The following is a 115,343-nucleotide window of genomic DNA, read 5'->3' as shown; positions in this document are numbered from 1 at the left end:
GTAAAGTTGCCGACGCTGGCAGCTATGTCAAGAAAAACATATATGAATTTGTTGGCGATAGTGAAAAAACTGTTGTGGTGGTAGATTGCGAAAATTCTGATCCGTACAAGCTTTGTGCGATGCTGCGTAGCCTCGATCATGAAGCTTTGAATAAAATAACGAAGATAATCCTTTTCGATGATGAGCATGCGGCGACTGGTTGGCGGATTTTGGAAAGTTTTGTCCATGTGCCGATTGAACATATCATGATTGAACGTATCAAACAGAATAAATCATTGGTTGACATAAGGCTGGCTGCCGGAGTTTGCAAAGAACATTATCAAAATAATGTGGATTCATTTGTCATAGTTTCCAGTGATTCCGATTATTGGGGCTTGATTTCCTCATTGCCGGATGTGCGGTTTATTGTGGTCATTGAAATGGACAAATGCGGTCCGGACATGAAAAACGCTTTGGTGGAGGCCGGGATTTTTTATTGTTATTTGGACGATTTTTATTCCGGAAATGTGGAAGAAATAAAGACGGTCTCAATTTTTAAAGCGATCTACGGTTTGCTTGAAGCTATTCCTAAAATAAATATGAGCAATATTTTTAATGAAGCTTTGAATGAAACCAGGATCGAAATGTCTTCGGCGGAAAAAACGCAATTTTATGAAAAATATATTAAACATATGAATATAAAGCTTGATGAGGCTGGTAATGTTTCTTTTGAGCTGAAACGTAATTAGGTTGGTCTCGTCAGCTGTTGTGTCGCGCTGCAGTTGCGCACGAGTTGGGCAAATGGAGGCAAATGGAGTGTTTACATCTATTAAGCGGTTGGCTAAGGATTCTGGTTTAATTCTTTTGGGAACGGTAATTTACTTTGTTCTGAGCGTGATTGGTATGATCGTTGCGCCGTTGTTCGGGCCGTTCGGTGAAGCGGTAAGCCCAGGAATTACGGGGGTTTTTACTGGATCGGTTTTCTTCTTTTTGAGTCGACGTGTGGGCAGGCTTGGGCAATTCACCGTGGTATCTTTAATCACAATGTGTGTCTATTCATTGATGGGTGGGATGTATCTGCCGTGGTTTATTTCGGTTGTGGTGATGAGCGTGCTGGCAGATTGGTTGGCTTCGCGCGGCAAACAGGTTCCGGTTTGGCAGGTTGCAATCGCCGCCGGGATGGTTAATATCGGATCTGTGTTCGGGGCGGTTATTCCTTGCTGGTTTTTCATGCAATCTTATCGTGATTACTGGCTAGCTCATAATGAAACGGTTGAAACTATGGACAAGGTGATTAAATATACTTCCGGATTGATGGGGCTAGTTACAACGTTGGTTACGTTTGCCTTGTCCGTGATCGGTGTGTATATTGTCTATTTGATTTGGTTAGGCTGTTCTAAAGCTTGTGCGCTGAAACGAGCGCGTGTGGCGCAAACGAGCGCGGTAGCAGAAAGCGCGGTAGCAGATGGCGCGGTAGCAGATGACGCGGCTGAAGAAAGCGCGGCGGCAGATGGCGCAGCTGAAGAAAGCGCAGTTGCAGATGACGCGGCGGCAGATGACGCGGCTGAAGAAAGCGCTGTTACAGATGACGCGGTAGTAGATTGCGCAGCTGAAGAAAGCGCGGCGGCAGATGACGCGGCTGAAGAAAGCGCGGTAGCAGATGGCGCAGCTGAAGAAAGCGCGATTGCAGATGACGCAGCTGAAGAAAGCGCTGTTACAGATGGCGCAGTTGCAGATGGCGCAGCTGAAGAAAGCGCGGTAGCAGATGACGCAGCTGAAGAAAGCGCAGTTGCAGATGACGCGGCTGAAGAAAGCGCAGTTGCAGATGACGCGGCTGAAGAAAGCGCAGTTGCAGATGGCGCGGTAGCAGATGGCGCAGCTGAAGAAAGCGCGGTGGCAGATGGCGCGGTAGCAGATGACGCGGCTGAAGAAAGCGCGGCGGCAGATGGCGCGGCTGAAGAAAGCGCGGCGGCAGATGGCGCGGTTGCAGATGACACGGCGAAAAGAATCGCTGCCCCGCAAATAGTGCGCATCCCACCCGATAACGCTATGCCCAAGATAGTGCGCATAAAAACTACAGATACAGAAAGGCCAAATCCTCCTGAGATGCCCCTGGAAACTCCCGACCGTCTAATTATTCATCCAAAACATTTGGACCAATAACAGGTGTATTATGCACGAACCACAAGCCAACCTAATTACAGCTCATGCCGGCGCAGGTGATACGCCGCCCAACAGCCGAGAATTTTTGCGCTACGCCACGCAAAGTTACGCTGACATCATAGAAATCGATGTTTCTAGACGGGAAGACGGCCATTTAATTGCTGCCCACTCTTCTACGACCGAGCGAGCAGAGGAACTTACGTCCTTTTGCCAATTCTTGGCATCTTTACCTAGTCGACAATATCTTAATTTTGATTTAAAAGCCCCTGGATTGGAAAAGAAAACCGTCGAAATTTTGTGGTCGACCGGATTAGCGCAGCGTTCCATGTATAGCGGCACGGTTGACTATAAGCTGTGGCAGCCCCTGCCCTTGTCGGTTGCTCTTCGCTTGCCAGAAGTTATGCTGAACGCCGAAAATTGTGGATTAGTTGCGCTCATTGCGGAGCGTGAGAAATCGCCCCAACAGCGGCTTATATTTTGGCAAAAAAATATGGCGAAATTGCAGGAAATTAAATTAAGAACTGGGATAGATAAGCTGAATCTAGCATTCCCGACGGTTGATAATTTTGTTCGAAATTACTTGGCTGAACACGGTTTAGGTCTGTCGGTTTGGACGGTGGACGAAAGCCAGGCAATAAGTGAATTTTGGCAAATGGGAGTCTTTAATTTAACGACGAATAAAGTGACGGAGGCGGCTCGTCTGCGGCGCGAAATTCATGGCTTTTGATTACGCAACTCACACGGCGGAACCGACTCCGCTTATCCCTTGAATATTATGTTATAAGGTAAAACTTTGTCTTACAACATAAATTGTTAAAACATAAACTTCAATTATTTTTGTTGTGGCTGCTCCGGGTTGGACTTCTCGGGCGGTTGAATTCTTACTGGATGTATTGTTGTAGGTGCTGGGTTAGGTGACGACGGTGTCGAGGACTTGACATTGGTGTTTGACGCAGTCCTATCCGCAGTTTGCCCTCCAAGACGAGTAGGCGCGGGTGCTTGGCCGATGGTATCTACGCCGAGACGAGTAGGTGCTGGTCTTGAGGTCAGATTGGCGGCCTGATTGGCTAGGAGAGATGCGGCTTGTCCTGCAGCGTGCCCAGCGAGACGAGAAGCTGCTTGGCTTGCGGCAGAACCGGCGAGACGGGTGGGAGCCGTACCTACGCTTGGATTGATCTTTTTGACATTCTTATCCGAATCGTTCAGTAGCGTTGCCGGGTCAAGCAGCTGTACCTTGCCAGCTTCACCTAAGAGAACCGAGTTGTCCACCGGCTCATCCGGTTCCATTAATGGCGTTTCGTAATGCTTCTCAATGCGATAAGGATCCTGCGCGGTAGAATAATAGGCTCGCCCTTTGTTCAGCTCCTGCCAACGACGCTCGTCTTCTTCCAAACGTCTTTTACGCTCAAGTTCCGCCAGCCTCGCTTCCGCTTCCTCACGCAGCCTTTGCTCCAACAAAGCCTGTTTTTTATTGAGACGAATAATATAGAAAATAGTTAAAGCGATCAACACTAGCAAAATCAGCACAAAGAGATACGGTACTTTTTGGTAAAAAGCGGTGATCCCAGAGGCTAGGCCGATAACCAACCGCGCCCGGTAAGACTCTGCGGCAATGGCAGGGGTAGTGTGGAGCAGCCGCCCGTTCAGATTGACTTGAATTTGTCCGATTTCCTGACCTTTTTTGACTGGTGCGTCTATGCGTTCGGGAACTTGCAGCTTTATGTCCACGTCCTCCGCGAAAAGCATCACCGGCAGGGAAGCGGTGAAACTGTCCGGCCCATTCGCTAGTTCGACTTTATCGCTTCTTCCGTTAATCAACTTGATTTCACCGACCGGCTGATGCGGTGTCAGTACGGTAACATCGTGTTGCGCTCCGATGAGCTGATTATAAATATTGTCATGATCTGCAAAACGCGCTTGCGCCTGATCGGCACCGGCCGAAACGACGACAAGAAGTTTTTTGCCGACATGGGCGAAAGTCATCAGATTAAACAATCCGTCCGGACTCCAACCGGGGCGTCCGCCTTGAATGTAGACCTTACGGCCTTCCGACTGAGCTTTAGCCTGCTCTATGTCGTTGAAAAGAATGCTGTTTAAGGCGATACCGTAAGGATGAAAATCTGTTTTTTGAGTTGTGTAGCCGGCTGTACAGAGCATTTGAACAAGCTGGGGGCGAGTAGCACATAAAGCCATCACAATAGCCATATCATGGACGCTGGTACTGTCCCCGTCGGCACTCAAACCAGTGCAGTTGGAAAAATGCGAGTCATTCATGCCCAGGGCCTTCGCTTTTTCGTTCATAGCTTTGACAAAATCGTTTTCATCACCGTAAGACAGTCGAGCCAAAGCACGGATGGCGTCAGCACCGCTTTCCATCACCGCTCCGAGAAAAAGATCGGCAATCGGCAGGGATTCACCTACTTTAAAGCCGATAATGCGGGCGCCGACTTCAGCTAGACCGTCCACATCTGAAGGGATAATATCGGTTTCTTCATTCAAACGCTGATTCAGCTTGTCGTAAGCCAGCAAAACACTGAACAATTTCGTCATGGTTGCCGGGGCAAACTTTTCATGCTCTTTTTTGGTGAAAACTGACTGAATCTGCCCGTTGTTGTTAAAAATATAGGTGGCGAACTTGTTGCTGCGCAGGTCGTTCTGCTTAATTTTAATTTCATTGGCGTTCGTGTTAAAAGTAAAGCCGCGTTCAGTCGGCCAATTCAGTAAACGCCCGTCCGATGTGCGCTTGATTGTGGGATCTTCTTTGGGCGGTGCGACTTTCCCTTCCTTTGCAGGGGTAACGGTGGATTGGCTACCGTTCGGTTGGCTGACAGTCGGCTGACTGGCGGCCGGATTGCTATTCGAAACTTTATTTTCCGAAGTTTTATGACCTGAAGCGGCATCCGTGGATTGACTCTGCGAATGCTCGGATTTTTCCGCAAGCTCAGTCGCCTCAGCCTTGGCTGATTTTTCTTCAGCAGAAATGTTGAAGCCGATTCCGCACCCAATGCTGAAACTGAGTGCTAGGGCAATTAATGAGCGGCCGAGACGTCGGGTTGAATGAAAAAAAGGTATTGACATTTTACTCCTCCAGTAGCACTGCGGCCAAAATGTTCGCAGCACCAGACTCATACAAATGGATATTTCTATTATACTTTACTTTCCGGAATAAGTTGTTACGAAGAAATTACAGGCGTTACAGTTTGCGCAAAAATTGCCGCGAGTTCTAGGGAAAGCAAAGCCTCTCTTCGTGGTTGGCCGGTTGTCGGTTGATCTTAGATTCCTTGTTTTGCATGTTGCCCTTGGGCAACATATAGAATGTTATTGAAGTTCAAGCTTGCCTCTGCTAGAATCAAGACATAGAAACTGTGGTCGCAAACGAAACATCAGTAGCCTGCCCGAGGAGAAGCGGACAGGCCATTTTTTTATGCGTTTTGCGCTTGGAGTACGTGGGGGCGGGCTGCAACCAAACGACGGGAGGCCGCAAATAAACGGTGGGGGCCGCAACCAAACGGCGGGAGGCCAGTACCGCCCAGTGCCGCCTCCGGCGACTTGCCTATTTATTGCCTAGATGACCAAATGAATTAAAACCTAAACCATAGCAGCCGGATTTACTTTTTCGTTAAACTCATCTGCCGTCATCAATTTTAAGGCGACCACCGCCTCGACCAAGGTTAAATTATTGGCATGGGCATATTGAGCGACTTTAGCAGCCTGTTCATAGCCGATGTGCGGACTTAGGGCGGTTACCAGCATCAGGGAGCTTGCCACGTTAGCTCGCATACGGGCGGCGACAGGTTTCAGCCCTTTCAGACAACGCAAGGTAAATGACGCTAAAGAATCACTCAAAAGATTTACTGATTGCAAAAAATTATGGATACACACCGGCAAAAACACGTTCAACTCAAAATTGCCCTGGGAAGCGGCCAGCCCGATTACCGTGTCATTGCCGATAACTTGAACGGCGACCATTGCCGCCGACTCACATTGGGTTGGATTCACTTTGCCGGGCATAATTGAACTGCCGGGCTCATTTGCTGGCAATTGTAATTCACCCAGACCGGCGCGCGGTCCGCTGCCCATCCAACGAATGTCATTGACGATTTTCAGCCAGTTTACTGCCAGAGCTTTGATTGCCCCATGGACGAATACAAAGTCATCTTTGGCAGCCAGAGCATACATTTTGTTGGGTGCGGAAACGATGGCCTCGCCGGTCAGCTCACTTAAAACTTCGGCTACCTGTTCGGCAAAACCGGCTGGGGCATTGAGCCCGGTTCCGACTGCCGTTCCGCCGAGGGCTATTTCACGCAAAGCCGGCAAAGTGGCCAGAATCTCTTGTTTGTTGTGTTCCAACATGCTGCGCCAACCACTGACTTCTTGGGCGAATTTAATCGGCACGGCATCTTGCAAATGTGTACGGCCAATTTTGATTAGATCGGGATAATCAGCTTCCAACTTAGCCAAAGCGGCGACGGTGGTGTCAATTGCTGGGAGTAGTTTCTCAGATATGGCTTCCAGAGCGGCTAAATGCATAGCGGTGGGGAATGTGTCGTTAGAACTTTGCGAACAGTTGACATGGTCATTCGGGTGCAAAATTTCCTGCCCGGCCAAAGTGTTGCCGCGGTAAGCGATAACTTCATTCACGTTCATATTACTCTGTGTGCCGCTGCCAGTTTGCCATACGGATAGTGGAAAATGCGTATTTAACTTGCCTTGGACAATTTCCTGACCTACTTTTTCAATTAAATCTGCTTGCTGGTCGCTAAGCAGGTTTAACCGCCGATTGATTTTTGCTGCCGCAATTTTTACTAGAGCGAGTGCTTTTATTACTGAAAAAGGAATCTTTTCAGTCCCGATAGGAAAATTTTCCAAACTGCGTTGTGTCTGCGCTCCCCAAAAACGGTCGAGCGGAATTTTCATTTCACCTAATGAATCATGTGCCAAACGATAGCTGTCTTTAGACGGCATGACAACACCTCCACAAGATTTTTTCTTTGATTATAAACGGAAAAACTGGGTGGTTCAAATTTCATCCTGACGAGTGGCAGTCCACCTTGCGGAGAGGGCGGGTAAATGTGGTAGAATTAAAACAGTTATGTGCAAGTCACTATGATTGTAATGAAAGGGCGTGTGCCGCGATGAGTCAAATTGAACAACAAGATAAGAAAAAAGTAGGGCTTCCTGTCGGCACGGATCAAACGCCTACTGCCAAGCCCGTTGCGACGAAATCGCCCAACCGACTGCAAAGATTTTTTAAACGTCTGCATTTTTTTGCGCCTGATGGCTGGCTCCACAAAACATTGGAAGTGGCTCGGCTGCAGTCGGCGATAACCGACAAAAAACGCTGGATCGATGAGATGTACCGCCAGTTGGGTGAACGAATTGACTTGTCCGATGCCTTACCGGAAGACGATGAATTAAGAAGCTGGCGGCAAAGCGTATTTGCGGCGCGGCGTGACGTCGCATTTATGCGGCAACGAATTGCTGAAATTGATAATCCTAACATAACCGATTATATTCATACGGACACCATATCCGGTCTTGTATCGGGTGGTGCAGTTGCTGGGATCAGTGACAGAAATAGACGCCTTGACGAGGCAAATCCCGCTACAAACAAAATCAATGCGGATGCTGCCGTTTCAGGAGTTACGGGTACCCTTAGCGTAACTGGCGATACCGACGCTACCGTAGTAAAAAAGCCAACAGCCCGTCACGCAGCTCATATATAGAACTTAACTCAGCTGAAAAGGATCCGCCGAATGAGTTCTCCGATGAAAAATGAAAACTTCATATCTGTCCAAAGCCGGCATTGGCACCGACGGCGCAGTTGCAAGGATTTGCTTATCGGCTATCCTTGGGTGTTATTCTGGGCGGCACTACCGCTTGTTTTGGCTTTAAGCCTGCCTTTGCCGAGCGTGTTGTCACGCTCCGGAGCGGCTGTGCTCGGCATTTTCGCCGGCACACTTGTACTATGGTTCACTACCGCCATAGATTGGCCGAGTTTGCTGCTGCTTCTGGGCTTAGCTATGATTCCGGAACTCGGTATGAATAAGGTCTTAGCAGCTTCACTGGGGAGCGGCACGGTAGCGTTCCTTATTTTTACCTTTACTTGCACTTATGCTTTGACGACGACCGGTGTAGTAAAACAGGTGGCTTTGCTGTTCATTCGTAATCGTTTGGCAGCAAGCGGAGGGCGACGCTTTATGTGCCTCTATTTTGCCGCGGTGCTGCTGCTCGGGCTTTTTTTGTCACCGACAATACTGTTCATTCTTTTTTTGCCGTTACATCATGAAACTTGCGCTTTACTCAAGTTGGAGCGAGGTTCACGTTCGGCCGCGGCTTTGATGATTGGACAGACGTTCCTTTGCGCTCTGTCTTCGGGAATGACCCCTATTTCGCATGTGTTTGCGATTTTAGCTATGGATTATTATCAAAACGTTTTTAAAAAGGTTATCGGTTATGGTCAATATATGGCAGTCATGCTGCCTGTCGGATTGGCAGGAGCGGCAATTATCGTTACCTCTCTGATTATTTGGGCAAGACGTGAAATGCCTGCGCTCAGTGCGGTTCTGCAAGCTGATAATTGGCCGAAACATGTGGAAAAATGGCAGCCGCAAGGTCGGGAAATAAAGATTTTGTTCGTTTTTATTTTAGTCGTCGTATTGTGGCTGTTGCCGAGTTTCCTACCAGCGCAAACCGAGGGTATGGGAAAATGGCTGAAACAACTTGGAACGGCTTGGCCGCCGCTTTTAGGAGCGGTGTTGCTGTTTTTGCTTGGTTCAACGGAACGACCGTTGATCAAATTTAAAGAAACCACCGCTCAGGGCATTGCTTGGGGAAGTATTCTGATGTGTGCGGCGACTTTGGCGATGGGGATGGCTTTAACTGAGCGTACTTTGGGGCTTAATAATTTTTTGCATCAGCTGTTGGCGAAGGTCACGGCTGAAGTAAGTGCCCCGGTGCTGTTACTCATCATTGCTGTTTGGGCTACTTTGCAGACTAATTTTTCGTCTAATATTGTTACGGTCAGCTTAGTTACAACGGTTGCGCTCCCATTGGCGGCCGCAGGTGGGCGGCTTAATCCGGCAATCGTCGCCTGTTTTATCGGGTTTTTGGCGTCATGCAGCTTTGCCGCCCCGTCAGCTCATCCTAATGTTGCTCTAGCAATTGGTACCGGTTATGTAACAACGGGGCAGATGCTGGTCAGCGGTTTGGCGGCAGGGGCAATGATGGTAGGTCTGCTGGCGGTTGTCGGATACCCATTGGCTGAATTGATCTTTTAACCGAATCGAGGGAGGCGCATCTATCGCATTTCTTCTCGGTAGCTGGTCATGAAACACAGACAGACAAAAAAATCACCGCAAGCCTTGAACTGGCGACGGTGATTTAATTCTTTTACGAAACTTATCAGGTAATGACTAATCCAAGATTGGATAGCGGTGACCCGAGAATCAACCAGCGGTGAGCCGAAGCCAAATTATTTAGCTGCAGCAACCGTAGCGGCATTCAGCAGATTGACCACAGCAATCTTGTAGTCGGCGATGGACTTTTCATTACCGGGCATGGCAACAATCGTTGTTGTGTGAATGTGAGAACCGTTTATGAAAACCAGTACATTAGCTGTTAGATCCTGACCGGGGTTGTGCAGGATAATCGGATAAACGTGAGCCGGATGCCCCTGAATGGTGATGTTTTCGGGCTCGCCGTTCTTGGAAAAATACGCTGTCTTTTTGTCGGTAGGCGGATTGGCCGGGAAAATGGACGATTCAACCTGTTTGTAGAATTGGTTGGGATCACTGTCATATTCCTTCATCATAAAGCCCTCAGTTTTGAACTTTTGGGCATTGAATTCGGCATAAGCAACATTGATGTCGTTGTTGATGCGATAGTAGGCCGCGTTCGGATTGTCAGGGGCTTTGACCCATGAATCTCCGGACAAGTTCATCGTAAGTTCACCAGCAGTCAAAGTAAAATCGGGATTTTTTTCCGTTGAAGACGGGGTTGTGGCGGCAACTTCATCTGTGGTTGCCACAGCCGTTGCGGCAGTGTTGGCGGTGCTTTCCGTTTTGCCACAGGCGGCAGTGAAAGTAACAGTAGAAATGATCCCTAATGTCAGTAAAGTAGATGTTAATTTTTTACAGATTTTTTTCATTGTTTTCTCCTTAAATGTTTTCAAAATATATACGTCAGCGTTGCCAAATAAAGCAGCACAAGCCCAATATTATCGTTATACTTAAAACACTGACAAATCGGGCAACAAAAGGCGTCAGCTTATAATTGCCCTCGGAGTGCCAATGATGGTATTATACACCAAAAATAACAGCTTATGTAATGTCATTTCTTAGGAGAAGTAAAATGTGTTTAAAATGCCCGTTTTGGTTGAGAATTTCGCCGGAAAAACGTAAAAAATGTCAAAAAAGTGCTGCGATTTTCGGCGCAGTTGTTTTACTGATATGTGTTTTTTGTTTAGGGAGATACGTCGGTCGGCAACCAACGGATCGGCGCACTGAAACAGGCTTTCCTACCGGACCGAAAACAACGGATCTGGCTGATCCGTTTGGGGAGGAAACTGCACGCCAAGGCCGTGCTGATGTGGCAGGAGATGCGCCAACCACGTCCAATGCAGCTAAAGCGGCGAATCAAGATGTCCCACGGGCGATTGAGGGCGTTTATACCGATAAAAACTGGGGCCTTAAACTGAATTTGCCGGGCAAGGCCGAGGTGATTGCCGATTCTTCCGAAGGCTTGTCTTTGCGTTTGCAAGACGGAACAACCATCAATATCACCCATGTCGCGGCGATTAAAAATAATCCTATTTTTGATGTGACAGATTTGGTGAAAAATTTTGCTGACTTACCATTGTTCAAACAAACGGACAAATATACATACAAGGGCAATCTGCAGGCGGAAACCTTGCAGTATGGCGAAAGACCATTAGTTCAGGCCCAAGCGTTGACCTCGGATGGCCGTATTCATACAGTAATGGTGACAAATGCCGCGTCCGGAGGCGTCATGGTTTTTTCCGCTTTCACTCCGGCGATCAATGGGGACGGGCAAGTACGACAGATGCTGTTACAATTGGTCGGAACGGCGGAATTTGGTTCGCGACGTTACGGAGCACAATTGGTAAAATCACCGAGTGGGGAAGCAAGCTTTTTTAGAATGAGCGATTGGCAACTTTTCACAGAAGATAAGTCCACGGCGCAGCAGGAAAGACAGAACGATAAAAAAGTATCGCCCGAAGTAGAAAAAAACACATCAGCAAATTTGCCAGCGGGGCGAAACAAAGAGATAAAGTTGGTGCCGAATTTATTTACCGAACCAGAGCCGGATACGCTTACCAGAATCGTCGGTTTAAGCAACATGGCGGCCGGAATAATTACCCTGGAAAAAAATTCACACTATAGTGATATGGCGGCAATCGAAACGAAACTAAATCAGATTTTTATGCAGGCAAGTGAGGCCGGCAAAAATGGTCGGAGCAAAATGATTGTTTCTCCGCCCGAGAAGCTAGAAATCAATGGTAGAACTTACAGCTTTATAGATCTGCAACTCGATAAAGACAAAAAAGCTGGTGCCATGCGTCGTGTGTATTTTGTAAGCAATGGCAAAAACTATGAGCTAAGTATGATAACTGACAAAGCTCACTTTCCCACAGCGGAGGCACAGTTTATTTTGATGCTTATTTCATTGCGTTTTGCGTAGCTTGACATTCTTTTAACTGATTTACACGAATTACCTACAATGCTAAAATTAAACACACCGTACACCTTTAGCACCTTAATTTACAACTCGATTTATCGACCGAATGTGCCAAGCGTATGAAAATAAATATTTTACTCAATTTCAATGGAGGTTGTGATGTTAACTAATCAAACCCCTGCGGCCGGTGTCAGCGGCGGAGTCATTTTCATCGTCGGACATCGTCACCCGGACACAGACAGTATTTTGTCTGCCATAGCTTACGCCCACCTGAAAAATAGAATCGGGCTGAATGCCGTTGCCTGCCGTTGCGGCGATGTCAATCCTGAAACCAAACATTTATTGGAAAAATTCAACCAACCGGAACCGTTGTTGATTCAAGATGCCCGGGCTCAGATGGATGAGACGGAACTTGACGACCCGAATGCGATCCCCCCGACGACGATTTTGCGCGAAGTTATAGAAGCCTTTGATGATGATCATAAAGTTTTTACGGTTTTGGACGACAAGCGTAAGCTACTGGGACTGGTTACCAGCTCCACAATCGGAGATATTTTATGGGGAGATACGGCCAAAGCTATTGATTTGCTGAGCCGCACGCCGATTGAAAATATAACCAAGGCTATCGAAGGCCGGCTATTGTACGCTCCGGCTGAAACGCGGCACAACGGCAAGGTAAGTATTACTGCCATTTCTGCCAATCGCTTGGCCAATTATGATCTGGCTGATCGTATTGTTATCATGGGAAATGATACCAACGCTCAGATTGAAGCGATAAATAAGGGCGCGGCGATTCTTATTTTGGTTTGGACCAATCAGGTGGCACCCATGGTTCTTGAGGCGGCACGAGAAAAGAAATGCGGCGTGATTTTGTCAGGCCATGGGGCTATGAATACGTCTCGTTATTTGTATTATTCAATTCCGGTTTCGATGGTTATGGACAAAGATAATCTGGTAGTTTTCAGCGAAGAGGAATTTGTTGACGACGTACGCGACCAGATGTTGAAATCGCGTTTCCGAGCTTATCCGATCATGGATTCAGAAAACCGAGTTATGGGACTGACCTCGCGCTATCGCATTTTGACGGCACCCAAGCGTCATTTTATTTTGGTGGATCACAATGAGCGTAAACAGGCTGTCCCGAATATTGAAAAAGCGGAAATCCTTGAAATTGTCGATCATCATCGGGTCGGCGATATAACCTCTGATCGTCCGATTAGCTTCCGTAATGAGCCGGTCGGCGCAACGGCCACGATTATTGCCAAAATGTACCGGGAAATGGACATAGTTCCAGATAAGGAAATAGCGTCGCTTATGCTAGCGGCCATAATTGCCGATACGCTGAATTTCCGTTCCCCAACCACCTCGGCAGCTGATCACAATATGGCGGCTTGGCTGGTAGAGTTGACCGGTCTGGATACGGAAGATTTGGCTAAGGAAATTTTTGCGCAGAGTTCCAAGAACGCATTGGCCGATTTGCATGGTATGTTGAACGGAGATGTTAAAGAATTTGATATTGCCGGCGGCAAGGTGGTTATTTCACAGCTTACCATGTATCGCCTGAATACGATTGAGGCGATTGAAAGCGAATTGCTGGCGCAGATGACTAAGGAAGCGGAGGCCGCCAAAGCCGATTTGTGGCTAATGGTCTTTACTTCGGCGCGGGACAATGGCTCAACTTTTTATGCGGTGGGCAAAGGTGCTAAGTACATTGCGGAGATCTATCCGAATTTACCCGGTGAATCTCATAGTTTCCAAAAGGGAATCGTATCGCGCAAAAACCAGATTGTGCCGCAGCTCTCGCTTTACCTGCGCAATGTAAGCAGTTGGAACAGTTGAGGCGAACGACGACGGACGCTAACGCCTAGCGCCTAACGCTACAATGCGCGGAAACGAGGAGACGAACGCTAACGCTAGCGAACAAGCGGTCGTGAACGCCTCCACGGAAACGACTGGCGTTAACGCTTGATTTTTTTGGACGTGTTTTTGGGAAACTCCGTATCGCGCAAAACAACTTGCCGCACCGCTTTATAAGTTGGCAGACGGTGGTTGATTTCATGCACGGTCTGTTCCAATAAGTGTTGCATCGCCGCTTGATCCGGCATCTCAGCTTTGGCCACATTTAACGCCGCCTTAACCTCTTCAAGGTCGGGGAAAATTTCGGCGGTGATTACCGTTTCGCCCTTTTGATTAAGGCTGCCGCTGACCACTACCTCCTGAATCAGCGGGCTGTCGGCCAACAGGCCTTCAATTTCTTCCGGATAAATGTTTTTGCCGTTTGTAGTGACGATGACGTTCTTCTTGCGCCCGGTGATGATGACAAAATTTTCCGAGTCGATGTAGCCCAAGTCGCCAGTGTGGAAGAAGCCGTCTTTGTCAATGGCGGCGGCGGTGGCGGCTGGATCATTGTAATAGCCGAGCATGACATTTTTGCCGCGAGCAATGAACTCGCCGATTCCATTTTCGTCCGGGTTAGCTACTTCGATTTCAACTCCCGGCAGAGCCTGACCAGCCGAACTGGATTTAGGATTTTTATCGCAGTTAAGGGCGATGATTGGCGCACATTCAGTTAACCCGTAGCCTTGCAGAGTCAGCAAGCCGAAAGCATTGAGCGCGTCAATTATTTCCGGCTTCACCTTTGCTCCTCCGATGATAAGTAAGCGCAAGGCACCACCGAATTGATCCAAAATCGGCTTGAAGAAATCGCGCCGCTTGTCCACCCCAACTTTGCGCAGGGCTTTGGTTACGGTGAGGGCAAAATTAACTTTAGCCAAAGTCATTTTGTTCACCCGAATTCCCTTGTTGATTTTTTTGTAGAAGGTTTCGGCAATCAAAGGCACGACCAACATTACGGTGGCACGCGCTTCTTTCAGATTAGCCAGAATATAGCGTAAACCTTCGCATTGCGCGATGCAGGAGCCACGGTAAATGGGGCAGAGGAAGCCGCAAGTACATTCATAAGTGTGGTGTAGAGGTAGGACGGAGAAGAACACATCTTCCTTAGCTATATACACCATTTTGCACATAGCCATTAGGTTGGTGGCTACGGTAGCATGGCTGTGCATTACTGCCTTGGCGGCCGCTGTAGTGCCGGAAGTGAAGAGCAAAATGCGCATCCGATTAGGGTCGATAACGTAATCGACAAAGGAGCGGTTTCCGTTGGCAAGTTCGGTTTTACCGGCAGCAAGCAGGGCGTTAAAAGTGTGCAAATCATACCGGGCAGGAGCGAACATGGCCGCTTCGGCCGCGTCACCCATGCTGATTATGTGCTTTAGACGCAATCCGTCGAGCTTTTTCTCAGCGATTATTTGTAAAGCGTCATGTAGTTTTTGGAAGTATGATGGCGAAATTATCAAGGCATCAATATGACTGCGGCAAAGCAAATTGGCGAGTTCATGCGGCGGTAATTCTTTATCCAGTGGAACTACTACAGAAGCACCATTGACGATTGCTAAGTAGGAAACATACCATTCATAGCGGGATTCGCCGATGATACCGGTCGCCGTATTTTCATCCAAGTGCAGGTCGTTAAGCAAAGCGGTCCCAAAAGCATCGACATCGTCGGCATATTGTCGATAAGTAACTGGAACATAAGGCTGTTCCTTGACCGGCTTAGTTAAGAAAGCCGTTCGATCGGCAAACTGCTTACGGCTGATGTTTAGCATGTCTTTCAAATCTTTAATAACGGTTGACGCATAAGGCGCGATTACATTGGAATGATTATTCATATTTACCTCTACATACCTTGATTCAACGATACAATGCAGGCACACGGTAGAACCGCTTGCCGTAGCCTATTCCTGAGAGTTATCTGATGTTTCCAACATCCCTTTAATAATAAACCATGCTTTCAGGTGGAACAAGACTTTTCTGCCAGTTTTTGAAGTTCTGCCAAGGGGCGGTCGTCCGTACGAGTACTTACCGAGTATTACTGAATATTGCCTAGCATCTACCGAATATTATCAGTATCTACCGAATATTTATGCTAATTGACGATATAAAACAGAAATAAGCATGAATTTTCCGAACAAAGCGAAAAAACTGGCTAAAAATATTTACTTTGCCGTAAAAATTGCTATAATGACTGAGTTGTGCGTCGAAGCCGCCAACGGAATCGACGCGAGGAATTGATTCAATATTAGAATGAGGTAATTGAAATGAATCGACTGGTTGGAACTGTTGTACGTGGCTTACGTGGTCCTATCATTAACCAAGGTGATGATGTGGCGACAATTGTAACGGAGACTTTGCTGGCTGCTGATAAGAACGGTGACTTGAGCATTCGCGATCGTGATGTTCTCGGAATAACCGAATCGGTAGTGGCACGTTCCCAAGGAAATTATGTAACGGTAGATCAAATCGCCGCTTACGTAAATAAGAAGTTCCCGGGCGATACCCTGGGCATTGTTTTCCCTATTTTGAGCCGTAACCGTTTTTCCATCTGTCTGCGCGCTTTTGCTCGCGCCAAGAAAAAGTTGGTGCTCTTGCTCAGCTATCCTACCGATGAGGTCGGCAACTATTTGATTGCTGAAGATACATTGGTTAAAGCTGGAGTAAACATCTACACAACCACTATGGAAGAGGCTGAATTCCGCAAAAAATACGGCGATCCCAAGCACCCGTTCACCGGAGTTGACTATGTCCAATTCTATAAGGATCTGTGCGCCGAGGAAAATTGCGCGTGTGAAGTTGTGTTGAGCAATCAGCCGGCATCAATTCTGCAATATACTGATGAAGTTCTGACCTGCGACATTCATAACCGCGTTCGTACCAGAGACCTAGTACGTGCTGCCGGTGCTAAAGTCGTTTACGGCATGTTTGAGATCATGGCTGAACCGATCAACGGCAGTGGTTACAATTCCTCTTATGGCCTGCTCGGTTCGAATAAATCTACTGAAGAAAAAGTTAAACTGTTCCCGCGCGATTGCCAAGGAATGGTAGAGCAGGTACAAAAGAACATTTTGGCAGCCACCGGCAAACATATCGAAGTTATGGTTTACGGTGACGGCGCGTTCAAAGATCCTGTCGGCAAGATTTGGGAACTGGCTGATCCGGTAGTTTCTCCCGCCTATACTAAAGGATTGAATGGAACTCCGCATGAACTTAAACTGAAATATCTGGCCGATAATGATTTTGGTGGCATGTCGGCGGAAGCACAAAAAGAAGCTATCGTAGCCAAGATCAAAAGCAAGACCAACGAAGAAACGGCTGGTATGGCCGGGCAAGGCACGACCCCGCGTCGTCTGACCGACTTGTTGGGTTCGTTGTTCGATTTGACTTCCGGCAGCGGTGACAAGGGAACACCGTTCGTCTATGTTCAAGGCTATTTCGATACTTACGCCAACGATTGATCTGATCTGTTATACGTAAACAAACAAGCCGCCTCGGGATTCCGGGGCGGCTTATTATTTCCTTATGCTTGATAAAAATCATTCAAAATTATAGAAGTGGTCACAGTAGTCGCAACGATAAATTGCTTCATCTGCATTGATTAAGGTGAATTTACCCGGAACATCTCGCTCTGTGACACTTATGCAAACCGGATTGCTGCATTTGATCGGCCCTGAAACGTGTTGCGGCAAAGAGAGGTGAATCTTGCGGCTTATTTTGCCGTCCTCAATAATGTTAACAGTTATGTGAGGATCCAAAAGTCCGATTATATCCAAATTCAAATCAAGCTCATTTTCGATTTTTATGATATCTTTATGACCATATTTTTTGCTTTGAGCATTGATAATCAAAGCCACTTCAACTTTCTGGTCGTCAAGTTTGAGCATTTGAAAGATCTTGTGTCCTAGCCCGGCATGAATATGATCAATGACGATCCCTTTTTTTAAACTGGTGATTTCAAGCATTTTTATCTACCCCCAATAATTTGGCAATTAAAGCCATCCGTACGTACATACCGCAGCGAACTTGTTTGAAATAAAGTGCTCGCGGGTCACTGTCGACATCTTTGCTGATTTCGTTTACCCGTGGCAGGGGATGGAGGATGGCAAGGTCCGGTTTGGCTTGTTGCAACATGGCGGCGGTTAAAATGTAGGAATCCTTTAATCGAATATAGTCAGCCTCGGAATAGAACCGTTCTTTTTGAATGCGCGTCATATATAAAATATCTAAATCAGGAATGCTTTCTTCTAACGAGCCGGTTTCTGTATAACTGATATTTCCTGCTTCGATAACGGAACGTTTGAAATAGCCGGGCAATTTCAACTCGGCCGGAGAAATTAGAGTGAAGCGGTTGTTGGGGAAGAGAGACATTACTTTGATTAGTGAATGAACTGTGCGTCCGTATTTTAGGTCCCCGCAAAGGCCTATATTCAGGTTGTCGAGGCGTCCTTTGTAGATTTGCATGGTAAGCAAATCGGTCAATGTTTGAGTAGGATGCTGGTGTCCGCCATCTCCTGCATTAATAAGAGGGACTTCGCAGGTTTCGGAGGCCAATCTGGCTGCACCTTCGCGAGGATGGCGCATTGCTATGATATCTGCGTACTGAGAAACGGTTCGTACCGTATCCTGAACGCTTTCTCCTTTGCTGGTTGAGGAGTTGTTAGCGGCACTGAATCCGATGACTTTACCACCCAAACGTTCCATTGCGGCTTCAAAGCTGAGTCTGGTCCGGGTCGAGGGTTCAAAAAAAAGAGTCCCGAGAATTTTTCCGTCACCTAAATGTGAAAACTTCTCTGGACTCTGTTGGATTTGAGTACCGAACTGAATTATTTCGAGAATTTCTTCGCGGCTGAAGTCGTCAGCCCCGAGCAAATTTCGCCCCTTGAGCATAAATTTACTACCACCTTTCTTGTTACTCTATGCACCGGTTATGGCCGATACGTTGATTTGGCCTAAACTTTCAACATTATCTCGGTTTTTTGAAGCAAAGTCAAGAGGTAGTACAAAAAACGACAAATGTCCCCTTTTTCATAAATCAAGTGCCGCTTTAAGATCTTCCATATTTCGATAACCATTTACATGAGGATCAGATGCAATCCGTCTTCCTTCCTCAATGGCAGCAATCGTTGTATCATTCGGAACCTCTAATTTAAGAGAAAAAGGAATCCCGTTCTCACGAATCGTTGTTCGCAAAAATATATTTATCGCTGTCGTCATATTGAGCCCGAGTTCTGAAAAAATCTTATCAGCTTGTTCTTTAATTTCCTTATCTGTTCTGATATTTAAAAGGGCAAATCTGCACCCACCTAATCAGCCCTTGGCATCAATACAACACTCTCGACGTGTATTGAGAGAACCCCTAGTATAGCTACACTTTTTGAGTGCACACTATTGGATAGTGGGTGCACTTTTTAACGATAGAACAAGGCTATCGTTAAAAGGTTTGCCAATTATTAACAAATCCCAAATGCTGCAAATCTACTAACGGATATTTATCGATTATCTTTGATAACTTACTATAAAATTCATTATAATGTTTATTTTCAGCTAATACTTTAAGATTAAGACTACTAGCAAAAATAGTATTATTCGATACACCTTTCTTTAAATACTCTTTATATAATTTTGGTGTCTTAGTTAATTTTGAACCATATAATCTACCGTGGTGAGCACAAATATTTCTAACATAAGCTAAATTTTCAATCCATGACTCTAAATAAACGTAATCAACGCCAAATGTTGTTGAAATTGCTTTTTTATCATCATTCTTCATATTCTTATACATTTTAGAAAGGGTACCTAAACTCGCTACTTCAATAGCAGCATATAAAGGAATCTCTCCTCCCTCATAATTATCCTTAAAATTGCGTATAAAAGGCGATTTCCTATTCCTATTAATTTCTCTTTCTAACTCATCTAAAGTATTCTTCTGATAATTATTTTTCCCATAGTTATTAAGATTCTTATAACCAAAATTCCCATATTCTAAAGAATAATAATTTGTGATTACAGCTCTTAAATAAACTTCTATATGCTCTATCAACGAAAATAAAATATGACGAAACTCCATATCAAATAGATATAACTCGACTATATTCTCAAAAGTAGTACCTTCTATGTATCTACCATCTTCTTTTAGAGTTATACTATATGCTTTAATGAGGCGATAGTAAGAAACCCTGTTAAGTACATCTTTAGCATAACTTGTATCTTCTATCTCTAATCCCAAAGACACTAAATTTTCTATTTGCTTATCAATGCTTATAGGAGGTTGATAGGATTTCTTCATATTTCTCTCCTCAAAAATTAAAAGACCCGACTTGGTCCGCATTGTTAAGAGGCGCGTCGGGTACTGTTGGGTAATATAATATACCATTAGCGGTTATTTGTCAATTTTAATGAAATAATGGACCGCGTCAATTTATTGTAGGTTTCGGTAACCAAAACCGATATAAAGTCAATACTTGTAACCACCGTCTGTTATAGATTGACGAATCTATACAAAGAATCCCGCTTACTCCTTTGAAAAACGGCGGTAGCAAGAGGAGAAAACTCAAATTCTTTTTGCTTTCTTGCCTTTTATTTTGCCGTATTTCTACCAAATTTTCTATAGGTATGTCAGTCTCAATCAGAAAATCAAATTCTGACGGCTTAATTTCACCTCCGTTAAGCAAGTGTACTCGTAGCCTAGACACATCATCCAAACCGCGATCGACCATTGTTCTTATGTCATTTTTCGTCACAACTTGGTACCCTGGCCTGATAGCTTTATTTTCAAAAAGCATCTCGTCCATCTCTTTTATTCTTTGCTTAGCAAAATCTAGCAAAAATTCGTGTATAATGTTTTCCATAAGAGAGTTCTTTCTATTTTTTCTTATACTTACGTGTACTTTAACCAGTATAAGGTTCTTGGGCTCTCTTTTGTTTTATCTTTTTCCAAAACCTACAAAAACGTTACGCGGTAAGCCCTTGGCATCAATACAACACTCTCGACGTGGCTAGTCGTAGCAAACTTAGCGGCCACCGTGCTATTTGTGGTATTTTCAGCTATAATTGTTAGGTTACAGCCGACAGGGGATACGGCAGATAGATATTTGGTGTTAATGACAAAGAGGAATGTTATGGAAAATTTCAGTGCAAATAGATCTTATACTAAAGGCATAACGGCGATTGTTATTTCCGCCTTAGGGTTCGCCGGGATGGCTTTTTTCGTCAAGCTCTCCGGTGATGTCCCGACAATGCAGAAAGCTGTGTTTAGAAATTTGGTCACGGCGCTGTTCGCATTTTTTATGTTAATCAAGGCAAAAGAAAAGTTTTACATTGAACCGCGCAATCGTTGGCCTATGGTGGGGCGCTGCGTTTGCGGCACCATAGGTTTTGTGTCCAATTTTATCGCTATAGAAAAGCTGCCGCTGGGTGATGCGAATATTTTGCAAAAGTTATCGCCTTTTTTCGCTATAATTATGTCGATTTTTATTTTGCGGGAAAAACCTAATCGTTTGGCGGTCGGTAGCGTTATTCTGGCCTTGATAGGCGCAGTGTTCGTGGTTAAACCAACGGGTGGACTGGTAAGTCTGCCTGCTTTGATCGGTGTCTTAGGGGGACTTGGTGCTGGTTCTGCTTATACTTTCGTCAGGCGGTTGGGGCTCGGCGGCGTTAAAGGCCCATTAATCATATTTTCTTTTTCCGCCTCTTCTGTAATTGCGATCTTGCCGGTGGCGATTTGGCAGTATCGGCCGATGACGCCAAGGCAGATTGGTTTTTTGTTCCTGGCCGGCCTGTGCTCGGTCGTCGGGCAGGTTTTCGTAACTAAAGCATATACGTTCGCTCCGGCCAAGGCGATATCTGTGTTCGATTATACCCAGGTTTTATTTGCTGCATTGCTCGGTTTCACCTTTTTGGGGGAAATTCCGGATCGATACAGCATCATCGGCTATGTGATCATCATTGCCACCGCCGTCGGAAAATGGTTGCTGGAACGCAGGCGGGATCGGGAGCTAGTTATGCCGCAAAAATGATCGGCCATGAGTTAGGCGAATATGATGCACAGCGTTTAATTCAGGCTGTGTATCATGGCGGCAATTTCCTGCATTTCAAAATCGAGGGCGGCGCTTATCTCGGCGCAATCGTGCAGGCGCTGATGAATTTCCGGACTGGCTGAATAATCTTTTTTGTAGCGCATTTTATGTTCCAGACTGGCCCAGAAGTCCATGGCGATAGTGCGAAATTGTAATTCGACGATTTTTTTAATTTTGCGATCGGCGATGTAGAATGGCACGGCGATGATCATATGATAACTGCGGTAACCGTTAGCCTTGGGCGACCTGATGTAATCTTTGATTTGCAAAATTTCCAAATCTTCCTGAGCCTTCAGTGAGGCAGTTAAATCATATACATCTTTAATGAAACTGCAAACAACTCGAAGCCCGGCAATATCAAAGATTTTCTCCTCCATATTTTGCACTGATATAGGGATTTGTCGGCGCAACATTTTTTTGACCAGACTGTGCGTGGTTTTTATGCGAGTTTCAATATGCTCAATCGGGTTGACGGAACGGCAGTGGGCAAATTCATCGTTTATCGAACGTAAACGGGATTCTAAGGCCCTGAGGGCGCAGCCGTACTCCATTAAAGAACGGTTATACGATTCAACATTATTTAAAATTTCTTCTACCCGATGAATATCTGGCGAAAGTTCGTTGATAACAGTTGAACGGTCGGCCGTGGAGGCCAGTTTTTGTGCGGAAGGGATGTCGTTAAGTTCACAACAAGGCTGACAAACATTAACTGTATTTATCATAAAGTTACCTCACCATCTGTAATGAAACCGGAATGTGATTTACATCTTCAGTATAGCCCTATAATTTGCTCAATGTAAGGCAGACGTTCAATAAAAAGCAAATAAATAATAAATATTTTGTGTAAAATGCTGAAATGGCGGGTCGTTTAAATAAAGACGCACTCATTCAAGCCCTGAGAAAAATAAAATTGAAACAGGGAAATTGATCTCCCCGAGGTGGATAGATTTGTGGTATCATCTACCCATGGAACAGATTAATATCGGCTTGGAACTTTTGAAAACGTTGCTTTTGGCTGTGGTGGAAGGCATTACCGAATGGTTGCCAGTGTCCAGCACCGCCCACTTGTTGTTGGTTGACAAATTGGTACAGTTGCATGGCTCATCGGCGTTTAAGTCGTTGTTCTTAGTTTTTATTCAACTGGGCGCAATTTTAGCGGTTGTCATATATTATTTCAAAAAATTGGTCCCCTGGCAGAACGGCAGGGAAGGTTTTAAATGGCGGCCGGAAAGATTTGGCTTATGGCTAAAAATCGTCGTTGCCTCGGTTCCGGCAGCGGTGATCGGCATAGCTTTTGATGACTTCTTTGAGGCTTATTTTTATAATCAATATACTATCGGTATCATGCTGATTGTTTTTGGGCTTCTTTTTCTGTGGGTTGAACGTTCATCGCGCAAACTGTCGGCAGCAGGGCGTTATAAAACGGTGGAAGAACTGACGTACAAAGCGGCGTTTATTATTGGTTGTTGGCAGGTGGTCGCAGCAGCTTTTCCTGGTACTTCTAGATCGGGGGCGACAATTGTCGGAGCTTTGTTGATTGGAGTCAGTCGGGCGGCAGCGGCCGAGTTCACTTTCTATCTAGCTATTCCGGCGATGGCGGGGGCATCTTTGCTTAAGCTGTTGCGCTTCAAGGGCGCGTTTACTCCGGCAGAACTGCTGATTTTAGCCGTCGGTTTTCTTTTGGCTCTTGCCGTATCGCTTCCAGTAATACATTACTTCATCAGTTATATAAAAAGACATGATTTTAAGCCGTTTGCCTACTATCGACTGATATTGGGAATCTTGGTTTTATGCTTAAGCTTCCTGTGATTACGAATACGGGGCGTGAACTTTGATTTTGCCGTGTCAAGTGTGATGCTGACGTTTGGTAGCAAGGCTTTTGACCGCAAGGATTCCGGCAGCAAGGCTTTTGAATTATGACCTGTTTGGCTGAAGTGTGAAACAAAGGCCTCCCCGTAGGTGGGAAGGCCGTATTTTAATTTCGCGCCCAATTGCCGGATTTGCCGGATTGGCTCAATCTGCCGGATTATTTAATGATCAGCAAGTCCTCTTTGGCATGTATCAAGTCGGTTAACAGTTGACAAACCGGTGCAGCCATACCGTGCGCCTGCAAAATTTTGGCAACCGCCCCGTTTAGGTAGTCAATCTCCGTTGGTCGATGATTCTTAATCAAATCTTGGTACATGGAGGGATAATGATGCATGAGTGCCGGGTTGTGGAAAACTTTATCTAAATATTGCAAAATATTTGCGGCATCCAAGTCGACCCCGCTCAATTTCGCTGCCGTGGCAAATTCCTCAACTATCGGCCGCAGTATTTTTTGGTGATGTTCGGAATTGTTCAGCCCGGCGACATTGGTTTCCAAAAGGGTGCAGAGGGTGTTGCTGGTACCGTTGACACAGGCCTTACGCCAGATGGAAAATTTTACATTTTCGCTGTAAACAGCATTTAGATCGCCACGGTTAAGCAAATCGACCAAATCATGCGCCTTGTGTTTCGCTTCAGCCGAGTCAACCAAATTTTGCAATTCAATATTACCGGTCGGGCTGCTGTGAAAAACCCCCGGACGGTCAAGGCCGGCCGCCCAAATAGTGATACCTAAAAAAATGTTTTCGCGCGGCAAATATTTTTCCAAAATCATTTCGTGACCTAGACCGTTCAATAGACAAATGACGGCCGTGTTCGGCTTAATTAGGTGCCTGACTTTTTGCAGATAATGCTCAAGTTGCATCGATTTAACAAAAAGTATCATTAAATCTGCCGGCTCCTGTGCTTCGTGTGGTAAGTAAACGGGCGGCTTGGCAGTTATGGAATTTTCTCCGATTTGCCCGTGAATACCGTTGCTGCGTACTGCTTCGATCTGAGTTTTCCATTCATCAACTAAATTTATTGCCAGCCCGGCATGGGCCAATTTGGCCGCGAAAAGGCTTCCCATGGCACCGGCTCCTATGACATAAATATTCATTAAAATTACCTCGTTATATTTAATTTGTTTTTTATACATGCGTAATAATAATTTTAGCACATATCGGAAATGCTTTTGGGGAAATTCAGCAATAAAAAATAAGTATCTGTGAAAATATTCACAAAATGTACTACAAAATTAAACAGTATTTGGACAAAATGTCTAGGAAAAAAAGTTTTAGGTGGTATAATTACAAAATATCAGAAACACAACCGGAGTAAATTAACATTTGGGGAGGCATAGCTATGCGCATAGAATCAGACTCTGTAGGAAGTTTAGAGGTACCGTCCGAAGCTTATTATGGAGTGCAGACTTTAAGAGGACGACGCAATTTTACCATTACCAACTCAACTTTACATCCACAGCTAATTTTAAGTTTAGCCAAAATAAAGAAAGCGGCGGCGATCACCAATGCGGCGGCCGGCCTTTTGCCGCGGGGGATTGCTGAAGCGATTGAGCAGGCTTGTGACGAAATTATTGCCGGAAAGCTGCATGACCAATTCATCCTTGATCCGATCCAAGGTGGGGCGGGAACTTCAGCCAATATGAATGCCAATGAAGTGATTGCCAACCGCGCTGGTGAAATTTTGGGCAGCAAATTGGGGTCTTACGATAAAGTACATCCGAATGACCACGTAAATATGGCGCAGTCAACTAATGACGTTTTCCCAAGCGCGGGCAAGATAGCTATTTACGAGCTACTGCAAGCCGCACAAAAAGAATTGATCCGTCTGCGTGATGCTTTTCAGGCTAAGGCGGTAGAATTCGACGATATTATCAAAGTCGGTCGAACCCAGTTACAAGATGCCGTGCCGATGCGGCTAGGACAGTCTTTCCAGGCCTATGCATCAGCAATAACTCGAGATATTGATCGAATCGACTATATTAAAAAAGAGATTACGGTTTTGAACATGGGCGGTACGGCCATCGGTACCGGTATCAACGCTTCACCGTATTATATCGAGCACATTGCCGATGCTCTTTCACAAGTATGCGGATTTAAAGTTGAGTCAGCACCGAATTTGATTGACGCGACGCAAAACCTTGACTGTTTTGTACTGGTGAGCGGCATTATTAGGACTTGTGCGGTCAATATGTCAAAAATTGCCAATGACTTGCGCCTATTGTCGAGCGGACCAAAGACCGGTGTGGCGGAAATAAAACTGCCGGCCAAGCAAAACGGATCTTCGATTATGCCCGGCAAAGTAAATCCGGTTATTCCGGAGGTCGTTTCGCAGGTGGCGTTTAATATTATTGGCAACGATGTCACGGTGACGCTTTGTGCCGAGGCAGGGCAGCTGGAATTAAACGCTTTTGAACCTGTACTGTTTTATAATTTGTTTGAATCAATCGAAACTTTGGGCCGGGCGGCGGCTACATTTACCGATAACTGTGTTACCGGTATTACGGCCAACCGTGAACATTGTAAGGAACTTTTGGAACAAAGTTTGGTCGTGGTCACTGCGCTTTGTCCATACATCGGCTACAAAAAAGCTGCTTGGCTGGCCAATGAAGCCTTGCGTCTGAACCGGCCGATTCGCGATCTTATCCGGGAAGACGGCTCAATTGATGATGCGTATTTGGAAAAAATTCTTGATCCGCAGGTGCTGACACATCCGCATCCGTTCGAAGTGGTGCCGGATGAGGTGAAGTTAAAGGCAAAATAAGTCGCTTATCCGCAACTTGTGCAAAATTTGCACAAGTTGCATCTTCGGGCAATTCACCGCTTTCATATACATTTTTCAGATGCTTTGTCACAACGCTCCGGAATTTGTTCCCGGAGCTGTTCGTCCTGCATTCATCAGTCATTCACGCGCGGCAGCATAGTCGGCACTTAATTCCCCGGCCAGATCCTGTCCCATAAACGAGCAAATTTTTTCGTAATCGGTCTCTTTACTTAACAAATACGTCAGCTTGGTCACGGCCGCTTCGACAGTCAAATCCAATCCACTGACTGCCCCCAGCGCACATAATTCTGAACTAGCTGCGTACTCGCCCAATCTTGCTCGCCCTTGATGACATTGCGTACATACAACGGTTACGATGTTATGCTCGGCACAAGAGTGCAATAGATTAATTAGAGCGGTGTTGCCGAAAGGAATATTTCCTACCCCGAAAGCTTCTAAAATCAAGCCGTTCAACCCTTTGTCGATGAGATTATCAAACAAAGAAAACTGCAAACCCGGAAAAATTTTTAACACGCCTATACGTTGCTCATGAAAAGGCTGCAAAACTATTCCGTCGCCGGCCGGACGACAACGATTGGGAAAGTAGCGCAAATCGACACCGGCTTCGGCCAAAGGAGGATAGTTAGGTGAATCGAAGGCTTGTAAATTATCGGCACTGACCTTGGTTGCCCGGTTACCGCGGAGTAGCTTGCCACCGAAATAAAGACATACCTCAGGGATACGGCTGAAAGCCGCCAAAAGCATGGCGGTGGTTAAATTTTCCTGACCGTCACTACGCAGGCGACTGAGCGGCAGTTGCGAACCGGTTATGACAACGGGTTTGTTCAGTCCGCGTAACATAAATGACAGGGCTGAGGCGGTATAAGCCATGGTGTCGGTACCGTGCAAAATTACAAATCCGTCATACAAGCTTTCATGTGCTGCTACATCGGCCGCGATGCGCACCCAGTCTTTGGCTGAAATATCCGAGGAATCGAGCAGTGGATTGTATTCAATTAAGTCTATATGTGGCAATTGGTCGGCCATATTGGCCTTCAAAAGATCAATGAATGCTCCGATTTGGCCCGGAAAAGGGGCATAGCCGTGTATCGTCCGCTTCATACCGATTGTTCCGCCAGTATTGATGATCAATATGTGAGGCTGGTGGGAAGCGGTGTGAACCGGCAAAATAACCCCACCTGGCCGCGAATTTGACACGGCGAACCGATTTTCTGTTTCCTGCCGATAGCTCGGCGCGGTCATATCAGTTAAAGGCATTGGCAGACCTCCGAAAATTTTTCTGGCAGTATTTTACTAAATTTCGTCCGTGGATAACAGGGGGGCTGCCAAGGAGCCCGCCAGACCGAAATGGTTGCGACGCCGGAGCTGGAGCGTGCTAGCGCGGAATCGCTTGCGGCAGCTGCGGTAAATTTACTATAATTAACAGGTGAAATTTAATTTAACGGGCTAATCCGGCAGTTAATGTGACAAAATTAACGGAATATGAAGAGGTGACAAATGGGCGGCATGATATTCAGTGACAGGGCATTCGCTATGATGATAGTGATAATGGCGATATCAATTTTTTCTTCCATGAGAAATACGCAAAAAAAGAAAACCGGCAACACTCCGTCTAAACCTTGTTCAAAAGAAACTAGTGCCGCGGCCGTGACAAATAAAACGTTAAATGAGGAACATGCCCCGGAAACCGATACGACAACCTCCATGCCGCGTCAAACAGAAATCGCTAACCGCCGTCGCACCCCGAGTCCACGTGGTAAATATGACGAAGCATATGAAAGATACAGCCCAGATGAAAATGATCATATCCCTTACGGACAGCGAGTCGTTACCGGAATTATTCTTTTGCTGATTGCCGGATTGTTGGTATACTTGGTTTGGCTGACGATCTTAAAATGATAGTCGCCGCGCCCGATGTTCGTTCTGCGCCGGGCATAAAGTGTGAAGTACAAGGAGATATATATGCGAGCTTTAGTTCAACGAGTATTGGAGGCCAAAGTTGAAATCGCCGGAGAAACCGTCGGCGCGATCAACCGTGGCTATTTAATTTTTTTAGGCGTCGGGCATGAAGATGACGCGGCGACCGGAAAACGGTTGTGGGATAAAATAAACAAACTGCGTATTTTTGAGGACGAGAACGGCAAAACCAATCTTAATCTGGCAGCCGTAAACGGGGAAGTGTTGATAGTTTCACAATTTACTTTGTGGGCGGATACCAAACACGGCAATCGTCCGGGATTTACCAATTCAGCCAAACCTGAGCCGGCCAAAGAACTTTACTTGCAGTTTGTGGAAAATGCGAAACAAGATGTGCAAAAGGTCGCTACCGGAGAATTCGGAGCTGACATGCAAGTTCACCTGATCAATGACGGCCCATTTACTTTGTGGCTGGATACCGATGATTGGAAATAGTGAAAATAATGGATAGTTTAAATGTAATCGTCGGCCTCGGAAATCCGGGGCCGAAATACTGTCGTACTTGGCATAATTGCGGCTTTATGGCCTTAGAGTATCTGGCTCAAAAATATGATATTCCCATTCGCACGGCCAAACATAAGTCGCTGATTGGCAAAGGAATAATTGTCGGCAAACCGACGCTGCTTGTTTGCCCACAAACTTTTATGAACCTCAGCGGCGAAGCAGTACGGGCAATTCGTGATTTTTATAAATTACCGTTAGATAAAATTATGATCGTATATGATGATTTGGATTTACCAGTCGGCGCTACACGGCTGCGGTTGCAAGGAAGTGCTGGCACCCACAACGGTATGCGTTCAATTGTACAGCAACTTGGCTCCGGCGACTTTCCGCGGATGCGGCTTGGAATCGGCCCCAAACCGGAATACCTGCCTCTGGTCGATTATGTTTTGAGCAAGGTTGGCAAAGCACAGGAGAAACCGCTGTTTGCTGCAATTGAGCATGCGGCGGCCGGCCTTGAAGCGTGGCTGAGCGGTGACATTGATTCAGCAATGCGGCTGTCCAACGGTAAGTGGATGTGAAAACAGGTAAGTGGATGTGAAGGTGAGGCTATAACGGTGATGACTAATATTGATACATTTCTTGCCCGGGCCAGCCGTGACAAAAATTTTGTCGCGTTGACCGAGGCGGTTGAAACTACGGCTGGGGCTTGTGGCAGGCATATTAATGTCACTGGCTTGAGTCCGACGCAGAAATCATATATAGTCGCGGCATTGACCGATCATTTCAGCAACCGACAGGACGCCGCCACGAATTCACAGGCAGTCAAACAGAAGGCCGGGCAGGTGAGAGGATGGACGGCGGAACGGGGTGAAGAGACCAGCCGGAACCTAGGAGCAGCGATGTGCTTGATTGAGCCGGACGAATTACAAATCCGTGAGACCCAAGCTGCTTTACAGCCGCTGCTGCCAGATTTACAAATTTTGCGCCCGCGTGAGATAAATCTGATTAATGCCGATGCCGGCTCCCGCCGTCAGGAACAAGATCGCCTGCTAACCTTGGCTGGTTTGCTCACCGGCCGTGTCCGTCATGTCTTGATCAGCGCGACGGCTCTGCTGCAACGCTTACCTGACCCGGATTTTTTGCGACGGCACTTGCTCATACTCCAAGGAACGGAACGTATACAGCCGGAAACGTTGGAACATTTTTTGCTGGCCGCCGGTTACGAAAAGGTCAGCCAAGCCGAAGCTTTCGGCCAATTTTCTCGCCGCGGCGATATAGTCGATGTTGTACCACCGGATTTGCGTCAAAGCAAGCCGGACTGCGGCCTGCGGATATCATTTTTTGATGATGAGATAGATAGTTTTACTTATTACTCTTTGATCAGCCAGCGCTCGGTTGGAAACTGCCGTAAGTCGGTTCTGATTTCTCCGGTAAAAGAAGTTCTGCTTGATGTCGACCGTCTTGATGCCGGTTCGTGTGCTGATAGTCTTGCTGATTCAAACATTAATGCGGAAAATTTGGCGGCAAAAATAGATGCGGCCGGCAAGCGAGAAATCCTGAGCCTGAAAGAAAACAATGCTTCTGCCAAGGTGACGGCCGAGCTTAACAAGTCACTTGCTGCTGATATCGCCAAGCTTACAGAAGGACTTACGACCGCCCCCGCCGACAAATGGTTGTCCTTGATTTATCCTGAAGATACAATGTTTTGGGACTATTGGCAGGAAACACCAGGCCCCAAACTCCCGGTTGTTTTGGATGAACCGCTGCGTTTGACTAAAGCATTGGACACGGCACAGGCAGCATGGCAAGAACGGATAAAAGAAGGCTTTTTGAAGGGCCAGAATTTTCTGACGGCGGGATTGGCCCAATATACTCGCCTGGATTGCATGCGCCGTTTGGACAAGGAAATGAACGTCATCACATTGGCCGTCATCGGAGGTGCGAACGGCTTTCCAGCCATTGCCGAATTTGTCATCCGGGGGCGTGAAAGCGACAGCTATTGCGGCAAAGATGCCAAACTGACAGCAGATTTAAAAGATCCCTCATTCCCACCATGTACGCTGTGTGCGGTCGGCGAAGTCCGCCGGCAAAAGTTAGCTGATTTACTGCGCACCGAAGGGGTTACTACCGAGCAGGCGAAAATTATTGATCTGCCTTTACCGCGCGGTTTTGTTTATCCGGCTGCTGATATGTGGGTCTTAGGCGAGCAGGAAATTTTTGCCGGCAAGGCCAAACGTCGCCGCAACCGCGGTTCGACAACCGGAGTCGCTCTGGATTTGTTCAGCGATTTACGTCCCGGTGATTTGGTTGTACACGACATTCACGGTATTGGAATTTACAAAGGCCTGCGTTCAGTTGAAGTTGACGGAGTTCGCCGCGACTATATTTGGCTTTCTTATGCTAACAATGACGAACTTTATCTACCTATGGAAGCATTGGATCAGTTGCAAAAATACATTGGTGTTTCCGAACAGCAAAATCCCAAACTCAGCCGTCTTGGCGGCACCGACTGGCAGAAACTCAAAAATAAGGCCCGTGATTCCGTTAAAAAACTGGCCTTTGACTTGGTTAAACTTTACGCCGAAAGAAGAAAGATTAAGGGGTATAAATTTCCGCCGGAAACAACTTGGGAACGAGAGTTCGCCGAGAGCTTTCCCTTTGAAGAAACCGACGATCAGCTGCGTTGCATTAAGGAAGTGAGCGCGGATATGGAATCCGACAAAGTCATGGACCGTTTGCTTTGCGGTGATGTAGGTTTCGGCAAGACGGAGGTCGCTTTTCGGGCACTTTTCAAGGCGGTCATGGGCGGAAAACAAGCGGCATTGCTGGCTCCAACCACAGTTTTGGCCCAACAGCATTACGAGAATTTTATGAACAGAATCAATGGTTTCCCAATTCGGGTAGGGTTGCTCAGCCGCTTTGCCAATGATGCCATGCAACACAAAACTTTGAGCGGCTTGGCCACGGGTAATATCGACGTTGTTATCGGTACTCACCGTTTGCTTTCCAAAGATGTAAAGTTTAAAAAACTTGGCTTGCTGATAATTGACGAGGAACAACGCTTTGGGGTCGAGCATAAAGAGAAATTGAAAGTAAACTATCAGGGCGTTGACGTTTTAACCTTGTCCGCGACCCCGATTCCACGCACTTTGCACATGGCTTTGTCTGGTATCAGGGATATAAGCGTGATCGAAGAGGCACCTCTCGATCGACGTTCTGTGTTGACCTACGTCATGGAGTACGATCCAGCGATTGTCATTGATGCCATCAATCGTGAGTTCAGCCGACACGGGCAAGTTTTTTATTTGTATAACAACACGGCCGGTATAGATGCAAAAGTGAACGAGCTGCAGGAGGCTTTGCCCGGTGCGCGAATCGCTGCCGGCCACGGAAAAATGAGTGAAAAACAACTAGAACAGGTGATTAACGATTTTTACGCTGGAGAGACCGATATATTGGTTTGTACCACTATAATTGAATCCGGTATAGATATGCCCAATGTCAATACACTAATCGTTGAAAATGCCGACCGTCTGGGGTTGGCTCAGCTGTATCAACTGCGCGGTCGTGTCGGGCGCTCCGGGCGTCAAGCTTATGCGTACATAACCTATCGCCGCGACAAAGTTTTGACGGAAGTGGCGGAAAAGCGGTTGACAGCGATCCGTGACTTTACGGAACTTGGTTCCGGCTTTAAAATTGCCATGAAGGATCTGGAAGTACGTGGAGCTGGGAATATCCTAGGCGGCGAGCAGCATGGACAGATGGCGGCGGTAGGTTACGATATGTATTGCCGCATGTTGGATGAAGAAATTGCCAAAGCGGAGACGGAGCTTAACGGCGAAGCGGGCAGCAAGCCGAAAAATTCTCTGCCGGCGGTCGAGACGATAGTTGATATTCCGGTTGATGCATATTTACCGCGGGAGTTCATTGCTGATGAAGGGCAGCGAATGGACATGTATAAACGGCTGACGGCGATTGAGTCTGACCGGGATTATCATGATGTCATAGATGAATTGTTGGATCGTTTCGGTGAGCTGCCTCCGGAAGTTACGGTGCTGGCGGCGATCAGCTATATTCGTCATATGGCGTCCAAAGCCGGTATTGAACGCGTTTCCCGTCAGGATGATCGGATTATAATGCGTCTGCCGGCTGGGCAAAAGGTCAACATGCCTTTGATTGCGGCGATTATGGCCCAGCAAAGCTATTCAGGTGAAATGAATTTTGCAGCGGGTGCCAAGCCATACATTGAATACCGGATTGGGGCGTTGAAACCGGCCGAGGCGGTGGAAAAGTTGCGGAAATTATTTATGAATGCGGAAAAAGCGTTTAACGACCAAAAATAAGAGTTCCCGCTATTTATGTAGACAAGAGCCGCCGCAAAATTTACATGTACCTATATGTACACTCGTTATGGCTTCTATATTCAAAAAATGAACTCGATTTGTGTAAAACTGACAAATAAACTGCGTGGTAAAACGATTGCAGAGTGTGCATTATGATGATAAAATCCTAAGTGTGGTTAACATACCGTGAATTTTTGATGACGATAGTTAATTAAGACATCTAGTAATGGAGGAAATACTATGAAGAAGCTACTGGCCGTATTGCTAAGCTTAGCCATGCTTACCGGAGTATTGACGGGTTGCGGCGGAAATGATTCCGACACCAAAGCTGGCTCCAAACAGGGCGGAAAACAGGCGAACAGCGGTGAAACCGCCAACATCAAACACAAATCTAGCCTTATTATCGGAACGGACGCCGATATTAACAATCTTGATTTGCAAGAGCAGCAGGACCAGATTAACAACATTGTATTGAAAAACACCCACCAAACTCTGGTTTTTTTCAATAACGGCTCGGCCGGCAAAGACCGCTTTGTACCTTGCTTAGCCAAATCATGGGAATTTACCGACGATACACATATTAAGATGAACTTGCGTGACGATGTCCATTTCAATGACGACGACAAAACCGAAATGACCGCCGATGACGTCAAATTCACGCTGGACACGGCCATCACTAAAATGGTAGCTTCAACCTTGAAAGGTTATAAAAGCTGCAAGGTAATCGACAAACACACCATTGAAATCGAAATAGACAAGTACAACAACGAATTCGTACAGTCACTTTCTTCGGTTCCGCTCTCGATCCAATCCAAAAAGGCTTATGAAAGTGGCATGGAAAAGCCGTATTTAATCGGCACCGGACCGTACAAGTTCGATGAATGGGTTGAAGGTGAGTATGTTCGCTTGAAAAAAGTTGAAGATTACTGGGGCAAAAATTTGCCGGCAGAAGACAACCTTTCCGCCGGGGTGGCCGAAACAATTGAATTCCGACCATATATTGAAGCTTCAGCTCGGGTTATCGCTCTGCAATCCGGTGAAATTGATGTCTGTGTTAACCCGCCGATCAATGAATTGAAGTTCTTACAAGAAGACAAAAATCTTACCGTTTATGAGCAACCTGGAACGCGACTGTTTTACTTTGCGTTCAATGTAACCAAAAAACCGTGGGACAACCAAAAGCTGCGTCAGGCTGTAGCCTGTGCCATTGATCGCAAGGCGGTGCTGGATGCTGCCGTTTATGGCAAAGGCACGCCGCAAAAGACCATTTTGAATCGCGGCTTATGGGGATTTTACGATGAAATGCCGGGCTTTGAATATAACCTTGAACGCGCGAAAAAGTTGATGAAAGAGGCCGGCTACGAAAACGGCGGCTTGACAACCACCTTGACTTACGCTTCCGGTACGCCTTATGAACAGATTGCTACAGTTATCCAAGCAAATTTGGACAAAATCGGCATCAAAGTCACCTTATCCCCGATGGAAACGGCAACCTTAAAATCAAACTGTGTTGACGGCAAACAGGAACTCTTCCTGTGGCGTTGGAATGAAGACTCAAAAGTAGATTTCGTCTATCGTGACCTGTTCTACACTGGATCAGGCTCTAACTATCACCACTATTCCGATCCTAAGGCTGATAGCTTGACTGACACCGTAGCCACTGAAAAAGATCAAGATAAGAGATTGGCAGCGGCTAAAGAATTGCAGGAGTATTTGGTCGAGGCCTGCCCACAAGTTCCGTTGTATATTGCCAATTTGGTAATTGCGTTTAACAAGAACTTAAAAGGCCAATATTTCTACGGCGGCGGCAACCATGACTGGCGGCATGCTTACATTGCCGAGTAGATTGGGTAAAAACGGTGAACTTACAGTGAGCCGAAGCAATACAACAGAAAGCGGGACTGTTAAATGCAGTCCCCTTTTATTAATTAAAGCCGTAATCATGAAGACTCAAATGAGATGCAGATTTGATAACTCAGATGGCACGAAAGTTCGGCAATTGCCATGAAGGTTGAACTCGTGCCCCAAAGGCTTTAAAATCATATTGAAAACAGATAAACAAAACATCAAAATTGAGGTGTATATCTAGATGAGTAGATATATTTTGAAACGGCTGGCGATGCTGATCCCGGTTATTTTGATCACATCCTTGCTGATTTTTTGGGCGATGAGTCTGACTGAGGGAGATCCAGCCCTTATCTTGGCGGGCGACAAAGCTTCGCCGGAAAAAGTGGAAGAAATCCGCGAAGAACTGGGATTGAATGATCCTTTTATCGTTCAGTACGGTAGGTATATGAAGGGTATGGTTACGGGTAATATGGGCAAGTCTTATATTACCAAAAAAGACGTTTTCAAAACCTTCATGCAAAAGCTGCCGAATACTTTGGCGTTGGGTGGTGCCGCGGTTCTTATCGCTATTATCGTGTCTATTCCGCTAGGCATCTATACAGCCATTCACCAAAATACTTTCAAAGATACGGCCGGCATGGTCTTCGCCCTGTTCGGAACTTCAATGCCGAACTTCTGGCTCGGATTGATGCTGATCATCATTTTCGCATTGAACTTAAAAATATTGCCGAGCGGCGGCAAATCCGGTCTTGCGAGTCTTATTTTGCCTGCGATAACCGTAGGCTTTGGTTTGGCCGCGCTGATCACCCGCACGACAAGGTCGTCAATGCTGGATGTGTTGCGGCAAGACTACATGGTGACCGCTCGAGCTAAAGGGTGTTCGGAGAAACGGGCTATATTGGTTCATGCGCTGAAAAATGCTCTGATCCCGATTATTACGGCAATTGGCTTACAAATGTCGTTGGTAATTACTGGATCGGTTTTGGCCGAAACAGTCTTTTCGTGGCCGGGCATCGGTCGATTGGTGTACGATTCGATTTCCAAACGTGATACTCCGATGGTAACCGGTGCCATTATTATGAGTTCCGTGCTGATGCTGATCATCAATTTGGTTGTCGATTTGGTATATGCTTTCTTTGATCCTCGGATCAAAGCCCAGTATAGCAGGAAGAGGTGAGCTTATGGCGGGAATGATTAAGGGCCGAGAGGCTGAACAAGGCGCAAAATGTGGTGAAACGCCCAAACCGGCCAACCAGGCCAACCCGGCTAAGAATGGCAAACCTGGCAAACTGGCCAAAACGTCAAAAACAGTAAAGAGCCGCAGCCTTTTTCAAGAGACATGGCGCAGACTGATAAAGAATAAAGGCTCTGTTATCGGAATGGTTTTTTTGGTTGTTTTGGTAGTGGCTGCCTTGGCGGCACCACTCATCTTTGATTATAAAACAGATATTATCGGCCAAAATATGGCGGAAAAGCTCAAAGCTCCGTCTTGGCAACATTGGTTCGGAACGGATGAGTATGGCCGTGATTTGTTTGCTAGAGTTATCTATGGGGCGCGCTATTCGCTAATTATAGGTGTCGGAGCCGTTTTGCTTGGCCTAGTCGTCGGTACTTTTCTCGGAGCGCAAGCCGGTTTCAAAGGCGGAATTATCGACTCAATAATTATGCGCGGTGTCGATATTTTTTATTCCATTCCTAATATTATGACGGCAGTAGTTATTGTCTCCCTACTTGGCACTAGCACGGTCAACCTCATGATTGCCCTAGCTTTTGCCTGCGCCAGCAGTTTTTCCCGTATCGTGCGTGCCTCGGTTATGACGATTCGTGGGCAGGAATTTGTCGAATCCTCATACGCGATGGGACTTCCGACTTGGAAAATAATCCTTAAACACATTTTGCCTAACTGTCTATCCCCTATAATCGTTCAGGTCACCTTGCTGATCGGTACAACAATTATTTCGGCCTCATCGCTCAGCTTTCTTGGTATCGGAGTTCCAGCGCCGGCTCCGGAATGGGGGGCTTTGCTTTCAGCCGGCCGCGGCCATATCCGCGACGCCAGCCATATGTGCATAATTCCCGGTTTAGCGATAATGGCGACCGTTTTGGCACTTAACCTTTTGGGTGACGGTTTGCGTGACGCCTTGGATCCAAAGATGAAAAAGTAGGGGGACAAGATACAAGTGAATTCGGAAACAAACTTAGTTTTACAAGTAAAAGACTTGGTCGTTCACTATGAAACCGAAGATGCGACCGTACAGGCGGTTAATGGCATAAGCCTTTCAATTGCCAAAAAAAGGACCCTCGGTTTGGTTGGCGAAACGGGTGCCGGCAAGACCACAACCGCTTTATCTATTCTCAACTTGGTGCCTGATCCGCCGGGGAAAATAAAACACGGCGAAATATTTTTGGACGGCGTTGACGTTCTGAAAATGTCCAAGGAAGAACTTGAAAAAATGCGCGGCAATGATGTAGCCATGATTTTTCAGGACCCGATGACCGCTCTAAACCCGGTTATGTCCGTAGGCGAGCAAATCGGGGAAAGTTTGATGCTGCACCAGAATATCAGTAAAAAAGAGGCTTTTGAACAGGCCAAAGAAATGCTGAAATTGGTCGGTATTGCGGAAAGCCGTGCCGGCGATTATCCGCACCAATTTTCCGGTGGAATGAAACAACGGGTAATAATTGCCATAGCATTGGCCTGCAACCCCAAACTTTTAATCGCTGATGAACCGACTACGGCGTTAGACGTTACGATTCAGGCTCAAGTCCTCGAATTGATGAAAAAACTGATAAAAGAAAAAGAAATGTCGATGTTGCTAATAACTCATGATCTGGGGGTTGTGGCCGAAGTCTGCGAAGACGTTGCGGTTGTGTATGCCGGACACGTTGTGGAAATAGGCACGGCGGACGACGTTTTTAATCACATGCGCCATCCATACACCGAAGGTCTGTTCGAATCTTTGCCGAACTTAAAAAAACGTGGCGAAAAGCTTTATTCCATCCGTGGGCTGATGCCTGACCCTTCAGATTTGCCGCCGGGCTGCGCCTTTGCTCCGCGGTGTCCGTACGCAACTGCCGCTTGCGATGAAGCGATACCTGCTTTGACCTCGGTGGGCGACAGCAAAACGCATCGTGTTGCTTGCCGAGCCTATGAGAATGCCGAATTTGCCCTCAGGAGGAATCGCAATGTCTAAAAAGAACATACTGGAAGTTAAGGGATTGACAAAATTTTTCGCGACTCCGTCCGGCTTGCTGCACGCAGTTGACGGGGTAAGCTTCAACATTGAGGAAGGCAAGACGCTAGGCATTGTCGGTGAATCCGGTTGCGGCAAGTCTACCACCGGGCGCACAATTTTAAAACTGATTGAACCGACGGCAGGACGAATTATTTTTGACGGACAGGACATAACGAAACTATCTCGGCGCAAAATGCGGCCACTGCGACAAGAGATGCAAATGATTTTCCAAGATCCGTTTTCGTCCCTTGACCCACGCCAGACTGTAATGCAGTTGATCAGCGAGCCGATTATAGAACATAAGTTGTTGCACGGAAAGTCGGCAATAGAAAAACGGACGCGCGAACTGATGGAAACCGTTGGCTTGGCGGAGCGGTACGTCAATGTTTATCCACACGAATTGGACGGTGGGCGTCGCCAGCGAATCGGGATTGCCCGCGCCTTGGCAGTGCGCCCTAAACTGATCATTTGCGATGAACCGGTTTCGGCTCTTGACGTTTCGATTCAGGCGCAAATTTTAAATTTGTTGCGTGAACTTCAGGAAAAATTTGGCCTTACTTATATTTTTATTACCCATGATTTGTCTGTGGTACGGTATTTTTCCGACGAAATCGGGGTTATGTATTTGGGGCAGCTGGTGGAAAAAGCACCTTCGGACATACTGTTTAGTAATCCGCTGCATCCTTATACCAAAGCCCTGCTGTCAGCAATTCCTTTGCCGATCGTAGGCAAGGAAAAGCCGCACCGACAGTTAATAAAAGGGGAAATCACTTCACCGGTCAACTTGCCGGATGCATGCCGCTTCGGAGCGCGTTGCGATTTCACCTGTGAATCCTGTCGCCAAAGCAACCCTTCATTGCACGAAATTGAGCCGCAGCATTTCGTCGCCTGCCATAAAGTTAGCGGCTGAATAAGAATACCCTCCTTACTGGTTTTGTCCAGTAAAGAGGGTACATATCATTGATTATGCGAGATATTTTTATTATAATGTAATCTGTATTTTAATCTGTTCGTAAATAAACTGAAATATGTAAGGGATGATAATTTATGAAAAATACAGGTAACAATCGCACTGCTTATGGCAAGCTACCTGAGATGGCTGAATCTCTCGCGCGAGGACTGACCCCGAACGGAACTTCATCAAATTCGGCTTTGATCAGGCTCAGCTTACTTTTGCCGATAATCATTTGGTGTATCAACAGGGTGGTAAACCTCGTAGTGCCGTCAACTTCTATGGTTTGGGTAAACCTTTTCCAGCTGATTACGGCCTGCTTGACGGTTTACAGTTTCGTTAAGGTATCTGATCGCCTCGCGCTGAGTTTTACGGGGTTATTTTGGCTTTACGAATTCTACTACTTTTATGTGGCGATAGACGGCCATGGTTGGAGCAGCTATCTCATAGAAATCTACCGCCTGTTCATAGTTTTATATTTCCTCACGCTGATTTATTTGCCACGCCATGCTAAGACTCAGGTCTTAATGAAAAAAATTCGACCGGTTTTCAAGCTGATTATTTCGTTTTTACTGATTGTGGAAATGATAATCGCTGTTGTAGTGTTTTTTATAAACATAACTGATAACTACTACAACTTGCAAAATTTGATTGTCCTGTTGTCTTCGGTAGTGATGTTGGCTTTCATCAACGGAGTGTTCGATCGGGTAAGTTTTGGTAAGTCGCTTAAATTCCTTGCACCTCCGATTGCTTTGGGCTTGATCTTGTTCTTTTCCCTGTTGGATGGAATTATCAGCGCCATTGTTCTGAAAGACACAGGTATTTCGCCGTTATTACTTTTCATTGCTACCCTTGCCAAGGGTATACTCGCGGCAAGCTTTATTTTGCCGGCTTATTTAATGCTTAATTGTCAGGTTAAAATTTCCGACATCTTCGGTCAGTTCGGGGGGAAGGATGGAACTAGTGGAGACCCGCGGGAGCAGAATCAACCGCTGCCGTCCGTTAGCCATGATGAGCCAAATATGCAGGCTGAAGAAAGTTTATCAGTTCCTAATACGGTCGATGACGCTTCCGTCGATCCTTATGCAGCTAATCAAGCAGCGGATCATGCCGGATACGGATTAAATGAACGGGCGGCTTATACGCCGGTTGACGAAATTGGTCGTGATGATGTGAAGACTCAGCCTAACCCACTTGATGATGGGTGGCATAGCAACTATTATACCTGGAACAATAATAATGCTCCGACTTCGGAAGACTATGCCGAGCGGCCGCTATTAAACCGTGTTGACGAAGAAACTGATAAAACCGTCGGTGCAGGTCAAGCTGGTGGTGCCACTGCCGTTTCCAACCAAGCGCAGGGTTCTAATCCCAATGCCGCGTCTGCCGGTTTTGAGTCCGGTCTGTCAGGCAATACTAACACTAACCCAAACGATTCGGAACTTCCACCTTCGATCCGCCGCATTTAATTTTGGTATGATGCAAATTCAACTCGGCCGCCGCAATACCCACTGACGGCTGGGCTTAACACAAGTAAAGCGAGTTAGGTGTATTGATGAACGGGTTTGTTGAGAACAAAACTTGGCTGCATCCGATTCAATTGTATGCAAATGAATTAAGGGACAGGATTGACAACACGAGCAATCCTGTTCTTTCTTTGCCGAGCAACATTTTACTGGCTCCTCTGGCCGGTGCGTCTGACTTACCCTTTCGCCATCTTTGCCAGACATATGGGGCGGGGCTAACCTGCACGGAACTGGTTTCGGCCCGAGGACTGCACTATGCCGGCGTGGCCAAATCTTGGCGTTACCTGCGCTTGGGTGAGGATGAAACTCCACGAGCTATTCAGCTTTTCGGCTATGATCCGACAGACTTTGCCGCCGCAATTGAACTGATATTAAAGACTGCGGAATTACCGCGCCCGGATATTATCGACATAAATATGGGTTGCCCCGTCCCTAAAGTAACCAAGACGGGGGCCGGGTCAGCTTTGATGCTACGCCCGGAACTTGCGGCCAAAATTATATCGGCCTGTAAAAACACCTTAAACGGCACCGATATTTTGGTGACATGCAAATTTCGCCGCGGTTACAATAAGGACAGTAACATTGCCGCTGAGTTTGCCTTGGCTATGGCAGAGGCGGGGGCAGCGATGATTACCGTACATGGACGTACTCGTGAACAGGGATATAGTGGTACGGCCGATTGGGAATGTATAGCAGAAGTGGTTGAGGCGGTGCATGGTTTTCTCGCCCGACACCGGTATTCACCTATTCCGGTTATTGCCAACGGCGATATCATTGATGGTCCGACGGCACGAAAAGCGTTAGAAACAACTGGGGCGGATGGAGTCATGATTGGCCGAGCGGCTTTGGGGCATCCGTGGATTTTCCGTGAAATTGCTAATTACCTCCAGGGTCTCCCTAAACCGGAAGCCCCAACTCGGCAAGAAATAGCTGCTGCCATTTGGGGGCAATATCAAGCATATCTTTCTTTTTATGATGAAACTACCGCTACCAAGGAACTGCGTAAAATCATCGGCTGGTATCTGCGCGGTCAGCCTGGGGCTGTAGAAATGCGCCGCCTGGCTGTAAGTGTCAGCAACCGTGATGACGTACTCGCTCTGCTCAGAATGTGGAGTGGTTTCCTACCTCATTAATTTTTTCACCGCACACTACCACTGCGCACTATCCCTGCGCACTATCCCTGGTAAATGCAAAAAATAGCTGCAAAAGAACAAGAATACTATTGACAAATCCATTGCCTCGGCTATATACATAAAAACAATCTAATATATTTGACGTTTTGCACAATATTATTTCCCTTTAACCCCGTGTATAATGATAAAGTGACGATGATAACCGTCAACTAAACTAACAAAGGGGGAATAGGATATGAAAGAATATCCCGCATCTCAGATTCGTAATCTGGCCATTATGGGCCACAGCGGAGCAGGTAAGACTAGTTTTGCCGAGGCCTGTTTTTTTAACGCTAAGCTAGTTGAACGCTTAGGCAAGGTGACTGACGGGAATACGGTAATGGATTTCGATCCGGAAGAAATGCGCCGTCATATTTCTATAAATACATCTGTTGCTTCATTGGAGTGGGACAACAAAAAATTTACTTGGCTGGATACCCCCGGTGATTTCGACTTCATGGGTGAAGTAGCTTCGGCATTACGTGTAGCCGATAGTGCATTAATAGTTATTTCAGCTAAATCAGGGGTTACCGTCGGCGCTGAGAAAGCGGTGCGTTACCTGCGCAAAGCCGGCATACCTTTTGCGTTTTTTATCAATAAAATGGATGAAGAAAATGCTAACTATCCTAAAGTAATGGAAGATTTGCGTACCCATTTCGGGACTCGGGTAACGCCGATGATGGTCCCGATTTTGGAAAATAATAAGATGATGGGTTTTGTCAACTCATTTAATAATCATGCACATAAGTTACACCCTAACGGTGATTTAGAAGATATAGATTTACCTGCCGACATGGAAGCTCCATTAAAGGAAATTTTTGATGGAATGATGGAGCACGTCGCTGAAAGTTCCGAAACATTGATGGAAAAATATTTTGCCGGTGAGGAGTTTACCCCGGCAGAAATTGATCGCGGTATATTCGAAGCCGTTCAGAACGCTGATGTATATCCTGTTTTCTGTGGCTCGGCGGCGCGTAACTGGGGTGTACGCTATACGATGTCAAAGTTGGGCGATTACATGCCATCGCCTCTGCAGGCTCGCCCCGAAACAGCCGTCACGGAAAATGGTGGCAGCGTGGAACTCAAAGTTGATCCTAAAGGACCGCTGGCGGCGGTAGTGTTTAAAACTATTGCCGACCCGTTCGTGGGACGAATTTCCTTCTTCCGCGTCTATTCCGGTGAAATTAAGAACAACGAGAGTGTTTATAATGCTAAATATGGCAAAGAAGAACGGATAACCGGCCTGGCCACCGCTTTTGGTCAAAAATCGAAGCCTACCGATTGCATCAAAGCCGGTGATATCGGTGCAGTTACGAAACTTACAGTCACCAGAACTGGCGATACATTGTCAAGCAAAGCCAAGCCATTAACCCTGCCCGGTGTTGAATTCCCGCCGCCAGCCTTATCAATGGCTGTTCTGCCGGTCGCTAAAGGCGATGAAGAAAAAATAATGGCTGGATTGCGCCGTATTCAAGATGAGGATCCGTCATTTATTGTTGAAAACAATCCGGAAACCAAACAAATGATTTTATCTGGGGTAGGCGAAATTCATCTTGATGTTATCAAGGCCAAATTGAAGAATAAATTCAAGGTTGACTGTTTGCTGGAAGAGGCCAAGGTCCCTTATCGTGAAACTATCCGTAAAAAGTTTAAGGCGCAAGGTAAGCATAAGAAACAATCCGGCGGTCACGGTCAGTACGGCGATGTCTGGATTGAATTTGAACCCTGTGAAGAAGCCGAAAAGCTGATTTTTGAAGAAAAAGTTTTTGGCGGTTCAGTGCCAAAGGCTTATTTCCCCGCGGTAGAAAAGGGCTTGATGGAGGCCGTGGAACACGGTGTTTTGGCCGGCTACCCGGTAGTCCATGTTAAAGCAACTTTGCTCGACGGTTCTTATCATGATGTCGACTCATCGGAAATGGCCTTCAAAATTGCTGCTAACTTGGCATATAAGGCTGCTATGCCGAAAGCTGGGCCGGTAATCCTCGAACCTATTTCCAATGTCAAAATTTGGGTGCCGGAAAATTACCTCGGCGATATCATGAGTGATTTGAATAAACGGCGCGGACGGATAATGGGCATTGAACCGAAGTCGGAGATGCAGGTCGTTTCGGCGGAAGTGCCGACATCTGAGCTGAGCCATTACGCCACCGATTTGCGCTCAATGACGCAAGGTCGGGCGTGGTTCGGAGCGGAGTTTGCACGCTATGAACAAGCTCCGGATATTGTGGCCCAGAAAGTAATCGCCGATGCTAAACAGAAGGAAAATGATTAAACGTTTACTATAATTAGCCTAAAGTCATAATATACTTCATAATGCGATGCGGGTCGGCTTTATATAGTCGGCCCGCATTCCCGTACCGTTAGCGGGTTGATTTTGCTATAATTAGGTATATTAATCACGGTACAGAAAGCAGGGACAAAATGAGCTTGAACAATCAGCTCGAACTTAAATATAATCTAGATTTTTTAGAAAAAGATTTGCACGAATATCGTGACCTAAGTTTAGCTGCTAGAGATATTCTACAAAACGCGTTACGGGCCGGAACGTGCGATTTGCACATTCACACTTCCAGTTCGGACGGAAGTGACAGTGTTGGCGAAATTATGGAAACGGCAATGCATAATGAGTTATGCGCCTTTTCCATTACTGACTATGACACCATGGCTGCAGTGGACAATATGATGATAATTGTCGACAAAATGCTGCAAATGGGCGTGCCTATACCGCGGTTTATCCGCGGACTTGAGATCAGTTCGGCTTGGAATAAGCATAAACAGAATTTGCTAGCCTATTTCCCTTTGGAAGGTACGGGAATGATCCAATCTTTCTTGGAGGATCAACGTCAAAGGCGGCGTTCACGCAATATTCGTATGTGCGAAAGACTGCAAGCCTGTGGTTTGCCGATTACGATTGAGGAATTGGAAGCTGAGGGACCGTACGTAGTCGGGCGACTGCATGCTGCCAATTTATTGATCCGCAAGGGAATAGTTATGACTCAAGCGGAAGCTTTTTCGGAATGGCTCGATGAAGGGCGGCCGGCCTATGTTCCGTACGACTTGCCGCGACTTGAGGACTGCATACGTTTGGTTCGCGGGGCAAACGGTGTTCCGGTGTTGTCCAAGCCGTATAAATACAACTGGCTTGATTTGACGGATGACGAAATCACAGATAAATTGATATATTTGCGTCAGATCGGTCTTTTAGGTGTGGAAGTTGTTTTTAGCGGGATGCTGGAGAAAGATATGGAACGTCTTGCTGTTTCGACCAAAAAAGCCGGTCTGATGGCTACCTGTGGTTCCGGTTACAGCGGTTATTATCGTTCCAAGGCGGATATGTTTAAGAATGGGCAAGATTTCAGCCGATGGTTACTACTGTGAGTTTTGGCTATTTGCGCTCATCTGAATATTTTTCTGAACATTTTTCGGTTTCGGCTCCGCTTTTTGGCTGGTTCGTTGGGCTTTTAGCTGGACTTTCCGCTGTATTTTCTGGAGAAAAGGCAGTGCTTGCCGCTAAAATGTAGCGCGGCCGGCCTTTTATTTCTTCATAAATTTTGCCAATATATATACCGATAATTCCCAGCGATGTCGTAATGATACCGCCGATAATCAGTTGCAACAAAATTACGGTTGTAAAGCCTTCTAAAGCTCGTCCAGTCAAAAAATTCACCAAGGTTTCCACCGCCATAACAACGGCGGCGATCAAAAAGATCAGCCCTAAAGAAGTTACCAGATGCAGAGGTTTAGTGGAAAAAGAAGTGATGGCGGTTATGGCCAGCTTTATTAAGCTGCCCGGTGTCCATTTACTATGCCCGTGGCTGCGCGGATCGACCTGAAAGTAGACGAACGCTCGACTGAATCCGAGCCATTCAACCAACCCACGAAAAAATGTAGTTCGTTCATTTAGCTCACGCCACGCCAGAAGTACCTTTCGATCCAATAACTTGTAATCGGAAGCGTCGGCTAGATCCACTTTGGCCAATTTTGAGAACAGTCGATAAAAAGTTTTGACTGAGAGCTTATGGAGCAGCGACTCGCTTCCCCGGGAAGACTTGACACCTTCGACAACATCGAACCCGTTGCGCCAAGCAGTGATAAATTCTGGAATATAGCGCGGCGGATGCTGTAAATCGGCATCCATGATCAAGACTGCTTCTCCTTCGGCCTTGTCCAAGCCGGCGCACAAAGCAGCCTCTTTGCCGAAGTTACGTGAAAACCGTAAGCCCTTGATCCGTGCGTCACTGGCCGCTGCCGCTTTGACCCGTGCCCAAGTATCGTCCTGTGAACCATCATCGACCAAAATAAGCTCGTAGCTTTCTACTGCGTTTGCCAAAACGGGCTGCAATGCCGCCAAAGTGGCTGATAACTGTTCACTTTCGTTATAAATTGGAATAACCAAGGATAACTCCGGCCGTTTAATTGCGGCTTGAATCTCGGTTGGTAAAGAATCGGAAGAGGTGGAGCCGGAGTCGGAGCCGGAGGAAAATGAATCGGAAGAGAAAGAATTAAACATTTCAGTTGTCACAGCACACCGCCTTTCGCCATAATTATAACATGAAGAATGTCGTTGATTGTGATAAAATAGCAATATTAACAAGCTTTTTCAATATCGGTAATTTTGCTTAAGTGAAAGGAACATATTATGAGCGAAAATAAAACATTGAGCAAAGAATATACGGAAATAAAAACAGCCTCGCTGTTCGACTTTTCTCAAACTTTGGCAGCTTCCCTGTTGGCTCGTCATGAATACCCTTGGACAGCATTAGCAGAAATTGGCGATTTTATTCGAGAAACAGGCCGAGGGCTCGGCGATGATTACCAAGAAATCAAACCGGAAGTATGGGTGCATAAAACTTGCAAAATCGCCCCCACAGCCGATATAACCGCTCCTTGCATCATCGGCGCGGCGACCGAAGTTCGCCCTGGCGCATTTATTCGCGGCAAAGCGTTGATCGGAGAAAATTGTGTTATAGGAAACTCTACTGAACTGAAAAATGTGATTATCAGTAATAATGTTCAAGTCCCGCATTACAACTATGTCGGTGATTCGATTTTGGGCTACAAATCTCACATGGGGGCCGGTAGCATAACCTCCAACGTCAAGGCCGATCGTAGCTTAGTGACGGTAAATTTGCCTTCTGGGGAAAAGATACCCACTGGCTGTAAAAAATTCGGGGCAATGTTGGGTAATGGCGTGGAAGTAGGCTGTAACGCAGTTCTTAATCCGGGTTCAATTATTTGTGCCGGTAGCACGGTATACCCTCTGACCTCAGTGCGCAAAGTAGTGGCACCTGGTTCAATTTGTAAGCAGGACGGCACCACGGTAGTTAAAGAAGTTCGTTAAAAAGTTCGTTAAAAATAAAACAGGTATGACTTTAGGGGCATTCACTTAGGGATTTAGTTCCTAAAAAATTATCGGCGTAGTCGGGTAGTAATACCGATTACGCTGATTTTACTTATGGGGGTGAATATCAACTGCACCCATGTAATTCCACTGTATACATATGGTTTGTTTTTTTGTTCTTGTACCTGATACCTTTTCAGATTGTTAGCCATGGCGGAGGTTGTAATCTGACGCTTTTAGAAAAAATCTCCGGCGACTATATAAAATAGCTGCAGGAGATAAAAAACATGAACTTCGTGGTGTGGCTGATATGAATCTTGGTGACGTTAAGAACCATGATATTGATGCATTCGGTGATGCTTATGAATACCTCATGACAATGTATGCATCAAATGCAGGTAAATCAGGTGGTGAGTTCTTTACTCCTGCTGATGTATCAGAACTTCTTACAAGAATTGGTACAGTTGGTAAAACTGAAATTAATAAGGTTTATGATCCTGCCTGTTGGTTTCGTGTCATAATAGTGATAGAGGCAAATAGTTATGTAAATACAAGGAGTTCAAGATTTCTACCAAAGTTTAAAACTCAAAAAATAAATAGTTGATGTGCTGCTTAGAGTGATGATTACATTATAATTATTGTAAAGAGTAGACCAGTATAATGAGGGAGTAAAATGTCAAAAATCAATAAAGAGCAAATTTCTGCTAAGGGATTTTCAATTCAAGTTTATACTGAAGATTTTAAAAATGATTATATAAGTTTAACTGATATAGCAAAATATAAAAATACAGATGATCCAAGATTCGTTATTCAAAACTGGATGAGAAATAGGAACACTCTTGAATTTATAGGATTATGGGAAGCACTTAATAATCCAAATTTTAACCGTGTGCAATTCGACACATTTAGAAATGAAGCAGGTATAAAAGATTTACGATGACACCAAGCAAATAAATACGCAAATGAAGCAGATATGCTAAATGTTACTTTATTTAACCAAAAGGCTAAAGAGTGGCGTGTAGAAAATCCAGACTTGAAGGGGAATATGAGAGACTATGCAAGTATAAATGAGTTATTAGTGCTTGCAAATATGGAAAGCTATAATGCTGTTCCTATCGGTAAAGGTATGGATCAAAAAGAAAGAATGACAGAACTTAGAAAACTTGCTAGAACACAGTTGATGTCACTTGAAAAACTTGGTGATAGTAGTATTAAAAAATCAGAAGGAAAGAAATAATAATTTTCAAATAAAAAGCACATCAGTTAACAAATAAATATATATTTCTGGAGAAAGTAATGAATATTAAAGAAATTAATATTAATGATATTAATGATATTAATAAAGTTATTGACCTGTACATTAAATATTATAATAAAATTGAAAAGTCCTGTTGGACAGAAAAAACAGCTTTTAAAAGAATACATCAAGTATTATGATATGTACCCAGAAAACTTGAGAGTATTAAATAATTTCTGTAAAAAGCAGATGAAAGATTCCAATAGGTACTCCTGCGATATAAACTAATTAAAGGAGGCCGAAAAAATGGCAAGAAGCAAAAAAGAAAACATCCACAAAGTGAAAATGGCTGAAGGGAAGCGGAAAATCATCCAAGGACTTCTCCAAGAATACGAAATTCAAACGGCAAAAGAAATTCAAGAGGCACTAAAAGATCTAGTAGGCAGAACAGTCAAACAATAAATTTAACGTTAAGAAAAAATTGACAATATATAAAAATGGTGTTAGTATAAATAACAAAACAGAGAAAGGTGTGATAGCTTTGAAGGAAGTTCACATTTTAAATACATTAGAAGAAATAAATATAGTAAGTGATCCCATAAGGCTTAAAATAATTATGACATTAGGAGCTACACCTAAAACAGCCCAGGATTTGTCAGATGCTTTAGGAGTTAGTAGATCAAAAATCCACTACCACCTAAAAATATTGGAACAAAATGGAATTATAGAGGTTGTAGACACAGAACTAATAAATGGAATTACCCAAAAATATTTCCTACCAGTAGCCAAGGCTTTTATACCAAATAGCGAAATATTTAATAAAAATTTGGAAGAAAAACAATTCACTTTCAAAATACCGAGAAAAGACTACGAGTCTTTTGAAGAAGAATTAAATGAACTTATAAAAAAATATGAGAAGGATGACGGTAATTCCGAAAACTTTCAAGTACAAATATATAAATTATCGTAAAACCAGTAAGCAGAAGCTTGCTGGTTAAAAAATAAACAACTGTCAATAAAAACTAAACGTTAAATATAAGGAGTATGTTAAAAATGATTAAAAGTAAAGATTTTTATGTTCTGCTTTTAGGACGACTTATTACAAATTTTGGCGATAGCCTTTATGCTATTGCCTCTACTCTCTTGGTTTACCAGATGAGTGGGTCTACTGTATATTCAGGTATAACCCTATTTCTAACCTCATCAACAGCCGTTGTTCAATTACTTCTAAGTCCAATCTTGGATAAGATTAATATGAGGAAGTTTTTGATTCTTTCCCAACTTATACAAGCTATCTTAATATTGATTATTCCAGCCTTGTATTATTTTGAAAAACTAAATGTCTACCACATTATGGTTCTAATGCCAATAATTTCCTTGGTTAACCAGCTGGTTTATCCTGGACAGATATCTCTACTGCCTAAGATTCTTTCAGAAGAAGAACTTGTCACAGGAAATTCTTTTATGACGATGGCTTATCAAGGATCTAATGCAATATTTGACACCTTGGCAGGTTTTATCATATCTATATTTGGCTTTATGACAGCTTTTTATGCTGATAGCGCAAGTTTTATCTTGACTGGTCTTTTGTTTTGTCTCTTATCAATAAAGCTTAGTCATTATAATGAAAGAGAAAATAAAAAAGAAGGGTCTATAATTAAAAATCACTTCAAAGGACTTAAAGAAGGTCTGGACCTATTTAAGGATTCTAGGATTTTTGCCCTTGTCCTTGGAGTAGATTTTATAAATTTTTCTGCCACATCTATAAGTGCAGTCTTGCCAGCTTTTGCAAAAGATGAGATTTTTTATAGTCTTATGCTAGCAGGCATGGGTGCAGGAGTCCTTTTAGGATCTTTGTTTGCAGGTCTTCCAAAACTAAAGGAAGTATCATTAGGTAAACTTTATGTTTGTGGAATGATTTTAGTATCCTTAGCTTGGATATCCGTTTCCTACTTTGCTACAAATATTAAAGTTGCGGCCGCATTGTATGCTCTTGGTTGGTTTGTAGTTGGCATAGTTAATGTTTATGCCCAAACTATGGTTCAGATGATTGTCCCAAGTGAAAAAATCGGTTCTGCCATGGGTGCTATGGTTGGTATTTCGACCTTTATGGCACCACTTGGAGCCTTACTCGGTGGATACTTGGGAGAATATTTATCAAGTCCAAGGGCAATACTAATAGCAAGTTTAATTATCCTTTTAGTTTCGATTTACTGGGCTTTAAATAAAAATATCAGAAAACTTCCTGCTGTAAGTAATTTTCACGAGGTGTTTGATGTTGAGAAATAATAAATTAAAAATTACCTATGATGAAGCGAAAAAATGCATGCTAAATTTCTGTTTAGATTATATATGGTGTAAATATAGGAGTGGGTATGATTTATGATGCGAACTTAGAACAAAATGTTTGTTCGTTGGGTATAGTTCTAAATCCTGAGTATAGAAACAAAGGTTTGGGAACGCTTATACTTGAAGATTTAATTGAATTAGCTAAAAATTCATTGAATGTTACCTCAATTAAAGCAGATATAAATAATGAAAATTATAAGGCTCTTAATTTAGTAAAAAACTTTAATTTCAAATGCATAAAGGAAACGACCACATAGGAGCATTTCTACTCTTGTATGGTCGTTATTTCTTATGTTCACGCTTAAAGGCTTTCAGTAGGTTTTCTTTTTTAATCCCTTTCTGAACACTCCTTCGGTCATGCCTGTTTTTTTATTTTGCTGCGCATCTGGCATTAAGTTCGGCTAGATCTTGCTGCCATATTTCGGGATCGAGGTCACTCGGCATCGCGAAAGACCCGCGTGGCGACAGCGAGAGGTTGCCAGTTTTTGCTCCGTCGGGCATGCAATTGCGTTTAAACTGTTGGGTCAAAAAGCGGCGATAAAATGTATTTAACCAGTGTAAAATTTCTTCAGGTGTGTAAGGCTGGACATTATGAACGAACTGTTCAACCGCTGAAACTGCCGAATTCGCTGAATCCTTCGAGTTAGCTGAATCGGCGGCGGAGCTGGCTAAATCTGCTGTTTCTGGCGTGACGGGGCAAGGGGCATTGGCAGCAGTTTTCGCTCGCTTAAGGTAACCGCGTTCCTGTAACGTAGTGGCGCTGAAGCTGCCGCAGGCCAAGTTATAAAGTTCTTGCGGTTCGGTGCCGTACTTCAAGGTGTGATACAAGAAATAGTCGTGCAAGTCATAAGGGCCGGCCAGCTTTTCGGTGTGCTGCGCAATTGCTCCATCGTCCGAAGGCGGCAGCAATTCCGGGCTTACCGGAGTAGCCAAAATGGCTTTGAGGACATCGGCCAATTTGGGGGAGGTTGCGGGCTGATCTGCGATGCAAGCCAGAAAATATCTGATCATGGTTTTGGTGAAAGAGCCGTTTACCCCGTACATGCTCATGTGATCGCCATTATAGGTACACCAACCTAAAGCCAATTCGCTCAAGTCTCCGGTACCGATAACTGGGCCGTTATGCATGTTGGCAATATCCATCAAGATTTGGGTGCGTTCGCGTGCCTGCGCATTTTCGTAGGTAACACCGCGATCACCTTCCGGCAGGTCGATATCAGCAAAATGTTGTTTTACCGCTGCCTGAATGTTGATTTCTTTAAAGCTTGCGCCGACTGTTTCGATTAATTCACAAGCGTTTTTATATGTCTGATTGCTTGTTCCGAAACCGGGCAAAGTCAGGCAAATTATTTGTCGGCGAGGCAGACCTAACATGTCAAAGGCACGAGCTGTGATCAAAAGGGACAGGGTGGAGTCGAGACCCCCTGAGATGCCGAGGACGGCGGAGGTCGCTTTCAGGCGGCGCAGCCGTTCAGCCAAAGCCACGGCCTGGTTTTCTACGGCCTGCAAGGCGTCACCGCCGTAAAGTTCCTTGCTTTGGACGAATGGCCGGGGGTCAGGATAATTTTTACTTAGATCATGGCGGTGAGTAGGGTGCTGCATGGTAGAGGTACGGCCGGTTGTGTCTGTTTTCCCGGAACCCTCATTTTCATCATCCCAAAACTCAGTTGTATCATTGACAAACAGTGAGGCAGATCGCGGTGTGGCTGTCGAAGAAACGGCCGTCGGTGAAAATGTTGATTTTGCCGCGGCATAGCGCAAATAAAGCGGTTCTTTAAGATTGACCAAGGCCGAAGATTTAGCCAGATGATAAAACTCACCAAGGGCGACATCGGCCTGAGATCCGCTGCGGTTTGGCCAACCACGCACTCCGGCTTGGCGACAGGACTTTATCACTTCGCCGTTACAGGCGATGCAAGTTTCAGCGATAAAGAGATTATCCGCTGTCGACTCATAGCTTCCGGCATTGGCAGCTAGACAAATCGCCGAAGTTGCCACACTTTGAGCGGAGATCAACTCGGAGATGCTTCTTTGATCGGAAGATACAGGTATGGCCAAAAGATTGGCCAAAACGGTTGCCCCCTCAGCTGCCAGTCGTGTAGCCAAACTGTCGGTAAGCAAGGGTTGCCGGCCGACAATCACGCCTAGACGATAAGGCTCACCGTGACTTGTGTAAAAACGGAAGAGCTGTTGGCCGAAGGGAAAATGATATCCGTTCAAGCTTGCCGGCTCCAATGAGGTAACGGCGGACGGGTTTTTGAGTTGAGGCACAGCTCCTAAGATCTGCCCGCGACTTATAACGAAGGCAGTGCTGTACACAACATCATTAAACAAGAACGGAGCTCCGACTAAGGTCACCAGCTGCGGATAGTCAACCGAAGCTTGGGCGATTTCTTGCAGAGCCGCGGCTGAACCGGACAACAAACGATCTTGGGTCAGCAAGTCGCCGCAGGTTACTCCGGTCAAGCCGAGTTCCGGTGTGACTAGAATTTCAGCCCCCGTGTCATAGGCATAGCGCATTAAATCAATCAAAGTGCGAGCGTTATAAACCGGATTTGCCAGTTTAAAGCCGGGGGTTGCGGAAAATAGGTTAACATAATTTTTAAAATACATAAATCACCTGCTTACCTGAAGCCTGATGGAAAGGCTTGCTTTTATACGACAACTTATTATACCACTTTATGACGTAGTTGATTTAGCATATAATCTATTAATATTGACGATCAACGCAAAAAGTTCATGGAGAGTAGTCACGTGAAACAATCTTCTTTGCATAAAAATGCGGCTCTTAAAGCGATATTGAATATTTTTAATTTATTGGTTCCACTTTTAGTTGGCCCGTATGTAAATGCGTTGCTGGCCCCTGAACAACTTGGGCTGTATAACCGCGCTTTGGCGGAGTGTCAGATTTTTTATTTGCTTGGTTCTTTTGGCATTTATAATTTCGGGGTGCGGGAATTGAGTCGGGTCAGAGGCGATGCCGAGGCTGTACGCAGGACTTATTCGGCCCTTTTCCTATGGGGTATAATCACCAATGCAGTGGCGGGAATTTTATATGCTCTGTTTTTCTTGACCCGAGCTAACGTAAATGAGTGGCTCATGTATTCGGTTCTGTTTTTGCAGATATTTAGCAATGTTTTTTACGTTGAATTCATGAATGAGGCTACGGAGAACTACACTTTCATCACTTGGAAGACTATAGCAGTACGCGCTTTATACATGTTGGCGATTTTTGGCATCGTACGTTCTGCCGAAGACGGGGTGAAGTATGCTTTGGTCATTTCGGGGACGATTTTAGGAAATAATTTGGCAAGCTACTTTTATGTCAGACGAAAAGTTAAGCTGATTTGGCGCAATCTGAATTTGCGGCAGTATCTCTGGCCTTTATTTATATCTTTCCTTATCGTAAATGTTGAAGTGCTTTACGCACAGGCCGATCGAACCCTGCTTGCACCGTACGGATCTTATTTGGGCAATAAAGGGGATGTGCTGGTCACTTTGTATACCTTGCCGTTTACCTTAATTGGAATGTTGGCATCGGTCCCCACCGCTTTGCTGTCGGTTGCTTTGCCGCGGTTGTCAAATATGCTGGGGCAAAATGATAAAGCCGGTTATTCCTATACTTTACAAAATATAACCGAGTATTTTTTTGCCATGCTGGTTCCGCTGTGTTTCGGGGTGGCTGCGGTAGCCGAAGAGGTGATGCGTATTTATACTGGTGACGTTTACACCTATGGTTGGCCGATATTGGTTCTTGCCTCGTTCGGTCGGCTGATATACGGGGGCCAATTTATTATTTCCAGCCTGATTCTTTATTTGCATAAGCAGGAAAAAAAGATGGCGTTGCTGTTGCTAGCAGGTGGGATATTAAATCTTATACTGAAAGCTGGCCTCATAATGACATCGGCTCTTACCCCGCTTACGGCCATGGCGGCGACGTTGGCGGCGGTAGTGGTTTATATCGGTGCGGCGCAGTGTCTGATCAGAAAAGAAATGCAGCTGGAATGGCATCTTTTTACGAAACGGACCGTCGGCTATTGTTTGGCGGCGGCGACATTTTTCCCCTTGCACTATTTCTGGCAGCGAATTGACTTTAACTATTATCTGAGATTGCTGGGCGTGGTAGTCAGTTGTGTTGTCGTCTACGCTGCATATCTTTTGGTGACTCGTGACGGCTTAATTAGTTTTTTACTGACTGGTAAACGCCGGCAATGATAAGGCACAAGCTTCGAATTCTATGCGTGTATCGTTGCCGTTTGCTCAGTTGGAAATGTGCATGATCTAAGGGTGAAGGGACAAATTTGGAGTTGAACGCAAGCAAGCCTATCTTTGCTCGGCGGACTGCTGAACAGAAGATAGGCTTGGGTTATAAGCATTGGAAGAGTCGCGATCTACTTGTCAATCGGCAAATCAGACTTGTCAACTGACTTTTCAACCGGCAACTCAGTTTTATCCTTAAAGAACCATTTTAATTTTGTTTCAGAAATAAATATAGCGACAATAATCGCTATACAGCCAATAGCGGCGGTAAGATTCAAACTCTCGATGCGCAACATGACTGGGAACACAACGCCGAAAACGGATTCTGAACCCAAGATAATAGCAGCTTGTGAAGCCGGACAATATTTTTGCCCAACATTTTGCAACAGCAAGGCGATGGTGGTGCAGAAAACGGCCAAATAGATTAATTGCCCTAATGATGAGGTAGAAAAAACCAGCTTGCTGTGATCTTCAAAGCATAATGTCACAATCCAAGACAGGATTCCGGCGACACTGAACTGAATAATCGTAAGTGCAATCGGGTCACGATCCGTGCTTAATTTACTGATTGCCACAATGTGAGCCGCGTAAAGGAAGCTGCTAGCCACAGCAATCGTGTCGCCAATCAGCATGATTCCGGCCGGGATATTATTCGCTGTGGTAATCGCGCTGCCAGCTTGGCCAACCAAAATCACGCCGACAACGCAAATGACAGCGGCAACTAAATTAAACTTATCCGGCCGTACTCGTGTTATGGCCCACATTAAGAAAGGAACAATAACACAGTAAATGGCCGCGAGAATACTGCTCCGCCCCGGGGTGGTAAAATTAACCGCCAAGGTCTGGAGAAAATAGGCACCGAAGAGAAAGAGGCCGATTATAATGCCACTGCGCCAAGTGTCGGCTTTTACTGCTAACAAGCGTTTGTGAAAAATTATTGCCAAGAGAACAGCGGCAACGGTAAAGCGAAATCCGAGAATAAATGCAGATGGGAAACTGGCTGTCGCACTTCCGACGACAGTCATGGAAGTTCCCCAGAGAAAAGCTACCAAAAGTAAACCCAGCTTGGCAGCGCCGATAATACGACGGTTGGTCATTAAATTGGCCTTCTTTCTTGGTTAGTTTATTTTACAATAAAAATTATTGTTTATTATTGTTTGCGCGGCTTTTTCCTGCCGGCGGTTCCGGATTTGGTGACAATCTTTTTGCTAGGCGTAATGGCCGGAGCGTCCGAAGAAATGTCCATCGGAATAAGACGGTCAGCATGTGCCTTACCGGTTATGCGAGCGAGCCATTCATGGGCATCAGCTAAGTTGAGCGGAATGATCGTTTCTTCATGGTATTGAGACAATTCGCCTCCGTTGACAAGAAGAAAATACTCCTTGATTTTGCCACCCTTTTCAAACATTATTTCTTCAAAGCCATAAGGATCGCCGAAAAAACTTACAGTCTGGCGTCCAACTTCATGAGCGGTGGCGGTATCATAGATTCGATTATTAAGTTTTACACGCATAATTGCCCTCCTTATCATTTTGCGTAAAAACCGATGATAGAAAAAAAGCCTTGTAAACAAGACTTTTATGGCGCCTCGGACAGGAATCGAACCCGTATCAACAGCTCCGGAAACTGTCGCCTTATCCATTAGGCCACCGAGGCAACTGTTTCTATTATACACGGAACCTATGTAACACTCAAGCTAAAAATATTGATTTGACTACGTCAAATTACTGAAGGTTTTGGAAGCCTGAGAACTGATAGATAAACCTATATCAGGCAGCAAAGCTTGATGGTTCAAAGTCGGATAGTTCAAAGCCTGATGGTTCAAAGCTTGATAATTCAAAGTCTGATAGTTTCATGAAAAAAGAATGTCATTCAGCTCTTTTTCTTATATTTCAACCATTAAATACTCATGAGCTATTTTTTGCTCTTTTTTAAGGCCGTACAAGTATTAAACCATAATATTCCTTTGATGACATATTGGCAGGTTGGATAGGCGAAAATATATTTTACGGGGCATTCACTTGAACTGGCCGTCTGAACTGGCCGTCTGAACTGGCCGTCTGAACTAGCCGTCTGACCTAGCCGTCTGAACCAGCCGTCTGAGCTGGCCGTCTGAACTGGCCGTCTGACCTAGCCGTCTGAACCAGCCGTCTGAACCAGCCGTCTGAGCTGGCCGTCTGAACTGGCCGTCTGAACTAGCCGCTTGAACTAGCCGTCTGAACTAGCCGATTGAACTGGCCGTCTGAACTGGCCGTCTGAACTAGACGCTTGAACTGGCCGTCTGAACTGGCCGTCTGAAATAGCCACTTGAACTGGCCGTCTGAACTAGCCGCTTGAACTAGCCGTCTGAACTAGCCGATTGAACTGGCCGTCTGAACTGGCCGTCTGAACTAGCCGATTGAACTGGCCGTCTGAACCAGCCGTCTGAACTAGCCGCTTGAACTGGCCGTCTTACCTAGCCGTCTGAACCAGCCGCTTGAACTGGCCGTCTGAACTGGCCGTCTGAACTAGACGTCTGAAGCAACGGTCGTAGTAGTCGGCCGAAACGAGCAGCCCGGTATGTGTAAAAAAATAATCAGGAAGCTCTTGACAGTTGAATAGTTGTTCAACTATTCTATGAATAGAGCGACAAAAAGGAAAGCAGGTGCCTTATGGCTACAAAAGTAGAAAATAATGCAAAGACGCTGCAGGCAAGAAACAAAGGCCAGGCAGCAAATACATCCCACCCCAAAGCACACATAGCGACGTGTGGCTCGCACGATACCCACAACATTGCGGTAGCGGCGGCGAAAGCAAATTTGCCGGAGGAACAGATGGTGATCCGCCTAAGCGACTTTTATAAAGTTTTTGGTGATCCTACTCGTTTAAAAATTTTGTTCGCTTTGGAAAGTCGTGAACTTTGTGTCTGCGATTTGGCACAAATTCTACAAATGACCAAGTCGGCCGTTTCACATCAGCTGAAAATATTACGTCAAACAGAATTGGTTAATTTCAAAAAATTGGGCCGCAGCGTATTTTACAGGCTGTCGGACGCTCATATTCAAGGCATACTAGATCAAGGTGCCGATCACATCAATGAGTTTGGCAATTGAAGTAATAGCTTTGAGAGCTTGCCGGTAAGGCGGAAATTGAAACAGATCCGCCACTGGTACTGATATGAAGGGAAATTTTGTCAACGTGCGGCCGGAACATCTTGGCGAACTGAAATTCGGCAGCAATATGGAGGAACAATGAGCAAACAATTTAAATTATCTACCGGTGGGAAAAAACATTTTGTTTTTAAACTGGACGGTTTAAACTGCGCGGAATGCGCCGGCAAAATTCAACATGCTTTGCTGAACAGGAAAGATGTTATAACGGCATTCATTACGATTCCGGAATTTCGGCTGCATCTCGAAGTGGCAGGTGACGAGGATTGGCTACAAATATGCCAGTCTACAGCGGAAATTTTTGAGGACGGCATAACGGTGCGCTTGGCGAACCCCGAGGACGACGAAAGCGGAGCCATCTCCGCTGCAGTCATGGCGCGTGTGATGGAACGAGTAGGGTACATACGTCTCGATCGGCACAAATTCGCTGAATTCTGTGCGGCTCGAAAATTGACGTGGCGTACAAATCATGCCGCCAAACTTTGGCCGACGAACCACAAGCTTCATTTACCCAGCAAAATTTCTGCCACCACAGTCAAATCGAAAAATCCAGTCGACGGCGAGACAGCACTTCGCAGTACTCGAAACGATTCGGCTGAGAACGCGGGCACGGCAGCAGAACTTAGCTCCAGTGGAAAATCGGCGAAGTTGGCGGCACAACTGCGCAAATTTCCACAAGCTTGGCGGGAATATTGGTCGTTGGGGGCCTGGCCTCGCCTGATTACTGTAGCCCTGCTCTTGATAATCGCCCATGCTTTTTCCCCGGCCTACCAGATTTTTTCCTTAGCGGCTTGGTTGTTTTCTGCGTTGCCTTTAGCCAAAAAAATGCTTAAACAATGGCGGCATGGCTATTTTTTTGATGAAATTTCTCTGATGTCAATTGCCTCGCTCGGAGCGATGATTCTGAACGAGAGGTTGGAAGCGGTTGCCGTACTTTTCTTCTATGAAATCGGCGAATTGTTGCAAGGACGGGCCGTACGTAAGGCCGGTATGGCCATGCAGGCTGTGCGTTCGCTGCGCCCTAATTTAACGCGACTAGTTAAAGATGACGGTACGACGGTGCTTTGTCCGACCGCATCCGTTGAAGTCGGATCAATTATTGAAGTGCATGTCGGTGAGTCAGTACCGTTGGACGCGATCAATCAGGAAACCGAAAGTTTGGTGGATCAGCAAGCGTTAACCGGTGAAAGCCGACCGCAAAATATCCCCGCCGGCCAAGTAGTGGCGGCCGGAAGTATCGTGCAAAACGAGAGCTTATGGCTGAAGGTGGTAGCTCCTGATGCCGAATCAGCGATAAGCCGCCTGATTGCACTGACCGAGCGCAACCGTCTCGCCAAAGCCCCGACTGAACGTTTGATAACTTCTTTTGCAAACTATTACACCCCGATTGCGGTGATATTGGCGGTGATATTGGCGGTTGTCCCACCGCTGTTTACTGGTGGCAACTTTTCTTACTGGATCCATCAAGCGTTGACGATCTTGGTATTGGCTTGCCCGTGTGCCATTGTTATTTCGGTGCCGTTAGCCTATGTTGCGGCGATAGGCCGTGCGGCCAAGACTGGGGTTTTAGTTAAGGGTGGCAAATTTCTAGATGCACTAAGACGCGCTGATACGGTGTTGTTTGATAAAACGGGAACATTGACGACCGGAAAATTTGTCATTAGAAATATTACCATGCTGACTGATCCGGCCAAGGCGATAGCACATGGTGTGGTTGATGGAAAAACTGTTTTGCGGGTTGCTGCGTTACTTGAACAGTATTCGACCCATCCGCTGGCCAATCCGATAATGGTTGCTGCCGGAAAGGCGGGCGTTGCTCCTCAGCCGGAAGATGCTATCAGCGTGCGCGAAGTGGCTGGCATTGGTGTAAGCGGGGTCTGGGAAGGGGCGGAATGGCAACTGGGTAGTGCCGAACGTCATGGCCTCAAAACTCGTATGTTGAGTTACACGGAAAGTGGAGACACGGTTTTGCTGCTCACCCGGGACAAAGAGCCGATAGCTGCCTTCAATTTGACAGATGAGGTTCGTCCGGATGCGAAGCCGGTGATTGAACAGTTGCATAAGTCAGGTATAAAAAAAGTGTGTATTATGAGCGGTGACCGTTCGTCTGCGGTACGTAAAGTTGCGAAAGATTTAGCGGTTGACGAATGGCATGCTCAGCTGTTGCCGGAAGGAAAGACGGAGCTTTTGCGTAACAAGTTACGGGAAGAGGCCAAAGTCATTTATCTCGGTGACGGTATAAATGATGCTCCGGCCTTAGCTCTGGCGCAGGTAGGAATAGCAATGGGGCCAGGGGCGACCGATGCGGCCACTGAAGCGGCCGATGTGGTTTTTATGCAGGATAAATTGGTCAAGTTGCCGTTTTTGATAAAACTGGCCGGACGTGTTAAGAAAATCGCATGGCAAAATATCATTTTGAGCTTAGGCATGAAACTTATCCTCTTCGTTTACGGCTTTTTTGCCCCGCTGCCTTTGTGGTTAGCGATCATTGGCGATGTCGGGATGGCCTTGGCGGCTATTGCCAATTCCGTACGGCTAAGTTACGCTGAAAGGGCTGAATGAACGTAATTTACGGTTCAAATTTCTGATATCTGGGAGTTGTTCTCATGCCGCTGAATTTTTCGGAAGTGTATTACACTGATCCTTATTGTGCGAAAATAAAAACTGAAATATCTTGGATAGTTCCGGCATATGAGGTCGCTGCGAGGGGGGAAAACAGGTTAAACGGCTGGTATGTTCTGCTTACGCGGACTAATTTTTTCCCGGGCGGCGGAGGGCAGCCGGCGGATCGGGGATGGCTTTGCTTCGATGATAAGAAAATTAAAATCCTAGCGGCTGAGTCGGTTCGGCTGGGCAGGGATAATTGCTCCACTGATAGCAGCTGCAGTTATGATAGGGACAACGCCCCCGCCAACGGCTCTGACTGCGAAAAACTTGATCCAGCCGAAAATGATTTGACTACGGCGTACCTTTTGCCACAGAGCTTTTTGACGGAATTAGGCGTAACAAGTGAAAAGAGTTTGCTAGGCCGCGCGGTTGATTTGGAGATTGATTGGCAACGACGCTATGACTTTATGCAGCAACACAGTGCTGAACATCTTTTTTCCGGTTTAGCCAAGCGCGAATTCGGTTGTGATAACGTCGGTTTTCACTTGAGTGAAACGGTGATGACCATGGACCTGAACAAAAATTTGGGCGAAAAAGACTTGCAGAAATTAGAAAGAGCGGCTAATGCCATAGTTTGGGAACGCCGAGCTACAAAAGCAACTGTTTATCCGAGTGTAGATGTGATTGAAATTGATTTCCGTCAAAAAAAGGCCTTGCCGGGTAAAGTTCGCATTTTGGAAATTCCCGGAGCCGACTGTTGTGCCTGTTGTGGACTGCATGTCGCCAACACTGTGGAAATCGGTATGGTGAAAGTCTTGAGCGCGGAAAAACATCGTGGTGGGATAAGGGTGTTTTTGGCGGCCGGACAACGGCTTTACGACCATTTGAGCAGAGAACATGAAATTTTGGCGGAAATCTGTCGTCAATATTCGGCTAATCTGACGAACTTAAAAGATAAGCTGGCTGCCGTAGCAATTAAGGGGGAAACGGCGGAGAAGCAGCTGGTACAAATAAAAGAACGTGAGCTGGAAACTCTGGCGCAAGTAAGCCGGCGGCAGGCGGTTGCGGTGCTGCGAGCGGCTGCGGCTGAGGCAAGGTCGGTTGTGGGAGAAACTACAAATGAGGTGGTAAATGAAAAGCCACGAATTTTTTTGCTGACCCGCCGAGGTAGCGGTGGTAGCTGTGGCGCAGCGGTTATTTTGCCGACAGGAGTCGCACCGGGCGATTTGCGCCGTGCCATTAATATTTTTTCCGCTGCAGGCTTTGAATTTGTGTTGGCCGGTTGCCATCCTGATGCGCAGACCTTGGTTTACAGTATTGCCGGCGGTAATGGCGATGCAACAGCAAAAATTGATTTTACGGAGTGGCAAAAGGTGCTGAAACGGCGGTTTGATGCCAAGGGTGGCGGCCGAGCTGATTATGTTCAGGGGCAAATTCTTTGGCAGCAGTTGGCAATGAACCGATCCGCTGGAGATGGGGTCGGCGAATTTTCCGCGACTGCCGCAAACGCCGCGACTGCCGCGGGCCGGGGAGCGGTTGAACAAAAAAAGAACCCCTACACAGAATTGTGGGAGGCTCTCAGTTTGGAACTTATTGGTATAATTTAAATGTTCGATGCGGCAGTCCTGCCAAGTACGGCGGCACCGCTAACTGCAGTGATTACACAAAATTTTATTCGGTGCGCTTAAGCTGCCCGGCTACAATGGCTTGGATTTTTTGCATTGTCGGCAACAAAAGATTGCTGCAGACCAACAACGCCACCCCGTTAAACACAATCCCCGGCAGCCGCTTAATGAACATCAGCGTATACGGTATATGGGCAAAGTCGATGGACCAACGGGTTTGTAAAACGGCCGAGAGCAAAACGATTTGAATAATCACCGTAATACTTATGATTTTCCGATCAAGCTTATGCCATACGAACACCATCAACCCGGGAATTACACCATAAAGAACGTTATTCAGTAAAATCCCGTAATGGGGTGCGCCCATGGAGCGAATTACTTGCCCTAAAATATCGGCCAATAAACCGGTAATCCCACCAAAAACCGGACCCAATGTGAAACCGGCAACAACTATTGGCAAAGTGCCGATGCTGAGCCGCATGGCATTGCCGAATAATAGCACGGAAAAATAGCGGGTAAGCACAATTGAAAGGGCGACCAGCGAAGCTGTCGCTGCCAAGTAAAAGTTGATAGAACGGGTGCCGCGTGGCAAAATCCATTGACGATCGTAGCTAAAGTTTTTTAACATAGTACCTCCCGATTATTTTGGAATATAAAATGGTCGAATGTGCCGATCTTAGCATCGTGCTGACCTCAAAACGATAGCCATTCTAGCATAATGTTTTTCCTTATTCAATTGGTATCCTAAAATTGGCGATTAAATTAGCGGTTCAATTATCGGGTACGGCTATGGTTTTTCCGTTAAAAGGTAAAATGGCTTTAGCCACCACGATAAAACGGCCGTGCCGTTAAGGCAGCAGCCGCTTATCAGTAAGAGGTGGTAATGAGTGTAACTTCTGATTAAATTTTTCCGACCAAATCGATACCAGGTTTCAAGGTCTTTTCACCCGGATGCCATTTGGCAGGGCAAGCCAGATCGCCGTGTTCGGCAACAAATTGGCAGGCTTGCAGCTTGCGCAACAATTCTGTGGCATTACGGCCGATGTTTCCGGCATTTACTTCGTAAGCAACGATTCTACCGGCCGGGTTGACGATGAAAGTGCCACGTTCGGCAATACCGGCTTCTTCGATCAGAACATCAAAATCACGGCAGAGAACGTGGGTAGGATCGGCCAACATCGGGAACTTGATGGCAGAGATAGTGGAAGAGGCATCATGCCAAGCCTTGTGAACAAAGTGGGTGTCGGTAGAAACACTGTAAATTTCAGCACCGGCTTTCTTGAATGCTTCGTAGTTAGCGGCCAAATCCTCTAATTCGGTCGGGCAGACAAAGGTGAAATCGGCTGGATAGAAAAAGAAAATACTCCATTTGCCGAGAACATCGTTCAAAGAAACTTCTTTAAATTCATCATTATGATAGGCTTGCACTTTGAAATTGCTGACTTGCTTATTAATTAAAGACATCGAATCACTCCTTCAAAATAATATTTGCTAATGTTAGATTTAGCTTGTCTATATTCTACCTTCTCCGCCAGTATTAAAACAGCACAAATGTTACACTAATAACGTAGTCGGAAAGTTTTGGGCGCGAGTTTGTAAAGTGATAAAAGGGCGACAATTACCAGTACCACTAACGCGGCGATGGTCAACAGCAAAGTTGGTGGGGTGAACTTGAGTGACCTAAAATTGATGACACAAATCATATACAGAAACATGTTGGTAAAATTGACAATGGGATTCGTTATCTTGCCTCTCTCGTCATAAGGCTGAATCACATAATAGATCGCAACTTGGTATACGGCAAAGAACAGCCCCAGTATGTAGGTGAAAAGGACGATCGACCCGACCATTTTAAAATTATATGGAAGCCTGAAGGAGTATATGGCTAAAGTGAAGATGGACAAAATGGTTGCCGTAACACAGTTCATAAAGAAAAAGCGGCGTAAACGCTGACAAAGCATTGTGAATACCGCATTTTTTTGCCGATAAAAGCCGTAATTAAGCAAGGCGGCATCGCAGTTCACGAACATAGCTTTGGTTATATTTTTATTATTGCTGATAACATAGCTGACAAAAATATATATGTTTGGTAATAAAACGAGTAATTTAGGAAGGTCAGCTGTAAACCCCGAGCCGATACCGATTGCGGCAACTTTTCGAGTGTCCAAATATCCTGCTGTCAAAACTAATGTGGCGACAACTGCCAGTAAGGCGTTTTTGATTATCCAAGGCCTAAAGAGCAAGCGAAAATGTCGTTGAAAGAAAAGGCTGTTCAATAGAGCATAGCCGCGCTTTTGGCTTTTTACATCACGAATGGAATCGGTGCCTGCGTTGAAGTTGCTGCTGCAGGTATTTTTACGATCAGTATCTGTGAGCTTTAGCCCGGTGTCAGAGGAGGTGGCGATAAAATATTCTACTTCTTGATTATTTTGGACGGCTAGTTCGACAAATGCGGCATACCCGTTCCACCGTAAAAAATGGTGAGCCAAATATAGATATAAAATTGCGAAGAGAGGGGCTAGATAGCAGAGCCAAGAGAAAACCGGCGGCGTAAATTTAATTGCGCACCATAATACGGCTGCTATCACCGCCAACTTAACGAGAGCGAGCGACCAAGGAAGATTGCGGTTCCACTTAAACTTCAACCTCAAATAAATCGAAAGCATAGAAACAGCTAAATGGACAAGATTTATGGTGAATATTTCGAGAGCGGTTAGTGCTGGCCAAAATAGACTGAGCGTAAGCATCGCCAGACAGCTGAAAACACTTTTAAGGAGAGGATAGATGAAAAGGTTTATTTTGCCCAAAGCAACAGAAGGCAAGTGATAGTATTTAGCGTAACTGAAAATTTCCTGACAATTTTCTCTGGCCGGGTCGGTAGTGGTCGCCATAAATAAAAAGCATATTCCGACTACAAGCCAAGTAAGGTGATAAATCCCCCCCCGATCGACTGAGGTTTGCAGGGCCGGCCAAATCCCTTTCAGTTGTAGCCAAATAAGCCCATGCATAAAAATATTGAAAATAATCGCCCATAGAAGCAATGAAGCGAAAAATTTTTTTATCATGAAATATGGCCACGTAAAAAATAGCGCGAATTTTTTTAGGCGTGGGAAAGCATAAACGTCAGATTTCCCGGTCAAAATTTTCAGTAACGGCAGGTTGCGCCAGCCGCGGATAATCATGTTGATATCGGCTATGGCTTTAGTTTGAACGATAAATTTGAGGTATTTATAAATTGTAATCATACTTTACTCGCGGCCCTCATCTTTCAAGGTCGACATGATCATGTCTTCCAGTCCTGCTGTGCTCGCCGGCAAGCCTTGTGCTTGAATCTGCCCTTCTTTGAGAAAAACTATCGAGTCACACAGATCTTCGGCCAATTGCAAAATATGGGTGGATAAAATGATTATATGTTCAGATTGAATTTGTCGAATAAGCTTTTTTATCTGCAACTGAACCAAGATGTCGAGTGAAGTAAGCGGCTCGTCCATCAAAATAATCAGCGGTCGCAAAATTAGAAACATGATCATTTGTAATTTGTTTTTCATACCGGTTGAATAGCCTTGAATCAGCCGGCAACGATCTTCAGCCGCGAAATCAACTGCTTCAAAGTAAGCGTCGATCGATTGAGGAGCCGCGATATGGGACTTGTTGATGTCATAAAAAAATTGAATGAATTCTTCTCCGGTCAAAAAATTGGGGAACTTGGGCTCGGCAACCATGAGGAAAATATCTTCGTCGGTTACTAGGCGTGGGGGCTGGCCGTCTTGCTGTAAATAAAATTCCCCGCTGTCGGCGGCGAGATTGCCGGCCAAAATTGACAAAAGTGTAGTTTTTCCGGCGCCATTACGTCCGAGAAGACCATAAATGGTGCCGCGTTTAAGAGTGGCGGTGCAGCCACACAACACTTTTTTATCCTTGAAGCTTTTGTGAATATCTTTAATCACCAATTCGACATTTGGTGAATCGGTCCCAGTTATTTCCACGGTATTCTACCCTCCATTTGGCAGTTAAGGATGTTATCCACCTATAAAGATAGAACTCATAGTGGTTACTATGAGTTCTATGTCATGTGGCAGCCGAAGAAGGATTCGAACCCTCACCGACAGAGCCAGAATCTGTTGTGCTACCTTTACACCATTCGGCCAATAGACTGAGGCATATGATAGCACAGGACAGAAAAAATATCAAGCTTTAAGCGGATGCTTAGTCGATGCTGGCTTGATAAATGCTTTCAACACTGTCAGCCAAAGTTTTTTCAAATTCGGCATCTGTTTGTTGATAGCTCAGGCCTTCCGCCAAAGCACGTGAGAAGCTGGCGATGACGCCCTTGTTTTTAGCCAAGAGTTTGTTGGCTTCATCACGTTCATAACCGCCGGAGAGGGCGACTACCCGTACAACATTAGGCAGTTTGATCAAATCGGCATAGAAATTTTCTTTGGTAGGAATGGAGAGCTTGAAGATGATGTAAGCATCTTTGGGCAATTTGTTGGCTTGTTCAATAAGCTCGGCTTTCAAAAGTTCTTCGCATTTAACCTTATCGGCAGCGTGAATGTCTACTTCAGGCTCAATAATGGGTACGAAACCTTGCTCGATGATCACTTTGGCCAAGTCAAATTGTTGGGCTACGATGTTTTTGATACCTTCAGTATTGGCCGATTTAATGACCGAACGCATTTTTGTACCGAAAACAGGGTATTTGGCGGCACGCTTCAGCAAGTCAACCAAACCGGGGATGGGCTTGAGCATTTGAACGCCGTTCTCTTCCGGCATAAGGCCTTTATCCACCTTGAGGAAGGGTACAACGCCTTTCTTTTCCCACAGATATGTAGCGGTGGGAAGACCGTCGATTTCACGATCCATGGTTTGCTCGAAGAGAATGGCTCCGATGATTTTGCTGTTGTTGAACGCTTTGGCTTTAATGATACGAGTACGCATGGCGTGAACCATATCGAACATTTCAGCGTCGTTCTTGTAAGCATCGCTGCTGACACCGTATGCGGCCAGGGCCTTAGGTGTGCTACCGCCGCTCTGATCGAGGGCTGCAATAAAACCTTTTGCTTCATGCATCTGAGACAGTTGCTTGTTATTCATAATAATACCTCCTGTGCGAATCTGTTATCCAACTCTCAACATTCCAATTCTAACATATTTAGTACAATTTGTCGCGATGTAAAATTTCGTCCGTATTAAATCTGTGAAAATTTCATTTTCGTAAGGAATCAATGCAAGCATGCAGTCTTGCCATGCCGACTTTCAGAGCTTCCTGCCCGTAACAGAAAGAAATACGTACAAAGCCGTCAGTGCCGAAGGCGGTGCCGGGGACTACGGCCAGAAGGTGACGCTGGATCAACGTCCGGCAGAAATCCTCCGAGCCTTTCCCGGCGAATGCCGATGAAATATCAGCTAAATTAGGATAAGCATAGAACGCTCCGGCCGGTACAGGCAGCTTGAAACCCATTGATCGTAATTCGCGAATGACATAATCACGGCGTTGGCGGTAGGCTTCACGCATGGCAGTAGTAGGTGTTTTGAGTGCGGCCATACCTCCATCTTGCGTGAAATTAGCGGCCGAAGTAATCATATTTTGATGCGCCAAGGCTATTTTAGGCTGCAAACTGCGATCAGCCATCAGATAGCCCAGACGCCAGCCGGTCATTGCCCACGGTTTGGAAAAGCTCTGGATTACGATCAACTGCTGCCGCAAAGATTTGTTATTGCTGATAAATTCTGCTGTTTCATATATCAAATCGCGGTAAACTTCATCACAAATAATGTAAAAACCTTCGCGAGCAGCTGCTGTGGCGACAGCCGCAATTGAACGGCGGTCGTAAATACTGCCGGTAGGGTTGTTGGGCGAGGTTATTATTATGGCTTTCGTACGCGAGGTGACGGTCGCTGCCAGTGCGGCCTCGGTTATTTGAAAAGGACGTGCGGTATTGTCAGCCTCCGTTTCGCCGGCCAAACCTGTCGTAAGCAACGGAACCGCTTGTCCCCGTAAGATATTTGTGGCTGCGGCATAAAGCCCGAAGGCCGGTAAAGGAATGATAACTTCATCACCCGGATTAAGCAGAGCTAAAAGTGTTGCGAAAATACCTTCGGTTGCGCCGTTGGTGACGATGATTTCTTCTGGACTATAGTCAAAACCATAATTTTCAGCAACAAATTCACTCAAATTTTCTAATAAATCACGGCGCCCGTTGAAGGGTGGGTAGTGAGTATTTCCGGCCTGCAAGCCGGCTATAGCGGCAGCTTGGATTGCTGGCGGAGTGATAAAATCAGGTTCCCCAATAGTCAGAATCTGGCAGCCGGGGGTTTGAGTCGCCAGCCTGGTAATCACGCGGATAGGGCTTTCTTTCACATTGTTTAGGCTTAAATTAGTTTCTTTAGGCATGGTTTCCTCATTTCTGATCCAATTTCAGCAGTAACGTTTTTTTGTGCTTATTGCTCATTATCGCTCATTATTGTACTCATTTCAGGATAGCACACAAAAATGGTATAATACACTAATCTGGTCCAAATTAAATGAATTTAACTGATGGTGTACATTTATGAAATATATTATAACTTTTATGATAGCCATGCTGCCGTTGATTGAATTGCGTGGAGCCATTCCCTATGCTCAGTTGCAGGGAGTGCCGCTACCGATAGCTTATATCATCGCTATAGTCGCCAATATGTTGCCGGTGCCGCTGATTTATTTTTTTGCCCGCCGTGTTCTAGTTTGGGGTAAAGATAAAGCATATATAGGCAAATTTTTTACCTATTGCGTCGAAAAAGGTGAAAAGGCAGGCCGTAAATTGGAGGCTGGAGCTGGGCGCGGTGGCATTTTCATGGCCCTATTCCTATTTGTGGCCCTACCTTTGCCGGGTACGGGCGCTTGGACGGGCACTTTGGCGGCAGCTTGCCTCGATTTGGACCCGCGAACCGGTATAGGGGCAGTCATGCTCGGTGTTTTGGGGGCCGGAGTTATCATGAGCGTGGTTGGCAGCGGCCTAGTAGCTATTTTTACTTGAAATTAAAGCTACCGCAATCCCACTGGCTTTAGACGGTGGGTTAAGGTAGCAAAAATTATGATTTAGTGGTATAATAATTGGCATTATAGGAACGTGGAAATCAAAGAATAGGCATAAGTATTTATTGCAGTATCACATTATTTTTGTATGCAAGTATAGAAAGAAATTATTAGTGCCGAAATCAATGTCGGATAATATCAAGCAGTTTTCTTATGAGATATGCAAGAAGCATAATATAATCATAAACATATGGAAACAGACAAAGACCATATACACTATATGATAGAAACTGAGCCTACTATATCAATAAGCAAAGTGGTTAATCTAATTAAGAGCTATACAACATATCATATATGGAAAAAGCATACAGAATATCTTAAGAAACCTTTTTGGAAAGAACATACATTTTGGACTGATGGATATTTTGCTTGTAGCGTAGGCAATGTTTCTGAAGAAATATTAAAGCAATACATAGAAAATCAAGGGTAGAAAGGTAGGTAAGCTGAATGTTAAAAGCATATAAATATCGGATTTATCCAAGTAAAGAGCAAGAAATACAGTTGGCAAAGACATTTGGCTGTTGCCGTTTTGTATATAATCAGACCCTTGCATACAGGAAAGATGCTTATGAAAAAGAAAAAAACTCTATCAGTAAAACAGACTGTAATAATTATTGCAATAGAGAGCTGAAAAAAGTTTATAAATGGCTGAAAGAAGTAGACAAATTTGCTTTAACAAATGCAATTTATCATATGGATAGTGCTTATCAAAAGTTTTTCAAAGAGCATGCAGGTTGCCCAAAGTTTAAGAGTAAACACGATAGGCATAAATCCTACACAACTAATTTTACAAATGGGAATATAACTGTAGATTTTGATAGAGAAAGAATAAAGTTGCCAAAGTTAAAAGAGATAAAAGCAAAAATTCATAGGAATTTTGCAGGGCAAATAAAATCGGCAACTATATCACAACTGCCGAGTGGAAAGTATTATGTAGCAATCTTAGTAGAAACAGAGAATGTAAAAAAGCAGGAGACAAGAGGTAAAATAGGTTTAGATTTGGGGATAAAGGATTTGTGTATTACATCAGATGGGAGAAAATACGAAAATTCAAAGACAATAAAGAATTATGAGAGAAATCTTACAAAATTGCAAAGACAGCTTGCACATAAAATAAAAGGGAGCAGGAACTATCAGAAAAAAAGAAAGCAAATAGCATTATGCCATGAGAAAATAACAAATACCAGAAAAGATTATCTTCATAAGATTTCAAGTGAAATAATAAGCGAAAACCAAGTGATTGTTTCAGAAAACTTGCAGATAAAAAATATGATAAAAAACCATAAATTGGCTAAGTCTATAAGTGACGTTTCATGGTATGAGCTCACAAGACAGCTAGAGTATAAAGCAAAGTGGAACAATAGAATATATGTTAAGGTAGATAGTTTTTACGCAAGTAGTCAGTTATGTTCTTGTTGTGGTTGCCAAAATAAGAACATAAAAGATTTATCCGTAAGGCAATGGAAATGTCCAAATTGCGGGGAAATACACGATAGAGATGTCAATGCCGCAAAGAATATATTAGCAGAAGGATTAAGACAAATAGCGTAATAAAAAATATAGGGTAAGGACTATCCGAATTAACGCCTGTGGAGATAGTAGGTTACGAGGTCAGTGAAGCAGGAAGCCCATAGGCTTTAGACTATGGGTAGTTCACCAATCATGAATAATCTTGCTAAGACGGGAAAATTCGTCTATATTTAATACACTGTGGCCGAGAGGTCATAACTGCAAGTGCTGCAAGTTCGGGACGGCGAGGGCGATCGCGCTGGTGCAATAAGTTCGGAACTGCAAGGTTTATAAGTTTTAGGAGATGAATTATGGCCAAAGATAAAAAGTTAGTGGAGCAGATTACAGCTAGAGATGTAGACTTTGCTCAGTGGTATACCGATATAGTGACCAAAGCCGAACTGGCGGACTATTCCTGCGTGCGCGGCTGCATGGTTATCCGCCCTTATGGTTATGCGATTTGGGAAAACATGAAACAGGATCTTGATCGACGTTTTAAGGCTACCGGACATGAAAATGTGGCTATGCCGATGTTCATTCCGGAAAGTTTGTTACAAAAAGAAAAAGATCATGTTCAAGGTTTCGCTCCGGAAGTGGCCTGGGTTACCCACGGCGGCGATGCACTGTTGCCGGAAAGGCTTTGCGTTCGTCCGACTTCGGAAACCTTGTTCTGTGATCACTATGCCAGAATAATTCAATCTTATCGAGATTTGCCCAAACTTTATAACCAATGGTGTTCCGTAGTCAGATGGGAAAAAACGACTCGCCCGTTCCTGCGTACAATGGAGTTCTTTTGGCAAGAAGGCCATACTGTGCATGAGACGGCTGAAGAAGCGATTGCCGAAACCGAAAGAATGCTGAATGTTTATGCCGATTTTCTGCGTGAAGTGCTGGCAATACCGGTAATTAAGGGACGTAAGACCGACAAAGAAAAATTTGCCGGCGCGGAAATGACTTACACGGTGGAAGCTTTGATGCACGACGGTAAAGCTTTACAGTCTGGTACATCGCATTATTTTGGTGACGGATTTGCCCGTGCCTTTGGTATTCAGTTCAGCGACCGTGAGAATAAACTGCAGTATTGCCATGAGACTTCTTGGGGTATGAGCACACGAGTTATCGGGGCGATGATCATGGTGCACAGCGATGACTCCGGATTGGTTTTGCCGCCGCGGGTCGCACCGGTGCAGATCATGCTTATCCCTATTGCTATGCATAAAGACGGTGTTTTGCCGGCGGTATTTGCCCTGCGTGATCGTTTGCAAAAGGCTTCTTACGGATTCCGGGTGAAGGTAGATGCTTCGGACAAAATGCCCGGTTGGAAATTCAGTGAACAGGAAATGCGCGGTATTCCTTTGCGTCTTGAAATGGGCCCACGTGACATTGAACAAGGTTCCGTCGTGGCTGTACGTCGTGACACCGGAGCTAAGACCATCTTACCTCTGGAAGGTATCGAGGATGCTTTAGCAAAGTTATTGGATGAAATTCATGCCGATATGCTGGCGCGAGCTGAAAAGCATCTGGCGGAACATTGCTACAAAGTAACCACATACGATGAATTTAAAGATACAGTTGCCAACCGTCCCGGATTTATTGAGGCGGCGTGGTGCGGTGATGTCGGCTGCGAGGAACAGATTAAAGCTGATACCGGCGCGACTTCGCGCTGTATGCCGTTCAGCAAAGAAAAGCCGGATGAAGGCGCGTTTTGCGTCTGTTGCGGCCGCCCAGCCAAGCACAATGTATATTGGGGAAAGGCTTACTGATCAGTGCCACCCCGAAATGTGCTCTGAATGAAACTACGCGAAAGTTGGTCATAACGTACAATAATCGTAATGTACAATAATTTAAATTAAGCTAATTGTCGATAAGTTTTCGCTGCAGTCGATACTGCCACTTAGTCTGATATGCCTAGGTGGCAGTTTTATTTTGCTAAAACTTCAATTTAATGCGTAAGCAATGTGTTTTTAATAAAAAAGATTGAATTCATAGGATACAATGTATATACTTTATTTATCATACTTTTTAATGCTTATAGGAAGCGAAAACTCTGAACAAATAAATGTTTTGGCCAACAAGTAATTCTTATGTAACGGAGGCGAATATGAAACCTTTGGTAAAAAACACGATAAGCATATTATCAGCAGGTTTATTGGCTTTGGGTAGTGCAATTTACCCCAATTTTGTATCGGCTGTCGAAGTTTCGAATAGCATATTAGAAAAGAATAATAAAACGGCTAGCCCATTGGATAATAATTTAGAAACAAAGGTCACGCTCAGTTTTCCCGGAAGCGAAGATGTCTTAGCGCAAGATATAGTGTTTGTGCTGGATAAGAGTGGGGCGAGTGATCAAAAAGGCATAGATTCCCAAGCTCGACAATTTTTAGATGATATCAAGCAGCAGGCTGATGAAAAAGGGTTGAATATTAAAATCGGCATTGTTAATTTTTATTACGCCGGTAAAGTCCGTCAAGAGCTTACTGATGTGGTGAAAAATTATAATGATATACAGAATAAATTAAAATCATCTGTACTTGGGTTTGGCACGAATATGCATGCCGGTCTTTTGGCAGCGAAGAAAATGCTGGATGATGATACCGCGGTTGCTGCTAAGAACAAACATATTATCCTAATTAGTGATGGAGCTACCTATCTTTATTCAAAAAATAATGATTTTACAACAGCTTATACACGTTCCTTTAATCCGACAAAGCAAAAAGATCCAAATGTATATAATGATAGGCGAGACTTGCAAGGTGGCATTTGGGAGTACCAAAGTCGTGATTATAATCTGAAAATTGATTGGAAGAAGTTTAACGGTACTGATGTAAACTTCATCTTCTCGTATGCCATGGGTGGTTCTTGGCCGTGGGATCCGAATAAACCGGAAAACAAGGATAAACCTAAGCCAAGTATTAAATACCTTGGCGAATATCTCGATTATTATCGCCAACAAGAGCAAGATACAAGCAAAAACTGGGCACAATATGACTATGCCTACACGTTCTTTTCTCGTAGAAAAGGTGGCGGCAAGAATGGTGTTGTTCCAATCGAGAATAACGCTCCAGCAAATATCGACATTGCGTTCATGAAGGCCGATGACGTATTTCAAGAAATGGTAAACGCCGGTTACCAAATGAACGTGTATTACAAGAATAAGGCTGATTTTAATGGCTCACTGTTCTTGAAGTATCTTGCGCGTAATTCCAATGATGGCAAGCTTAATAAAGATTTTCAACAGCTCAAGAAGGAAGTGCTTGAAAAAGTAGCAAAAGGTTCAACTGTTGTCGACTATATTGGCAAAGATTTTGATTTTGTCAATGATGTAGGAAAAATCAGCCTCAAAGTTGGCACCGCTATGTTGCAGGCTGAAGAAATAAAAGATCGGGCACTTGCTGGATCCGATGCCCATTACGGCTTCGGCAAAAATAACGACAACACTTACCGATTTGAATTGATTTACAAAAAAGTTGATGCTGATGCGGCAAATAAAGAAACCCTCACCTTAAAAATTAACGAAACCGTGTACCCCAGGATACCCGTGGTCCTTGAATATCAAGAAAAACTCGTCAAAAAACCGACTGCCCCCGGCATTTATAAATTGGATACCAACGAAAAAGCAACTCTGTATCCAGTTGATGCCAATGATAATAAGGGCACGCCGGTTGATTTCCCGCAACCGCAGGTTACCTATAAGGTCGAAGGTGGTAATTTTGACAATCCCGATCCATCACCGTTTCCGTTCACGCCTGACCCGGAAGTGAACCGAAAAGCCAGAATCGAGTTGTTAGATGAAGTGCCAGATACGGCGGCTTGTAAATAGCGAATTTTTACCTGCGTGCAGTTTCTGACTGTAACAACTACAAAGCCAACCAACTTTTACGAAATTCGTATGTTCCGATGAATTCTTCAAAATTCCCACGGAATGTTCGCTTAAACTGTAAAACACCGTAGTCAACATTATTGGTGGCTTCATCCAGCAAATCGGAACAGCCGTAAAGATTATAGTTGGCAAAGCCTCCCTGTACAGCCAATTGCAACATATGGGCGTGCATCGCCAAAACCCCGTCAAAGTTCATCAAAGCTTTTTCACCGCCGCCGAGTAGATGGATGAAGTCTTGGCCGGATTCGATGAAACAACCGGCGCAAAGGTAGACGATCTCGCCCCGTTCCTTTCTGAGGGCAGCGACTTTGGCCGTCAGATTGTGCAGCCGGTTAAGTTGATCGGTATTGTCCCTGCTTAAATTCTGATATTTTTTGCCGCGATTTTCCCCGTATTGAGCATCAAGTTCGGCTTGCGCCAGATTAATCGATTCGACTAAAGTTTTATAGGTGTTGAGGGCTTCGTCACAGTTGATGTAAGCGACCGGAAAATATATTTTGCTGCCGAAATGTCGCCACAGACTCCGGTGAAAGGCCGGCCGAACTGCGATGTTGGTATCCATACGTGCATATGTTTCTTCCAGAATATGATCAAAAATATCCAGTTCATCCAGATTAAGCATACGTACTTTAATCCCTGACTGTTCGGCTTTGCGCATACGCATTTTCAAATTCGGGGTGAGCGAAGCCAAAATTTCCGGATAACTCATGCCCGCTATCGGCTTATTATAAATGCAGCGCAAGTTTATGTTGGGGTCCTGATACCATTCACGATTGATATGGGCGAAACCATTGCGTCGGAAAATTGATCGGTAGTCGTCACCTACATTTTCCGCGATCATGGTGACATCTTCATACAAATTGGCCGGAATAAGCGGATTACAGCGAAGGAAGCGCACGTCGGCATGCCGCAAAACTGTCTTTTTTAGCGTTTGTAAAACCTCGTCCAGCAATTTCGGTGAGGGGTTTAGCAAAGTAGGCCCGAAAATACAGTTGCCATAATGTAAAATTTTCTTGTATTGATAGTAGACCACCAGGGCTAAAGCTTGTGTTTCACCTGAGCTGTCGGAAAAAGAGAGGTAGTCAACTTTGTTTCCTTCTGCCATCTTGCTTTCGCCGAACTCGCCCATTTGGTTGAAAAAATAGCGTACTTTAGAGGCGGCCAGCAATTGTTTATAAGTTGTGCTATCAAGTTTGTTTACCTTTAGCATGATATTCTCCTTGCGTGAGCCTTAAAACTTCTAAAACTTCTAAACTTTTAAAACTTTCCGGTCGGCTTACAATATTCATAAGTCCCTATAAATTCTTCAAGATTGCCTCTAAAAGCACGTTTAAACTGCAGCACCCCATAATCGACCTGGTTATCTTCCGGCGTGAGCAGGCCTGAGCATCCATACAGATTATAATATTCGAAACCTTTGCTGACCGCCAATTGCAACATACGGCTGTGCAAAAGCTGAATACCGTGCAGATTCATCAATGATTTTTCACCGCCACCCAAGAGGTGAATAAAATCGTGTCCGGATTCAATGAAACACCCGCCGCACAAGTAGATCAAATTGCCCCGATCAGCTTGCAATTCAGTTACTTTGGCGGTTAAATTTTGCAGACGATTCAGTCGGTCAGCGTTATCCCGGCTTAAATTCCGATACTTAGTGGACGGCTTTGCTGCATATCGTTCATCAAGCTTGGCTTGATCAGCCAAAACCGCTCTGCGCAAAGTTTCATATCTTTGCAAAGCTTCTGCGCAATCAATATATACAACCGGAAAATATATTTTATCGCCGAAGCAGCGATACAAATTGCGGTTCATTTCGGGGCGTACAGTGGTTATCGTGTTCATACGATCATAAGTTTTTTGCAGCAAGTCATCGAAAATATCCAACTCGTCATAGTTTAGGTACCGAAATTTTAAGTCTTCATTTTCTGATTTGCGCAAATTTACCCGCAGCACGGGATCTACGGTGGCTAAAATCTGATCATAGGTCATACCCGAGATTTTTTTGCTGTAAATGAAGCGCACATGCAGGGTTTGATTGCTGTACCATTCTCCGGCCACTCGTTTAAAGCCAAGTCGGGACAGCAGAGCGACGTAATCGGCGCTGACATCCGTTTCTGTTTTGATTATATCGTCATACAAATTGGCTGGCAAAAGCGGATTGCAACGAATATAACGAACGTTAAATTTTCTAAGACAAAAATCTCGTAAGACACCCAAAACTTCAGCAAAAAGCTCCGGTTCGGTATGAAACATTGTCGGCCCGAAAATGCAGTTGGCATAGCGGAAGAAATAATGATATCGGTAGTAGACAACTAAGGCTACGGCTTGCGGTTCCCCGGCCTTGTCGCGAAAAACGAGATAATCAACTTTGTTTCCGTCCGACTCTTTGCCGTGACCGTATTCAACCATCTGATTAAAAAAATACCGGCTATCAGAGGTATTCAATATGGCCGCGTAGGCGGCCGGAGCAATTTCTTGAACTGTAAGCAATAATTTGTCCTCCTGTCATAGACCTTGAACATTATAGCAATTTATTCGGCCCATAACAAAAAAAATATCCGGACGATTTGTTGCCGTGCTTGCACAACATGGTCAATTCAGCTATACTAGACGAAGCGAAAGAGGGAGTAACCACCGTTTACGGGGGCAGGATCAACAGCCGGCGCAAGCCTGGTTCTGCCGTGATAGAGTGAGACTACGGACGCACACTGGTGCTGACGGGTCTTTTTTTTTACCGTCAGTCAAAAAAGGAAGGTTGTCATCATGAACAATAATTTACCTTATCAAGGTACTGCAGAAACAATTATGTCTGCATTACAAACTGAAAGCCGGACAGGCTTATCGGCAGAAGAAGTCAGCAAACGCCAGGCAAAATATGGACCTAACAGTTTGCAAGAAAAAGCGAAAGTAACGATTTGGCAAAAAATATTGCAGCAACTCGCAGACGTAATGGTTATAATTTTGATCATCGCCTGCTTGATCTCAGCTTTTACCGGAGATGCAATTGAAGCTGCTGTTATTTTAGTTGTAGTTGTTATTAATGCAGTTTTGGGGGTAGTGCAAGAAGGCAAGGCGGAAAAAGCTTTGGAAGCCTTACAAAAAATGGCCGCTCCGCACGCCAGAGTTTTGCGAGATGGGCGACAAACTATGTTGCCGGCTGAGGAGTTGGTCCCGGGTGATATCGTAATGCTAGAAGCTGGTGACATCGTTCCCGCCGATATGCGACTGATAGAATCAAGAAATTTAAAAGCGGAGGAAGCTTCTTTGACTGGTGAATCTGTTCCAGTCGAGAAAAATGCCGAATTTGAGACCTCTGAAAATCTTGGCCTGGGTGACCGTCAAAACATGCTTTTCAGCTCAACTGCTATCACATACGGACGGGGCATGGGTGTAGTCACGGATACCGGAAACAATAGCGAAATTGGTAAGATAGCTGCCAAATTACAAGGCATCGAAGAAGAACAAACACCGCTGCAGAAAAATCTGAACCGGTTGGGCAAAATGCTGGCAATCATTTGCCTCGTGGTTTGTGCTGTCGTGTTTGTCGAGGAAGTGGTAGTTGACCATTCGCCGACCGGGATTTTGGAAGGCTTCAAGACGGCCGTTGCCTTGGCCGTAGCGGCTATTCCGGAAGGCTTGGCGGCGATTGTGACGATTGTTTTGGCCATTGGAATGAAGCGAATGGCGGACCAAAACGCGATTGCTAAGCGCTTGCTTGCCGTTGAAACTTTGGGCTGCGTTGATGTGATTTGTTCGGACAAAACTGGTACTTTGACACAAAATGAAATGACGGTAACCCGCATTTATGTGGGCAATGATTTGTACGAAGTAAGCGGCGGTGGATATAATCCGCAGGGTAAGTTCACTTTGAACGGCAATGAAGCTACGCTTACGGCACCAGACGTGCGTTTGCTGGAAATCGGGGTCTTGTGCAATGCGGCGGAATTGGTGAACGAAGGTGAAGCTTGGAGCATCCTTGGAGATCCGACGGAAGGCGCATTATTGACGGCTGGCGCAAAAGCCGGTATAACCCGCGATAAATTGCAGGCCGACCACCGAAAACTTGGCGAGTTGCCGTTCGACTCGGATCGTAAGATGATGTCGGTATTCTGTGACGGTTATGCAGAAGCTCCGGTTGTATCCTTGACCAAGGGTGCGCCAGACATTGTTTTGGAACGCTGTAACACCGAAATGACCGCTGACGGGGTCAAGCCTTTGACGGCGGAACGTAAGGCAGCCATAGCGCAAGCAAATTCGGCCATGGCCAGTACAGCACTGCGGGTGCTCGCTTTCGCTTACCATGATCATGCTGATTTGGCTTCAGGCGAAAGTACAGCGGAACAGGCGATGACCTTTGTCGGTTTGATGGGTATGATTGACCCCGCTCGTCCGGAAGCGGGCGAAGCGATAACTGTTTGCAACGAAGCCGGTATAAGAGCGGTAATGATTACGGGTGACTATAAGGATACAGCCGCGGCCATTGCTCGTGATCTCGGTTTGCTGCGCCCCGGAGACGGTATTGTTACCGGTGCCGAATTGGATGAAATGTCCGATGCTGATTTGGAAAAAATTGTCGATCGGACATCAGTTTATGCACGTGTTTCCCCGGAGCACAAAGTTAGGATAGTTGCTGCCTTACGCAATCAAGGACATATAGCTTCGATGACCGGCGACGGAGTGAATGACGCTCCGGCACTCAAACAGGCCGATATCGGCGTTGCAATGGGGATAACCGGGACGGAAGTCGCTAAAGGCGCAGCCGATATGATTTTGACGGACGACAACTTTGCTACGATTGTACATGCGGTAAAAGAAGGTCGAATTATTTACAGCAACATCCGCAAATTTGTCGGTTTCCTTTTATCTTGCAATGTCGCTGAAATCTTAGTTATCTTTATCACGACAATGGTTATGGGGGTAGCCCCGCTAGAAGCAATTCAGCTCTTGTGGCTGAACCTGATTACGGACAGCTTCCCGGCCTTAGCCTTAGGCCGTGAAAAAGGTGACGCCGACATTATGCGTCTCAAGCCCCGGAGCAAGTCTGAACAAATAATTAACCGCGAGATGATCGGAGCTATTTTGGTTCAATCAGTATCTATTTTTGCGGCCGTGTTCATTGCTTTTTTGATTGGGCAAAACAATCAACTGTTCGGCGGTCAGTTCGGCGATCTGCTCGAAGCCAAGACCATGGCGTTCACAACTTTGATATTTGCCGAGCTTTTGCGTGCTTACAGCTGCCGCTCGGAACGGTTCAATATTTGGCAAATCGGCTTTTTCTCAAACAAAACTATGACCGGTGCTACCTTGCTTTCGATGGCTTTACTGTTGTTGGTTCTCTATGTTCCGGTTTTGAATGTCATATTTAAGACCGTGCCGCTCGACTTGCTACATTGGGTTATTATAATTGCTTTGGGGTGCGTTCCTTTCTTGGCCGGTGAAATTTATAAGCTTGTTTTTTATCGTGTCAAACGCGCCAAAAGTGTCAAAAGCAAATGATGATGTTCCAGTCGATTTTGCAAATTAGCTCCGCAAATAGGGGCGTGATAGAACATTTATCGATGAATGAACGGTTGACAACTGGGCCTGAAAAGTGGATAATAAATTCTATCTGTGGAGGTGACGTATGGAAGTAGATGTGCGCAAGCTGATCGGAATCGTCGGCGCCTCGATGGAGATTGAGGTTTGTGAGATCCTCAGTGCCGACAGACGCAGTTTTGAGGGAATTGACTTGACGGAGCCGGTAGAGGTTAAAGCTCGACTGACGAACAAAGGTGAAGGGCGACTGTGCTTGACTGGCAGAGCCAAAGTCACTTTGACGGGCGAATGTGCCCGTTGTAACACCGCTGTACGTCAAGACCTGAATGTGAATTTGACGGCGGAATATCGCCCCAACTGTGTTCCTGAGATTACGGAAGATCAAAGTAGGCCGGTGGATGACGAGTCTGAAATCTACGCTTATTGCGGACATGTAGTTGATTTGGAGCAGGCGGTTGCCGATAGACTATTACCGTCAATACCGATGCGTTTGCTGTGCAGCGAAGACTGCCGTGGCTTGTGCCCGTATTGCGGGGCGAACCGCAACCACGCCGATTGTAGGTGCGCGGCCGAACGAACGATGAACAATTCACCGTTCGGTAAATTAAAAAACTTATTGAATTAATATTTAGGATTTGATGGAGGTGTATAATAATGGCAGTCCCGAAAAGAAAATGGTCTAAACAACGCACGCATACTTCACACGCGAATTGGAAACTGAGCGTGCCCGGTTTGGCGGAATGTCCACAATGTCACATGCTCAAGCTACCACATAAGGTTTGCAAGAATTGCGGCTACTACGGTGGCAGAGAAGTCATAAAGATGGAAAAAGTCGCCGAAAAATAATGAAAGCCAAAAAGCAGCGGGCGCAACCGCTGCTTTTTTTCTATAAAGCAGAACAGAACAGATCAGACAGGAGGCAAAGTGGCAAATTCATTTGTAGCAGTGGTCGGGCGACCGAACGTCGGTAAATCTACTTTTTTTAATTTTTTGGCCGGTGAGCGCATAAGTATTGTTGACGACACCCCCGGGGTTACCCGTGACCGTATTTATGCTGAAGTTGAGTGGTTGGGCCGCAAATTTTCCCTCATCGACACGGGCGGCATCGAACCGCGCACCGACGATGTTTTGTTACAGCAGATGCGAATACAAGCTGAACTGGCGATTGAAACGGCTGATGTCATTTTGTTTATGGTTGACTTAAAGGCAGGCCTCCACGCAGCCGATGCCGATATTGCCAACATGCTGCGTAAGACAAAAAAACCGGTAATTCTGGCTGTCAATAAATGCGATCACGTCGGCGACACTCCCCCGGAGGCTTATGAATTCTACAATCTCGGCCTAGGCGATTTTTTCCCGATTTCAGCCGTCCATGGCTTGGGAATGGGCGAGTTGCTGGATGCGATTGTAGAGAATCTGCCCGAACCGGAGACGGATGATCCCGCCAATCATCGGGTTAAAATTTGCCTTATCGGTAAACCGAACGCCGGGAAATCCTCGCTCACCAACCGCCTTTTGGGGCAGAATAGATCGATTGTTTCCTCAATTTCCGGAACTACCCGTGACTCTTTGGACACACCTTTGACCAATGAATTCGGAAATTACGTATTGATTGACACCGCCGGGCTGCGCAAAAAATCCCGTATCGACGATCAGGTTGAGCGATATTCAATGATTCGGGCACTGGCGGCGATTGAACGTTCGGACGTGTGCTTGATTTTGATCGATGCGATTGACGGCATAACGGAGCAAGATACCAAAGTTGCCGGCTATGCCCACAATGCAGGCAAGGCGTCAATATTTGTTGTTAACAAATGGGATATAGTTAACAAAGAAACCGGAACTATGGAAGAATATACCAGAAGTATACGGGAAAGATTTTCTTATATGCCTTATGCGCAAGTACTGTTTTTATCCGCTCTTACCGGGGCTCGCTGCGACAAAGTATTTCCTATGGTTAATCATGTATATGAACAGGCTTGCCGTAAATTGACGACAGGCGTTCTGAATGATTTCATAGCCGAAATTCAGGCGATGGTTCCGGCCCCCCAAGATAAGGGCAGACGGCTCAAAATTCGTTACGCTACCCAAGTTGGGATTTGTCCACCTGAATTTGTGCTGTTTTGCAATGATAAAGAACTTATGCATTTTTCTTATGAACGTTATATTGAAAATCGACTGAGGCAAAATTTTGGGTTCGATGGGACCCCGGTTCGTTTCATTCTGCGCAGTCGTGAACGCAAAAAATGAAATGTCGGCCGCCGCTAGTTTCTGATGAAGCTCGAGCCGGATGGGAGAGTCTTCCGCTGATACCGGATTTTTTGCTATAATAAACGATTGTTATTGAAGGGTGAAAGGGAAATATATGTTGAAAAAAATAGAAAATTTGCGAAATGTTGCGATTATCGCGCACGTTGACCACGGCAAAACGACGTTGGTAGATGCTATGCTGAGGCAGTCAGGAACTTTCCGTGCCAATGAGCAAGTGGAAACCCGGGTAATGGATTCTAACGATATAGAGAGAGAACGTGGCATCACCATTTTGGCCAAGAATACGGCTATTCAATATGGTGATGTGCGCATCAACATTGTGGATACTCCTGGACATGCCGATTTCGGTGGTGAGGTCGAGCGGGTATTGAAGATGGTTGACGGTGTTCTTCTGGTAGTTGATGCCTATGACGGCCCCATGCCACAGACTCGGTTTGTCTTGCGCAAAGCACTGGAACTGCAACTGAAACCGATAGTTGTTATCAATAAGGTTGACCGGCCTGACGCACGTCCGGCTGAAGTTGAAGACATGATTTTGGAATTGTTCATGGAGCTTGGTGCCGACGATGAACAACTTGAATTCCCGGTGGTATATGCTGCAGCAAAACTCGGAATTGCGGCAAAGGACTGTGCTTCGGTGATGAACGGGACGGCGAAAGATATTTTCCCGTTGTTGGATGTGTTGATTAAAAATGTACCTTGCCCAGAAGGCGATCCGGAAGCCGGGTTGCAGATGCTGGTTTCCAACATCGATGCCGATCCTTATATTGGGCGCTTGGCAATTGGCCGGGTGGAACGCGGTACCATCAAAAGCAATCAAAGTGTCGTTGTTTGCAATAAGGATGATTTAAACGGCAAAACCTATCGCCTGGCAAAATTGCAACGGTACGAAGGCTTGCGCCGTGTGGATATTGAAAGTGCCACTATTGGTGAGATTGTATGCGTGGCCGGGATAGCTGGGATAAATATAGGCGACACGGTTTGCCCGACCGGTCAGGTCGATTCGCTACCGTTCGTCGATATTGATGAACCTACGATAGCCATGACCTTCAGCGTCAACACCAGCCCTTTTGCCGGCAAGGATGGAAAATTCGTGACTTCACGCCACTTGCGGGATCGACTTTTTAAAGAAATGGAAACGAACGTAGCCATGCGCTTAGAAGAAACCGATTCCCCCGATGCCTATATTGTCAAGGGGCGTGGTGAATTACATATTTCCATTTTGATTGAGAATATGCGCCGCCAAGGCTATGAATTTCAGGTTAGCAAACCGCGAGTTATTACCAAAGAAGTTGACGGTGTTCTTTGCGAGCCGGAAGAATATGTTTTGATTGATGTCCCGGAGAATTATGTCGGGGTAGTAATTGAAAAAATGGGCGGACGCAAAGCCGAGCTGCTCAACATGCAACCGCCGACCAAAGGTTATACGCGTTTGGAGTTCAAGATACCTTCGCGCGGACTGATCGGATATCGTACGGAATTTTTGACCGATACCAAGGGTAACGGCATAATCAACAGTGTTATAGATGGCTTCGTGCCGTGGAAAGGCGACATAACCACTCGAAATCACGGAGTGTTGGTGGCGTGGGAAACCGGGGAAGCGGTAACCTATGGCCTGTACAACGCCCAAGAACGTGGGCCTCTCTTTATCGGACCTGGTACACCGGTATATGAAGGCATGATTGTTGGCTCCAACCCTAAGCCCGATGATATCGTTGTCAACGTTTGCAAAAAGAAACATGTGACCAACATGCGGGCGGCGGGATCGGATGACGCTTTGCGTTTGGTTGCACCAACTCAGTTTAGCTTGGAACAATGCATGGAATTTGTGGATGATGATGAACTGATTGAAGTAACCCCCAAAAACATGCGCATGCGCAAGCGAATTTTGAGCACGGAGCAGCGAGCTAAAGAACGTTCGAAAAAGAAAGCCTGACCGCTTCGAATGAAAGTGGAGCCGGCAATAAGGCAAGTTGAGGAGTTAACGTGTCCAGAAAGATTAATCGTTCAGTTTCAGCACTAACCACAGTCATTTTGATTATGGCTGTTTTGGTGGGCGGATTTTCAATTGGCTATCGTTACGTGATCAGCCAGAATAAGCGTTTTTCGCAGTATGATACCCAAAATATTGCCATCGGCTCACAGGGTGAGGACAAAAAAATTGTCATAGGTAAAGATACGCCTGGAGCGGTTATGGTTTATGTGCGCTACGGCGAACGTACATCGGATATTGCACGTAAGCTTGAGAAACTCAACTTGATCAGTCATCCATCGTTATTTGTTTTGATGTCCAAAATAAACGGGTTTGACGGCGGCTATCAATATGGTACGCATTTCCTCAAGGAAGGCATGAGCTACGATGAAATCATGTACAATTTGACCTTGAAGCCGAGTGCCAGCAACATAACTTTCCGTGAAGGTTTGACTTATAAACAGATGAAACAGTTGTTGCATGAAAGAGGTGTTCTGTTTGATGAGGCGATGATGGACGACATCATTAATTCACCGCGAAAATATTTTGCCGATATGCCCTTGCTTGAAACGTTAAAAGCCTCGCCGGGGAGGGAATGGCTTTTGCAGGGCTATCTTTTCCCGGATACGTACTCATTTGACTTGAACACTGATTCGCGCACGATTATTGAAACAATGCTAAATAATGCGGAACTGCGTATTACCTCCGATTATCACAAGCGAGCAAAAAAAATGGGGATGAGCATGGATGAAGTGATCAATCTGGCGGCGATTATTCAGATGGAAAGCGGCAATATCCAGGAGATGTACAAAATATCTCGTGTCTTCCACAATCGTTTGGACATGGGGATGGCTTTGCAGTCCTGTGCAACTATCAACTATGTCAGAGCGGAGCAAAACCTCCCGCGACTTCTGGTTATTTCGGAGAACGACCTTAACCTTGACACGCCCTATAACACTTACAAAAACATTGGTCTGCCGCCCGGGCCTATATGTAACCCTGGTCTGGAGGCGATTCGGGCGGCTTTGTATCCATCTAATGAACCGGATGACCGAAAATTGCTTTATTTTTCAGCTACGGGTGACGGCCATAACGTTTTTTCGGATACTTTCGATGAGCATTTGAAGAATGTACGCAAATATGTTTTACCGTTGGCCAAGGAGCAGGGATTTGACGGTAATCTGGACACAGGTAAAAATGTCATCTATTCTTCCGGCGGAACTATCATTGCCCCGAGCAAGAGTAAGAGTTCTAAACCGGCTGCAAGTAATGAGGCGAAGCCCGCGTCAACTAAGAAAAATTAACTGAGGAGTTATATGAGACAGGTAGACTTGCCGGCGAAGCCGGAGATTTTAGCTCCGGCCGGCAGTCCGGAAAAGCTTGAGACAGCGTTGCTTTTTGGCGCTGACGCGGTTTATTTGGCGGGGCGGCAGTTCGGTTTACGTGCTTTCGCCGCTAATTTTTCTCAGGATGAATTGCTTGAGGCCGTAAAAATGGCCCACGCTCGGGGCAAAAAAGTTTATGTAACTGTTAATATTTATGCGCATCAGGAAGATCTGTCCGGCTTGACGGAGTATTTTGCCTTTCTTAATCAATCCGGCGCGGATGGTATCTTGATTTCTGATCCCGGTGTTTTTGCTTTGGCTTGTCGTTATGCTCCGCTTGTCCCGAAACAAATCAGCACGCAGGCCAGCGTTACCAATGCTGCCGCTTGTCGTTTTTGGTATGATTTGGGTGTACGCCGTGTTGTTTTGGCACGAGAGCTAACGCTGAATGAAATCAAGTCGATTCGTGCAAATGTGCCTGCAGACCTGGAATTGGAAGCATTTGTACACGGTGCGATGTGCATGTCGTATTCTGGTCGCTGTCTGCTGTCTAATTACTTGACGGAACGTGATGGCAATCGTGGGCGTTGTGCGCAACCTTGTCGGTGGAAGTATCGTATTTCGGATATAAATCATCCTGGTCAGGCTCTGGATTTGGAAGAAGATGAGCGTGGCACATATATGTTGAGTTCGAATGATCTCTGCATGATTGAATATATTCCTCAACTGGTGCAGGCCGGTATTAATAGCTTTAAAATTGAGGGGCGGATGAAGGGTGCTTATTATGCAGCCGTAGTTACCAAGGCATATCGGGAGGCTTTGGATCGTTATTACGAAGACCCGGAGAACTACACGGTTGATCCACAGGCATTCGTCGAGCTATGCTCAATGGTGCATCGTACTTACGCAACTGGGTTTTATTTCAGCAAGCCTCAGAAAGATGCGCAAATTTTCAGTCAGGCAACCTATGTTAAGGAAGCTGTCGTACTCGCTGTGGTCAAAGAGACTTTGGGAGACGGGCGTGTGCTTTGTGAGCAGCGTAACAAAATGTCTGTCGGCGATCACATTCAAGTGGTTGCACCGAAGGGGCCGACTGTCGCACTCACCGTTAATCAGCTGACGGATCTTGAAGGTGGGGAATTGACGGCGACGCCGCATCCGCAGATGGAATTTTATTTGCACACAACATTGAATCTCAGTCCGGGCAGTTTTTTGCGGCGGCTTGGAGATAAGGACAATGATCCGGCCGGAATCGGCGGGAGTATAGCGGCTTCGGCTGGTACTGGGGCAGATCATTTATCTGGTACTGAGCAATGCTCGGGTCCTTGTTCGGATTCTTGCACCACTTTTTGCACTGGATCAGGCGATTAAAGTAGCAGGTTAAAGCAGCAGGCTAAAGCAGCAACAGCTTAAGCAATAAGTAGGCCGTGCTGCCCAACACAAGTCGCCAATCCCAGGCGCGCAGGGGTGGCAGTTCTGATTTTCTGCGTTGAGGATCAACTGCCGGAGGGTTAAAATTGCGCATAAGACGCAGCCCTGGCCAAAGCACTAAAATTCCTAAAATACAACAGATCAGGGACACTTGAAATATCACCCGGCTACTTTTTATTCCGATAAAAATATCCTGGCTGAGCAACTGTGGGTAGAAAACCAACAAGGTTAAGTGGCCAAAGTTTAAAGTTATATGGGCTAAAATAGCCGGCCACAGACTTTGCGCAAAGACTACCAAATAACCGAGAAACAAGCCAACGATAATCGTGGCAAAACTGATTATGGATCTAGGCTTGATCAAAGCATACAAAATGGCTTGGATAATGACAGCGGAACTGTAGCTTACCGTTGTTTTTAATGATTTTAGCAATAAGCCGCGAAAGAAAATTTCTTCAATTATAGGCTGCAAAATACCGAAAATGATCAGCACCAAGGCCCAAACGCTTAAAGAAGGAAATTTGCTTATCATGTAGCTCTCGCTCAGCCAATAAGTGTGGGCATTAGGTATGTTTAACAGTGCCTGCAGGTAAATAAATACATTGTCAGCACCGTTAATTACCAACAAAGCAGGCAAACTGATCAGTACTGACAAAATCGACAAAATAGGGCTGGGACGAATTTCGCCAGTTACATCGGTTGGGCTGAAACCGTAAGATTGGACAGCTAAAAGCACGGGAATAAATAATCCAGCTAACAATAAAATTGTGTTGCTTAAGCCGTAACCAAATACTGTCGCTATCTCACCTTGGGTACGGTTGAAAAAATAAAAATTCATCAGGAGATAAATCACGGCTGTCGGGATAAATGAGCGGATGATCAAGCTGCCGCCGAGTGATCTTATGGTGTGCAGGGCTTTAAGGCCAGCTTGTATCCGGCGTGATAGGCCGATCGTATCGGTGGTCGAGATGGCGTTGGTCCTCCTGGAAAAGACGTGAAAAAGCGATTTATGGGGGCGTCGTTCGTCTGAACCTGGGGTGGCAACGAAAGTTGAAGCAGGAGTCGTGGCCGAGTCAGGGGCCATGGCTGCGGAAGTGGCTGTGGAAGTGGATGTGACCTTGGCCGCGGGTTCTGAAATGGTGGTCGAATCAATGGCCGCCGTTGGTTCGGGCATGCTGCCAGATGTAGTGTCCGCTATCTCTTCTGCGGTACTGTTCGAACCGTCGGCAATCGCGTTAACAAAATCTTGGGAGAATTTTTTTGACTTACCTGTCGGGACTGGTCTATGGTTGTCTGAACGTTTAGCAAGTCTGCTGGGGGCCGAGGCAGCCGGCCTTAAGTGGGCAGCCACTAAAGCAATTTGTTCAGCTTCGGATAATGAACCGAGGTCGGCCAGTGATAAGGGAGGTCTATATTCGGTGGGGCGTTTTGGTTCAGCTGCAGGGGCAGTTTCCGATAGAGGTTCAGTGATTGAGGCGGCTTGAGAACTTTTCTCAGAGTCTAAGGCTGCGTTACCGTCCTCGGTCAAGGCTGCGTTTGTAGTCGCGGCTGCTCCATCACCCTCGGTCAAGGCTGCGTTTGTAGTTGCGGCTGCTCCATCGCCCTCAGTCAAGGCTGTGTTACCGTCCTCGGCCAAATCTGCATTTGTAGTCGCGGCTGCACTCGAGAGTGAATTCGGCCGGAGAGGATGGTCGGCGGTTAGACCTGAGGTAGGATTGGTCAAGGTCACCCTTACTGGTGTTACGGCGGCGTTTCCTGCTTCAAATTCCCTAGCAAGATCAGCTGAGACCGAAGGAACCGGGGCGGGGCGAACACCACGAATGCCCGTCTGCGGCAGGTCTTTAGTTGCGGCGGGCGACGCTGAAGTATCAAATTCTGATTCGAGAAGGTTTCCGGTAAGTTTCGAAATGTTAGTTCGATATGTGGCCAGCTGCTGTTCCTGACGCTGCATAGCGGCAGAACGATATTGATCACGTTCCGCGTCTGACCTCTGATTTTCCACTTGATTCAAAAGGTTTTTTACACCGTAAATGGCTTGTGCGTTACCTTGTAGGCCGGGGGCGATCATATCCAACGCGTCGGCCGCGGTCAAAGCTTGATAGGATGAGTCACTAACCCCACATGATTTCAATGAAAGGGGCTCTTTATCTGCGATATACCCGAACAGCTTTTCCGGCTCGTTATCATTAGATTGTGAGTTAGCGGTCAAATCTGTATCATTTGGGCTGGAGGTAGTTGCCATACCCGTATCATTGGGCAAGGCGGCAGTGGCAGGCTGAGCGTTATCTACTATGCCGTTCTTTTGCTCCGTCATTTCATTAGTATTAACCGGCCTTGCTTGGGGCTGCGCTTGGTTATTTTCAGGCGGTGTTTGATGCTTTTTGTTCAAAATATTCCTCGCATATCATTTAAAGAGACAAATCGTTAAAAACTTACCTTTTATAATATCAAATTAGTGGGGGAATTTGAACAGGGCTACATACCGGTGCTTTGAGTGGGATCGGCCACTGACGCGACTTAACTAGGTTTTGCGCGTTATATTCCCTAACTTATTGTGACAATTGATGTGCGGCAAAATGGCTTTGAACGAGTTGAATGTGGACTTTAAAATGGACAAATGTCTCTTTTGCAGCGCAAAATATAAATAGAAAATTAGCTAAGTCTAAATTTCGTCCGTCTAACATGGTAAGCCTCGGAAAACACTGGTATGTAAACGAAAAGCAACTTTTCAAACTGCACAAAATTCATGTATTTTTTGTAAAAATCCGCCAAATTTATAATTTTATACTGACAGCGGAAAATGTTTGTGTTAAACTTAATATAGATAAAGACAAACAATAAAGTATTCAACTACATTTATTACAATAATTGAGGTGAGAATAATGAAAATTTTATGCAAAGAAGTTTTACTACCGTTCGCGTTAGGCGTAAGTGCGACACTCGTTGTCGGGAAACTCGCTAAGAGCAAGTGCGTACATCAAGCGGCCGTTAAAACGGTGGCCAAAGCACTGTTGATCCGTGACGAAGCAGCCAAAACGGTTAATGCAGTTAAAGAACAGGCCGAAGATATTTATGCCGAAGCTAAAGTCGAAAAAAACAAGGCTACCGCCGAAGCGATGAATTGTGCCGCCTCATCCGTATGCAAAACCGGTGGCGCCGAAGCCTGATAAAAAACGTTGTTCCTACATTTCAATCAGCTAAGCCGCGGTTGCTGTAAGACTCGCGACTTAGCTTGATTTATATGTAGCTGATACGATGGGAGTTCCTATGATATTTACAATCAAACATCAATTACCGGGACGCATCCGGTTACAGTGCCCGGACTATAGCTTTGATCTGCGAAGTGCAGTAGGCCTTGAAGCAGAACTCTTGACTCTGCCCGGGGTGACCAAAGTTAAAGCGAATAAATCGACAGCGACGGTGTTGCTTTGTTTCGATACCGACTTAGATGTTAAATATTTGCTGAGTCGGATTCGCAAAATTGATATTGCTGCGTTGACTTTACCTCCGACGGCGGAACTGCGCTTAAGCAACAAAATTTTGGCGCACAACTTGGGTATAGATTTGTTGAAACGCACCTTGTGGCGATATGCTTTGCGCCTGATGCCGGCTCCACTGGCTTTTGTAAGATGGCCGCTTACCTTAATCAAAGCTTATCCGTATTTGAAGGCCGGTTTATCTTCGCTGTTACACGGCAAACTGGATTTGCCGGTTTTGGATGCCGGGGCAATTCTGATTTCTTTACTGCAGGGCTCAACCAGTGAAGCGAGCAATATCATCTACTTGCTGGGAATATCGTCTGCTCTGGAAGAATATACCATGGAAAAGGCCAAGAATACGCTGGCTGATTCTTTGGCTTTAACTGTAGACCAGGTGTGGAAAGTTGTCTCGGATGAAGCCGGAGAACAGGTTGAAGTGGTTCAATGCGCTGCGGCGGATATAGCTGTAGGCGACGTCGTTCGGGTAGAAACGGGTATGACAATTCCGTTTGACGGGCGGGTGCTTGTCGGCGAGGCTATGATCAATCAAGCTGGTTTGACCGGTGAAGCTGAGGCTGTATTCCGTAATCCTGGCACCTCTGTTTTGGCGGGAACGGCAGTGGAAGAAGGCAGTTTGGACATTGAGGTCAGACAGGCAGCCGGCACGAGCCGAATTCATCAAATTATGCAATTGCTAGAACAAGCCGGTGAGCAAAAATCCGACTTGCAATCTAAGGCGGAAAAATTGGCCGATCATCTTGTTCCGTATAATTTTGCTTTTTCGGCCTTAGTCTGGCTGCTGACCGGCAAGCTAAGTCGTGTGGCGGCGACCATGATGGTTGACTATTCATGTGCACTGAAACTCGCTTTGCCGATAGCTGTAATTTCCGCCATGGAGACCGCGGCCACCCGGCATGTTGCTATAAAGGGCGGTAACAAACTCGAAAGTTTTGCCGGGGCGGATACAATCGTATTTGATAAGACCGGTACTTTGACGACCTCCGAGCCGGAGCTGCAAGCGGTATATCCACTTACCGAAGAATTTAGCCGGGAGGAAGTATTGAGGATTGCGGCCTGCCTTGAGGAACATTTCCCGCACAGTTTAGCCACTGCCGTTGTTCGAGCTGCCAAACGTGAAGGTTTGGTTCATGCGGAAAATCATAGCAAAGTAAATTATATTGTGGCTCATGGTATAGTAACGGAATATGACGGCATTGATGCACGAATCGGTTCAGCCCATTTTATTTTGGAAGATTCGGGAATTGCGTTATCTGCAGCTGCCGAGAAAATTTTGCGAAATGAGGCGGCCGGCTTTTCGAATTTATTTTTGGCTTTTGACCATCGCTTAATTGGTATTTTATCTATTGATGAGCCGGTACGTGAAGAAGCCGCGGCGATCATCGGTGAACTGCGACGGCTGGGCTTTAATAACATGTTGATGATGACCGGTGACGGCACTTCAGCCGCAGCGCGTGTGGCCAAAAAACTTGGCTTGGATGGATATTATGCCGAGTGTCTGCCCGAGGATAAGGTGCGTTATCTGAAAGAACTCAAGGCTGCCGGCCATACGGTGGTGATGGTCGGGGACGGTGTGAACGATTCCCCCGCTTTGGCGACGGCCGATGTTTCAGCGGCTATGCGCGATGCATCCGCTTTGGCCCGCCAGGCAGCCGATATTTCACTCTTAAGCGATGACCTGGCTGGCTTGATCGAGTTGCGCAACTTGGCGGTAGCATTGCAAAAACGTTCATGGCGGACCTATCGTTTTATTATGGGCTTTAATTCGCTTCTGCTTTTGGCTGGAGCTGCGGCGTTACTGTCGCCAGCGACCTTAAGTCTTTTGCACAATGGATCGACAATGGCTATTTGTGCAGCTAATCTTTTACCTTACCCGGAGTTTTCTGCGTCTAAGGCTACGCTATCACAGAGTAATTGTAATATGTGAGTAGGGAGATTTTGGATTGGCAGTGTCTAAATTTGCAGACTATGATGGCGAACCGTGCAAAACCAGTTGCCAATTGTCATAATTGTATAATATAATAAAAGTGTTCGCGGATGTGGCGGAATTGGCAGACGCGCCGGATTTAGGTTCCGGTTCGCGAGAGTGCAGGTTCAAATCCTGTCATCCGCACCACTTATGATACGGCAATTGATAGACTTATCAGTTGCCGTATTTTTTGTGCTTAATCATTATTTTTATGGCTTCAAGCAACAGTCGTTTTTCAGTAGCTCGGCTAAATAATCACCGATATTGTCGCATACCCCAAAGCCGGCCGCTGCTATTACTGCGGGAGCGGAATGAGGCATAGCGAATGAATTTTTCGTAAATTTGAGCATTTCTATATCGTTGAAATTATCTCCGAAAATTAAAACTTCATCGGGAGTAAGGTCGAGCCGAGTGGCCAGTTTGGCCACGGCTTCCCCTTTATTGGACGGATTGAAATCGAGCCAGTGTTCCCCGGCAATGGCCATGTTAAATTTTTTGCTCCAAGGTTCGGTCAAATAGGGAACGGGGGCGGCGGAGTCGGTGCTGACGAAAGCAGTAACTTTTACGACTGGCGGCACAATGTCGCGGAAATTGGCAACTTCGTGCATAACAAAGCCGCTTAAGCGCGCCAGATTTGCTTGAAAACTTGCTGATGGGTGAGAATAGTAGCCGAAACGAGGAGCGGAAATCATGGGTTCACAATCGGGCACGGCCGTAATAGCGTCAATTAAAGCGTAAACATCCGGCATCGGCATAGCCGCGGCTTCGAGCAATTCGTCTTTAAAGAAAATACAACTGCCATTTTCCGAAATCATATAAGCATCATTTATAAAAGGTTTAAAGATGTGGGCAAGATTGGGGTACTGACGTCCGGTGGCGACGGTAAACTTCACTCCGGCAGCTAAAAAAGCTCTAATTTGGTCGAACAGCCGAGGATCAAATCCTTGTTCGTAATCTTGAACTAGTGTCCCATCAATATCGCAAACAATCATTTTTATTTTTTGCATAGTTAACTCCTGTTGCTAAAATAAAAGCATAATGTAAATTATTATAGCATATGGCAATTTTATCTGGCGTACCTTTATAACCTGCGGTACAATGATAGAAACACCGGACAAGTTTGTCTTATTCGGCTTTATATTTTTCGGTATTTACAGGAGGCGATTTTATGTTTATTGAAGAAGTCATAGGTGCTTTTACCGGCGAAAACCGTAGAACCAGACATCGTCAAGTAGCCATCGGTACCGCTTTGGGGCTCTTGGGAGGAGCGGCCGTTGCTTTGTTATTGGCCCCGCAATCAGGTAAAGAGACTCGTGAAGATATTTGCAAGTGTGCGGTTAAGGGCAAAGAAGCCGCCGCCGATTTAGCGAAACGCGGATACGGTCAGGTGAAGAATCTGGCTGGGACTGCAGTGGATCGTTTGGGCATTTTTACTGCCGATATGGCTGACTGCGCCGAGGATATTGGAAATGGTTTAGCCAGAACGAAACGCAATGCGGCACGGCAGGCTCGTATCGCTGCTCGTCAGGCCCGGCGCTTGGCTCATGCTGGAGTTCAGGCCTTGGCTGATCAATTAGCTGAGCCGGAAACCGCGGATGAAGAGGCTGATTCTGCAACGGCAGTAGAAAGTACTGACGCTACTAATGAACCGCAAGCATAATTGATTTCCCAGAATAGAAATATATGGAGGCTGGCGGCATGGACAGATTTTATTTAGCGACGGTTACGATTGATTTGACTGATTTTTTGATCATCATCTTGGTTTTGGCCGGTATTGCAGCTCTAATCGCTTTGACTGTAGTTTGTGTAAGGCTGGCGCAAGTTTTGCATTCCGCCAACAAGATCATTTTATCCGGCGAACAACCGCTCCTGGATACGTTACACAATTCGGTTGAAATTTCGGCCAATCTGATTGAAGTTTCGGGAAATTTGACGGATATATCGGATGATTTGGCTGAAACTGTCGGGCCTACTTTGGCGAAGGTGAGTGAGAGTATAGGAGCTGTCGGTGACAGTGTTGGCGAGGTCGCCTCAACGGTTGAAGATTTTAGCGGTTGGCTTAGTTCCTTGATTGAGCTGGTCCGTTTCGGTCGCGGCAAAGGCAAAACTTGGCACAAAGCTTTTAGATTTGCCAAGGCCGCCCTCGGTTCTTATTTGAAGAAAAATAAATTCGGCGCTGGACATAAGTTTAAATTTAAGTAAGCGACTTTTATTCGTCGCTCGGTGGTTGGGTTGAAAACGAAGCACGGTTGTCTGGGCGACCGTGCTTTTATTTATTTAAGACCGCGGTTAATTTACGTTTGCGTTGGTCAACAGGATGATGGTGAGCACGGTCTGGACGAAATAGCGGTAAAAATAGCGTCAAATATAAAGCTTTAGTAAAGTTTTTGTGACGGCCGATAGAAACGCTTGACATGGCAAAAATCAGGTATATACTAAAGCTGAAAGTCAAAGAAAGACAAAGTCAAAAATGATAGCGCGGCTGCTCCGAAAGATAGCGATACGGGAGGTTGGCGATATCTGGTGCAGTAGGATGACGGTTTATGGAGTACAGCGAAAACGGTCAAGCTTGACTTCCAACGGAGGTAGAAATGGCAAACTTAAGTGACGCGATTGAACATATGCTGAAAAACTTGATTAAAGAGAATAACGGCATGATTGAGATTACCCGCGGTGAGCTGGCGGAGCAAGTCAATTGTGTTCCATCGCAAATAACCTATGTGCTCACAACCAGATTTACCAATAACCACGGGTATTTGGTGGAAAGTCGGCGCGGGGGTGGCGGCTGGATCAGAATTCGGCGCATCCGTAACAATTTACCGTCTAGCACATTTTTGATGCATGTTATTAATTCCATGGACAAAAGTTTGAGCCAACAAGATATACAACTTTATGCCCAAAGTTTTGTTGAACACGAAGTGATGCCTCCTTCAACGGCGCGACTGATCGTGGCGGCGACGGGAGATCAGGCTCTGGCCGGTTTGCATCAACCGCATAAGGATCAGGTAAGAGCGGAGATATTTCGCAACATGCTGATTCAACTTGTATTGACTGAGGAGAGTGATGATTATGATGTGCGAACATTGCCATAAAAATGTAGCTGATATAACTTATTCATATAACTATAACGGTCAAAAAGGCAGCCTAAATTTGTGTAGCAACTGTTTTGCTGATATGAAGACGAAAGGCGAAATAAAAGACTTTTGGCCGCATGACGATTTCTTCAATTCGGCATGGATGACGGACAATCTGAGCAAACCAATCACTCCATTTTTCCGCCCTGACAACGCGGTTTGCAATGGATGCGGCCTTGATTATCCTACTTTGATGCAAAACGGCCGGCTAGGTTGTGCTGATTGCTATGACGTTTTTGCTGACCAGCTGAGAGATGAAATTTTGCCACGTTTACAACGTGGCCTTCATTACTGCGGTCGCCCCTACAATCGTCCCTTGGATCCGGCGGACCTGAGCTTGAATCGAACTACGGTAGGCCGTGGAACGCGAAGAGTTGCGTCTACAAAGAAAGCGGCGGAAAAAAGCATGTCAGGCAAGAAGCAGGCCGATGAAATGGAGATCGCCGATGCCGGAGAAACGGTGAAAGAATGCGCTGATCCGGTAAAAAATGCGAAAATCAAGGAATTGCGCGCAGCCATGCACGCCTGTGCTGCTAAAGAAGATTATCAGGGTGCGATAGAATATCGTAACAAAATTAAGGCTTTGGAAGAGGAGGAATGATTATGGCTTGGTATTTGGAAGACGGACCTGAAAGCGATGTGGTTATCTCTAGTCGAATCAGGCTGGCTCGTAATGTGCGCGGCTATCCTTTTCCTGAGCTTTTGCTGCCGGGGACGGCTAAGGAATGTTATGACCGCATTAGCAAGGCCTTCTTTTCTGCCAACGAAGCCATGCGGCGGGATTATGTCGAGATAGTTCTGGCGGATGTTCCTGAACTTACCGTTAATTCTTTAGTGGAAAAAAGATTGCTGAGTGAAGATATGTTGAACAAACGGGCTTCGGGACGAGCCATAATTCGTCGCGATGAGGCCGTTTCAATCATGCTTGGCGAAGAAGATCATATTCGTATCCAATCGATGCAGGCCGGGCTTAATTTGGTTGCGGCGTACGAGGAGGCGGAAAAAATTTCTTTGTTGCTGGAGGAAAAGCTCCCATTGGCCTTTAAGCCGGAATTTGGCTTTTTGACTGCTTGTCCTACTAATGTTGGTACTGGTATGCGGGCATCGGTTATGGTTCATTTGCCGGCTTTAGGCCGGACCAAACTTCTGGAAAAATACTTGGATAGCTGTCGTAAGGCCGGTTTGGCAGTGCGGGGGCAATACGGGGAGAATAGCGAGGCGACCGGTTTTGTTTTCCAGATTTCTAATCAGATGACTTTAGGATTGGACGAAAGCACGGCAATAAAAGAATTGCAGACGGTGGTTGAACAGTTGATTAAAAGGGAGCATGAAGCACGTCAGTACTTGTGGAAAAACAATCGGTATGAAATTGAAGACCAGATTTATCGCTCGTACGGTGTTTTATCTGAAGCACGTTTAATAAGTACAGAGGCGGCACAGCTGGAGTTGTCAAACCTGCGTTGGGGAATGGCTTTGGGAATTTTGCCGCAGCTGAAACCGGTTACGGTTAATCGTTTGGAAGTGCGGATCGGCTCAGCGACTTTGCAGCGTGAAGCCGGTGAGGTACTTCCGACTCGGGAACGTGATTATCGGCGGGCCGCACTTATTCGCCAAGCTTTGGCTGAGGATGCCGCGGACGCTGCAGGTGCTGCAGGTGCTAAGCCGGGTACGGGTGCTACAGTTGCTAAATCAGCTGCCGGTGCCAAGAGTACTGCGGATGCCAAGAGTGCTTCGGCTGGCAAGGATGTTTCAGATGGCGAGAATTCCGCGAATGGTGCAGAAGTTGCTGGCAGTGCCCCCGACGCTGGCAAAGAACCGGCCGATGGAACTAATTCAGCAAATTGACCTTTGACCGCCTTAGCCGGTACGGCCAAAGGTGGCACAGAAATGACGTGCGACTGAGGTGGCGCAATCAAAGTGGCGTAATCGAAACGGCGCACAGGGTTAACGCGCAGGGTGAAATAGAAGATATTTAAAATTAAATATTTAAAATCAAAATTAACATAGATTTGTCTGACGGAGCGACAACCGCAAACTGACGGGCAGAATGGAGGTTAATATGAAGATAATTCTTACCGAAAGCACGCAACATGTTTTGCAGGTGGCCAACCAGCTAGCTAAATGTTATCGCATAGGCGAAATTGGCACTGAATATTTGTTGGGCGCTATGATTAAAGAGAAAAAAATGGGTAATGCCGATCTGATTTTGCAGAAACACGGCATAGATTTTGCTCAATACAACGCGGTTTTGGCCAAAATTAACCAAATGGAACCGCAAGATTTTAATTGGCCGGAACACGAAGACTTGGAACGCATCGTGGCCAAGCTTTCGCAACGTGCCAAACAGATATTTGATCGAGCCGTACTTATGGTGCACATGGGCAATAAGCCGCTGACAACTACCGCCCTACTTATTTCTCTACTCGAAGCAGGGGATTCAGTGGCGATCAGGATTTTGCATAGCCTAGGTCTGTCGCTAGAGGTGTTCCAACGGGAGTTTATGGCTTTGCAGGAAGAGAACGGGGCCGATCCGGAATTGGCGGGCTATAACGAAGCTGAAGATGATGAGTCAGAGGAAGAAAGTGAGGATATTTCTGCAGAAGATAACGCAGTGATGAAGCAAGGTGGCCAGGGAAAACATGGCGGCAATGCGTTGAAGAAGTTCGGCAATGATTTGACGGAACGCTGCCGTAAGCAAAAAGTTGATCCGGTCATCGGGCGTAATGAGGAAATAAACCGCGTAATGCAAATCCTATGCCGTCGCACCAAAAACAACCCTTGCTTGATTGGCGAGCCGGGCGTTGGTAAAACTGCAGTGGTGGAAGGACTGGCTCAGAAAATTGCCGCCGGAGATGTGCCGGATATTCTGCAAGATAAGCGGATAATCAGCATTGATATGGGCGGTATGTTGGCCGGAGCCAAATATAGAGGTGAGTTTGAGGAACGTTTGAAGAAAGTTTTGGCTGAGGCCGGGCAAGCTGGGGATGTAATTCTATTCATTGATGAACTTCACACCCTAATCGGTGCCGGGGCCGGTGAAGGATCGATTGACGCGGCCAATATTATGAAACCGATGCTGGCCAGAGGCGAGCTCCAAGTTATCGGTGCCACTACCTTGAACGAATATCGTAAATATATCGAAAAGGATGCGGCTTTGGAGCGGCGGTTCCAGCCGGTTACCGTTGAAGAACCGTCGGAAGAGGACACTTTGGCAATTTTGCGGGGCGTACGGGAAAAATATGAAAACCATCACAAAGTGAAAATAACCGATGCAGCTTTGGAAGCGGCTGTCAAACTTTCCGTCCGCTATATCAATGACCGTTTCCTGCCGGACAAAGCCATTGATCTGATGGATGAGGCAGCGGCAAAACTACGCTTGGCGGGTTCTGGTAATAACAAACAGCTGCAAAAATTGCAAAAAGACCTTGATAAGCTGAAAGATGAAAAAGAACGGGCCGCTGCGGCTGAAAACTTTGAACAGGCGGCTGAGCTGTTGCAGAAACAGCAGGCGTTGGAAAATAAGCTCGTCAAAGTGAAGGCGGCAAAAAAGCATGAGCCGAGCGATGCCAAGGCTGTTTTGACGGAAGAAAATATTGCAGATATCGTGGCCGGTTGGACCGGAATCCCGGTAAAGCGGCTTACAGAAAATGATACAACTAGATTAAAAAATCTTGATAAGGAACTGAAGAGTCGTGTTATAGGTCAGGATGCCGCGGTCGATGCGGTGGTACAGGCCATCCGGCGTGGTCGTCTCGGTTTGAAAGATCCGCAGCGCCCCATCGGTTCGTTCCTGTTCCTCGGTACTACAGGTGTAGGTAAGACTGAACTGGCTAAGGCTTTAGCTGAAGTCATGTTTGGTGATCCTAACGCGATGATCAGGCTTGATATGTCGGAATATATGGAAAAATTTGATGTATCTAAGCTCATCGGTTCGCCGCCGGGATATGTCGGTTATGATGAGGGCGGCCAATTGACCGAAAAAGTGAGACGCCATCCGTATTCGGTAATTCTGTTTGATGAGATTGAAAAAGCGCATCCGGATGTTTTCAACGCCTTACTGCAAATTTTGGAAGATGGCCGGTTGACGGACAGCCAGGGACGTACGGTTAAGTTTGCCAACACGATCATCATCATGACCTCGAACTTGGGAGCCAAGTTATTGCTGAACGGCAACAAGCGGATCGGCTTTGACTTTGCCGGTAAAGGTGGCGAACCAGAACAGAATGATGACCGTAATTTGTACGGCGGTCGCAGCTATCAAGAGGCGGCTGATCTGGTCATCGCTGAAGCGAAACGTACTTTCAATCCGGAATTTATCAACCGTATTGATGAAATTCTATTCTTTAAGATGCTGGATAAAAAGGCAATGCGCCAAATTGTTGACCTTATGCTCAAAGGTTTGGCGAAACGTATCAGTGAGCTCGGGATTAAGCTTACCGTAACTGATGCTGCAGCTGATCGCTTGGCTGTTGAAGGCTATGACAGCTTGTACGGTGCAAGGCCATTGCGTCGGACGATTCAGAATCGAGTCGAGGATGAGTTCTCACAGGCGATGCTTGATGGTACAATTAAAAAAGGTGACGTGGCGGAGGTCGATATTGTCAAACAAGGGAAGGATGTTAAGTTTGTCGTTCGGCCGCAAGGAAGTGAGCGCACTACAGAAAGTAAGGGATCAGATTCCGATTCTGATGCGTCCGCCGATTCTGCCGCCCCAACCAATCAAGCTGATAAATCAGCAGGTGGTTCGATAGAACATCCGTACCAGGTATCCAGCGATTCGTCGGCTGAGCCTAAGGACACGGCAAAGGATGATAAGTCCAAGTCGGAAGATTAATCCGGCAGGCCTGCTGGCTAGGAGGATAAATGACCAAATTCCGTCAAGAACTTCGGCAATGCCCATATTGCTTGAACGAAGAAAAGACAACTGTCTGGGAACTGATTGATCCGAATGAAGATCCGGATCTGCGTGAATTGTTGCTTCGCAAAGAGCTGCAGGTTTTTACTTGCAGCAATTGCGGGCGCACTTTCCGCATGGTTGAACCGTTGACTTATATAGACCGCAAACTTGGGTTTGCGGCCTATTTTTCGCCTAATTTACAGAGTTTGTTTAAGCAGGGCTATTTGCGAGATTTCAATATTCTTCCGGATGAAATGCTGAGTGACGTTCCTTTGCATCTGCGGCAGAATGAGGCCGGTTGGCGATTGCGACTCTGTCCAGATATGAACTCTTTACTTGAAAAGATTCACATTTTCACCGCGGGGTTGGATGATCGTCTGATGGAAGTCGTCAAGTTGGCTTTGGCTGCCCGTTTGCTGAGTGACGAAGGGAAAAGAGTTGAAATGCTTCGTTTTTTGGCCTGTAACGATCAGGAGATGTTGTTCATAGCTCAATATGCCCCGGCAGAAACAGAAAATTCGCTTGATGTTTCCGCGGCTTCAGATGATTCATCAGACGGAGCGACTGCTGAAGGAACAAAAGCTGAAGGCGGTAAGACGGAAGAATTGACCGTAGCGCGTGAACTTTACGTTAACACGGAACGGTTGTTGGGTAATTCTTTAGGTGAGGACCGTCACTGGTCGATTATCGATCGCGGCTTTGCCTTGCGTCTGGTTGCTCCTGATAAAAATCATTGAGTGCGGCGATTGTAGATAGGTAAAAAATTATCGGCGTGATCGGTAGGGATACCGGTTACGCCGATTTTTATTTAAGACTAAAGTGAGACTAAAGTGCGGCGACGGCTCGGCTCAATTCCTCCACTTCGTCAGCCGTTGTGCTCCAAGTGGTACAGAAACGAACCAGCTTATGGTTAGCATCGATCTTATTGCTGATCTCAAAGGCAAAATTAGTGGCCAACTTGCTAATCTGCGCCTCGGTCAAGACGAAAAACTGCTGATTGGTAGGACTGTCAATATAGGGCATAATACCTTTTTTTTGGAACGCCTGCTTAATTTTTTCGGCATAGGTGTTGGCTGGCGCGTTGATTGTAAAGTATAGATCGTCTTTAAAGAGTGTATAAAATTGTAGGCCGAGCAGCCAACCTTTGGCCATTAAACCGTTGTTTTGTTTTATGCAGTTGCGAAAATGCGGCTTAAGCAACGGGTTGATAATGACGGCTGCTTCACCGAGCAAAGCTCCACATTTAGTGCCGCCAATATAAAATACATCAGTAAGACGGGCGAGGTCGGCCAAAGTCATGTCACAGGCCGGTGAGGTTAAAGCGTAAGCGAGGCGAGCTCCGTCGATGAAAAGAAAGAGGTTGTACGCGTCACAGACTTGTCTTATTTCTTCCAACTCGGCCAAAGAATACAAAGTTCCATACTCGGTAGGTTGGGAAATATAGACCATTTTAGGCTCGGTAATGTGTTCCGGTGCCGTTGCTTCATTAAACGCGGTGGCAGCAGCCATGATTTGTTTGGCTGTAATTTTGCCATCGGTTGCGGGCAAAGCTTCTATTTTATGGCCTGCATGCTCAACCGCACCGGTTTCATGAGTATTTATATGACCGGAATCAGGGCTTAAAACGCTTTCATACGGGCGCAAAGCGGCGGCGATAACGGTTACGTTGGTTTGAGTTCCACCTTCGAAAAAATGAACTTCAGCTTCGGGGCAGTTCAAGTGTTTCTTGATGGCTGCGGCAGCGCGCTCGCACCAAATATCTTTGCCGTAGCCAGGATAACTCTCTCCGTTAGTTTCCCTCAGCGCATCCAAAATCGCCACATGCGCTCCGTGATTGTAGTCATTAGCCAAAAAAATCATAGTTTCTCCATACCTCCTCATATTAAAACACCAAAGTAGACTCCGGTGCCTGTATGCTAAATAAAAAGATTTGGTGAAAAAATTTTTTCACCAATTTTAAAATCAGGCCTTGGCGCAGGCCTCCGCTAGCCTCGATCACCACGCTAGCCTCGACTGCTATGCTAGCCTCGATCACTACGCTAGCCCTGATCGCACTGATCGCCTTGACCGCGCGGATCGCCTCAACCGATTCGATGAAGCTCTGCCATTCTTCGAATCAGAATGACCACCGATCCGTCAAGCAACTAAAATATTATCCCGTTTTCAATGTGAAATAAGGCGACGTTGTTGAACAGTATATTTGCGCAGCCGGCCAATAGCGAGGCCATCACCAAGTAAAGCAAAATATTGAACATTATCGAACGGTTGCGTTCAAGTCCAAATTCACCGGAAATAGTGATGACATTGGCTAAGAGTGAAACGGCCATGGACAGCCAGAGAATCCCTACTGCCAGAAAACCTGAGCCATAAATCAAGAACCAACTGAGAATGAAAAACATCATTTGATAGAGCAGGCCTGGCAAAGTGGTGCGATAGCAACGCAACCATGTTATACCGTGGTATTTAATTATGCGCAGAAAGAAAAAAGTAAGCACTATTTTTAGTGGCCAATGGACGATATATAGAAGAGTGATAAAGGAAGGTAGAGAAAATAAAGCATCTGAAGGAGCTTGATTGAACAGTGAATACTGCAAAAATTTGCCCAAAGTTGTATGCCGGACAAAGAGATTCATACTGGCGAATATAACCAATGTATTTAAAATCATTACCAAAAATGGCACGGATCTACTGCTGTTTACCGCGAGCGAACCGCAGTCTAGAGGCCGGAAAATAAGTGCATGAAATTGGTAACACGCCTGTCGCCAGGTGTTAATCAGTTTGTAACGATTGAAAGAAAATCCACCGAACCTGTTTCGCCTCCGTTCAGCCCTGTTACGGCCGCTTTCTTTACTATTGTATGAGGTTTGTGAGGCCCCCGAGTTGGCGCGTTCTGAACCGGCAGAATTGGGCCGTTGGCCTGAACAATCGCTGTTTTCTCCCGTGTACCCTGCCGTTTTACAGTGACATTTAACATTTTTCGCGAGTTCTCGCCCGCAATAAAAACAATAACGCGGCATTATTTTCTCCTTAAATCACCATTATGTATACATTATATCAAACATGAGGGGAATTACGCATATTTTGCCCTGCTAATTGTGAATTAAACCGCCGTTTAAATGTAAAAATATATTTAAGCCGCTGTTTGTTTCAGCGTAAAAAAAGTATAATAATTCTATTTCTTTGTTATACAAATGTAATGTTACATTAACTAATTTAGGCGCGTGATAGACTAGAATAAATTGAAACGGTAAGAAAATTTAAAGAAATATCGAAAGTCTTTAGGAGAAAGTATGCAGAGTAAAACGCAATCGTTTATCAAATCATTTACCGGCTGGCGAGGCCTTGCCGTCCTGTTTGTATGCTTATATCATTGGTTCCCGGGGCAAATTAAAGGAGGCTATTTGGGTGTGGTTATTTTCCTCACCCTGTCCGGATATCTGGTAACCGATTCGTTTTTTTCGGAGTTCCGTGAGAATAAGAAGATATCCTTCCGCAACTTTTATTTGAGACGCGTGAAGCGCCTTTACCCACCGCTGATTTTCTTTGTGCTCCTGACCACGGCGTGGACGTTGATTGTTCAAGATGACGTGCTATACAATTTCCGTGGCAGCGTGTTTACCACTTTGTTCGGGATCAACAACTGGTGGCAAATAGGACAAAATTTATCGTATTTCCATCAATTTTCCTTGCCGGGAATTTTTACTCACATGTGGGCATTATCGGTCGAGATGCAGATCTATCTGATCTGGCCGCTGATTGTTTTGGCCATATTTAAGTGGAAACCGCGCGCTACTAGGCGTACATTAACCTTTGTTTCGCTGATCGGGGCAGCTGTATCATTGATCTTCCTGGCGGTGGCTTATGTAGCTTCTGATAATATGACTAGGGCTTATTACGGTACGGACACCAGAATTTTTTCTTTCTTCTTGGGTGCTGCCATGGCCGGTGCTTTTAGTCGAAAACGCTTGCAGAATTTGTATCGCATCTTCAGTGCCAAGGCGAAATATATCGTACTTGCCGCTGCCGGTTTAGCGATCTTGCTGATGTTCATTTTGCCGGGCGACCATTGGATTTCTTATTTCGGCGGTATGCTGATATTCAATCTCTTGCTGTTGACGGCCTTAGTCGGATCCGCTGATCCATCCGGTTTGCCAGGTCGACTTATAGCAAACCCGGTCTTCAACTTTTTGGGGCAGCGCAGTTACAGCCTGTATTTGTGGCAGTACACGCTGTTGGCTTTGAGCAAGGCTGGGTTCCGGCTCAGTGGCTTACCTTATGGGGCAGCGGTTTTGCTCCAAATATTATTCTTACTTATTTTGACGGAAATTACTTATCAGTTGACGGAAAAGAACTTGGCGGAATTGCTCGGTCGGTTTAAACTGCGCAAAATTAAAAGTGGTGCTCGCCTGAAGAGTGTTCCGGTACTTTTGGCTACGGCAGTTCTGGGTCTTTGTTTCATTATAACTGCTGTCAAGGCTCCGGCCGGGGTTCCGGATGATGTCCGGGAAATGCAGGAACGTCTGGCTAACGGTGGTAAACTGTTCAGTCCGGCCGAACGGGAAAAACAACAGGCCAAAGATAACGCTGGCAAAAACGGCAGTTCCAGGGCAGAAAATGAAGGAAACGGCGGTACTAAGTCACCGACGAGCAGCAAACGTGATGGTAGCGAGGGCAACCTTAAAAATACAAAAGAAACAGGTGCCGCTGACGGTGATGAAAATATAGCCGATCAGTCGAAACCGGCAGACGGTACTGATGAGGGCGGCAATGCGACGAAGGAAAAAACCGGCGCGGTCAAACAGTTTAGCGACGTGATTGCCAAACACCCCGATTTAGAACTTACGGAAGAAGAAGCCGCCCGAGCCGGTGACACCCAGATATATGCTGTAGGCGACTCCGTGCTGGAAATGTGTCGTAATGATTTTGCCCAAATCTTGCCCAATATGACCATAGATGCTGCTGTAAGCCGGCAGATCCCGGCCGGAATAGATATTTTGCGTGGCTTGAAGAAGACGAACAGCCTACCGCCTTATGTTTATTTCGCTTTAGGCACGAATGGAGTGGCCAACGCAGCTATGTTAGACAAGCTAGCGACTGAATTTAGTGATGTCAATATTTACATAAGCACTATTGTTACTAATCAGGACTATGAGGAAAATGTCAACAAACTTATTCGCGATGCTGCTTCACGGCATCGTAACCTTCACTTGATTGACTGGTATAAGTTTGCTAAGGGCAGGACAGAGCTGTTTTACAATGATGGTACGCACCCCAATGTGAGTGGAACCCCGTATTATGTGCAATTCGTTGCCAAAAATATTCTTAAAGCAAAATGAAAAAATGACTAAAGAAAGTGATTATAAGAAAGGATACGATTATGCAGGGCAGAGGAAGAAAAGCGGCGAAAGTAAAAAAAATCTTTGATGTACACGATTTAATTATGACTCATCAGGCTAACGCTTTTTATGAAAGAATTATTTGGCCGATTATCAGTGAGTATAAAATTACTTACAATCAGTTGCTGATATTGTTAATTGCGGATGACTGCCCGGGCATTCAAATAAATGAATTGGCGTTTTGTTTCGGTGGTGCTCAAAGTAATGTGTCTTCACTTTGCAAGAATCTGGAGTTGCACGGCCTTATGGAGAGGCGGCGTGAGGGCGCGGATGAGCGTCGGGTAATGGTCGAGGTTACGCCGGCCGGCCAAGAAATAATTAGCGCATTGAAAGGAAATTTGGGGCAAAGTTTGACGCAAAAGACTTTGCAGGAAAATTTGGATGAAATGATGGCTTGGTTTGTCGGCAAGTAGGGCTTGGGGCTTAGCGGTTTGCGGTTTCAGGGCTTTGGCCGAACATGGACAGTGCGCTGATGTGCTTGTGAGCTGCCGGCAAAATGTTAGAAAATGCTGGACATCATCGAATCTGTCAGCTGCTGTCCTACGTACGCCAAGTATGCCAAGTGCAAATCATGCTATACAAACGCCGTTCAAACGGCCACATAGCCGCCGATCAATAAAGTATAGGGAGATTAGGGTGGCAGGTGGCGTGCATCTGAATTCCTTGTGCTGTTTACTCGTCCGCGAAATCGGTTAGCCAGACATTGTAGCGCAACAGATAAGCTATAGTGACGACAGGACCGTGACCGCAGAGCACCGGCAAGGCTGGCGGTAAGGCTTGCAGGCGAGGCAACAAGTCGATTAAGGTCTGGCGCATATCCTGGATATTTCCTCCCGGAAAATCCGTGCGCCCTATGGAATTACCGATAATTGTATCGCCGGTGAATAAAGCAATCGCTTGACCGGCTTTTTCCCAGAGAAAACATACACTGCCCGGCGTATGACCGGGAGTATGCCAAACTGTTAATTTATCCTGTTCTGTCAGCTCAATCGTCTGACTGTCGCTCAAAAATTCATCGATGGGGTTATAAGTCGCTGGATGACCGAAAGCGGCTGAGCCGTTATAATTGATATCTGTCAAATATCTTGTTTCGGCAGCGTGAATGGCGGCTGGTGCTCCACTGCGAGCTCGCCACTCATCCAACCTGCCTATATGATCGAAATGCCCGTGCGTAAGAAAAATTTTGCCCAACTTTTTATTGTCGATCAACGGCAAAATGGCATCCGGATTGGCAGAAGCCTCGATTAAATAAGCCCGGCAGCTGAATTCTAATAAATAATTATTGGCAGTAAGGCCAGTTTCAGGAATAACGGTAAGTTCTTCCGGCAAATTAAGCATAGTTAACCTCCTTAAATTTCAGATTGACGAGAACATATCAGCTTTGTTTCGTAAATTTTAAACAGTACTGTTAAAATAATACCTTTGGCGATGCTGGACAAGGAAATGGCCCACCAAACACCGTTAACGCCTAAAGATGTATGTATCAGGTAATAAGCCAAGGGAATACGGGCTCCGGTCAAAATTACTACTATGAAGGAGCAAAGAGCGGTTTGGCCAACCCCGGCAAAGGCTGCTGCGGTTATGATTTCCAGACACATGAAAAATTGTGATAATCCAAGAATGCGCAAATAGCTTATTCCACCGGGAATTACCTGAGGATCGGTAATGAAAATTTGAAAAATATACTGTGGCAACCCGATCAGGATCGAAGTGGTGACGAAGCCCAGGCAGGTCATTATCAGACAGGCTTTGTTGAAACCCTGCTTCGTGCGTTCCCACTGGCCGGCACCGAAATTTTGGGCAATAAATGCGGTCAGTGCCACGCCAAACCCCTCGGCGGTCATCCAAGACAGAGATTCAATTTGACTGCCTACTTTTTGTATAGAAATGGCGGCATCCCCAAATTCGGTAATCATGCGTGCCAAGACCATGGCGATTGAGGAATAAAGCATGGTCTGCAAAGCTGGGGGCAAACCTAGGCGCAGAATCTTTCGCCATTCCCTGAAATCAGGACAGGTTAAGATGCGCAGCTTGCGGAATAATTTTTCGTTGCGAGTTGCCCATAAAAAGCAGATGAAAACTACTGCTTGCGAAAAGACGGTGGCAATCGCCGCTCCGGCCGCCCCCCACCCGAAAGTGAAGATGCACAGCGGATCAAGAACAAAATTGAGCAGCAGACCGATTATGGTTGCGTACATACTGATTTTGCTGCGTCCGTCGACCGTTACCAGACTGGTGTATACGCGAGTGGTGAACGAAAAGAAATACCCTAGACCGACCAGCCGCAAATAGGTTTCGGCTTGCTGTATGGTGGATGCTTCGGTAAAGTGGAAAAAAGCGACTAAACGGGGGGTGAAGACAAATTGAAGAATGGTGTAAGTGAGTGATATGCCAGCCGTTAACTGTAAGGCTGCTCGCACTGTTTTTTGCGCAGCTGCAAAATCGCCTCTCCCGAGGTTCTGCCCTAAATATACTTGTCCGCCGATTCGGCTGAGCAATAATAAGCCGTCACCGAACCAAATGAACATTCCGGCTGCGCCGACCGCTGCCACGGACCGGTATCCGAGCCGGCCGATCCAAGCTGTATCCACCAGATTGTAGGCCATTTGGATGAGGGCTGAGGCCATTATCGGCAAGGCTAACCGCGTCAGGGTAGAAATAATATCGCCTTGCAAGAGATTTAAAGATTTTTTGGTTAGGGGAGATGAGGTTTCCATTGCTCGATTTTAACACAATTATTATTTGTCGGCCACTGCCGGGATCGAGGCTGATCGTCGAGGCTGATCGTGAGGCCGACCGCGCGTCAATATATTGCAGGCTACCCCGTAAAGCTTTTGCTGGCTTTGGGGTTGAGCAGGCTTTTTCTGTGGTCTATACTAAGAAAAACTATCTATTAAGCTGGGTGACGGCGGAACCATGAAGTACGAACCACGAAGTACGAACCGCGAAGTACCGATATTACATGTATGAGGATTGACGGGAGTTTAAATATGAAAACTTTAGCAGATCTGGGCAATATTTTGCCGATTCCTTCAGGGAAATTTGCCGCCGCGGCTGAGCCGAGAGAAATTGAGGCGACGAACGGAGTAGCAATCAGACTGGCCATGCAAGTAAATGCGGTGAGTATCGACTCGCGCCTGGTCAAAACCGGGACTCTATTTGTCGCCTTGAACGGTGAGAAAACCGATGGCCACCGTTATTGGCGACAGGCTTTAGCTCAAGGAGCTACGGCGGTAGTTCTGGAAAATTTGCCTCCTGAACTAATTGAAGCAGATCAAACAGATTTGCTGAGCCGCGGTGTAATAATAGTACCTTCGACAGCGGCGGTCCTTACCCCTCTCTGCCGCGAGATTTACGGTACGGCGACGATTACCCGGAATTTGCACGGTATCACCGGTACTGACGGTAAAACCACTACTACGGCAATGATTACTTGGCTGCTGAACAAAGTTGACTATCCCGCTGGAAGCATCGGTACGCTCGGCGCGAAATTGCCGGATGGCAGAAATCTGCCAACTGCCTACACCACCCCACCTGCGCCCGAACTGCATCGGCTTTTGGCGCAACTGCAAACCAACGGAGCGCGGGCTGTTTGTATGGAAGTATCCTCCCAGGCGGCCGTACAACATCGGGTTGATGCTCTTGCCTGGCAGACCATGACTTTCACCAATTTCACGGTTGATCACTTAGATTATCATCATACGGTTGAAAATTACGCTCTTGCCAAAGCGAGCCTGTTTCGGGGTTTGAGCAAGGCAGCGACGGCTGTTTTGAATGCTGACGACCCATTAGCATATTATTTGGCTCAACTGACCCAGGCTCAAAAAGTTTTTTATTACATTCAAGATGATGCTTTAGGCTCTCGGGGCGATTTTAGTCAATATATAAAAGACCGCAGCAAAATTTTAGGCAAGGCTTGGGAAAAGTTCATGCTTGAAGTGCAGGAAAAAATCCCGCCCGAATCCAGTCGCGAGATTTTGTGCAAAGCTGCGGCGGCGGGGCGAGTGGTGGCGGCACGTAATGTAAAGCCGACAAATTCCGGCTGGCAGGCGGAAATTAGCCGGGGGGAAGAAACATGCACGTTAACTATTCCATTGCTAGGTCGCTTTAACTTGAACAATGCCTTGGCCGCAATAGCTACCGCCATGGTTATTTGCCCGAACATCGATTTGAGGACTTGGGCGGCGGCGATGGCGACAATGCCGGCAGTTCCCGGGCGTCTGGAGATAATCGACGGTCAAGGGCAGGCTTGCCCGACTTGCCGGCCTTCGAACGGAAAACTGAACTTGGAAGATACAACCACACCTTATCGGGTAGTGATAGATTTTGCCCATACGCCGGGAGCCATGGAAGCTTTGCTAACCGAGGTGAGGCGGCATTGCTGCGCGAATAAAAAACTTTGGGTATTGGCTAACTCGTGTGGCAACCGCGATCGGGGCAAACGTCCACTGATTGCCGCCGTTTGCGAACGTCTGGCTGATCGAATTGTTCTGACCTTAGAAGAAGTTGGGCAAGAAAATCCGGCAGAGATTTTGGCAGAATTACAAGCTGGGTTCCGGCAGCCGGAAAACATCCCAGTTGTCCCGTTGCGGCAGGAAGCGATTCGCTATGTAATTAGCCGGCTCGAGCCAGGCGATTATTTTGTTGTGCCATCTTTGGGCGATGAACACACTTATAATATCAACAATGTAGCCTATCCCTATGTTGAACGCGATTTTGTTAAGCAGTGCCTGGCAGAAAGGGCGATGGTCGATGCGTTGATCGAGCTTAGCAGCAAATCCGCATTCAAGTCTGACGGAGACAACATGGGTGTGGGTGAGCCGACCTGCAACACGAAAATTCCCTGTTTGCCAGCCTATTTTGCACGCATTTACTATAGTAGATGGCGCGATTCCAACCAATCGACAATGAATTGAAAGACCTCGTGCCGATTAACCTCATTGAGAAGTTCGTGTCTAGCTTCCGGCCACAGTTTAAGCTGAACATCTTTAAGCCCGTGATTTCTGTACAAATCAGTTGACTTCTTAACGCCGCGCCCGAATTTCCCCACCGGATCGGCTGTGCCTGAAATGAGCAGCAATGGTAATTCAGGTGAGATATTGCCGTACAACTTTAGCTTACTATAATCACGCCAACCATCCGCCAAATCGCGGAAAAAGCCGTTGGTGCAAGGAAAACCACAGTCAGCATCGGCGATGTAGAGATCAACGGCGGCGACATCACGTGAAAGCCAGTCAAAAGCAGTTCGGGCGTGCTTTATGCCCCGGTTGTTTTGTTGATTTACAAGATTGTTAAGTAAGTGCGAAACAGCCTTATCTCCCTGTAAACGACACAAGGCGGTGGACATTATGTGCATAAGAGTCGTGGAGGCATCAGCCGTTCCAGCCGTCCCAGAAAGAACGGCGCCGTTGAGCTTTTTGCTATAGCGCAACAAATAAGAGCGCGTCAGAAACGATCCCATACTATGCCCGAAGAGCGTGAGGGGGAGGTCGGGGTAATCCTTCTTAGTCAAGGTAATTAGAACATCTAAGTCGTCAACAACCTTAAGCCAACCGTCCCGATCGGCAAAATAGCCTAGCGGCAGACCCAGGGCGAGACTCGCCTGACGACCGGTTGCGCCGTGGCCGCGATGGGCCGGAGCACAGACCACACAGCCATGTTTACATAAAAAGTTGGCAAATTCATTGTATCGTAACGGATGTTCGGCCATCCCGTGAGCAATGACGACAAGACTGCGAGGCGTGCCGGCCGGATACCAAGTATAATAAGTTATCGTCTGACCATCGGTTGAACGAAAAGTTGCACTCTGCATAAGTCACCTCACAAATACAATATAATTTCAGATATATTTTAGCACAGGTCGTGCGCCTCGAAAAAATTTACAAAAAATATCCAATTTTCGGGTAATTCAACAGATATTATTCGATTGTTTTGCTATAATTCATAAACGAATCAATAAACAGCGACACGAAAAACGGAAAAACAGAGCGTAGGCGGCTGTCTGACAACAGATATGACACCGAATGATGTGCTGCCGACGACATGACGCTCGAAAGTGAGAAAGATTATGTTCACATGGCTAGTACATTTTAATTTACTTTGCGCCTTCCTTTTTACAGCATTTTACTTGTACCGTATAAGGTATTTCATTACCACCTATAAATTTTGGGAAAAAGATATTACCGTTCGGCCGGCTGAAAAATTAAGCCGCTTGGCGGTTTTAATCAGCGCACGTAACGAAGAAAACGTTATTGGTCAACTTTTAACTAGTATATATGCTCAGGATTATCCGAACACTTTGTATGAAGTTTTCGTAATCGCAGATAATTGTACGGACAATACGGCAATGGTTGCTCGCTCGAAAGGGGCGCATGTTCTGGAGCGTTTCAATACAACGCAAGTGGGCAAGGGCTATGCTTTGAACTTCGCTTACCAGAAGATACAAACTATGTACCCGAAGCATTATTTTGATGCCTACATGGTTTTTGACGCGGACAATTTGTTAGAGCCGAATTTTTTTTCCGCGATGAATAGAACTTTCACGGCCGGCAACCCGATTGTGACTTCTTTTCGCAATTCGAAAAATTACGGCACGAATTGGATCTCTTCCGGTTATGCCCTGTGGTTCATGTATGAAGGCATATTTTTGAATTACCCGCGGACATTGTTAAATCGCAGTTGTACAATTTCCGGCACCGGATTTTTGGTGGCTGATTCTGTTTTAGCGGAAAACGGCGGCTGGCCGTTCCATTTGCTGACCGAGGATGTAGAATTCTCGGTGAATTCAGTCCTGCAAGGTTACAAGATCAGTTTCTGCCGAGATGCTGTTTTGTACGATGAACAGCCGGATACCTTTAAAACTAGCTGGCGGCAGCGCATGCGATGGTGCAAAGGCTTTTATCAGGTATTTGCCAACTACGGGGGGCGTTTATCGGATGCTCTGGTGTTTAACGGTTCAAATTACAAAAATTCGCGCACGATCTATTATGACATTTTTTTCACTTTGGCTCCGGCCGCGATAATTTCTCTGCTGTCCTTGTTCGGGACATTGGGACTTTGGGGGCTGAGTTTTATTCCGGAACTGTTGCCGCCGCTTGAAGCTGTCAAGGTTCAGGCTGCCGCCCCGTTCATGTTGATGAATTCTTTCATCGGTTATTATTTGATTCTTTTTGTGATGGGTGTTCTTACTCTACTTAAATGCAGAACGATGATTTATGCGCGCCGGTGGGAAAAAATTATCTCCGCCTTTACATTCCCCTTGTTTATGTATACGTATCTGCCAATAGCTTTGGTTGCACTGTTTAAAAAGGTGGAGTGGAAGCCGATCAGGCACAGTGTGGCAAAATCAATTGATGAGGTTAGGACTTGAGTTTTTGAAAAACTGGGAAATCACTGCAGCACGCAACATTAATATTCTAGCACAATTTTTTCTGTAAAACATTCACAAATAACGCGAGAAAAAATGCCGCTGAATTAGTATAATATAACCATAGAACGTAAACGAATACTCGCCAACCGCATTGGTTGAGAAAGGGGCGGACTATGAACATTACTATTACCGGCAAAGGAATGAACATCGGAGAACAGTTGCACAATAGAGTGGTTAGCAAACTGAGCAAGTTCAATCGTTACTTCGGCGATGATGCCAAAGTAAGCGTGAAAGTGCGGCCGGAAGGTGACGACAAGTGCATGGAGATTACTATCCGAGTAAGCCGTCATATCTATCGTTCAGAAGCGGTAGCCGGAGATGTGTTTACCGCGTTGGATTTGGCCATGGCTGGGATGGAACGTCAAATCCGTAAGCAAAAGTCAAAGATAGAGAAGAAGATCCGCGAATATGCTTACATGAAAGAGGCGCTCCAGAAAGCGGCGGAATATACGGATACAGATTGTTCCCCGGAAGACAGCAGCATTATCAAGCATAAACAATTTGAACTGGCGGAAATGACCGCTGACGAAGCGGCTCTGCAGATGGAGCTGATCGGTCACAGTTTCCACCTCTTCCTAAATTCTGAAACCGGCAAAGTAGCTTTGGTTTATAAGCGTAAAGACGGCAATTACGGTTTGATTGAACCTACATACTGATCTTGTAGCAGCTTATAAGGCTGAACTGGAGGATCGTTTGCTTTAAAAGACGACTGATTGTCTTGAGATAGGTTGAGCGATAGTTGTTTCTGGATAAGGCTTAGTCTTTGAAATAGATAAGGTATCTGAAATCGGCGCGACATCTGTCGCGCCGATTTTTTAATTATTTGCAGGCATAAAACGATTTGCATGCATGTTGAATGAGGATGATAGCTGTAGTTTCTTTGTTTTCCGTAAGAGTCATTGTTCTAATCACATAGTTTGCTCAACCTGTGATTGACAATTGCCAATTTTTAATTGCTAAAATAGATAGATTTTGATATGCTATTGACAAAAATATGAATAAAGTACAGCTCAAGAAAGAGGCCGGAGTAAGCAGTAATTCAATTGCTAAACTCGGCAAAAACGAAGCGGTTCGTATGAACGTACTCATGAAAATAGCCACTGCACTTGACTGCAAAATTGAGGATTTATTTGAGACAGTGAGAGAAAGAAAAGATTAAAGACGTGAACATTGCATAATATGACTTATTGGAGGCTAAATTTTAATGGCAGATAAATCAAAAGCTACTCTTGGTTTTGAGAAGCAAATCTGGGATGCGGCATGCGTGCTGTGGGGGCACATTCCGGCATCAGAATATAGAAACGTAATTATCGGGCTTATTTTCTTGAAGTACATTTCTACGGCATTTGACAAGAAATATCAACAGCTTATTGCTGAAGGAGATGGATTTGAGAATGATCCTGATGCATATCTTGAAGATAACGTATTCTTCGTACCGGAGGATGCCCGTTGGGAAAAGATTGCCAAAGCAGCACATGAGCCGGAAATTGGAAAAGTT

General features: G+C 45.8%; 95 protein-coding genes, 3 tRNA genes and 2 pseudogenes (2 of these 100 running past the window's edge). 67 read left to right on the top strand and 33 right to left on the bottom strand.

Annotated elements, in window-relative coordinates:
- The 3 genes from HMPREF0868_RS06335 to HMPREF0868_RS06325 form a co-directional block, all read left to right on the top strand.
- Positions 1–728: the 3' portion of an NYN domain-containing protein gene (locus HMPREF0868_RS06335; protein WP_012993901.1), read on the top strand. The gene continues 676 nt to the left of window position 1, outside the view; only the last 728 of its 1,404 coding nucleotides appear in the window; its start codon lies off the left edge, out of view; it ends in the stop codon at positions 726–728.
- Between the two features lie 67 nt (positions 729–795).
- Positions 796–2,142, top strand: coding sequence for an MptD family putative ECF transporter S component (locus HMPREF0868_RS08065; protein WP_012993900.1), 1,347 nt, complete (start codon positions 796–798; stop codon positions 2,140–2,142).
- Between the two features lie 10 nt (positions 2,143–2,152).
- Entirely contained in the window at positions 2,153–2,869 is a 717-nt protein-coding gene (locus HMPREF0868_RS06325) for a glycerophosphodiester phosphodiesterase (protein ID WP_012993899.1), read from the top strand.
- 104 nt (positions 2,870–2,973) lie between these two features.
- On the opposite strand, the gene HMPREF0868_RS08060 is transcribed toward HMPREF0868_RS06325, so the two are convergent.
- Together HMPREF0868_RS08060 and HMPREF0868_RS06315 are read right to left on the bottom strand one after the other, a co-directional pair.
- Positions 2,974–5,220, bottom strand: coding sequence for a D-alanyl-D-alanine carboxypeptidase family protein (locus HMPREF0868_RS08060; protein WP_012993898.1), 2,247 nt, complete (start codon positions 5,218–5,220; stop codon positions 2,974–2,976).
- Between the two features lie 510 nt (positions 5,221–5,730).
- Positions 5,731–7,107: a class II fumarate hydratase gene (locus HMPREF0868_RS06315; RefSeq protein WP_012993896.1), complete on the bottom strand. Its 1,377-nt coding sequence runs from the start codon at positions 7,105–7,107 to the stop codon at positions 5,731–5,733.
- Positions 7,108–7,214: 107 nt separating this feature from the next.
- On the opposite strand from HMPREF0868_RS06315, the gene HMPREF0868_RS06310 reads away from it, so the two are divergent.
- Positions 7,215–7,868 carry a hypothetical protein gene (locus tag HMPREF0868_RS06310; RefSeq protein ID WP_041705710.1) on the top strand — a complete coding sequence of 218 codons (654 nt, stop codon included), beginning with the start codon at positions 7,215–7,217 and terminating at the stop codon, positions 7,866–7,868.
- A gap of 42 nt (positions 7,869–7,910) precedes the next feature.
- On the top strand, positions 7,911–9,422 hold the full coding sequence (locus HMPREF0868_RS06305) for an SLC13 family permease (RefSeq protein ID WP_012993894.1): 1,512 nt from the start codon (positions 7,911–7,913) through the stop codon (positions 9,420–9,422).
- 194 nt (positions 9,423–9,616) lie between these two features.
- Here the strand turns inward: HMPREF0868_RS06305 and HMPREF0868_RS06300 are convergent, their stop codons facing one another.
- The gene (locus tag HMPREF0868_RS06300) at positions 9,617–10,291 is read right to left on the bottom strand and encodes a hypothetical protein (protein WP_012993893.1); all 675 of its coding nucleotides are present in this window, start codon (positions 10,289–10,291) and stop codon (positions 9,617–9,619) included.
- A 203-nt stretch (positions 10,292–10,494) separates the two neighbouring features.
- On the opposite strand from HMPREF0868_RS06300, the gene HMPREF0868_RS06295 reads away from it, so the two are divergent.
- Complete coding sequence (locus HMPREF0868_RS06295; RefSeq protein WP_012993892.1) at positions 10,495–11,844, top strand: hypothetical protein; 1,350 nt, start codon at positions 10,495–10,497, stop codon at positions 11,842–11,844.
- A 156-nt stretch (positions 11,845–12,000) separates the two neighbouring features.
- A complete protein-coding gene (locus tag HMPREF0868_RS06290) occupies positions 12,001–13,680 on the top strand; it encodes a putative manganese-dependent inorganic diphosphatase (RefSeq protein ID WP_012993891.1) in 1,680 nt (559 codons plus the stop codon).
- A gap of 119 nt (positions 13,681–13,799) precedes the next feature.
- Here HMPREF0868_RS06290 and HMPREF0868_RS06285 read toward each other — a convergent pair whose 3' ends face one another.
- Positions 13,800–15,569, bottom strand: a complete 1,770-nt coding sequence (locus tag HMPREF0868_RS06285) for an AMP-binding protein (RefSeq protein ID WP_012993890.1) — start codon at positions 15,567–15,569, stop codon at positions 13,800–13,802.
- Positions 15,570–15,998: 429 nt separating this feature from the next.
- Here HMPREF0868_RS06285 and HMPREF0868_RS06280 point away from each other — a divergent pair, with 429 nt between their 5' ends.
- A complete protein-coding gene (locus HMPREF0868_RS06280) occupies positions 15,999–17,192 on the top strand; it encodes a coenzyme F420-0:L-glutamate ligase (protein ID WP_012993888.1) in 1,194 nt (397 codons plus the stop codon).
- 78 nt (positions 17,193–17,270) lie between these two features.
- Here the strand turns inward: HMPREF0868_RS06280 and HMPREF0868_RS06275 are convergent, their stop codons facing one another.
- From HMPREF0868_RS06275 to HMPREF0868_RS06255, 5 genes are all read right to left on the bottom strand, one after another.
- Entirely contained in the window at positions 17,271–17,696 is a 426-nt protein-coding gene (locus tag HMPREF0868_RS06275; protein ID WP_012993887.1) for an aspartate carbamoyltransferase regulatory subunit, read from the bottom strand.
- A complete protein-coding gene (gene pyrB / locus HMPREF0868_RS06270; protein WP_012993886.1) occupies positions 17,689–18,621 on the bottom strand; it encodes an aspartate carbamoyltransferase in 933 nt (310 codons plus the stop codon). The genes HMPREF0868_RS06275 and pyrB overlap by 8 nt, the downstream gene beginning before the upstream one ends.
- 138 nt (positions 18,622–18,759) lie before the next feature.
- Entirely contained in the window at positions 18,760–19,011 is a 252-nt protein-coding gene (locus tag HMPREF0868_RS06265) for a type II toxin-antitoxin system RelB/DinJ family antitoxin (RefSeq protein ID WP_041705708.1), read from the bottom strand.
- A gap of 154 nt (positions 19,012–19,165) precedes the next feature.
- Positions 19,166–20,020: an Abi family protein gene (locus HMPREF0868_RS06260; protein ID WP_012993884.1), complete on the bottom strand. Its 855-nt coding sequence runs from the start codon at positions 20,018–20,020 to the stop codon at positions 19,166–19,168.
- Between the two features lie 127 nt (positions 20,021–20,147).
- Complete coding sequence (locus tag HMPREF0868_RS06255) at positions 20,148–20,582, bottom strand: hypothetical protein (protein ID WP_012993883.1); 435 nt, start codon at positions 20,580–20,582, stop codon at positions 20,148–20,150.
- A gap of 270 nt (positions 20,583–20,852) precedes the next feature.
- On the opposite strand from HMPREF0868_RS06255, the gene HMPREF0868_RS06250 reads away from it, so the two are divergent.
- Positions 20,853–21,749 carry a DMT family transporter gene (locus HMPREF0868_RS06250; RefSeq protein ID WP_012993882.1) on the top strand — a complete coding sequence of 299 codons (897 nt, stop codon included), beginning with the start codon at positions 20,853–20,855 and terminating at the stop codon, positions 21,747–21,749.
- A 35-nt stretch (positions 21,750–21,784) separates the two neighbouring features.
- Here HMPREF0868_RS06250 and HMPREF0868_RS06245 read toward each other — a convergent pair whose 3' ends face one another.
- Complete coding sequence (locus tag HMPREF0868_RS06245) at positions 21,785–22,531, bottom strand: GTP pyrophosphokinase (RefSeq protein ID WP_012993881.1); 747 nt, start codon at positions 22,529–22,531, stop codon at positions 21,785–21,787.
- A gap of 244 nt (positions 22,532–22,775) precedes the next feature.
- Between HMPREF0868_RS06245 and HMPREF0868_RS06240 the strand changes: the two genes are divergently transcribed.
- Complete coding sequence (locus tag HMPREF0868_RS06240; RefSeq protein ID WP_012993880.1) at positions 22,776–23,618, top strand: undecaprenyl-diphosphate phosphatase; 843 nt, start codon at positions 22,776–22,778, stop codon at positions 23,616–23,618.
- Positions 23,619–23,835: 217 nt separating this feature from the next.
- Here HMPREF0868_RS06240 and HMPREF0868_RS06235 read toward each other — a convergent pair whose 3' ends face one another.
- On the bottom strand, positions 23,836–24,774 hold the full coding sequence (locus HMPREF0868_RS06235; RefSeq protein ID WP_034575290.1) for a 2-dehydropantoate 2-reductase: 939 nt from the start codon (positions 24,772–24,774) through the stop codon (positions 23,836–23,838).
- Positions 24,775–25,019: 245 nt separating this feature from the next.
- Here HMPREF0868_RS06235 and HMPREF0868_RS06230 point away from each other — a divergent pair, with 245 nt between their 5' ends.
- Positions 25,020–26,441 carry an aspartate ammonia-lyase gene (locus HMPREF0868_RS06230; RefSeq protein ID WP_012993878.1) on the top strand — a complete coding sequence of 474 codons (1,422 nt, stop codon included), beginning with the start codon at positions 25,020–25,022 and terminating at the stop codon, positions 26,439–26,441.
- 138 nt (positions 26,442–26,579) lie between these two features.
- Here HMPREF0868_RS06230 and HMPREF0868_RS06225 read toward each other — a convergent pair whose 3' ends face one another.
- Positions 26,580–27,719: a type I asparaginase gene (locus HMPREF0868_RS06225; protein WP_012993877.1), complete on the bottom strand. Its 1,140-nt coding sequence runs from the start codon at positions 27,717–27,719 to the stop codon at positions 26,580–26,582.
- Between the two features lie 240 nt (positions 27,720–27,959).
- On the opposite strand from HMPREF0868_RS06225, the gene HMPREF0868_RS06220 reads away from it, so the two are divergent.
- The 13 genes from HMPREF0868_RS06220 to HMPREF0868_RS06160 all read left to right on the top strand — a co-directional run bounded on the left by HMPREF0868_RS06220 (position 27,960) and on the right by HMPREF0868_RS06160 (position 45,338).
- A complete protein-coding gene (locus HMPREF0868_RS06220) occupies positions 27,960–28,361 on the top strand; it encodes a hypothetical protein (RefSeq protein WP_012993876.1) in 402 nt (133 codons plus the stop codon).
- A gap of 63 nt (positions 28,362–28,424) precedes the next feature.
- A complete protein-coding gene (dtd, locus tag HMPREF0868_RS06215; protein ID WP_012993875.1) occupies positions 28,425–28,874 on the top strand; it encodes a D-aminoacyl-tRNA deacylase in 450 nt (149 codons plus the stop codon).
- 8 nt (positions 28,875–28,882) lie between these two features.
- Positions 28,883–29,461 (top strand): aminoacyl-tRNA hydrolase, encoded by a 579-nt coding sequence (gene pth / locus HMPREF0868_RS06210; protein ID WP_012993874.1) that lies wholly within the window; start codon positions 28,883–28,885, stop codon positions 29,459–29,461.
- 39 nt (positions 29,462–29,500) lie between these two features.
- A complete protein-coding gene (gene mfd, locus HMPREF0868_RS06205) occupies positions 29,501–33,226 on the top strand; it encodes a transcription-repair coupling factor (protein ID WP_012993873.1) in 3,726 nt (1,241 codons plus the stop codon).
- A 240-nt stretch (positions 33,227–33,466) separates the two neighbouring features.
- Positions 33,467–35,071: an ABC transporter substrate-binding protein gene (locus HMPREF0868_RS06200; RefSeq protein ID WP_012993872.1), complete on the top strand. Its 1,605-nt coding sequence runs from the start codon at positions 33,467–33,469 to the stop codon at positions 35,069–35,071.
- 244 nt (positions 35,072–35,315) lie between these two features.
- A complete protein-coding gene (locus HMPREF0868_RS06195) occupies positions 35,316–36,251 on the top strand; it encodes an ABC transporter permease (protein WP_012993871.1) in 936 nt (311 codons plus the stop codon).
- Positions 36,252–36,255: 4 nt separating this feature from the next.
- The gene (locus tag HMPREF0868_RS06190; protein ID WP_012993870.1) at positions 36,256–37,239 is read left to right on the top strand and encodes an ABC transporter permease; all 984 of its coding nucleotides are present in this window, start codon (positions 36,256–36,258) and stop codon (positions 37,237–37,239) included.
- A gap of 15 nt (positions 37,240–37,254) precedes the next feature.
- Positions 37,255–38,268 (top strand): ABC transporter ATP-binding protein, encoded by a 1,014-nt coding sequence (locus tag HMPREF0868_RS06185; RefSeq protein WP_012993869.1) that lies wholly within the window; start codon positions 37,255–37,257, stop codon positions 38,266–38,268.
- The gene (locus HMPREF0868_RS06180; RefSeq protein ID WP_012993868.1) at positions 38,261–39,220 is read left to right on the top strand and encodes an ABC transporter ATP-binding protein; all 960 of its coding nucleotides are present in this window, start codon (positions 38,261–38,263) and stop codon (positions 39,218–39,220) included. Before HMPREF0868_RS06185 ends, HMPREF0868_RS06180 begins: the two co-directional genes overlap by 8 nt.
- Positions 39,221–39,357: 137 nt before the next feature.
- Positions 39,358–40,731, top strand: a complete 1,374-nt coding sequence (locus HMPREF0868_RS06175; protein WP_012993867.1) for a hypothetical protein — start codon at positions 39,358–39,360, stop codon at positions 40,729–40,731.
- 86 nt (positions 40,732–40,817) lie between these two features.
- Positions 40,818–41,921: a tRNA dihydrouridine synthase DusB gene (dusB, locus tag HMPREF0868_RS06170; protein ID WP_012993866.1), complete on the top strand. Its 1,104-nt coding sequence runs from the start codon at positions 40,818–40,820 to the stop codon at positions 41,919–41,921.
- Positions 41,922–42,156: 235 nt separating this feature from the next.
- The gene (fusA, locus tag HMPREF0868_RS06165; RefSeq protein WP_012993865.1) at positions 42,157–44,232 is read left to right on the top strand and encodes an elongation factor G; all 2,076 of its coding nucleotides are present in this window, start codon (positions 42,157–42,159) and stop codon (positions 44,230–44,232) included.
- A 149-nt stretch (positions 44,233–44,381) separates the two neighbouring features.
- On the top strand, positions 44,382–45,338 hold the full coding sequence (locus HMPREF0868_RS06160) for a PHP domain-containing protein (RefSeq protein WP_012993864.1): 957 nt from the start codon (positions 44,382–44,384) through the stop codon (positions 45,336–45,338).
- Positions 45,339–45,345: 7 nt separating this feature from the next.
- Here the strand turns inward: HMPREF0868_RS06160 and HMPREF0868_RS06155 are convergent, their stop codons facing one another.
- Positions 45,346–46,482, bottom strand: a complete 1,137-nt coding sequence (locus HMPREF0868_RS06155) for a glycosyltransferase family 2 protein (RefSeq protein WP_012993863.1) — start codon at positions 46,480–46,482, stop codon at positions 45,346–45,348.
- Positions 46,483–46,599: 117 nt separating this feature from the next.
- On the opposite strand from HMPREF0868_RS06155, the gene HMPREF0868_RS06150 reads away from it, so the two are divergent.
- From HMPREF0868_RS06150 to HMPREF0868_RS06125, 9 genes and pseudogenes are all read left to right on the top strand, one after another.
- Entirely contained in the window at positions 46,600–47,301 is a 702-nt protein-coding gene (locus tag HMPREF0868_RS06150; RefSeq protein ID WP_012993862.1) for an LbetaH domain-containing protein, read from the top strand.
- A 292-nt stretch (positions 47,302–47,593) separates the two neighbouring features.
- Positions 47,594–47,905 (top strand): annotated as a pseudogene (locus tag HMPREF0868_RS06145) (N-6 DNA methylase); the annotation flags it as partial.
- 69 nt (positions 47,906–47,974) lie between these two features.
- Positions 47,975–48,241: a KilA-N domain-containing protein gene (locus tag HMPREF0868_RS08840; RefSeq protein ID WP_012993860.1), complete on the top strand. Its 267-nt coding sequence runs from the start codon at positions 47,975–47,977 to the stop codon at positions 48,239–48,241.
- A gap of 33 nt (positions 48,242–48,274) precedes the next feature.
- Positions 48,275–48,538, top strand: a complete 264-nt coding sequence (locus HMPREF0868_RS08835; protein ID WP_012993859.1) for a hypothetical protein — start codon at positions 48,275–48,277, stop codon at positions 48,536–48,538.
- Between the two features lie 59 nt (positions 48,539–48,597).
- The gene (locus HMPREF0868_RS08480) at positions 48,598–48,738 is read left to right on the top strand and encodes a hypothetical protein (protein ID WP_012993858.1); all 141 of its coding nucleotides are present in this window, start codon (positions 48,598–48,600) and stop codon (positions 48,736–48,738) included.
- 106 nt (positions 48,739–48,844) lie between these two features.
- On the top strand, positions 48,845–49,000 hold the full coding sequence (locus HMPREF0868_RS08560) for a hypothetical protein (protein ID WP_012993857.1): 156 nt from the start codon (positions 48,845–48,847) through the stop codon (positions 48,998–49,000).
- A 19-nt stretch (positions 49,001–49,019) separates the two neighbouring features.
- On the top strand, positions 49,020–49,508 hold the full coding sequence (locus HMPREF0868_RS06135; protein ID WP_198300174.1) for an ArsR/SmtB family transcription factor: 489 nt from the start codon (positions 49,020–49,022) through the stop codon (positions 49,506–49,508).
- Between the two features lie 83 nt (positions 49,509–49,591).
- Entirely contained in the window at positions 49,592–50,827 is a 1,236-nt protein-coding gene (locus HMPREF0868_RS06130) for an MFS transporter (protein ID WP_198300173.1), read from the top strand.
- An 80-nt stretch (positions 50,828–50,907) separates the two neighbouring features.
- On the top strand, positions 50,908–51,144 hold the full coding sequence (locus HMPREF0868_RS06125) for a GNAT family N-acetyltransferase (RefSeq protein WP_276324396.1): 237 nt from the start codon (positions 50,908–50,910) through the stop codon (positions 51,142–51,144).
- Positions 51,145–51,256: 112 nt separating this feature from the next.
- Here HMPREF0868_RS06125 and nadE read toward each other — a convergent pair whose 3' ends face one another.
- Entirely contained in the window at positions 51,257–53,500 is a 2,244-nt protein-coding gene (nadE, locus tag HMPREF0868_RS08700; RefSeq protein ID WP_012993853.1) for an NAD(+) synthase, read from the bottom strand.
- 141 nt (positions 53,501–53,641) lie between these two features.
- Between nadE and HMPREF0868_RS06115 the strand changes: the two genes are divergently transcribed.
- Positions 53,642–55,102: an oligosaccharide flippase family protein gene (locus HMPREF0868_RS06115; protein WP_012993852.1), complete on the top strand. Its 1,461-nt coding sequence runs from the start codon at positions 53,642–53,644 to the stop codon at positions 55,100–55,102.
- Between the two features lie 176 nt (positions 55,103–55,278).
- On the opposite strand, the gene HMPREF0868_RS06110 is transcribed toward HMPREF0868_RS06115, so the two are convergent.
- The 3 genes from HMPREF0868_RS06110 to HMPREF0868_RS06100 form a co-directional block, all read right to left on the bottom strand.
- Positions 55,279–56,244 (bottom strand): DMT family transporter, encoded by a 966-nt coding sequence (locus tag HMPREF0868_RS06110; RefSeq protein ID WP_012993851.1) that lies wholly within the window; start codon positions 56,242–56,244, stop codon positions 55,279–55,281.
- Between the two features lie 53 nt (positions 56,245–56,297).
- Positions 56,298–56,660 carry a hypothetical protein gene (locus HMPREF0868_RS06105; protein WP_012993850.1) on the bottom strand — a complete coding sequence of 121 codons (363 nt, stop codon included), beginning with the start codon at positions 56,658–56,660 and terminating at the stop codon, positions 56,298–56,300.
- A gap of 68 nt (positions 56,661–56,728) precedes the next feature.
- A tRNA-Arg gene (locus HMPREF0868_RS06100) sits at positions 56,729–56,803 on the bottom strand.
- A gap of 995 nt (positions 56,804–57,798) precedes the next feature.
- Here HMPREF0868_RS06100 and HMPREF0868_RS06095 point away from each other — a divergent pair.
- The 3 genes from HMPREF0868_RS06095 to HMPREF0868_RS08050 all read left to right on the top strand — a co-directional run bounded on the left by HMPREF0868_RS06095 (position 57,799) and on the right by HMPREF0868_RS08050 (position 62,510).
- Positions 57,799–58,239, top strand: coding sequence for an ArsR/SmtB family transcription factor (locus HMPREF0868_RS06095; RefSeq protein WP_012993849.1), 441 nt, complete (start codon positions 57,799–57,801; stop codon positions 58,237–58,239).
- Positions 58,240–58,377: 138 nt separating this feature from the next.
- Positions 58,378–60,858: a heavy metal translocating P-type ATPase gene (locus HMPREF0868_RS06090; protein ID WP_012993848.1), complete on the top strand. Its 2,481-nt coding sequence runs from the start codon at positions 58,378–58,380 to the stop codon at positions 60,856–60,858.
- Between the two features lie 44 nt (positions 60,859–60,902).
- Positions 60,903–62,510 carry an alanyl-tRNA editing protein gene (locus HMPREF0868_RS08050; RefSeq protein ID WP_012993847.1) on the top strand — a complete coding sequence of 536 codons (1,608 nt, stop codon included), beginning with the start codon at positions 60,903–60,905 and terminating at the stop codon, positions 62,508–62,510.
- Positions 62,511–62,574: 64 nt separating this feature from the next.
- Here HMPREF0868_RS08050 and HMPREF0868_RS08045 read toward each other — a convergent pair whose 3' ends face one another.
- The 7 genes from HMPREF0868_RS08045 to HMPREF0868_RS06050 all read right to left on the bottom strand — a co-directional run bounded on the left by HMPREF0868_RS08045 (position 62,575) and on the right by HMPREF0868_RS06050 (position 68,922).
- Positions 62,575–63,156, bottom strand: coding sequence for a folate family ECF transporter S component (locus HMPREF0868_RS08045; RefSeq protein WP_012993846.1), 582 nt, complete (start codon positions 63,154–63,156; stop codon positions 62,575–62,577).
- A gap of 272 nt (positions 63,157–63,428) precedes the next feature.
- The gene (ahpC, locus tag HMPREF0868_RS06075) at positions 63,429–63,992 is read right to left on the bottom strand and encodes an alkyl hydroperoxide reductase subunit C (protein WP_012993845.1); all 564 of its coding nucleotides are present in this window, start codon (positions 63,990–63,992) and stop codon (positions 63,429–63,431) included.
- A gap of 95 nt (positions 63,993–64,087) precedes the next feature.
- Positions 64,088–65,773, bottom strand: a complete 1,686-nt coding sequence (locus HMPREF0868_RS06070; RefSeq protein WP_012993844.1) for a hypothetical protein — start codon at positions 65,771–65,773, stop codon at positions 64,088–64,090.
- A 3-nt stretch (positions 65,774–65,776) separates the two neighbouring features.
- Positions 65,777–66,514 (bottom strand): ABC transporter ATP-binding protein, encoded by a 738-nt coding sequence (locus HMPREF0868_RS06065; protein WP_012993843.1) that lies wholly within the window; start codon positions 66,512–66,514, stop codon positions 65,777–65,779.
- 87 nt (positions 66,515–66,601) lie between these two features.
- Positions 66,602–66,675 (bottom strand) — tRNA-Gln (locus tag HMPREF0868_RS06060).
- A gap of 59 nt (positions 66,676–66,734) precedes the next feature.
- Positions 66,735–67,622, bottom strand: coding sequence for a fructose bisphosphate aldolase (locus tag HMPREF0868_RS06055; protein ID WP_012993842.1), 888 nt, complete (start codon positions 67,620–67,622; stop codon positions 66,735–66,737).
- Positions 67,623–67,734: 112 nt separating this feature from the next.
- Positions 67,735–68,922, bottom strand: a complete 1,188-nt coding sequence (locus HMPREF0868_RS06050) for a pyridoxal phosphate-dependent aminotransferase (protein WP_012993840.1) — start codon at positions 68,920–68,922, stop codon at positions 67,735–67,737.
- A gap of 157 nt (positions 68,923–69,079) precedes the next feature.
- Here HMPREF0868_RS06050 and HMPREF0868_RS06045 point away from each other — a divergent pair, with 157 nt between their 5' ends.
- The 5 genes and pseudogenes from HMPREF0868_RS06045 (at position 69,080) to HMPREF0868_RS06025 (ending at position 74,932) form a co-directional block, all read left to right on the top strand.
- Positions 69,080–69,544, top strand: coding sequence for a COG2426 family protein (locus tag HMPREF0868_RS06045; RefSeq protein ID WP_012993839.1), 465 nt, complete (start codon positions 69,080–69,082; stop codon positions 69,542–69,544).
- Positions 69,545–69,629: 85 nt separating this feature from the next.
- Positions 69,630–70,033 (top strand): annotated as a pseudogene (gene tnpA / locus HMPREF0868_RS08270) (IS200/IS605 family transposase).
- A 17-nt stretch (positions 70,034–70,050) separates the two neighbouring features.
- Positions 70,051–71,154 carry an IS200/IS605 family element RNA-guided endonuclease TnpB gene (tnpB, locus tag HMPREF0868_RS06035; protein WP_012993838.1) on the top strand — a complete coding sequence of 368 codons (1,104 nt, stop codon included), beginning with the start codon at positions 70,051–70,053 and terminating at the stop codon, positions 71,152–71,154.
- 269 nt (positions 71,155–71,423) lie between these two features.
- Positions 71,424–72,875, top strand: coding sequence for a proline--tRNA ligase (gene proS / locus HMPREF0868_RS06030; RefSeq protein ID WP_012993837.1), 1,452 nt, complete (start codon positions 71,424–71,426; stop codon positions 72,873–72,875).
- A gap of 338 nt (positions 72,876–73,213) precedes the next feature.
- Positions 73,214–74,932, top strand: a complete 1,719-nt coding sequence (locus tag HMPREF0868_RS06025) for a vWA domain-containing protein (RefSeq protein ID WP_012993836.1) — start codon at positions 73,214–73,216, stop codon at positions 74,930–74,932.
- A 37-nt stretch (positions 74,933–74,969) separates the two neighbouring features.
- On the opposite strand, the gene HMPREF0868_RS06020 is transcribed toward HMPREF0868_RS06025, so the two are convergent.
- Both HMPREF0868_RS06020 and HMPREF0868_RS06015 read right to left on the bottom strand, forming a co-directional pair.
- On the bottom strand, positions 74,970–76,202 hold the full coding sequence (locus HMPREF0868_RS06020; RefSeq protein ID WP_012993835.1) for a lipid II:glycine glycyltransferase FemX: 1,233 nt from the start codon (positions 76,200–76,202) through the stop codon (positions 74,970–74,972).
- A gap of 47 nt (positions 76,203–76,249) precedes the next feature.
- Positions 76,250–77,482 (bottom strand): peptidoglycan bridge formation glycyltransferase FemA/FemB family protein, encoded by a 1,233-nt coding sequence (locus HMPREF0868_RS06015; RefSeq protein WP_012993834.1) that lies wholly within the window; start codon positions 77,480–77,482, stop codon positions 76,250–76,252.
- A gap of 273 nt (positions 77,483–77,755) precedes the next feature.
- Between HMPREF0868_RS06015 and HMPREF0868_RS06010 the strand changes: the two genes are divergently transcribed.
- From HMPREF0868_RS06010 to HMPREF0868_RS05980, 7 genes are all read left to right on the top strand, one after another.
- Positions 77,756–80,488: a cation-translocating P-type ATPase gene (locus HMPREF0868_RS06010; protein WP_012993833.1), complete on the top strand. Its 2,733-nt coding sequence runs from the start codon at positions 77,756–77,758 to the stop codon at positions 80,486–80,488.
- A 127-nt stretch (positions 80,489–80,615) separates the two neighbouring features.
- Positions 80,616–81,152, top strand: coding sequence for a YceD family protein (locus tag HMPREF0868_RS06005; RefSeq protein ID WP_012993832.1), 537 nt, complete (start codon positions 80,616–80,618; stop codon positions 81,150–81,152).
- Positions 81,153–81,181: 29 nt separating this feature from the next.
- Positions 81,182–81,373: a 50S ribosomal protein L32 gene (rpmF, locus tag HMPREF0868_RS06000; protein WP_012993831.1), complete on the top strand. Its 192-nt coding sequence runs from the start codon at positions 81,182–81,184 to the stop codon at positions 81,371–81,373.
- A gap of 78 nt (positions 81,374–81,451) precedes the next feature.
- Positions 81,452–82,777 (top strand): ribosome biogenesis GTPase Der, encoded by a 1,326-nt coding sequence (der, locus tag HMPREF0868_RS05995; RefSeq protein WP_012993829.1) that lies wholly within the window; start codon positions 81,452–81,454, stop codon positions 82,775–82,777.
- 115 nt (positions 82,778–82,892) lie between these two features.
- The gene (gene typA / locus HMPREF0868_RS05990) at positions 82,893–84,734 is read left to right on the top strand and encodes a translational GTPase TypA (RefSeq protein WP_012993828.1); all 1,842 of its coding nucleotides are present in this window, start codon (positions 82,893–82,895) and stop codon (positions 84,732–84,734) included.
- A 50-nt stretch (positions 84,735–84,784) separates the two neighbouring features.
- Entirely contained in the window at positions 84,785–86,074 is a 1,290-nt protein-coding gene (gene mltG, locus HMPREF0868_RS05985; RefSeq protein WP_012993827.1) for an endolytic transglycosylase MltG, read from the top strand.
- Positions 86,075–86,086: 12 nt separating this feature from the next.
- Positions 86,087–87,466 carry a peptidase U32 family protein gene (locus HMPREF0868_RS05980; RefSeq protein ID WP_012993826.1) on the top strand — a complete coding sequence of 460 codons (1,380 nt, stop codon included), beginning with the start codon at positions 86,087–86,089 and terminating at the stop codon, positions 87,464–87,466.
- Between the two features lie 22 nt (positions 87,467–87,488).
- On the opposite strand, the gene HMPREF0868_RS05975 is transcribed toward HMPREF0868_RS05980, so the two are convergent.
- A complete protein-coding gene (locus HMPREF0868_RS05975; RefSeq protein ID WP_012993825.1) occupies positions 87,489–89,912 on the bottom strand; it encodes a CPBP family intramembrane glutamic endopeptidase in 2,424 nt (807 codons plus the stop codon).
- A 493-nt stretch (positions 89,913–90,405) separates the two neighbouring features.
- Between HMPREF0868_RS05975 and HMPREF0868_RS05965 the strand changes: the two genes are divergently transcribed.
- The 3 genes from HMPREF0868_RS05965 (at position 90,406) to HMPREF0868_RS05955 (ending at position 93,136) form a co-directional block, all read left to right on the top strand.
- Positions 90,406–90,690 carry a DUF6110 family protein gene (locus HMPREF0868_RS05965; protein WP_012993822.1) on the top strand — a complete coding sequence of 95 codons (285 nt, stop codon included), beginning with the start codon at positions 90,406–90,408 and terminating at the stop codon, positions 90,688–90,690.
- Between the two features lie 100 nt (positions 90,691–90,790).
- On the top strand, positions 90,791–92,947 hold the full coding sequence (locus HMPREF0868_RS05960) for a heavy metal translocating P-type ATPase (RefSeq protein ID WP_012993821.1): 2,157 nt from the start codon (positions 90,791–90,793) through the stop codon (positions 92,945–92,947).
- A 106-nt stretch (positions 92,948–93,053) separates the two neighbouring features.
- Positions 93,054–93,136 (top strand) — tRNA-Leu (locus tag HMPREF0868_RS05955).
- 62 nt (positions 93,137–93,198) lie between these two features.
- Here HMPREF0868_RS05955 and HMPREF0868_RS05950 read toward each other — a convergent pair.
- Positions 93,199–93,996 carry an HAD family hydrolase gene (locus HMPREF0868_RS05950; protein ID WP_012993820.1) on the bottom strand — a complete coding sequence of 266 codons (798 nt, stop codon included), beginning with the start codon at positions 93,994–93,996 and terminating at the stop codon, positions 93,199–93,201.
- A gap of 161 nt (positions 93,997–94,157) precedes the next feature.
- Here HMPREF0868_RS05950 and HMPREF0868_RS08035 point away from each other — a divergent pair, with 161 nt between their 5' ends.
- The 7 genes from HMPREF0868_RS08035 (at position 94,158) to HMPREF0868_RS05915 (ending at position 101,757) form a co-directional block, all read left to right on the top strand.
- Positions 94,158–94,649, top strand: a complete 492-nt coding sequence (locus tag HMPREF0868_RS08035; RefSeq protein WP_012993819.1) for a YtxH domain-containing protein — start codon at positions 94,158–94,160, stop codon at positions 94,647–94,649.
- Positions 94,650–94,687: 38 nt separating this feature from the next.
- A complete protein-coding gene (locus tag HMPREF0868_RS05940; protein WP_012993818.1) occupies positions 94,688–95,191 on the top strand; it encodes a hypothetical protein in 504 nt (167 codons plus the stop codon).
- Positions 95,192–95,580: 389 nt separating this feature from the next.
- Positions 95,581–96,081 carry a CtsR family transcriptional regulator gene (locus HMPREF0868_RS05935; protein ID WP_012993816.1) on the top strand — a complete coding sequence of 167 codons (501 nt, stop codon included), beginning with the start codon at positions 95,581–95,583 and terminating at the stop codon, positions 96,079–96,081.
- The gene (locus HMPREF0868_RS05930; protein ID WP_081470263.1) at positions 96,053–96,724 is read left to right on the top strand and encodes a UvrB/UvrC motif-containing protein; all 672 of its coding nucleotides are present in this window, start codon (positions 96,053–96,055) and stop codon (positions 96,722–96,724) included. The genes HMPREF0868_RS05935 and HMPREF0868_RS05930 overlap by 29 nt, the downstream gene beginning before the upstream one ends.
- Positions 96,725–96,726: 2 nt before the next feature.
- Positions 96,727–97,968 (top strand): ATP--guanido phosphotransferase, encoded by a 1,242-nt coding sequence (locus HMPREF0868_RS05925; protein WP_012993814.1) that lies wholly within the window; start codon positions 96,727–96,729, stop codon positions 97,966–97,968.
- Positions 97,969–98,182: 214 nt separating this feature from the next.
- Positions 98,183–100,957, top strand: coding sequence for an ATP-dependent Clp protease ATP-binding subunit (locus HMPREF0868_RS05920; protein ID WP_012993813.1), 2,775 nt, complete (start codon positions 98,183–98,185; stop codon positions 100,955–100,957).
- 29 nt (positions 100,958–100,986) lie between these two features.
- Positions 100,987–101,757 (top strand): CpXC domain-containing protein, encoded by a 771-nt coding sequence (locus HMPREF0868_RS05915; protein ID WP_012993812.1) that lies wholly within the window; start codon positions 100,987–100,989, stop codon positions 101,755–101,757.
- Between the two features lie 88 nt (positions 101,758–101,845).
- Here the strand turns inward: HMPREF0868_RS05915 and HMPREF0868_RS05910 are convergent, their stop codons facing one another.
- Both HMPREF0868_RS05910 and HMPREF0868_RS05905 read right to left on the bottom strand, forming a co-directional pair.
- Complete coding sequence (locus HMPREF0868_RS05910) at positions 101,846–102,880, bottom strand: threonine aldolase family protein (protein WP_012993811.1); 1,035 nt, start codon at positions 102,878–102,880, stop codon at positions 101,846–101,848.
- Between the two features lie 284 nt (positions 102,881–103,164).
- The gene (locus tag HMPREF0868_RS05905; RefSeq protein WP_012993809.1) at positions 103,165–104,037 is read right to left on the bottom strand and encodes a hypothetical protein; all 873 of its coding nucleotides are present in this window, start codon (positions 104,035–104,037) and stop codon (positions 103,165–103,167) included.
- A 273-nt stretch (positions 104,038–104,310) separates the two neighbouring features.
- Between HMPREF0868_RS05905 and HMPREF0868_RS08030 the strand changes: the two genes are divergently transcribed.
- Entirely contained in the window at positions 104,311–106,356 is a 2,046-nt protein-coding gene (locus tag HMPREF0868_RS08030) for an acyltransferase family protein (protein WP_012993808.1), read from the top strand.
- 41 nt (positions 106,357–106,397) lie between these two features.
- Positions 106,398–106,829, top strand: coding sequence for a MarR family winged helix-turn-helix transcriptional regulator (locus HMPREF0868_RS08025; protein WP_012993807.1), 432 nt, complete (start codon positions 106,398–106,400; stop codon positions 106,827–106,829).
- Between the two features lie 259 nt (positions 106,830–107,088).
- On the opposite strand, the gene HMPREF0868_RS05890 is transcribed toward HMPREF0868_RS08025, so the two are convergent.
- Both HMPREF0868_RS05890 and HMPREF0868_RS05885 read right to left on the bottom strand, forming a co-directional pair.
- Positions 107,089–107,754 (bottom strand): MBL fold metallo-hydrolase, encoded by a 666-nt coding sequence (locus HMPREF0868_RS05890; RefSeq protein ID WP_012993805.1) that lies wholly within the window; start codon positions 107,752–107,754, stop codon positions 107,089–107,091.
- An 11-nt stretch (positions 107,755–107,765) separates the two neighbouring features.
- The gene (locus tag HMPREF0868_RS05885) at positions 107,766–109,133 is read right to left on the bottom strand and encodes an MATE family efflux transporter (RefSeq protein ID WP_012993804.1); all 1,368 of its coding nucleotides are present in this window, start codon (positions 109,131–109,133) and stop codon (positions 107,766–107,768) included.
- Here HMPREF0868_RS05885 and HMPREF0868_RS05880 point away from each other — a divergent pair.
- Complete coding sequence (locus HMPREF0868_RS05880; RefSeq protein WP_012993803.1) at positions 109,133–109,336, top strand: hypothetical protein; 204 nt, start codon at positions 109,133–109,135, stop codon at positions 109,334–109,336. The genes HMPREF0868_RS05885 and HMPREF0868_RS05880 overlap by 1 nt on opposite strands.
- Positions 109,337–109,406: 70 nt before the next feature.
- Complete coding sequence (locus HMPREF0868_RS08020) at positions 109,407–111,332, top strand: Mur ligase family protein (RefSeq protein WP_012993802.1); 1,926 nt, start codon at positions 109,407–109,409, stop codon at positions 111,330–111,332.
- On the opposite strand, the gene HMPREF0868_RS05870 is transcribed toward HMPREF0868_RS08020, so the two are convergent.
- The gene (locus HMPREF0868_RS05870) at positions 111,290–112,228 is read right to left on the bottom strand and encodes an alpha/beta fold hydrolase (RefSeq protein WP_012993801.1); all 939 of its coding nucleotides are present in this window, start codon (positions 112,226–112,228) and stop codon (positions 111,290–111,292) included. The two genes, HMPREF0868_RS08020 and HMPREF0868_RS05870, sit on opposite strands and share 43 nt — an antisense overlap.
- Positions 112,229–112,483: 255 nt before the next feature.
- Here HMPREF0868_RS05870 and HMPREF0868_RS05865 point away from each other — a divergent pair, with 255 nt between their 5' ends.
- The 4 genes from HMPREF0868_RS05865 to HMPREF0868_RS05850 all read left to right on the top strand — a co-directional run.
- Positions 112,484–113,785: a glycosyltransferase family 2 protein gene (locus tag HMPREF0868_RS05865; protein WP_012993800.1), complete on the top strand. Its 1,302-nt coding sequence runs from the start codon at positions 112,484–112,486 to the stop codon at positions 113,783–113,785.
- A gap of 173 nt (positions 113,786–113,958) precedes the next feature.
- Positions 113,959–114,501 (top strand): ribosome hibernation-promoting factor, HPF/YfiA family, encoded by a 543-nt coding sequence (hpf, locus tag HMPREF0868_RS05860; RefSeq protein ID WP_012993799.1) that lies wholly within the window; start codon positions 113,959–113,961, stop codon positions 114,499–114,501.
- Positions 114,502–114,839: 338 nt separating this feature from the next.
- On the top strand, positions 114,840–115,004 hold the full coding sequence (locus HMPREF0868_RS05855) for a helix-turn-helix domain-containing protein (RefSeq protein WP_012993798.1): 165 nt from the start codon (positions 114,840–114,842) through the stop codon (positions 115,002–115,004).
- A 45-nt stretch (positions 115,005–115,049) separates the two neighbouring features.
- A protein-coding gene (locus tag HMPREF0868_RS05850; RefSeq protein WP_012993797.1) for a type I restriction-modification system subunit M crosses the window boundary here: on the top strand, positions 115,050–115,343 show its 5' portion. Its footprint extends 1,212 nt past the window's final position; 294 of the gene's 1,506 nt are visible here — the first part of the coding sequence; its start codon is at positions 115,050–115,052; its stop codon lies off the right edge, out of view.

The organism is Mageeibacillus indolicus UPII9-5 (genome assembly GCF_000025225.2).
GTDB classification, from domain to species: Bacteria; Bacillota; Clostridia; order Saccharofermentanales; family Fastidiosipilaceae; genus Mageeibacillus; species Mageeibacillus indolicus.
This window is presented reverse-complemented; position numbering and strand designations above follow the sequence as displayed.

Coding starts and splice junctions, on each gene's coding strand:
- HMPREF0868_RS06325 (WP_012993899.1), top strand. CDS start 2,153: ATGCACGAACCACAAGCCAACCTAATTACAGCTCATGCCGGCGCAGGT.
- HMPREF0868_RS08060 (WP_012993898.1), bottom strand. CDS start 5,220: ATGTCAATACCTTTTTTTCATTCAACCCGACGTCTCGGCCGCTCATTA.
- HMPREF0868_RS06315 (WP_012993896.1), bottom strand. CDS start 7,107: ATGCCGTCTAAAGACAGCTATCGTTTGGCACATGATTCATTAGGTGAA.
- HMPREF0868_RS06305 (WP_012993894.1), top strand. CDS start 7,911: ATGAAAAATGAAAACTTCATATCTGTCCAAAGCCGGCATTGGCACCGA.
- HMPREF0868_RS06300 (WP_012993893.1), bottom strand. CDS start 10,291: ATGAAAAAAATCTGTAAAAAATTAACATCTACTTTACTGACATTAGGG.
- HMPREF0868_RS06295 (WP_012993892.1), top strand. CDS start 10,495: ATGTGTTTAAAATGCCCGTTTTGGTTGAGAATTTCGCCGGAAAAACGT.
- HMPREF0868_RS06290 (WP_012993891.1), top strand. CDS start 12,001: ATGTTAACTAATCAAACCCCTGCGGCCGGTGTCAGCGGCGGAGTCATT.
- HMPREF0868_RS06285 (WP_012993890.1), bottom strand. CDS start 15,569: ATGAATAATCATTCCAATGTAATCGCGCCTTATGCGTCAACCGTTATT.
- HMPREF0868_RS06280 (WP_012993888.1), top strand. CDS start 15,999: ATGAATCGACTGGTTGGAACTGTTGTACGTGGCTTACGTGGTCCTATC.
- HMPREF0868_RS06275 (WP_012993887.1), bottom strand. CDS start 17,696: ATGCTTGAAATCACCAGTTTAAAAAAAGGGATCGTCATTGATCATATT.
- pyrB (WP_012993886.1), bottom strand. CDS start 18,621: ATGCTCAAGGGGCGAAATTTGCTCGGGGCTGACGACTTCAGCCGCGAA.
- HMPREF0868_RS06260 (WP_012993884.1), bottom strand. CDS start 20,020: ATGAAGAAATCCTATCAACCTCCTATAAGCATTGATAAGCAAATAGAA.
- HMPREF0868_RS06255 (WP_012993883.1), bottom strand. CDS start 20,582: ATGGAAAACATTATACACGAATTTTTGCTAGATTTTGCTAAGCAAAGA.
- HMPREF0868_RS06250 (WP_012993882.1), top strand. CDS start 20,853: ATGGAAAATTTCAGTGCAAATAGATCTTATACTAAAGGCATAACGGCG.
- HMPREF0868_RS06245 (WP_012993881.1), bottom strand. CDS start 22,531: ATGATAAATACAGTTAATGTTTGTCAGCCTTGTTGTGAACTTAACGAC.
- HMPREF0868_RS06240 (WP_012993880.1), top strand. CDS start 22,776: ATGGAACAGATTAATATCGGCTTGGAACTTTTGAAAACGTTGCTTTTG.
- HMPREF0868_RS06235 (WP_034575290.1), bottom strand. CDS start 24,774: ATGAATATTTATGTCATAGGAGCCGGTGCCATGGGAAGCCTTTTCGCG.
- HMPREF0868_RS06230 (WP_012993878.1), top strand. CDS start 25,020: ATGCGCATAGAATCAGACTCTGTAGGAAGTTTAGAGGTACCGTCCGAA.
- HMPREF0868_RS06225 (WP_012993877.1), bottom strand. CDS start 27,719: ATGCCTTTAACTGATATGACCGCGCCGAGCTATCGGCAGGAAACAGAA.
- HMPREF0868_RS06220 (WP_012993876.1), top strand. CDS start 27,960: ATGGGCGGCATGATATTCAGTGACAGGGCATTCGCTATGATGATAGTG.
- dtd (WP_012993875.1), top strand. CDS start 28,425: ATGCGAGCTTTAGTTCAACGAGTATTGGAGGCCAAAGTTGAAATCGCC.
- pth (WP_012993874.1), top strand. CDS start 28,883: ATGGATAGTTTAAATGTAATCGTCGGCCTCGGAAATCCGGGGCCGAAA.
- mfd (WP_012993873.1), top strand. CDS start 29,501: ATGACTAATATTGATACATTTCTTGCCCGGGCCAGCCGTGACAAAAAT.
- HMPREF0868_RS06200 (WP_012993872.1), top strand. CDS start 33,467: ATGAAGAAGCTACTGGCCGTATTGCTAAGCTTAGCCATGCTTACCGGA.
- HMPREF0868_RS06195 (WP_012993871.1), top strand. CDS start 35,316: ATGAGTAGATATATTTTGAAACGGCTGGCGATGCTGATCCCGGTTATT.
- HMPREF0868_RS06190 (WP_012993870.1), top strand. CDS start 36,256: ATGGCGGGAATGATTAAGGGCCGAGAGGCTGAACAAGGCGCAAAATGT.
- HMPREF0868_RS06180 (WP_012993868.1), top strand. CDS start 38,261: ATGTCTAAAAAGAACATACTGGAAGTTAAGGGATTGACAAAATTTTTC.
- HMPREF0868_RS06175 (WP_012993867.1), top strand. CDS start 39,358: ATGAAAAATACAGGTAACAATCGCACTGCTTATGGCAAGCTACCTGAG.
- dusB (WP_012993866.1), top strand. CDS start 40,818: ATGAACGGGTTTGTTGAGAACAAAACTTGGCTGCATCCGATTCAATTG.
- fusA (WP_012993865.1), top strand. CDS start 42,157: ATGAAAGAATATCCCGCATCTCAGATTCGTAATCTGGCCATTATGGGC.
- HMPREF0868_RS06160 (WP_012993864.1), top strand. CDS start 44,382: ATGAGCTTGAACAATCAGCTCGAACTTAAATATAATCTAGATTTTTTA.
- HMPREF0868_RS06150 (WP_012993862.1), top strand. CDS start 46,600: ATGAGCGAAAATAAAACATTGAGCAAAGAATATACGGAAATAAAAACA.
- HMPREF0868_RS08840 (WP_012993860.1), top strand. CDS start 47,975: ATGTCAAAAATCAATAAAGAGCAAATTTCTGCTAAGGGATTTTCAATT.
- HMPREF0868_RS08835 (WP_012993859.1), top strand. CDS start 48,275: ATGCTAAATGTTACTTTATTTAACCAAAAGGCTAAAGAGTGGCGTGTA.
- HMPREF0868_RS08480 (WP_012993858.1), top strand. CDS start 48,598: ATGAATATTAAAGAAATTAATATTAATGATATTAATGATATTAATAAA.
- HMPREF0868_RS08560 (WP_012993857.1), top strand. CDS start 48,845: ATGGCAAGAAGCAAAAAAGAAAACATCCACAAAGTGAAAATGGCTGAA.
- HMPREF0868_RS06130 (WP_198300173.1), top strand. CDS start 49,592: ATGATTAAAAGTAAAGATTTTTATGTTCTGCTTTTAGGACGACTTATT.
- nadE (WP_012993853.1), bottom strand. CDS start 53,500: ATGTATTTTAAAAATTATGTTAACCTATTTTCCGCAACCCCCGGCTTT.
- HMPREF0868_RS06110 (WP_012993851.1), bottom strand. CDS start 56,244: ATGACCAACCGTCGTATTATCGGCGCTGCCAAGCTGGGTTTACTTTTG.
- HMPREF0868_RS06105 (WP_012993850.1), bottom strand. CDS start 56,660: ATGCGTGTAAAACTTAATAATCGAATCTATGATACCGCCACCGCTCAT.
- HMPREF0868_RS06095 (WP_012993849.1), top strand. CDS start 57,799: ATGGCTACAAAAGTAGAAAATAATGCAAAGACGCTGCAGGCAAGAAAC.
- HMPREF0868_RS06090 (WP_012993848.1), top strand. CDS start 58,378: ATGAGCAAACAATTTAAATTATCTACCGGTGGGAAAAAACATTTTGTT.
- HMPREF0868_RS08050 (WP_012993847.1), top strand. CDS start 60,903: ATGCCGCTGAATTTTTCGGAAGTGTATTACACTGATCCTTATTGTGCG.
- HMPREF0868_RS08045 (WP_012993846.1), bottom strand. CDS start 63,156: ATGTTAAAAAACTTTAGCTACGATCGTCAATGGATTTTGCCACGCGGC.
- ahpC (WP_012993845.1), bottom strand. CDS start 63,992: ATGTCTTTAATTAATAAGCAAGTCAGCAATTTCAAAGTGCAAGCCTAT.
- HMPREF0868_RS06070 (WP_012993844.1), bottom strand. CDS start 65,773: ATGATTACAATTTATAAATACCTCAAATTTATCGTTCAAACTAAAGCC.
- HMPREF0868_RS06055 (WP_012993842.1), bottom strand. CDS start 67,622: ATGAATAACAAGCAACTGTCTCAGATGCATGAAGCAAAAGGTTTTATT.
- HMPREF0868_RS06050 (WP_012993840.1), bottom strand. CDS start 68,922: ATGCCTAAAGAAACTAATTTAAGCCTAAACAATGTGAAAGAAAGCCCT.
- HMPREF0868_RS06045 (WP_012993839.1), top strand. CDS start 69,080: ATGAAATATATTATAACTTTTATGATAGCCATGCTGCCGTTGATTGAA.
- tnpB (WP_012993838.1), top strand. CDS start 70,051: ATGTTAAAAGCATATAAATATCGGATTTATCCAAGTAAAGAGCAAGAA.
- proS (WP_012993837.1), top strand. CDS start 71,424: ATGGCCAAAGATAAAAAGTTAGTGGAGCAGATTACAGCTAGAGATGTA.
- HMPREF0868_RS06025 (WP_012993836.1), top strand. CDS start 73,214: ATGAAACCTTTGGTAAAAAACACGATAAGCATATTATCAGCAGGTTTA.
- HMPREF0868_RS06020 (WP_012993835.1), bottom strand. CDS start 76,202: ATGCTAAAGGTAAACAAACTTGATAGCACAACTTATAAACAATTGCTG.
- HMPREF0868_RS06010 (WP_012993833.1), top strand. CDS start 77,756: ATGAACAATAATTTACCTTATCAAGGTACTGCAGAAACAATTATGTCT.
- HMPREF0868_RS06005 (WP_012993832.1), top strand. CDS start 80,616: ATGGAAGTAGATGTGCGCAAGCTGATCGGAATCGTCGGCGCCTCGATG.
- rpmF (WP_012993831.1), top strand. CDS start 81,182: ATGGCAGTCCCGAAAAGAAAATGGTCTAAACAACGCACGCATACTTCA.
- typA (WP_012993828.1), top strand. CDS start 82,893: ATGTTGAAAAAAATAGAAAATTTGCGAAATGTTGCGATTATCGCGCAC.
- HMPREF0868_RS05980 (WP_012993826.1), top strand. CDS start 86,087: ATGAGACAGGTAGACTTGCCGGCGAAGCCGGAGATTTTAGCTCCGGCC.
- HMPREF0868_RS05965 (WP_012993822.1), top strand. CDS start 90,406: ATGAAAATTTTATGCAAAGAAGTTTTACTACCGTTCGCGTTAGGCGTA.
- HMPREF0868_RS05960 (WP_012993821.1), top strand. CDS start 90,791: ATGATATTTACAATCAAACATCAATTACCGGGACGCATCCGGTTACAG.
- HMPREF0868_RS05950 (WP_012993820.1), bottom strand. CDS start 93,996: ATGCAAAAAATAAAAATGATTGTTTGCGATATTGATGGGACACTAGTT.
- HMPREF0868_RS08035 (WP_012993819.1), top strand. CDS start 94,158: ATGTTTATTGAAGAAGTCATAGGTGCTTTTACCGGCGAAAACCGTAGA.
- HMPREF0868_RS05940 (WP_012993818.1), top strand. CDS start 94,688: ATGGACAGATTTTATTTAGCGACGGTTACGATTGATTTGACTGATTTT.
- HMPREF0868_RS05935 (WP_012993816.1), top strand. CDS start 95,581: ATGGCAAACTTAAGTGACGCGATTGAACATATGCTGAAAAACTTGATT.
- HMPREF0868_RS05930 (WP_081470263.1), top strand. CDS start 96,053: ATGATTATGATGTGCGAACATTGCCATAAAAATGTAGCTGATATAACT.
- HMPREF0868_RS05925 (WP_012993814.1), top strand. CDS start 96,727: ATGGCTTGGTATTTGGAAGACGGACCTGAAAGCGATGTGGTTATCTCT.
- HMPREF0868_RS05920 (WP_012993813.1), top strand. CDS start 98,183: ATGAAGATAATTCTTACCGAAAGCACGCAACATGTTTTGCAGGTGGCC.
- HMPREF0868_RS05915 (WP_012993812.1), top strand. CDS start 100,987: ATGACCAAATTCCGTCAAGAACTTCGGCAATGCCCATATTGCTTGAAC.
- HMPREF0868_RS05910 (WP_012993811.1), bottom strand. CDS start 102,880: ATGATTTTTTTGGCTAATGACTACAATCACGGAGCGCATGTGGCGATT.
- HMPREF0868_RS05905 (WP_012993809.1), bottom strand. CDS start 104,037: ATGCCGCGTTATTGTTTTTATTGCGGGCGAGAACTCGCGAAAAATGTT.
- HMPREF0868_RS08030 (WP_012993808.1), top strand. CDS start 104,311: ATGCAGAGTAAAACGCAATCGTTTATCAAATCATTTACCGGCTGGCGA.
- HMPREF0868_RS08025 (WP_012993807.1), top strand. CDS start 106,398: ATGCAGGGCAGAGGAAGAAAAGCGGCGAAAGTAAAAAAAATCTTTGAT.
- HMPREF0868_RS05890 (WP_012993805.1), bottom strand. CDS start 107,754: ATGCTTAATTTGCCGGAAGAACTTACCGTTATTCCTGAAACTGGCCTT.
- HMPREF0868_RS05885 (WP_012993804.1), bottom strand. CDS start 109,133: ATGGAAACCTCATCTCCCCTAACCAAAAAATCTTTAAATCTCTTGCAA.
- HMPREF0868_RS08020 (WP_012993802.1), top strand. CDS start 109,407: ATGAAAACTTTAGCAGATCTGGGCAATATTTTGCCGATTCCTTCAGGG.
- HMPREF0868_RS05870 (WP_012993801.1), bottom strand. CDS start 112,228: ATGCAGAGTGCAACTTTTCGTTCAACCGATGGTCAGACGATAACTTAT.
- HMPREF0868_RS05865 (WP_012993800.1), top strand. CDS start 112,484: ATGTTCACATGGCTAGTACATTTTAATTTACTTTGCGCCTTCCTTTTT.
- hpf (WP_012993799.1), top strand. CDS start 113,959: ATGAACATTACTATTACCGGCAAAGGAATGAACATCGGAGAACAGTTG.
- HMPREF0868_RS05855 (WP_012993798.1), top strand. CDS start 114,840: ATGAATAAAGTACAGCTCAAGAAAGAGGCCGGAGTAAGCAGTAATTCA.